The organism is Streptomyces roseolilacinus (genome assembly GCF_014649335.1).
GTDB classification, from domain to species: domain Bacteria; phylum Actinomycetota; class Actinomycetes; order Streptomycetales; family Streptomycetaceae; genus Streptomyces; species Streptomyces roseolilacinus.
The window spans coordinates 686293-797215 of the sequence record NZ_BMSV01000001.1 but is presented as its reverse complement, the minus strand read 5'-3'; the positions used below and the strand labels follow the sequence as shown (position 1 = coordinate 797215).

Here is a 110923-nt window from a genome sequence, read left to right as displayed (position 1 = left end):
GACGTCCCCGCGCAGCTCGGCACCCTCGCCAAGGCCGGCGTCGCCCTCACCCTGGTCGGCTTCGCCTTCAAGACGGCCGCCGCGCCGTTCCACTTCTGGGTGCCCGACACGTACGTCGGCGCCCCGCTCCCCGTCGCCGCGTACCTGTCCGTCGTCGGCAAGGCCGTCGGCTTCACCGGCCTCGTCCTCGTGACCGTCGTCGCCTTCCCGTCGTACGCGGACGTGTGGGGCCCGGCCCTCGCCGTGCTCGCCGCGCTCACCATGACCGTCGGCAACGTCGGCGCGCTGCGGCAGGTCTCCACGCGCGCGCGAAGCGCGGTCCGCCTCCTCGCCTGGTCGTCCGTGGGCCAGGCGGGCTACCTCCTGGTGCCGATCGCCGCCGCCGCGTACTCCAGCGACGACCAGATCGGCGCCACCGTCGCGTACGCGCTGATGTACGCCGTCGTGAACCTGGGCGCCTTCGCGGTCGCCGCCCTCGTCGCCCGCACGCACCCGGCGAACCGGATCGCCGACTACCGGGGCCTGTACGCCGCCCGGCCGGTCACCGCCCTCGCCATGGGCTTCTTCCTGCTGTGCCTGGCCGGCCTGCCGCCCGGCGTGATCGGCCTGTTCGCCAAGGTCGTCGTCTTCTCCGCCGCCGTCGACGCGGGCCTCGGCTGGCTGGCCGTGGTCATGGGCGTGAACGTGGTGATCGCCCTGTACTACTACCTGCGCTGGACGGCCGTCCTGTTCCGCTCCCCGGAGGGCGCCCCCGGCGAGGCCCCCGCACGGCACCGCGCGCCCGTCCCCGTGACCGCGGCGATCGCGCTGACCGCCGTCGCCGGCGTGCTGCTCTCCGGCTACCCGCAGTGGGTCCTCCGCTTCGCGGCGACCGCCCTCTTCTGACGGCCCGCCCACCTCCTCGCCCGAACGGCCCAGCGCTCACCCGGCGCGCAGGAGGGAACCCGCCACTCCCGCCTGGCGTTGACCCGTACGGGAGGGTCCACTGAAGAGTGGAGCAGCATCAGCGAAGGGTTCCCCTGCCGCACCGCTTGGAGGGCGTACCGTGCACCGCCGGAACAACGGGCTCAGGACCGCCGTACTCCTCGGAGGACTGTCCGCGCTGATCATCCTGATCGGTGGTTTCTTCGGGCGCACGGGCCTGGTCGTCGCCGTTCTCGTCGCCCTCGGGACGAACGCGTACGCGTACTGGAACAGCGACAAGCTGGCCCTGCGCGCGATGCGGGCCCGCCCGGTCAGCGAGTTCGAGGCACCGCAGCTGTACCGGATGGTCCGCGAGCTGTCCACGCAGGCCCGGCAGCCGATGCCGCGGCTGTACATCTCACCGACGCAGGCCCCCAACGCCTTCGCGACCGGACGCAACCCGCGCAACGCCGCGGTGTGCTGCACGGAGGGCATCCTGCGGCTCCTCGACGAGCGCGAACTGCGCGGCGTCCTCGGGCACGAACTCAGCCACGTCTACAACCGGGACATCCTGATCTCGTCGGTCGCCGGAGCCCTCGCCTCGGTGATCATGTTCCTGGTGAACTTCGCCTGGCTCATCCCGATCGGCCGTTCCGACGACGACGAGGGACCGGGTCTCCTCGGCATGCTCCTGGTCATGATCCTGGGCCCGGTCGCCGCCTCGGTCATCCAACTGGCGATCAGCCGCTCCCGCGAGTACGAGGCGGACGCCTCCGGGGCCCGGCTCACTGGCGACCCCCTGGCCCTCGCGAGCGCCCTGCGCAAGCTGGAGAACGGGACGCGGCGGCTGCCGCTGCCGCCCGAGCCGCGCATCGAGAGCGCGAGCCACATGATGATCGCCAACCCGTTCCGGCCGGGCCAGGGCATGGCCCGCATGTTCTCCACCCACCCGCCGATGGCGGAGCGCATCGCCCGGCTCGAGCAGATGGCGGGGCCCCGTCCGTGAAGACGGTCCTCGACGCCGTCTGACCGGTGCTCGCCGGCCGGTGGCCGGCCCCCGGCCGCCTCGTCACGGGCGTCGCCCCGTGCGCCACGACCGTCGCCATCCCGCCCGGCACCGCCGACTCCCGGCTCGTCCCGGTGCCCCGGCTGCCGCCGGGCAAGGAGGCCGTGCCCGGCGACCGGCCCTTCGCGGGCCCCCGGCAGCCGGGTTGTCCACAGGCCGAGCGGAGTGTCGGTGGCATGGTCCACCATGGACACATGAGCAATCACGCACAGTCACCATCGCGGTCGGTGTCCACCGTTCCCCGGCCGATCACCGTCCCCCGGCCGATCACCGTCCCCCGGTCGATCACCGGCACCCGCCGGTCGCGGGCACCGAGGCCGCCGGCGCTCCCCGGCTCCCCGCTGCCCCGGGCCGGACCGCCACACACGGGCGGCGGCGCGCACACCGGGCTCCAACCGGCGGCCCGCCCTCCCGCTAGCGCTCCCGCCCCGACTCCGTCCCGGCGCGCACGGCGTACAGCACCGCTCCCGCCGCCAGCACGCCCGCGCCCGCCAGGACCGACGACGGCGGCAGCGAGAAGGCCAGGGCCAGGCAGCCGGCCAGGCCGCAGGCCGCCAGGAGCCGGACCGGCGACAGCCGGGTGACGAGCGTCCACGCCGAGGCGTTGGCGATCGCGTAGTAGACCAGCACGCCGAACGACGAGAACCCGATCGCACCCCGCAGGTCCGCGGTCGCCGCCACCACCGCGACGACCAGGCCCACCACCAGCTCGGCGTGGTGCGGCACCCCGAACCGCGGGTGGACGGCGGCAAGCGTACGGGGCAGGTGACCGTCCCGCGCCATCGCCAGCGTCGTCCGGGACACCCCGAGGATCAGCGCCAGCAGCGAACCGAGCGCCGCCACCGCGGCCCCCACCCGCACCACCGGCACCATCCAGTCGACGCCCGCCGCCCGCATCGCGTCCACGACCGGCGCCGCCGACCCGCCCAGCCGACCCGGACCCAGTACCGACAGGACGGAGACCGCCACGCACGCGTACACCACCAGCGCGATGCCCAGCGCCACCGGGACGGCCCGCGGGATCGTCCGCTCCGGGTCCCTGACCTCCTCCCCGAGCGTCGCGATCCGCGCGTACCCGGCGAACGCGAAGAACAGCAGCCCCGCCGCCTGCAACACGCCGCCCGGCGAGGCGTCGCCGCCCAGCTCCAGCCGTCCCGCGTCCACCGCGCCCGACCCGAGGGAGGAGACCACCACGGCCGCCAGCACCGCCAGGACCACCGCCACGATCACCCGCGTCACCAGCGCCGACTTCTGCACACCGCCGTAGTTCACGGCCGTCAGCACCACCACGGCGGCCACCGCCACCGCGTGCGCCTGCCCCGGCCACAGGTACGCCCCCACCGTCAGGGCCATCGCCGCACACGACGCCGTCTTGCCGACGACGAACGCCCAGCCCGCCAGGTACCCCCAGAAAGGACCCAGCCGCTCACGCCCGTACACGTACGTGCCGCCCGACGCCGGGTAGCGCGCGGCCAGCCGCGCCGACGCCATCGCGTTGCAGTAGGCGACGCCCCCCGCCACCGCCAGACCGACGAGGAGCCAGCTCCCGGCGGCCGCGGCGGCGGGCCCGAGCGCCACGAAGACGCCGGCACCCACCATCGACCCCAACCCGATCACGACCGCGTCGAACACCCCGAGCGACCGCCGCAACGCCTCTGCCATGGGCCGCACCCTACTGAGCCCCGCGCCGCCCTCCCCACCGAGCCCCGATCCACCCCGCCCCCTCCGGAGACGGCCGGCCGCACGGCACCGGCGGGAGGGCGGGCACCGTCCCCCGCAAGCCGCCTACCCGCCGCCGGAGAGCCCGGTCTCCCGCAGGGTGATGTTCAACCGCCCGGCACGCAGCCCCGCCGCGGGGTCGCCCGTGCCCGGGTACACCCGGGGCACGCCGTGGTACGCGAACCGCGACGGCCCGCCGAAGACGAACAGGTCCCCCGACTCCAGCCGCACGTCCGTGTAGGGCCGCCCCCGCCCCTGCGCGTTGCCGAACCGGAAGAGGCAGCCGTCACCGATGCTCAGCGACACCACGGGAGCCGCCGACCGCTCCTCACGGTCCTGGTGCATGCCCATGCGCGCGTCCCCGTCGTAGAAGTTGACCAGCGCCGCGTCGGGCCGGTACCCGCCGTCCTCCCCGTACGCCGCGGCGACGGCCTCCCGCCCCAGGTCGCCGAGCCAGCCGGGGAAGGCCGCGACGGGCGCCCCGTTCACGTCGTCGGCGGTCCGCGCGTACCGGTACGGCAGCCAGTGCCAGCCCAGGCACACGGTCCGCACCGACATCACCCCGCCGCCCGGCAGCACGGTGTGCCGGATCGGCACCGGACCGCGCGCCCACGCCCGGCACGCCTCGACCAGCCCCCGCCGCCGCTCCGGGGACAGCCAGCCCGGCACGTGCACGGCACCGGGCGCGACCTCCACCCGCCCGCGGTCCAGCGGGAACAGCGCATCCGTCACCGTACGAGCGCACCCTCCAGGCCGAGCAGCAGTTCCTTGCGCTCCGGCCCGGCCGCGTACCCCCGCAGCGAACCGTCCGCCCCGATCACCCGGTGACAGGGCCGCACGACCAGCAGCGGATTGCGCCCGACGGCCGTCCCCACGGCCCGCACCCCGGCACCGGAGACACCCACGCGCGCCGCGACCTCCCCGTACGTGGTGGTCACGCCGTACGGGATGTCGTCCAGCACCCGCCAGACCCGCCGCTGGAACGGCGTCCCCACACCCTCCGAGGCCAACGGAAGACCGAAGACCCCGACCCTCCCCGCGAAGTAGTCCCCCAACCACTCCGCGACGCGCGCGAACGCCTCCGGCGCGTGCCGCCACCCCTCCCGCACGGCGACGGCGCCCTTCTGCCCCGGCAGGGACAGCGAGGCCAGTGCCACGAACCCGTCCGCGGCCTCCTCGCCCACCACCAGCATGCCGCCCAAGGGCCCGTCGATCCGCGCGTACACCGTCATGCCCCCAGTCTGACCCCGCCGCCCGCCCGAGGCCGGCGGGATCCCGACACCGGACACACGGGCGGGGGCGGACCGGCCACCAGGCCGCGTCCGCCCCCGCCCGTGTACCGACCAGGTCAGCGGTAGTTCACGAACTGCAGCGCGAAGTCGAAGTCCTTGCCCTTCAGCAGTGCGATCACGGCCTGCAGGTCGTCCCGGCTCTTGGAGCTGACCCGCAGCTCCTCGCCCTGCACCTGCGCCTTGACGCCCTTGGGACCCTCATCACGGATGATCTTGGCGACCTTCTTGGCGTTGTCCTGGGAGATGCCCTCCTGGATCGTCGCGAAGATCTTGTACTCCTTGCCGGACAGCTGCGGCTCGCCGGTCTCCAGCGACTTCAGCGAGATCCCCCGCTTCACCAGCTTGGACTCGAACACGTCGAGGATCGCCTTGACCCGGTCCTCGGAGTTCGCCTGCATCAGGATCTTGTCGCCGGACCAGGAGATCGACGCCCCGACGTTCTTGAAGTCGTAGCGCTGGGAGATCTCCTTCGCCGCCTGGTTGAGGGCGTTGTCGACCTCCTGCCGCTCGACCTTCGAGACGATGTCGAAACTGGAGTCGGCCATGTCCTGTGGCTCCTTGCATCGGGTGGTGGAGAGCGGCGGCCCAGCGCCGACCGCCACCCCAAGCCTAGCCACCCCCACCCGCCCCGAGTGCTGATCAAATCCGGTGGCGGACCACCCCCGGGGATCGGGTATTGTTTACGTCGTTGCCAGGGAGCACCGCCGAAAGGGGGACGCTCCAGGGTGACATCCCATGGCGGTGTGCCCGAGTGGCCAATGGGAGCGGACTGTAAATCCGTCGGCTTAGCCTACCCAGGTTCGAATCCTGGCGCCGCCACTGGAAGTGAACGGCCCCTGATCTGCGGAAACGCGATCAGGGGCCGTTTTGTCGCGCGGGGACCAGAGCGGCGTACTGTCTCGCTTCGTCTCGCCGAATCCCGGGCTCTACCAGCATGCGTGGACGGCTCGTGGACGGGATCTGCGGGCGATCGGAGACCGGTGAAGGTGCCAGGACCACCGCTGGTTCAGCCGGGCAGAGGTCTTCGTGCTGGCTGCCTCGTCGTCGCCCTTGGGAATTGCGCGCGAGCCCCAAAAGGGACGGCTGGGCTGTGGCCAGCCCGCTGGGCCACGAGCCGGATCCTGCGCCGGAGCCGAGCCGCTTGGACATGGGGCGTGACGAAGGTCATACGGCTGTCAGGCCGGCGCGGTTTCCCGCTCGACGGGGGAGGGGACGTCTTCCCGGGCGCGGGCCCACACCTCTCCGCAGGCGCCCTCCCGGGCCATGCCGTCGCGCGCCGTGCGGGAGAGACGGCCGCCGTCGACGGCCGGACAGGGTGACATCTGAGGGGGAGTCCGCCACCAGCGGGTGGTTGCCGACCCCGACCCCGACGCAGATCCGAGACCGTTACGGCGTGACCGTCACGGTGGCCCGAGCCGCGATCCGCCGGCTCAAGACCGAAGGCCTCACCGTCAGCATCAGAGCAGGGGAACCCTTCTCACCCCCGATTCCGTCGCTCTCGCTCGACAGGCGGGACCGAAGGCGCCATCGCGGAGCTGCGAGACGAGATCAGCCGCCCGAAGAGCGAGGCCGACGTACTTCGTGAACGGGTTGTGGCGCTGGCGGCCGGTCAGGACCTGGCGCGAGCCGGCGCCGGGGCGGAGGCCCTCGGTAGCCGCGCTACCGGCGTCGACCTCCGCGATCGGTCACACATCACGGTCCACCTCCCTCGCTCGCACGGGCTGCGGTATCCCAACCTGCGTCGGTAGGTTGAGAACCGCCTCTGCATCGTTTGTAGCGTGCGGAGTTGGCAGGGCGACAGACATCCCATGTGGCCGCCACGTGGCAGCCACATGGGACTCATCGGGGAGGACGGAGTGGGACAGCGGCCCAATGACTTGACGCCTCACGCAAGCCCACAGCACTACCTCGGCGCCGAGATGCGCGCATGGCGGAACCAGCGCGGGTTATCCCTCGGCAAGCTCGGCAGGACCATCGTCTTCAACAGCAGCTACATGGCGCGCGTGGAGCGTGGCGACCAGGCCGCTTCGGCCGATCTCGTCCGCGCCTACGACGAAGCGCTGGGAGCCGGCGGATCGCTGATCCGACTGCACAAGCGGATGGCGGAGGGCGCCAGCCTTGAGGCCCTGGCCGCAGCCCATGTGTCCAACCAAGGGGCCCATGTGGCCAACCGGCCCGCTGCCATGGCTGGTGAGAGCGGCGTTCGTGCACCGTCAGAGGAGGGACTGTCCGTCCCCGTACGTACCGATGACGGAAGGATCATCTTCGTGTCGCTCTCCCGTAGGTCCCTGCTCGGTGCGCTCGGAGCCGGTGCGGCCCTCACCGCGGCTGCCGAGTCGCCTGTCGCTGCTTCCGTCTCCCCCCGGCGCGCCGCCGCCCACACCTCGGGGGCGAACCCCATCGAACTCCTCCAGGCGACGCGGAGAGTGCTGATCGACAACGACAACCGCTTCGGCCCCGCCCGCGTCATCCCGGTGGTTCAGCAGCAGATCGCCGCCATCAAGGAACTCCGCGCGGACCGCCGCGGCTCCGACCGGCGCCAACTCCTCCAATTGCAGACGCAGTACGCGGAGCTGTGCGGGTGGCTGTACCAAGACCTCGGCGACTTCCGCGCCGCTCAGCACTGGATGCACGAAGCCCTCGAAGCGTCCCACATGTGCGGGGACTCGGACCTCACCACGTACATCCTCGCCCGCCGCAGCCAGCTCGCCGGCGACATGCGCGACGCCATAGAGGCCGTTGACGTCGCGGAGGCGGCGGAGGACCTGGCCGCCCCCCGGAGCCGCCTGGCCGCCGTCGCCGCGACGTACGGAGCCCACGGTCATGCCCTCCGCAAGGACGCCGCGACGACGCAGCGAGCGTACGAGCACGCCCTGGAGCTCCACGCGAACATGGACCCCGACCCCGGTTCCCCGTGGGGCGTATGGCTCGACAGCGCGTACATCGAGGTGCAGCGGGCGCACAGCCTCGCCGTCCTCGGGGACCACCAGGGCGCCGCCGAGGGGTTCCACCAGGCCATCAGCCGCCTGCCCGCCGGCTACCACCGGGACCGGGGCGTGTACCTGGCTCGCCAGGCGGTCGCCCTCGCCGGAGCGAGGGAGGTGGAGCAGGCCGTCGTCGTGGGGCTCCAGGCCCTGAGCATCGGCGAAGAGACCGGATCGGCGCGCATCTCCCGGGAGCTGGCGCGGCTCGACGAATCCTTCGACCAGTGGCGTACGGTCCCGAGCGTGATCGAGTTCAAGGACGCCATGACCGAAGCCGTCCTCCGCCAAGCCTGACGCCGGTCGTACCCAACCAGCGAGCAAGGAGACTCCCCGTGCCCCGTCCGTACGTGCTGCTGAGCGTGGCGACGTCGATCGATGGACACATCGACGACACCAGCACCGAGCGGCTCCTCCTCAGCAACAGCGAGGACTTCGACCGCGTCGACCAGGTCCGCGCCGAATCCGACGCCATCCTCATCGGCGCCGGCACGATGCGCGCCGACAACCCGCGGCTCCTCGTCAACAGCGAGGAACGCCGTGCCGCCCGGGTGGCGGCGGGCAAGCCCGCCTACCCCCTCAAGGTCACGGTGTCCGGCAGCGGCGACCTCGACCGCGGCCTGAAGTTCTGGCACCACGGCGGCGACAAGGTCGCCTACACGACGGACGACGGTTACGAGAAGCTCAGCGAGCGCCTGCGCGGCCTGGCCGACGTCGTGTCCCTGGGGCCCACGGTCGACTTCGGCGCGATGCTCGACGACCTCGGCCGGCGCGGAATCGAGCGCCTGATGGTGGAGGGCGGCGGCCAGATCCACACGGCCTTCCTGTCGCAGGGCCTCGCCGACGAGATCCACCTCGCCATCGCCCCGCTGGTGGTCGGCGACGGCGACGCCCCACGCTTCCTGCACCCCGCGGAGTACCCCGGCGGCTCGACGCGCCGCATGCGCCTCGCGGAGGCGACCACCGTCGGCGACGTCGTCCTCCTCCGCTACCTCCCGAAGCAGGAGAGCCAGGCATGACCAAGCTGGACGACCACGCCTGGATGCAGAAGGCCATCGACCTGTCCCGCCGCTGCCCGCCCGCCGACAGTGCTTTTTCAGTGGGCGCGGTGATTGTTGATACCGACGGCAATGAGGTTGCAAACGGATATTCACGCGAGACTGGGTTGCACACCCATGCTGAGGAATCAGCGCTGGCTAAGCTCTCAGGACGTGTCGAGTCACTATCCGACGTCACGCTCTACAGCACCTTGGAGCCCTGCTCGGAACGCAAATCAAGCCCAGTCACCTGTACCGAATTGATCTTGCGTTCCGGTATCCGGCGGGTTGTCATCGCTTGGCGAGAGCCAGCTCTTTTTGTCGGCGACTGCGTAGGTGTGGAAATTCTGCGTGCCAACGACGTGACCGTGATAGAGCTACCCGAGCTAGCCGGGGCTGCTCGCCAGATCAACGGGCACTTGCTCGACTGATGAGCGCTCTCTGGTCATCGAGAGGCCAGAGGTTCATACATGGATGGCTTGTAACGACTTGCTCTTCCGTCCCTGCGCTTCTTGCTCCGGCCTGCGGGATAGCAGGCATGTGCTCACCGATCGAGCGTTCAGTGGCAGAAACGACTAGACGGCAAAGGTAAGTCCAGGCCCACGCTTGGCGGCTGACCTGGAACTTCTCTTCCGCGTCACGGCCGAGAAATGCGTCATCGAGAGCTGACGGATCTCTGGCCGTGGGGCTGATGGTCTGGCGTTCGAGGTGCGCGGAACGACGGAGCCCGTCATGGGCAGGCGCCGCCGCCCCGAGGGGTCACTGCACAAATGCCTTGTGGCGGCGGCGGGCCTCCTCCAGCAGCGCCCGCTGGAGCTGGTGACGTCCTCTGCCACGGGTCTTCAGCGCGTGGCAATTCGGGCAGAGGGCGATCATTGCTTCCGGAGTGTCCGGCCCTCCGCGCGCGAGGTCCTTTACGTGGTCCACTTCGAGGAGGGGCGCGTCCGTGTCCGTACGCTCCAGCGGGTGACCCAGGCAGGACGGGTTCTCGCACCGGCCGCCACTGCGCAGAATCACTGCTTCCCTAGCGGCGGGTGAGCGCAGGAAGCGTTCAACCCTCGTGAGGGTCGAACGCTGGTTGCGGCCGGCCGCCAGCCTTTGGGCTGCCTTCGTCAAGCGCTTGTACCTCTCGCGGTCGTCGAGCTGCTTGGTTCCCGACTCGATACCCGCGGCGAACGAAATGTCGTCGACCGAGCTGTCGTGGAGCCGCCCCCCATCCTCTGCGAGTGCCTCGATGACCTCGCTCGGCCAGTCCTCCCGGAGCGGAGAGGGGACTGGGGCCAGCACCCACACGTACTCGCGCCGTTGCAGGCCGTCCTCTCCACGACCCCAGCGCCGCCACCGCTGGACGATCACTGCCCACGTCTCGAACGTCCAAAGGCCCCCGTACGGCCTGTGCCAATACCGCAGCGCCTTCTGCTCCTCCTGGTACACGGACATGGAGCGGTTGCCCCCAACCAACTTCTGATCACCCGATAGCCCGTCACCGGTGTAGGCGATCCAGTTCGTCTCGGGTATGCGCCCGTCCGCATACGGCCCCTTGTCGTCCGAAAAGACCGTCAGGAGACCGTCCGCCAGGGGAGTGATCCCACGGACGCGATTACCGCCGTACGCATCGGCGATGGCCTTGCGGTCCCGGTACTTCTCGCCCACGAGCGGACGCAGTGCCGCCGCCTCGCGCCCCGCCACCAACTCCGTCACGCCTAGATCCTCCAAGAGTCCGGCAGGCACCGGGGTGAAGAACCTCAGCAACAGGACGCTTATGGCCCAAGCCGCCAGCGCGGGGTCTCCCTCCACAGCGTCGTAGACCTGCTTCGGTAGCCCCGCGAGGGGGTTCGTCGCGTCGAGGGACGACGCCTGAGGTCGGCGTCCCTCACTCGTCATGGTCAGCTCCTCAGAGCCCTCAACCTCCCAAAGGGCATCACGCTGCAAGGCCCAGAAGGGGTACAGCACCGCCTGCTGACCATCACTCGCACCCGCGTACGAGACCAGCAGAGGCCCCACGGCCTCCCTCACTTCCGACCAGCGCTGCTGTCGGGGCTTGCCTTGCGCCGCCTGACCGATGGCCCACAGCGCCAGGATCGGGCGATGCAGCGCTTGGCCCGTGCGCCGCTGAGCCGGCTTCAGCTCCCCGATCCTGCGGATCACATCGCATCCGTCCATGGTCTGCGCTACCTCCCCGAGTGCGAGCAGACCCATCTCATCAGACGCCACTGACAGAGCCCCAGCCGCTTCACTATGCCGGAGCTCTTGGCGCTCGTTCGAGCCACAAACGGCGGTCGCCGCCCGGGACCGGGAAGGCGTCGGTCAGTTGCCGGCCACGGCTCTCACCGCCACCGGGATCGGGGTCTGGCCCGAGACGAGTTCCAGGGTCAGGCCCGCCGTCGCCGGGGTCTCCAGGAGCTCGGCCAGGACCGCCGCCACGTCGTCGCGGGGGATCGGGCCGCGGCCCGTGGACGCCTCCAGGCGGACCAGGCCCGTGCCCGCGTCGTCCGTCAGCATGCCCGGGCGCAGGATCGTCCAGTCCAGGGTGTCCTTGCCGCGTACGTGGGCGTCCGCGGCGCCCTTCGCGCGCAGGTACGCGTCGAACACCTCGTCGCCCTCGTGCGCCGGGTCCGCGCCCATCGAGGACACCACCAGGTGCCGCCGCACCCCCGCCCGCTCCGCCGCGTCGGCGAACAGGATCGCCGCGTCCCGGTCCACCGTCTCCTTGCGTGCCGCTCCGCTGCCCGGCCCCGCGCCCGCCGCGAAGACCGCCGCGTCCGCCCCCTGCAGGACCGCCGCGACCATCTCCAGGGACGCCGACTCCATGTCCAGGACCACCGGTTCGGCGCCCGCCTCGCGCAGGGCGTCCGCCTGCTCCAGCTTCCGGATGATGCCCCCGACCTCGTGTCCGGCCGCCGTCAGCAGGCGCTCCAGGCGCCGCGCGATCCGACCGTGTCCTCCAGCGATGACAATGCGCATGCTCACGACCGTACGGCCCGCGCGCGCGAAGCGCTCACGGACGTGCGTCCGGCCGGACCTGTCGCGGCAGTTCCAGCGCCGCCGCCGAGTCGCAGTACTCCCGCACCGCACTCGTGCGCGCCACCACCCGCCCCCGGTGCACCACGATCCGGCTGTACGCCAGCGACAGCACCCCCGCCAGCCGCTCCCCGCGCACCGCCAGCAGCTCCGCCGGGAACCCCGCCTCCACCCGCACCGGCGGCAGCCCCATCGCCTCCCGCGCGGCCTCGCTGACCGCCCCGTACGCCTCCGCCGGCCGCAGCCCGCCCTGCGAGACCAGCAGGTACGCCGCCTCCAGCGGGTCGCCGCGCCCCACCGGGTTCGCCAGGTCGCGCAGCGCGCCGCTGCCCGCCGCGACCCGCACACCCGCCGACCGCAGCAGCCGCACCGGCGCCACGCCCCGCACCTCCGTGCCCGCGCACCCGCCCTGCGGCAGGCAGGTCACCGTCACCCCGGCCGCCGCCAGCCGGTCCGCCACCCGCGACCGCGCGTCCACCGGCAGCCGCGCCAGCGCCCCGCACGGGCCGATCGCCACCCCCGGCCGCAGCCCGCCCGCCATCGCCGCCAGCCGCGCCAGCCGCGCCGGGTCGTCACCGTCCGTGTGCAGGTCCACGGGGCGGCCGTGCTCCGCCGCCACCTCCAGCACCGCCTCCGCGTACCCCGCCGGGTCCGGGTCGAGGTCCGGGCAGCCGCCCACCACCGACGCGCCCATCTTCACCGCGTCCCGCAGCATCGCCAGCCCGTCCGCCCCCGCCACGCCCGTCAGCAGCCGGGGCACCGCCACCGTCGTCAGGTCGGCCAGCCCGCGCAGCGAGCGCCGTGCCTGCAGGACGGCCTCCAGCGGCGCCAGCCCCTGGACGTCCCCGATCCGCACGTGCGCGCGCAGCGCCGTCGCCCCGTGGCCCAGCTGGAGCAGCGCGGCCTCCGTGGCGCGCCGCTGGACGTCCTCGGCGGCGTACGAGACGGGGCCGGCCGCGTCGCCGCCGAGCGCCGTGTCGGCGTGGGCGTGCGGCTCGGCGGGGGCCGGCAGCAGGAGGTACCCGGCGAGGTCGACGCGGGCGCCGTGGGAGCCGAGGCTGCCGGGTGTGCCGACGGCCTCGATCCGCCCGCCGCTGAGCCGTACGTCGACGGTCCGCCCGTCGGTGAGGCGGGCGCCGCACAGCAGCAGCGCGGTGGTGTCGGTGGTCGCGCCCTCGGGTGGCCGCGGCTGCTGGCTGTCGGAGGACATCGGGCTCCCGGGGAGGTCACGAGGCCGTGCGGGGCGGGTGCGGGGCGAGGGCGCGCGGCGTGAGCCGAGCCTAGGGCGCCGCCGTCCGGGCTTCGGGGAGGAGCGAAATAGTCGTACCGGGTGTGGGGCGGGAGGGGCCGAAGGCCGGCGGCCGGGCGTCGGGCGCGCGGGCGGCGACCTCGCGCGGAGGTCGTCCGGGCGCCGTCCGGGGACCTTCGAGTGACCGCTCGCGGGGCCTTCGGAGGGTCGCTCACGGGGCCGTCCGGGGGCCGTTGCCGGGGCGGCCCGCGGGCCCGGCCAAACGGATTTGGGTGAACGGCCGCAGACCGTGTAATGTCTTCATCGCTCGCCCCAATAGCTCAGTCGGCAGAGCGTCTCCATGGTAAGGAGAAGGTCTACGGTTCGATTCCGTATTGGGGCTCTGGTGTAGGGGACCCTCACCTTCGGGTGAGGGGATCCATACATCAAAGCGGTGTAGCTCAGTCGGTAGAGCAAGCGGCTCATAATCGCTGTGTCACCGGTTCAAGTCCGGTCACCGCTACTCCTGGTAGCCGATTGTGGGGTCGGTCCTTCGATCGGCTACTCTTTTATGCGTTCCATCCGTCCATCCGTCCGTCAAGGAGCACTCACGTGGCTGCCACCGACGTCCGCCCGAAGATCACGCTGGCCTGCGTGGAGTGCAAGGAGCGGAACTACATCACCAAGAAGAACCGGCGTAACAACCCGGACCGTCTTGAGATGAAGAAGCACTGCCCGCGCTGCAACGCGCACACTGCGCACCGCGAAACGCGCTGAAACAGGCTCGTACACGAGGCCGTCCCCATCGGGGACGGCCTCGTGTCGTTTCCCCAGCAAGCCCCCAGAGCAAGGACCGCAGGAGGTACCGGCTACATGGCGCTCGACCAGTCCTTCGTCGGGCGGAGCTATCCGCCCACCGCGCCGTACGAGGTCGGCAGGGAAAAGATCCGCGAGTTCGCCGAGGCCATCGGAGACGCGAACCCGGTCTTCACCGACACGGAGGCGGCGAAAGCGCTCGGCTACCCCGATGTGATCGCCCCGCCGACTTTCGTGTTCGCCATCACGTTCAAGGCCGCCGGCCAGGTGATCGCCGATCCGCAGCTCGGACTGGACTACAGCCGGGTCGTGCACGGCGACCAGAAGTTCGCGTACAGCCGGCCCGTACGGGCGGGGGACCGGCTGGCGGTCACCTCCACCATCGAGGCGATCAAGTCGCTCGCCGGGAACGACATCCTCGACATCCGGGGTGAGGTCCACGACGAGGCGGGCGAGCACGTCGTGACGGCGTGGACGAAGCTCGTGGCGCGTGCGGCGGAGGAGGCGTGAGGAACACCATGACCGCGAAGGTCTCTTTCGACGAGGTCGAGGTCGGCACGGAGCTGCCGCCGCAGGAATTCCCCGTGACGCGCGCCACGCTGGTGCAGTACGCGGGCGCGTCCGGCGACTTCAACCCCATCCACTGGAACGAGAGGTTCGCCCGCGAGGTCGGCCTGCCGGACGTCATCGCGCACGGCATGTTCACGATGGCCGAGGCCGTGCGCGTCGTCACCGACTGGACGGGCGACCCGGGCGCGGTCGTCGAGTACGGCGTCCGCTTCACGAAGCCGGTCGTCGTCCCGGACGACGACACCGGCGCGCTGATCCGGGTCACCGCCAAGGTCGCGGCCAAGCTCGACGACCGCCGCGTCCGCGTCGACCTGACGGCCACGAGCGAGGGCCAGAAGGTCCTGGGCATGTCCCGCGCGGTGGTCCGGCTCGCCTGAGCCCCCGCCGCCGGCCGCGCCGGCCCGCCGTACCCGCGCCGGTACGACGACGGGCCGGCCCGGCCGCCGCGCACCCGCTCCCGGAGCACGCGCCACCGCGGGGCCCCCGTTCCCGAGCGCGCCGCCACCACGGGACGCCCCTCCCGGAACGCGACACCCCCGCCGCGCACCCGCTCCCCGAGCGCGCCGCCGCCGGGCACCCGCCCCCGGAGCGCGCACCGCCGCCGTGGGCCGGGGCCCGTGCCGGGCGCACCGTAGGCTGGGCGGGTGCAGGTTACCCATGACGCTCCGCTCGCCCCGCTGACCACCTTCCGGCTCGGGGGGCCCGCCCGGCGGCTGATCACCGCCCGTACCGATGACGAGGTCGTCACCGCCGTGCGCGAGGCCGACCGGACCGGTACGCCGCTGCTGGTCATCGGCGGCGGCTCCAACCTGGTCATCGGCGACAAGGGCTTCGACGGCACCGCCCTGCGCATCGCCACCCGCGGTCTCGCCCTCGACGGCACGCGGCTGGAGCTGGCCGCGGGCGAGGTGTGGTCCGACGCCGTCACCCGCACCGTCGAGGCCGGGCTCGCCGGCATCGAGTGCCTGGCCGGCATCCCCGGCTCGGCCGGCGCCACCCCGATCCAGAACGTCGGCGCGTACGGCCAGGAGGTCGCCACCACCCTCACCGAGGTCGTGGCGTACGACCGCCGCGCCGAGGAGGTCGTCACCCTCTCCGGCGCCGACTGCGCCTTCTCCTACCGGCACAGCCGCTTCAAGGCCGACCCCGACCGGTTCGTCGTCCTGCGCGTCCGGTTCGCGCTGGAGGACGCCGGGGGGATGAGCGCCCCCCTGCGGTACGCGGAGACCGCCCGCGCCCTGGGCGTCGAACCCGGCGACCGCGTCCCCGTGGCCGCCGCCCGCGAGACCGTCCTCGCCCTGCGCGCCGGCAAGGGCATGGTCCTCGACCCCGACGACCACGACACCTGGTCCGCCGGGTCGTTCTTCACCAACCCGATCCTGGACGACGCCGCGTACGCCGCGTTCCTCGCCCGCGTGCACGACCGCCTCGGCCCCGACACGACCCCGCCCGCCTACCCCGCGGGCGACGGCCGGACCAAGACGTCGGCGGCCTGGCTGATCGACCGGGCCGGTTTCACCAAGGGGTACGGCGCCGGGCCCGCCCGCATCTCCACCAAGCACACCCTGGCCCTCACCAACCGCGGCGACGCCACCACCGAGGACCTCCTCGCCCTCGCGCGCGAGGTCGTCGACGGCGTCCGGGACGCGTTCGGCGTCACGCTGGTCAACGAGCCGGTGACGGTCGGCGTCAGCCTCTGACGCGGCCCGGGAACCGGACGGAACCCACCGGGTCCCCCAGGTTGTCGAGTGGGTGACAGGGTCCCTCGGAGCACGCACCGGGACCACCATCCGCTGGGCAGGGGGATCACCGGTGAGGACGCGTTCGTCCACGGCGCACGACCAGGACTTCACGGAGTTCACCGAGGCGTCGTACGCGTCGCTGCTGCGCACCGCCCGCCTCCTGACGGGTGACCGGCACGCCGCCGAGGACCTCGTGCAGGCCGCGCTGGTGAAGGTGTACCTGCACTGGGGCCGGTCCGGGAGCTGGGTGTCCCCGCAGGCGTACGCGCGCAGGGTCGTCGTCAACCTGTACGCGACCTGGCGCCGCCGCCGCTGGCACACCGAGACCGCCCACCCCGGCGGCGAGGGCGCCGTCGCGGCGGACGGCCGGGACATGGCGGGCGGTGTCGAGGCGCGGCTGGAACTGGCCCGCGCCCTCGGCGCCCTGCCCCGCGCCCAGCGGGCCGTGGTGGTGCTCCGCTTCTACGAGGACCTGTCGGTGGAGGAGACGGCCGACCTGCTCGGCTGTTCGCCCGGGACGGTCAAGAGCCGGACCAACAGGGCCTTGGAGCGGCTGCGTGCCGCGGGCGCGCTCGCCGGCTACGCGGGAAGGGGCAGGTGATGACCCACATCGACGAGGACGAGCTGCGGCGGGGCCTGAGGGAGCTCGCCGGCGCGGACGGAACGGCCGGCGCGGCCCCGCCGACCGGCGCGGTGGTGGCCCTCGGCCGCCGCACCCGCCACCGGCGGCGCGCGCTGGCGGCCGGGGCGGCCACGGTGCTGGTGGCGACGGGGTCGGTGCTGGGGCTGCGCTGGACGGGCGGCCCCGCGCCCTCCCCGGACTCCGTGGCGGCCACCACCAGCGGCTCGGCCGACCCTTCGGACCTGCCGCTGAGGCTCGGGCCGGCCGAACCCGAGATCGGCGCCGCCTACGCGTACGACCTGGTCGGCAGCTGCCGGTACCGGTACGCCGTGTTCGGCGGCCGGGAGTGGGTCGGCGAGGGGCTGCGGGACCCCGTGCCGGACTCCGGCACGCGCATGAGCCGGACGCGCACCAGCGTCGTGTCGGACCGGTTGTCCGGCCACATGAGGCTGGTCTCGGAGGACACGGCCGTGTTCGAGTTCGGGAAGGGGTCCCCGAGGCCGCCGATGACCTTCCGGCCCGCGCCCGGCGGCAGCGCCCCCTGCCCGGGCCTGCCGGCGCCGCACCCGGGGAAGCCGGCGGCCGAGGAGGCGCGGGCCGGGGTCTGGTACCCGCACGGCCTGTACGTCCACTGCGGCCTCCGCCACACCGTCTTCGACGGGCGGACGTGGAGGACCGCGCGCGACTACCAGGCGGAGACCGGCATGGACGGATCGGGCCGGCACCTCGGCGTGCGGGGCTTCGCGAGGATGACGGGGGACTCGCTCAGGTTCGAGGCGCCGGGCCTGCCCCGGATCGACTTCGTACCGGCCGCGCCCGGTGAGGAACCGCCCGCCTGCGCGTGAGCCACCGGCTCAGTACGCCACCCCCACCGCCCGCCGCACCGCCGCCGGGTCGGTCGTCAGCGCCAGCATCGCGTGCGCCACGTCGGCCCGCGCGATCCTGGCGCCGCCGCGAGGGTTGGCGTCGAGCGCCGTCCGGTACCGCCCGGTCAGCGGGGCGTCCACCAGCCGCGGCGGCCGGACCGACGTCCAGTCCGCGGCACTGTCCCGCAGGGCGGTCTCCATGGCCCGCAGGTCGTCGTAGTGGGCCCGCAGGACCCACGAGACCACCGGGGTCAGCAGCCGCAGCCACGGCGTCTCGTCCTGCGGTACGGGCCCCAGCGGCGCCGCGCTCACCGCAAGGAACCGCCGCACCCCCTCGGCCTCCATCGCCCGCAGCACCGACCGGGTCAGCGACGAGGCGACGCCCACCTGGCCGCGGCCGCGCGGGCCCAGCCCCGACAGCACCGCGTCCCGCCCCGCCACCGCCGGCCGCAGCGCCTCCGGGTCGTCCAGGCGGGCGGCCGTGAACACCTCCAGGCGCTCCCCGTGCCGCACGGGCAGCCGCGAGGGGTCGCGCACCACCGCCGTGACGTGGTGGCCCGCTTCCAGCCCCTGGCGGACGATCTCACGGCCGACGCCGCCCGTCGCGCCGAACACGGTGATCCTCATGACGCCTCCGAACCGTGGTGGGTAAGTATTCACTCACCCTTAGGGTGGGCGAGCACGCACCCACCGTCAAGCGCAGCCGGAGGACCGACGATGAAACCCGCGCGGGAACGGATCCTCGACGCCGCCCACGAGCTGTGGCTCACCGTCGGCCTCGCCCGCACCACCACCAAGGAGATCGCCAAGGCGGCCGGGTGCTCCGAGGCGGCGCTCTACAAGTACTACGCGAGCAAGGAGGAGCTGTTCACCGCGGTCCTGCGCGAGCGCCTCCCCGCACTCGGCCCCCTCCTCGACCGGCTCGCCGCCGCGCCCGACGCCGGCGACCGCAGCGTCGAGGAGAACCTCACCGAAATCGCCCGCCGCGCCACCCTCTTCTACGCCGAGAGCTTCCCGATCGCCGCCTCCCTGTACGCCGAGACCCGGCTCAAGGCCCGCCACGACCGGGCCATGCGCGACCTCGGCACCGGCCCGCACACCCCCATCGAGGCGCTCGACGCCTACCTCCGCGCCGAGCGCGACGCCGGCCGCGTCCGCCCCGACGCCGACACCTTCGCGGCCGCCTCCCTGCTCCTCGGCGCCTGCGCCCAGCGCGCCTTCGCCTACGACGCCACCGTCGGCGCGAGGCCCCCGCAGGACGTCGACACCTTCGCCGCCGCCCTCGCCCGCACCCTGCTCACCGGCCTCGCCTGACCGGGCGGCCGGCCCGCGACCGGCCCGCTGCGGGGCCGGTCACCCGTCGGCCAGCCAGGTGTCGATCCCCGCCAGCAGCTTCGCGCGCGTGTCCTCCGGCGCCACCGACCCCCGCACCGACTGCCGCGCCAGCTCCGCCAGCTCGGCGTCCGTGAAGCCGTGGTGGCGCCGGGCGATCTCGTACTGGTCGGCCAGCCGCGCCCCGAACAGCAGCGGGTCGTCCGCGCCCAGCGCCATCGGCACGCCCGCGTCGAAGAACGCCCGCAGCGGCACGTGCTCGGGCCTCTCGTACACCCCCAGCGCCACGTTCGACGCCGGGCACACCTCGCACGTCACGCCCTTCTCGGCCAGCCGCCGCAGCAGCCGCGGGTCCTCCACGGCCCGCACGCCGTGTCCGATGCGCGACGCCCGCAGGTCGTCCAGGCAGTCCCGGACCGACGCCGGGCCCGTCAGCTCACCGCCGTGCGGCGCCGCCAGCAGCCCGCCCTCCCGGGCGATCGCGAACGCCCGGTCGAAGTCCCGCGCCAACCCGCGCCGCTCGTCGTTCGACAGCCCGAACCCGACGACGCCCCGGTCCGCGTACCGCACCGCCAGCCGGGCCAGCGTGCGCGCGTCCAGCGGGTGCTTCATCCGGTTCGCCGCCACCACGACGCGGATCCCCAGGCCGGTGTCCCGCGAGGCCGCCTCCACCGAGTCCAGGATGATCTCCAGCGCCGGGATCAGACCCCCCAGCCGCGGCGCGTACGAGGTGGGGTCCACCTGGATCTCCAGCCAGCCCGACCCGTCCCGCACGTCCTCCTCGGCGGCCTCCAGCACCAGCCGCCGGATGTCCTCCGGTTCCCGCAGGCACGACCGGGCGATGTCGTACAGCCGCTGGAACCGGAACCAGCCGCGCTCGTCGGTGGCCCGCAGGCGCGGCGGCTCCCCGCCGGTCAGGGCCTCGGGCAGGTGGACGCCGTACTTGTCGGCCAGCTCCAGCAGGGTGGAGGGCCGCATCGAGCCCGTGAAGTGCAGGTGCAGGTGGGCCTTCGGCAGCAGTTTCAGATCGCGGACGTGCTCCATCCCGGGATCCTGCCGCAGACCGGCGCCCCCAAACAGCCCCTTTCTCCGAACGGGTACCCGCGGGAACGAAGAAGCGGGCCCCGGCCGGGAAGCCCGGCCGGGGCCCGCGCGTCGGTCGGCGCGCGCCTAGTCGCGCGCCTCCGCCAGCAGCTTCTGGATCCGCGACACGCCCTCGACCAGGTCCTCGTCGCCCAGCGCGTACGACAGGCGCAGGTAGCCCGGCGTGCCGAAGGCCTCGCCCGGGACCACGGCGACCTCGGCCTCGTCCAGGATCAGCGCCGCCAGCTCGACGGACGTCTGCGGGCGCTTCCCGCGGATCTCCTTGCCCAGGAGCCCCTTCACCGAGGGGTACGCGTAGAAGGCGCCCTCCGGCGTCGGGCAGATCACGCCGTCGATCTCGTTCAGCATCCGCACGATCGTCTGGCGGCGCCGGTCGAAGGCCGTGCGCATCTCCGCGACCGCGTCGAGGTCGCCGGAGACGGCGGCGAGCGCGGCCACCTGGGCGACGTTCGAGACGTTCGACGTGGCGTGCGACTGGAGGTTCGTCGCGGCCTTCACGACGTCCTTCGGGCCGACGATCCACCCGACGCGCCAGCCCGTCATGGCGTACGTCTTGGCCACGCCGTTGACCACGATGCACTTCTCGCGCAGCTCGGGGACGAGCGCCGGCAGCGAGGTGAAGGTCGCGTCGCCGTACACGAGGTGCTCGTAGATCTCGTCCGTCAGGACCCACAGGCCGTGCTCGACGGCCCAGCGGCCGATCGCCTCGGCGTCCTCGCGCGCGTAGACGGCGCCGGTCGGGTTGGACGGGGACACGAACAGGACGACCTTGGTCCGCTCCGTGCGGGCCGCCTCCAGCTGCTCCACGGAGACGCGGTAACCGGTCGTCTCGTCGGCGACGACCTCCACCGGAACGCCGCCGGCCAGCCGGATCGACTCCGGGTACGTCGTCCAGTAGGGAGCCGGGACGATGACCTCGTCGCCCGGGTCCAGGATCGCGGCGAACGCCTCGTAGATCGCCTGCTTGCCGCCGTTGGTGACCAGGATCTGGGAGGGGTCCACCTCGTACCCGGAGTCCCGCAGCGTCTTGGCGGCGATCGCGGCCTTCAGCTCGGGCAGGCCGCCGGCCGGCGTGTAGCGGTGGTACTTCGGGTTGCGGCAGGCCTCCACGGCCGCCTCGACGATGTAGTCGGGCGTCGGGAAGTCGGGCTCGCCCGCGCCGAAGCCGATCACCGGGCGCCCGGCGGCCTTGAGGGCCTTGGCCTTGGCGTCGACGGCGAGGGTCGCGGACTCGGAGATCGCGCCGATGCGGGCGGAGACCCGGCGCTCGGTCGGAGGAGTTGCAGCGCTCATACGGCCCATCGTCCCAGACCCCGCGAGGGCCGGACACACAGGTTTCGCCCAGTGGACGACGGTGTCGACCACCCGTTCGCGAGGGGGCCCGGAAGGTCGCGCGGACGGGCGGAGGCGGCGGATCCGGAAGGGCGGCGCGAAGACCGCCGGGGCTGTCTGTTCGACGAAGGGGCGCTGAGCACGTACACTCTCTGCTCGTTGGCCCTCACCGACCACACCGTGAGCACCGCTCTGGATGCGGTAGGTTGGGGGAGAACGACAAAGGGTCGTAGCTCAATTGGTAGAGCACTGGTCTCCAAAACCAGCGGTTGGGGGTTCAAGTCCCTCCGGCCCTGCTACACACACCGCCAGGATGTGTGCGCAGGTATGTACTCCATTGCACCGCCGTGCGGCTCCACCCGGGCGCGGCACGGCCGACCCGGAATCAGGTGAGAGACGTGACGGACGCCGTAGGCTCCATCGACATGCCTGATGCCGAGGACGAAGCGCCGGAGTCCAAGAAGAAGGGCCGCAAGGGCGGCAAGCGCGCCAAGAAGGGCCCCCTGGGCCGTCTCGCGCTGTTCTACCGTCAGATCGTCGCCGAGCTGCGCAAGGTCGTCTGGCCCACTCGCAGCCAGCTGACCACCTACACGACGGTCGTGATCATCTTCGTCGTCATCATGATCGGCATGGTGACCGGCATCGACTTCGGCTTCAAGGAAGCAGTCAAGTACGTCTTCGGCTGATTCCCGCGGAGGGCGCCCACCCCGGCGTCCCTTTTCGCATGTTCCACCCCATCTGTATCCAGGAAGAAGCAGCCACCGTGTCTGACCCGAACCTGAACGAGTCCGCCCAGGACGAGCTCGACGTCGTCGAGGCGGCCGACGAGGACCAGGCGGAAGCTGCGGACGCCGCTGCCGGTGAGACGACCGAGGACGTCGAGACCGTCGAGGACGAGACCGTCGAGGACGAGGACGCCGCGGACGCCGGGACCGCCGAGGAGGCGGACGCCGAGACCGTCGAGGACGCCGAGGACGAGGCCGAGGGTGACGAGGAGGCCGAGCCGGCCGCCCCCGTCGACCCGGTCGCCGCGCTCCGCGACGAGCTGCGCGGCCTCCCGGGCGAGTGGTACGTGATCCACACCTACGCGGGCTACGAGAAGCGCGTGAAGGCCAACCTGGAGCAGCGCGCCGTCTCGCTGAACGTCGAGGACTTCATCTACCAGGCCGAGGTCCCCGAGGAAGAGATCGTCCAGATCAAGAACGGCGAGCGCAAGAACGTCCGGCAGAACAAGCTGCCCGGCTACGTGCTCGTCCGCATGGACCTGACGAACGAGTCCTGGGGCGTCGTGCGCAACACGCCCGGCGTGACCGGCTTCGTGGGCAACGCCTACGACCCGTACCCGCTGACGCTGGACGAGATCGTCAAGATGCTCGCCCCGGAGGCCGAGGAGAAGGCCGCCCGCGAGGCCGCCGAGGCCGAGGGCAAGCCGGCGCCCGCCCGCAAGGTCGAGGTGCAGGTCCTGGACTTCGAGGTCGGGGACTCCGTCACCGTCACCGACGGCCCGTTCGCGACGCTGCAGGCCACGATCAACGAGATCAACGCCGACTCGAAGAAGGTCAAGGGCCTCGTCGAGATCTTCGGTCGCGAGACCCCGGTCGAGCTCAGCTTCGACCAGATCCAGAAGAACTGACCCCGGTCGGTTCTCGGTCAGTCCTCGGGCAGGTCAGAGTGGCGTCTTCCGCCCTCTGACCTGCTCGGTTTTTGGACGCGCAGCCATACCCGTTATCGTTGTGCGGTATGCCTCCATCCGGATGATGTCGGACGACATCGGATGGCGGCCGAACACTCTCACTAGGACCCGGAGAGAGCTATGCCTCCCAAGAAGAAGAAGGTCACGGGGCTTATCAAGCTCCAGATCCAGGCCGGTGCCGCCAACCCGGCTCCGCCGGTCGGCCCCGCGCTGGGTCAGCACGGCGTCAACATCATGGAGTTCTGCAAGGCCTACAACGCCGCGACCGAGTCGCAGCGCGGCTGGGTCATCCCGGTGGAGATCACGGTCTACGAGGACCGCTCCTTCACCTTCATCACCAAGACCCCGCCGGCGTCGAGGATGATCCTCAAGGCCGCGGGTGTGGAGAAGGGCTCCGGCGAGCCGCACAAGACCAAGGTCGCCAAGCTGACGAGCGCCCAGGTCCGCGAGATCGCCACGACCAAGATGCCCGACCTCAACGCGAACGACCTGGACGCCGCCGAGAAGATCATCGCCGGCACCGCCCGTTCCATGGGCATCACGGTCGAGGGCTGAACAGCTCCCGTCTGACCCCTGTGGAAGGGCCACGCGCTGGCCCGGACCACGACTCCATACCTGAAAGCAGGAGAAGAAGTGAAGCGCAGCAAGGCTCTCCGCGGCGCGGACGCCAAGGTCGACCGGGAGCGTAACTACGCCCCCCTCGAGGCCGTCCGTCTCGCCAAGGACACCGCCACCACCAAGTTCGACGGCACCGTCGAGGTCGCCTTCCGCCTGGGTGTCGACCCGCGCAAGGCCGACCAGATGGTCCGTGGCACCGTGAACCTTCCGCACGGCACCGGTAAGACCGCCCGGGTCCTGGTCTTCGCGACCGGTGACCGTGCTGCGGCCGCGGAGGCCGCGGGCGCCGACATCGTCGGCTCCGACGAACTGATCGACGAGGTCGCGAAGGGCCGTCTGGACTTCGACGCCGTCGTCGCCACCCCGGACCTCATGGGCAAGGTCGGCCGCCTCGGCCGCGTCCTCGGCCCCCGTGGTCTGATGCCGAACCCGAAGACCGGCACGGTCACGATGGACGTCGCCAAGGCCGTGACGGACATCAAGGGCGGCAAGATCGAGTTCCGTGTCGACAAGCACGCGAACCTGCACTTCATCATCGGCAAGGTGTCGTTCGACGAGACCAAGCTGGTCGAGAACTACGCCGCGGCGCTGGAGGAGATCCTCCGTCTGAAGCCGTCCGCCGCGAAGGGCCGCTACATCAAGAAGGCGACCCTGACCACCACCATGGGCCCCGGCATCCCGCTGGACGCCAACCGCACCCGGAACCTCCTCGTCGAGGAGGACCCGGCCGCGGTCTGAGCCTGACGGCTCGCACGGTCGACGAAGGCCGGTCCCCGCACCTCTCCGGAGGGGCGGGGGCCGGTTTTTTCGTACGCGGTTGTCAGAGCGGTGGGCTAGCGTCCTCGTGAAGAGAAGATCGCACGTACGTAGGGGTGGGGTATGAAGGTCTCCGTGTTCGGCCGTCCGGGTGTCGCGGTGGCGGCGATGGTGGTGCTCGCCGGCGTGACGGGCTGCCAGGGCGGCGACGGGAAGAAGGCCGCGGACGCGCCGGCCGGCCAGCCGCAGTGGTCCTCGGCGGCCCAGGTGATCCAGGCGGCGTACGAGAAGACCGCCGCCGCGAAGTCCGCCAGGGTGCGGATGACGATGACCGTGCCCGAGGGCCTGGCGGGCGGTGCCGGCGCGGCCGCGGGGGCGGGCGGCGGCGAGATGGAGATGACCGGCGTCGTGGGCTGGAACCCCGGCGTGATGGACATCACCGTCACCGGTGGCGTGCCGGGCCTCGGCGCGGGGGCGGGCGACGCGGACGGCTTCCGCATGGTCATGGTCGACGACGTCATGTACATGGACATGGGGGACAAGGCTCCCGAGGAGCTGGACGGCAAGCGCTGGATGAAGCTCGACTTCAAGGCGCTCGGCGAGAAGACCGGTGACGCGGCCCTCCGGAAGCAGCTCACCGGCAGCCTGGAGAGCATGAACCAGGACCCGGCCAAGCAGCTCGCCCTGCTGCTCGACTCGCCGAACCTGAAGCACGTCGGCCCGGAGAAGGTCGACGGCGTCGACACGCAGCACTACAAGGGCACGTTCACGGTCGACGAGATGGTCGCCTCCAACAAGTCGCTGTCCGTGCTCTCCGCGAAGGAGCGCGAGGAGCTGGTCGCCACGATGAAGGAGGGCGGCCTGACGGCGTACGACACGGAGGTCTGGGTCAACGGCGACGGCTACCCCGTCAGGATGGACGTCGGCATGGCCACCCCCGGGGGCGAGGTCGAGATGTCCGTGGCGTACTCGGACTACGGCACCAAGGCCGCCGTCCAGGCCCCGCCGGCCGGGCAGACCTTCGACTTCATGGAGATGATGAAGAAGCTCTCCGAGGCGCTGGAGGGCGCCGAGGGGGCCGACGCCTGATCCGGACCTTCCGGCCGATTTGCTTGACGGCAGCCCGGTCACGTAGTCTTCCACAGAAGCCAAAGACCGCTGGTCGTAGCTGTGCCCGCAGGGTGCAGCCGCCGAAGGATCCGCTAGCTACGGACGGCCTGCGCAGGTGACAGTGGATGTACTCCCGGGCATGCCGTCCGGTCGAGTCACGCCCCGTGCGCCTGCGCCGGGGCGTTTCGTTTTGCCCAGTCTCCTTCCTTCAGCCATCGCGGTCCGAATCACCCGGAAGGAGGCCGAGGCTCATGGCGAGGCCCGACAAGTCTGCTGCGGTTGCCGAGCTGACGGACAAGTTCCGCAGCTCGAACGCCGCCGTGCTGACCGAGTACCGCGGTCTCACCGTGGCACAGCTCAAGCAGCTGCGCCGTTCGCTCGGTGAGAACGCCCAGTACGCCGTGGTGAAGAACACGCTGACCAAGATTGCGGCCAACGAGGCCGGGATCACGTCGCTGGACGACCAGTTCACTGGTCCGACGGCGGTCGCCTTCATCACCGGTGACCCGGTGGAGTCGGCGAAGGGTCTTCGTGACTTCGCCAAGGACAACCCGAACCTGATCATCAAGGGCGGTGTCCTTGACGGCAAGGCGCTGTCCGCCGATGAGATCAAGAAGCTTGCGGACCTCGAGTCCCGCGAGGTTCTGCTCGCCAAGCTGGCGGGCGCCATGAAGGGCAAGCAGTCCCAGGCTGCCGCGCTCTTCCAGGCGCTCCCGTCGAAGCTCGTCCGCACCGTGGACGCGCTGCGCGCCAAGCAGGCCGAGCAGGGCGGTGCCGAGTAATTCGGCTCGCACATTGACCGCCGCCTGACCGGCGACGGTCACAGCGGGCCCAACGTACGCCCGCCACACATGTACATCCGGCACCTGCCGAATTAGTGGAAGGACCGCCATCATGGCGAAGCTGTCTCAGGAAGACCTGCTCGCGCAGTTCGAGGAGATGACCCTCATCGAGCTCTCCGAGTTCGTGAAGGCGTTCGAGGAGAAGTTCGACGTCACCGCCGCCGCCCCGGTGGCCGTCGCCGCCGGCGTCCCGGGTGCCCCGGCCGCCGAGGCCGAGGAGGAGAAGGACGAGTTCGACGTCATCCTCACCGGTGCCGGCGAGAAGAAGATCCAGGTCATCAAGGTCGTCCGTGAGCTGACCTCCCTGGGCCTGAAGGAGGCCAAGGACCTCGTCGACGGCACCCCGAAGCCGGTCCTCGAGAAGGTCAACAAGGAGGCCGCGGAGAAGGCCGCCGAGGCCCTCAAGGGCGCCGGCGCGTCCGTCGAGGTCAAGTGACCTCCTGCGGGTCTCCTGACTCGCGCTGACGCCCCCTGGGGGCGTTCCCAAGGGCGATCACCCATCCGGGTGGTCGCCCTTCGGCGTCCCCGCGGCACCTGTCGTGCACCCGGACGCGGACGGAGTATGGTGATCTTCGCCGTGCGTCCGCGGGGCCGGGGGCCTTGACGAACCGCACGCCGCGCGCAATTCTCAGGACGCGTCGTCACAACGATCCGGATCCGAGGCATGGATCGACGACCGAACGGGCAGTATCGATGTGCGCCGAGGCGCGAGGTACCACGGAGATGAGAACAACGAGGGTTGCGAATTACTCGCCCTGGACATCAGTGGGCCAAGTGGCTACACTGTCCCTTTGCGCTGCCTGTTAGCTGCCCCCTGCCCGTCACCAGGGGCATACCCTCGCAAGAGCACCGTGGACCGAATACCCTGACCTGGGATTTCGGGACTTCTTGCTCGGCTTGGGACCGGTACGCGCGTAGTGAGTCCGAGCCCTCGGAAGGACCCCCTCTTGGCCGCCTCGCGCAACGCCTCGACCGCGAATACGAACAACGGCGCAAGCACCGCCCCGCTGCGCATCTCCTTTGCAAAGATCAAGGAGCCCCTCGAGGTTCCGAACCTCCTCGCGCTGCAGACCGAGAGTTTTGACTGGCTGCTCGGCAACGCCGCGTGGAAGGCTCGTGTCGAGGCGGCTCTCGAGAACGGACAGGACGTCCCCACCAAGTCCGGTCTGGAAGAGATCTTCGAGGAGATCTCGCCGATCGAGGACTTCTCCGGGTCGATGTCGCTGACCTTCCGCGACCACCGCTTCGAGCCCCCGAAGAACTCCATCGACGAGTGCAAGGAGCGCGACTTCACCTACGCCGCGCCGCTCTTCGTCACGGCCGAGTTCACCAACAACGAGACCGGCGAGATCAAGTCCCAGACCGTCTTCATGGGCGACTTCCCGCTCATGACGAACAAGGGCACCTTCGTCATCAACGGCACCGAGCGTGTCGTGGTGTCGCAGCTCGTGCGCTCGCCGGGCGTGTACTTCGACTCCTCCATCGACAAGACGTCCGACAAGGACATCTTCTCCGCCAAGATCATCCCCTCCCGGGGTGCCTGGCTGGAGATGGAGATCGACAAGCGCGACATGGTCGGTGTCCGCATCGACCGCAAGCGCAAGCAGTCCGTGACCGTCCTCCTCAAGGCGCTCGGCTGGACCACCGAGCAGATCCTGCAGGAGTTCGGCGAGTACGAGTCCATGCGCGCCACCCTGGAGAAGGACCACACCCAGGGCCAGGACGACGCGCTGCTCGACATCTACCGCAAGCTCCGTCCGGGCGAGCCCCCGACGCGTGAGGCCGCCCAGACGCTGCTGGAGAACCTCTACTTCAACCCGAAGCGCTACGACCTGGCCAAGGTCGGCCGCTACAAGGTCAACAAGAAGCTCGGTGCCGACGAGCCGCTCGACGCCGGTGTCCTCACCGTCGACGACGTCATCGCGACGATCAAGTACCTGGTCAAGCTCCACGCGGGCGAGACCGAGACCGTCGGCGAGAACGGCTCGACGATCGTCGTCGAGACCGACGACATCGACCACTTCGGCAACCGCCGCCTGCGCAACGTCGGCGAGCTCATCCAGAACCAGGTCCGCACGGGTCTGGCCCGGATGGAGCGCGTCGTGCGCGAGCGCATGACCACCCAGGACGTCGAGGCGATCACGCCGCAGACCCTGATCAACATCCGGCCGGTCGTCGCCTCCATCAAGGAGTTCTTCGGCACCAGCCAGCTGTCGCAGTTCATGGACCAGAACAACCCGCTGTCCGGGCTGACGCACAAGCGTCGTCTGTCCGCGCTCGGCCCGGGTGGTCTGTCCCGTGAGCGGGCCGGCTTCGAGGTCCGAGACGTGCACCCGTCCCACTACGGACGCATGTGCCCGATCGAGACCCCCGAAGGCCCGAACATCGGTCTGATCGGTTCGCTCGCCTCGTACGGCCGCGTCAACGCGTTCGGCTTCGTCGAGACGCCGTACCGCAAGGTCGTCGACGGCCAGGTCACCGACGAGGTGGACTACCTGACCGCCGACGAGGAGGACCGCTTCGTCATCGCCCAGGCCAACGCCGGCCTGACCGAGGACATGCGCTTCGCCGAGAACCGCGTGCTCGTCCGCCGCCGTGGCGGTGAGGTCGACTACGTCGCCGGTGACGACGTGGACTACATGGACGTCTCGCCGCGCCAGATGGTGTCGGTCGCGACCGCCATGATCCCGTTCCTCGAGCACGACGACGCCAACCGCGCCCTCATGGGCGCGAACATGATGCGCCAGGCCGTACCGCTGATCAAGTCCGAGTCCCCGCTCGTCGGCACCGGCATGGAGTACCGCTCCGCCGTCGACGCCGGCGACGTGGTCAAGGCGGAGAAGGACGGTGTGGTCCAGGAGCTCTCCGCGGACTACATCACCGTGGCCAACGACGACGGCACGTACATCACGTACCGCCTGGCCAAGTTCGCCCGCTCCAACCAGGGCACCTCGGTCAACCAGAAGGTCATCGTCGCCGAGGGCGACCGGGTCATCGAGGGCCAGGTCCTGGCCGACGGCCCGGCCACCGAGAACGGCGAGATGGCGCTCGGCAAGAACCTCCTCGTGGCGTTCATGCCGTGGGAGGGCCACAACTACGAGGACGCGATCATCCTGTCGCAGCGCCTCGTCCAGGACGACGTCCTCTCCTCGATCCACATCGAGGAGCACGAGGTCGACGCCCGTGACACCAAGCTGGGCCCCGAGGAGATCACCCGGGACATCCCGAACGTCTCCGAGGAGGTCCTCGCCGACCTCGACGAGCGCGGCATCATCCGCATCGGTGCCGAGGTCGTCGCCGGCGACATCCTGGTCGGCAAGGTCACCCCGAAGGGTGAGACCGAGCTGACCCCGGAGGAGCGCCTGCTCCGCGCGATCTTCGGTGAGAAGGCCCGTGAGGTCCGTGACACCTCGCTGAAGGTGCCGCACGGTGAGACCGGCAAGGTCATCGGCGTGCGCGTCTTCGACCGCGAGGAGGGCGACGAGCTTCCCCCCGGTGTGAACCAGCTGGTGCGCGTCTACGTCGCGCAGAAGCGCAAGATCACCGACGGTGACAAGCTCGCCGGCCGCCACGGCAACAAGGGCGTCATCTCCAAGATCCTGCCGATCGAGGACATGCCGTTCCTGGAGGACGGCACCCCGGTCGACATCATCCTCAACCCGCTCGGTGTGCCGTCCCGAATGAACCCGGGACAGGTCCTGGAGATCCACCTCGGCTGGCTCGCCAGCCAGGGCTGGGACGTCTCCGGACTCGCCGACGACTGGGCCAAGCGGCTCCAGACCATCGGCGCCGACCAGGTCGAGCCCCGCACCAACGTCGCGACCCCGGTCTTCGACGGTGCCCGCGAGGACGAGCTGGCCGGTCTGCTGGAGCACACCCTCCCCAACCGCGACGGCGACCGCCTGATGCTGCCGTCCGGCAAGGCGCGCCTGTTCGACGGCCGCTCCGGCGAGCCGTTCCCGGACCCGATCTCGGTCGGGTACATGTACATCCTCAAGCTGCACCACCTGGTCGACGACAAGCTGCACGCCCGTTCGACCGGCCCGTACTCGATGATCACCCAGCAGCCGCTGGGTGGTAAGGCTCAGTTCGGTGGCCAGCGCTTCGGTGAGATGGAGGTGTGGGCGCTGGAGGCTTACGGCGCCGCGTACGCCCTCCAGGAGCTGCTGACCATCAAGTCCGACGATGTCACCGGCCGCGTGAAGGTCTACGAGGCCATCGTCAAGGGCGAGAACATCCCCGAGCCCGGCATCCCGGAGTCCTTCAAGGTGCTCATCAAGGAGATGCAGTCCCTGTGCCTCAACGTGGAGGTGCTGTCCTCGGACGGCATGTCCATCGAGATGCGCGACACCGACGAGGACGTCTTCCGCGCGGCGGAGGAGCTCGGCATCGACCTGTCCCGGCGCGAGCCGAGCAGCGTCGAAGAGGTCTGACGGGTCGGCCGGCCGGACCCCGCGAGGTCCGGCCGGCCTCCCAGCGACCCGTACAGACCATTGATTGACACGAACCCTGAGAGGGATTGACGCATAGTGCTCGACGTCAACTTCTTCGACGAGCTGCGGATCGGCCTGGCCACCGCGGACGACATCCGGCAGTGGTCCCACGGCGAAGTCAAGAAGCCGGAGACCATCAACTACCGCACCCTGAAGCCCGAGAAGGACGGTCTCTTCTGCGAGAAGATCTTCGGTCCGACCCGGGACTGGGAGTGCTACTGCGGCAAGTACAAGCGCGTCCGCTTCAAGGGCATCATCTGTGAGCGGTGTGGCGTCGAGGTCACCCGCGCCAAGGTGCGCCGCGAGCGGATGGGCCACATCGAGCTCGCCGCCCCCGTCACCCACATCTGGTACTTCAAGGGCGTCCCGTCCCGGCTGGGCTACCTGCTGGACCTCGCCCCGAAGGACCTCGAGAAGGTCATCTACTTCGCGGCGTACATGATCACGTACGTCGACGAGGAGCGCCGCCAGCGCGACCTGCCGTCGCTGGAGGCCCACGTCTCCGTCGAGCGCCAGCAGATCGAGCAGCGCCGCGACGCCGACCTCGAGGGCCGGGCCAAGAAGCTCGAGTCCGACCTGGCCGAGCTGGAGACCGAGGGCGCCAAGGCCGACGTGCGCCGCAAGGTCCGCGAGGGCGCCGAGCGCGAGATGAAGCAGCTGCGCGACCGCGCCCAGCGCGAGATCGACCGCCTCGACGAGGTGTGGAGCCGCTTCAAGAACCTCAAGGTCCAGGACCTGGAGGGCGACGAGCTGCTCTACCGCGAGCTGCGCGACCGCTTCGGCACCTACTTCGACGGCTCGATGGGCGCCGCCGCGCTGCAGAAGCGCCTGGAGTCCTTCGACCTCGAGGAGGAGGCCGAGAAGCTCCGCGAGATCATCCGTACCGGCAAGGGCCAGAAGAAGACCCGCGCGCTCAAGCGCCTCAAGGTCGTCTCCGCCTTCCTGCAGACCAGCAACAGCCCCAAGGGCATGGTGCTGGACTGCGTCCCGGTGATCCCGCCGGACCTGCGTCCGATGGTGCAGCTGGACGGTGGCCGCTTCGCGACCTCCGACCTGAACGACCTGTACCGCCGCGTCATCAACCGCAACAACCGCCTGAAGCGGCTTCTCGACCTCGGCGCGCCCGAGATCATCGTGAACAACGAGAAGCGCATGCTCCAGGAGGCCGTCGACGCGCTCTTCGACAACGGCCGCCGCGGCCGCCCGGTCACGGGCCCCGGCAACCGTCCGCTGAAGTCGCTGTCCGACATGCTCAAGGGCAAGCAGGGCCGCTTCCGTCAGAACCTGCTCGGCAAGCGAGTCGACTACTCGGCGCGTTCCGTCATCGTCGTCGGCCCGCAGCTCAAGCTGCACCAGTGCGGTCTGCCCAAGGCCATGGCGCTGGAGCTCTTCAAGCCGTTCGTGATGAAGCGCCTGGTCGACCTGAACCACGCGCAGAACATCAAGTCGGCCAAGCGCATGGTCGAGCGCGGCCGCACGGTCGTGTACGACGTGCTCGAAGAGGTCATCGCCGAGCACCCGGTGCTGCTGAACCGTGCGCCCACGCTGCACCGCCTCGGCATCCAGGCCTTCGAGCCGCAGCTGGTCGAGGGCAAGGCCATCCAGATCCACCCGCTCGTCTGCACCGCGTTCAACGCGGACTTCGACGGTGACCAGATGGCCGTCCACCTGCCGCTCTCCGCGGAGGCGCAGGCCGAGGCCCGCATCCTGATGCTGTCCTCGAACAACATCCTCAAGCCGGCCGACGGCCGTCCGGTCACCATGCCGACCCAGGACATGGTGCTGGGCCTCTTCTTCCTCACCACGGACGAGGAGGAGCGCGAGGTCAGGGGTGAGGGCCGCGCCTTCAACTCCACCGCCGAGGCGATCATGGCCTTCGACGCCCGGGAGCTGTCGCTCCAGGCGAAGGTCGACATCCGCTTCCCGATCGGTTCCGTCCCGCCCCGCGGCTGGACGCCCCCGGTCACCGAGGGCGACGACGACTCCGCCGGTGCGGACGCGTGGCAGCCGGGCGACAGCTTCCGTCTGCGTACGACCCTGGGCCGCGCGCTCTTCAACGAGCTGCTGCCCGAGGACTACCCGTTCGTCGACTACACGGTCGGCAAGAAGCAGCTCTCCGAGATCGTCAACGACCTCGCCGAGCGCTACCCGAAGGTCATCGTGGCGGCGACGCTCGACAACCTGAAGGCGGCGGGCTTCTACTGGGCCACCCGCTCCGGCGTCACCGTCGCCATCTCGGACGTCGTCGTCCCGGAGGCGAAGAAGGAGATCGTCCGCGGCTACGAGGCGCAGGACGAGAAGGTCCAGAAGCAGTACGAGCGCGGTCTGATCACCAAGGACGAGCGCACGCAGGAGCTCATCGCGATCTGGACCAAGGCGACCAACGAGGTCGCCGAGGCCATGAACGAGAACTTCCCGAAGACCAACCCCATCTTCATGATGGTGAACTCGGGTGCTCGTGGAAACATGATGCAGATGCGTCAGATCGCCGGTATGCGTGGTCTGGTGTCGAACGCCAAGAACGAGACCATCCCGCGTCCGATCAAGGCGTCCTTCCGCGAGGGCCTGTCCGTGCTGGAGTACTTCATCTCCACGCACGGTGCCCGTAAGGGTCTCGCCGACACCGCCCTGCGTACCGCCGACTCGGGTTACCTGACCCGTCGTCTGGTGGACGTCTCGCAGGACGTGATCATCCGCGAGGAGGACTGCGGCACCGACCGCGGTCTGAAGCTGCGGATCGGCGCGCGCGACGAGGCCGGTGTGCTGCGCAAGGCGGACGACGTCGAGACGTCCGTGTACGCGCGGATGCTCGCCGAGGACGTCGTCGTGGACGGCAAGGTCATCGCGCCGGCCAACGTCGACCTGGGCGACGTGCTCATCGACCAGCTCATCGCGGCGGGTGTCGAGCAGGTCAAGACCCGCTCGGTCCTCACCTGCGAGTCCGCGGTCGGCACGTGTGCGTACTGCTACGGCCGTTCGCTCGCCACCGGCAAGCTGGTCGACATCGGTGAGGCGGTCGGCATCATCGCCGCCCAGTCCATCGGTGAGCCCGGTACCCAGCTGACGATGCGTACCTTCCACACCGGTGGTGTGGCTGGTGACGACATCACGCAGGGTCTGCCGCGTGTCGTCGAGCTCTTCGAGGCCCGTTCCCCCAAGGGCATGGCGCCGATCGCCGAGGCCTCCGGCCGCGTGCGGATCGAGGAGACCGAGAAGACCAAGAAGATCGTCATCACGCCGGACGACGGCAGCGACGAGACGGCGTACCCGATCTCCAAGCGCGCCCGTGTCCTGGTCGGCGAGGGCGACCACGTCGAGGTGGGCCAGAAGCTCACCGTGGGTACCGAGAACCCGCACGACGTGCTGCGCATCCTCGGTCAGCGGGCCGTCCAGGTCCACCTGGTCGGCGAGGTGCAGAAGGTCTACAACTCGCAGGGCGTGTCGATCCACGACAAGCACATCGAGATCATCATCCGGCAGATGCTGCGCCGCGTGACGATCATCGAGTCCGGCGACGCGGAGCTGCTGCCGGGCGAGCTCGTGGAGCGCTCGCGCTTCGAGCAGGAGAACCGTCGTGTGGTCCAGGAAGGCGGCCACCCGGCCTCCGGCCGTCCGCAGCTGATGGGTATCACCAAGGCGTCGCTGGCGACGGAGTCGTGGCTGTCCGCGGCCTCCTTCCAGGAGACGACCAGGGTCCTGACGGACGCGGCGATCAACGCCAAGTCCGACTCCCTGATCGGCCTCAAGGAGAACGTCATCATCGGTAAGCTCATCCCGGCCGGTACGGGCCTGTCCCGCTACCGCAACATCCGGGTCGAGCCGACCGAGGAGGCCAAGGCCGCGATGTACTCGGCCGTCGGCTACGACGACATCGACTACTCGCCGTTCGGCACGGGCTCCGGCCAGGCCGTTCCGCTGGAGGACTACGACTACGGTCCGTACAACCAGTAAGCGAGTCGCCTGACCGAAGGGCGGTCACCCCGCGAGGGGTGGCCGCCCTTCGGCGTGTCCGCGCCCGGGCGGCGGCCGTCAGTGGGCGGCCAGCTGCCAGAGGGCGAGGAGGAAGCCGGCGCTGGTGGTCAGCGCGGCGACGCTGGCCAGCGGCCAGCGGGACCGTTCCAGGGCTTCGAGGCGGGACTCCATGTCGGCGAGCTGCTTGTCGGTCTGGTCGCTGCGCTGGACGAGCAGGGCGAGCGAGCCGTCGACGCGGGCCAGGCCCGCCTCCAGGGTGCCGCGCATCCGTTCCAGCTCCACGGCGACGGTGACGGGGTCGTGCGGTGCGTCAGTCTCGCCCATCGACACCCCCCGGGGCGGTGCGCAGCCAGGCCGGCAGGAGCCGCTGCACGGCGTCGACGGCCATGATCCGGGTGAGCGCGCCCGCGACGGCCAGCGCCCCGGCGACCCAGGGGAGAGTCTGCGGGACGCCGGCGGCGTCGACGACCGCGGGCAGCACGACGGCGATGCCGACGGCGGACTGCAGGACGGTGCGGGCCGTGCGCTTGGCGGCCTCGGACATGGTGGTGCTCCTTACGGGGTGTACGGGACCTTCAGCACGTTCCACGAGGTGGCGCCCGGCCAGCCGTCGGCGTCGGCGCCGGTGTGGCCGAGCTTGCGCTGCCAGGCCGCGTACGACCGGCGGTCGGCCTCCGACCAGCGGGGGCCGGGGCCCACCCGGTAGCGGCCGCAGCCCTCGGCGACGAGCCGGCGGCCCATCGCGGTGATGATCGGCGAGCGGGGGTTCGACCGGAAGAACGCGGCGCCCGGGAACGGCTGGTAGCGGGGCGTGGCGGGCTTCGGCGGGGCGGGCTTCTGGGGGGAGGGGGCGGCACCGAGCCGCTTCTGGATCCGTTCGCGCATGCCGGGCATGGCGAAGCCGCGCGGGTCGACCTTGTGGGCGGACCACTCCAGGTGGCCGATGACGGAGCGGGCGCCCCAGCCGTGTGCCCGGCACAGCGCGGCGCCGACCCGTTCGATCGCGTCGAGCTGGGCGGCGGGCCACGGGTCGGTGCCGTCGCCGAGGTTGACGCACTCGAAGCCGTAGAAGCGGGCGTTGCCGTCGACGGCGTTCGCGCTGCCCTGGTGGGCGCGGGGGAGGGGCGGCCGGTCCCGGTACGTCTCGGTGACCACGGCCCGGAGGACGGACGGGTCACCGCCGCCGGCGTGGTTGGCGCGGCCGCCGCCGACGAGGTGGACGGTGCCGTCCTTGGCGATGACGCCGTGGCACAGCGGGCCGGGCAGGCCCTCGTAGCCGCGGAAGCACAGGTCGACGGAGCCGGCGGTGCCGCTGGTGACGGTGTGGTGGATCATCACGCCGCCGACCGGGCCCCAGGCGCCGGCGTGGTTGCGGTGGTGGGTGCGCCAGCCGGGGCGCTCGACGACGCTGACGCCCTCGGCGCGCAGGGCGGCGAGGAGCCGGTCGGGGGAGAGGGGGGCTGCCATGGGCGTCCTTCCGGAATGCGGGAGGGCCCCGTACCGGTGGAGGCCGGCACGGGGCCCGTGGTGCGGGTGGGGCGGGAGGGTCAGGAGAGCGCCGCCCAGATCGCGTTGGAGTCGGCGAGCACCGTCGACGGGGTGAACGAGGCCGGGAGCGAGGTCTGTCCCGTGGTGGGCAGCCGGCCGTGGCGGACGAACGCGCCCGGCATCCGGGCGCTGCCGCCGGGGACCTCGCCCATGGAGGCGCCGCGCATGAAGCCCGGCCCGCTGTTGCTGGGGTTCGGGCCGTTGACCAGCAGCGCCACCCAGTAGTTGCCCGGGGTCGCGGCGTACGCGGTGGTCAGCGGCAGGACCACGGTCTTCCCCTCGGTCGCGGTGAGCAGGCCGTTCAGCGCGGCCGTCTGGCCGACCTTCGCCCCGGCGCCGGTGTACAGGCCGGCGAAGGAGGTGGCCGCGAGGGTGCCGCCCACGTAGCCGGGGACGTAGAACACCACGTTCTTCACGGTGGTGGCCGCGTGCAGCGGTACGCCGATCAGGTACACCCAGCCGTTGATGCAGTACTGCACGGTGTTGCCCGAGGACGCGGCCGGGTCGAACGACCAGCACGAGAAGCCCATCGAGGCGGGGGACCAGGTGCCCGCGGCGGAGACCGCGTCGACGTAGCCGCGCCGGACCAGGTGGTTCGCGGCCGACGGGTTGACGCTGGTGGAGGGCGGGACGGCGAACGTCTTGGCGCCGCTGACCGTCTGGTCGCCGGCCGTCAGCACCGCGTCGCCCGCGGCGACCGCCGAGACGTCGACGGCGGTCAGCTGGACCGCCCCCGTCCGGCCGTTCACCGTCTTCACCGGGGCCGCGTCGATGCCCAGGTAGCGGGTGTCGCCCGAGGCCGGGGTCAGCGCCCCCAGGTCGGCGGCCGTGACGGTGACCGCGCCGGTGCGCCCGTTGACCGAGGAGACCGCGCCGGTGAGGGCGGGCAGCTGCGCCGCCGGCACCTTGCCGTCGGGGCCGAGGCTCGCCACGCCCCCGGCGGCGCCCGCCTTGCCGGCGGCGATGGCGGAGACGTCCTCCGCGGTGAGGGTGATGTCCGGGGTGGTGCGCCCGTTGACGGAGCGGACCGGGCCCGCCGGGCCTGCCGGGCCCATCTGGCCGGCCGGTCCGGGCGGGCCGGGAACGGCCACGTAGTGCGGGGTGTTCGGGTCGGCCGGGGCGGAGTCGGCCAGGTCGACCGTCGGCCGGTCCGCGGGCAGGGCGATCTGGTAGGCGCGGTTGCGGCCGAGCCCGGCCAGCTTCTCGGTCACCTGGTAGGTCCAGTCGACCGGGTTCCAGCCGGGGGCGTCGGTGGCGGGCAGCACCACGTCGATCCGGCCCTCGCCGTCGAGGCGGGCGACGGTCGGCCCGCCGACGAAGACGTCGGCGGCGGAGTGGGTGAGCAGGGACGGCGGGCGGAACTCGACGGATCCGCTCATCGGAGTGCCGTCCGGCGTCAGGTACCGGGCGGTGACCCGGACGGTGGGGATGGAGGCGGGGAGCACGGAGGGGTCTCCTTCACAGGGTCGGGTGCGGGGCCCGGCCGGCGGTGGCGCGGCCGGGCCCCGGGTCAGGACTGGACGCCGTACAGCGCGAGGGGACGGCAGCGGACGGTGTCGCCCGCCGCGGCGACCTTCGCCTGGATCTCGAAGGTGACCGTCGCGCTGAACGCGACCGCCAGCGACTCCCGGAACTCCAGGTCCGCGCCGGGACCGCCGACGGGGCCCACGGGGGACCCGTCGACGAGGAGGCGGACCTGGGCGCCCGCCGAGCCCTGGACGGCGATCCGGGCGTACAGCCGCGGGTGCTGGGCGATGCCCGGGCCGCTGTAGAGGGTGGTCCAGGCCGTGTTCCCGGTGGTCTCCCAGCGGGCCGTGTCGACCGGCCGGGGCAGCGGGTACGGGATGTACGGGCGGGCCAGGCCGCGCTGGGCGGCGTCGTCGGCGACGACGACGTTGCCGCGCCGGTCGAAGATCTGCACCGGCTGGGTCTCCAGCCGGTCCGGCGCGGTCGTCCGCACGGTCAGCGCCATCGACCCGTCGTCCCGGCGGACCATCAGGCCCTGCTGCGGGGTGTCCGGGCCGCGGTCGGGCTGGACCCGCCCCATGTGGATCAGGTCCTCGCCGGCGGCGGTCCGGACGCGCAGCCGGCCGCCGTCGCCGATGACGACCTCGCCGTCGTTGATCTGGTTCAGGGCGGGGGTGGTGTTCGCGCTGCCCATCAGCTCCCGGATCTGCCGTTCCAGGGTGCGGATGCGGTCCAGCAGGTCGGTGGGGATGATCGCCACGGGTCACACCCCTTCCAGGTAGAGCGTCGCCGTTTCCGGCCTGGTGCGCTGCGGCGGGTTCACGGCGAGGCCGACGATCCGGTAGTGGGCGTCGAGCCCGTCCTGGTGCCACAGGTCGTGGATCCGCAGCCGGATCCGGGCGCCGAGCAGCGCGGGCGTGATCCGGTCGTCGAGGACGACGGTCAGCTCGGGGATGAGCTCCGGGCGCCGCTGCCGCGACAGCTCGGCCCTGGCCAGGGAGCGGAGGGTGGCCACGTCCTTGACCCCGCTGTGGTCCGACGTGCGCTCCAGCCGCGGCCACCCGCCGGCCAGGTCGGCCGGCTCGCTCGCCACGGCGGTGAGGGGCAGGGAGTCCTGGGCCTGGTCGGTGTTGTCGGACTCGCCGCGGGCCACCCAGACGTTCGCCTGCACGGTCGCGTCCGTGGGCAGGCTGTACGACAGGACGGAGCCGGGGTGGTCCAGGACGATGTCCGCCCGGCTCGACTCGATCCGCGGATGCCCCAGCTGGAGGCGCTTGACGCGGCGGCCCTGGCCGTCGCGGTAGCAGTGGACGCGCCACTCGAAGCCGTCCGCGAGCTGGGCCAGCTTGTCGAGCAGCTCCCGGATCCGGGCCAGCGCCGTGTAGCCGGACGCGAAGTCGCGGCGTACGCCGGACGTCTCGGCGCCCAGGCTGATCCCGATGTCGCCGCCGTCCTGTTCCTGGGCGTGCGCCACCAGGGCGCGGGCGATGTCGAACTGGTCGGCCTGGAGGAGCACCACGTCGGCCGAGAGGATGCGGTGGTCCAGGTACGAGTCGAAGGTGCCCGCCTGGAACTGCACGGTCATCCGGCCCTGTTCGTCGGTGGCCGGGGTGCAGGTCCACAGCACCCCGCCCCACCAGACGTCCCCGTCCCGCTCCAGCCAGACCGCCGTGCGGCCGGGCTGGAGGGCCTCCCTGGCCCGGGCCGCCAGGGCCGGCTCGGGCAGGGGGACGGTGGCCGACAGGGAGCCCGGTTTGCCGATGTAGTCGTCGAACCTGGCCTCCGTGAGCGGCAGGACGTCGAGGACCCGGTCGGTGCGCAGGTCGCAGAAGACCGCCCGGTAGACGGGCGTGGTGACGGATCGGCTCACGGGGCGGCTCACAGCACCGGGTCGACGCGGAGGAACCGGTTGTCGACCCAGGCGTTGTTGCTGGTGGCCGAGGAGCGGTACGCGCCGGTCGCCGTGTAGACGGTGTGCGGCTTGAGGCCGGCGAGCCGGAACGTGTGCACCACGGAGTTGGCGTCCTTGCCGGTCGCCTGTGCCGCCCGCTGGTCGTCGGCCGCGAGCACGACGGCGCCGTCCAGCCGGACGACTGCGCTCATCTGCGACCAGGCGCCGTCCACGGAGTTGTCGCCGAGGTAACCGACGGTGATGAGCACCGTGCCCGACACCGGCGTGGTGAACTGGGCGGAGATGGACGGGTGGGCGGTGTCGGTGATGGCCTCCACCCAGGTGGTGGAGGTGCAGTAGCCGCCGTCGTTGTTGAACGCCCACCCCGTGACCGGGACGATCGGCCGCCACACGGCGCCGTCCCAGCGCTGGAGCCTGCCGCCCTCGTCGCGGTACTGGCCCGCGTACTCGCCGGCCGCCAGGGCGCCCTGCGGGGCGATCCCGCCGAGGTGCCGCGGGTAGGAGACCCAGCGGGTGCCGTCCCAGCGCTGGAGCTGGCTGGCGTTGTCGCGGTACTGGCCCGCGTAGCCGCCCCGGCTGTCGCGGTTCCACGACTCGGCGAGGATGCCGCCGGCCGCGACCGTGGTGTGGCGCAGGTCGTACACGGCCTTGGACCAGTCCAGGCCGCCGGTGCCGACGGACGCCCCGGCCGGGACGTGGACGCGGGCCAGGGCGAGGGCGCCCTCCGGCACGGGCAGCGGCTCCGGGGCCGGTGCGGGCGCGCCCTTGAGGATCTCCAGGACGGCCTCGGTGCGCCCGGACGCCGGGTCGAACTGGGCGTCGTACGCCCGCAGCAGGACCAGGTCGACACGCGGGTTGTTCGCGTCGCCGTCGTCGAAGGTGACCTGGGTGTAGTCGGTGACGACGACCGGGTAGGCGCCGGCCGCCGGGGAGCCCTGGATGACGGCCCGGCCCGGTGCGACGTTCGCGGTCATCCCGGCGGTGTCGCCGTAGACGTACAGGCCGTCCATGATGTACCGGCCGTCCTGGGAGCCGGGGATGACGCCGGACATCGTGGTCAGCGCACCGCTGGGGGCCATGGTGCCGGTGGGGGCGAGCCGGGTGTCGGAGCGGGTCTGGCCGGAGTCGGTCGTGGTGCGGTTGATCAGCCACGCGCTGCGTACGGGCATGTCGTCCTCCTGGAAGGTGGGGTGCGGAACTCGGGGACCGCGGGGTCGGGGTGTGCGGGGCCGGGGTGGGCGGGGGCGGTCACCAGTGGGCGTCGCGCCAGCGGACCGTGACCGAGGCGCGCGGGTCGGGGGTCGCGTCGTCGGAGCGGAAGGCGAGCGACGTACGGCCCGGTTCCAGCCGGAACAGCTGCTCGGGCGTCGACGTGGGCGTCGCCGTGTAGAGCCGGGACGCCGTGCCGTTGAGCCGGACCGTGCCCGCCTCGGTGTCGACGGTGAGGACCTCACCGGCGCCGAGCACGATGTCGTACTGGAGCTGGCGGCCGTCGCTGAGGCGGCTCAGGGCCGGGCGGCGCACCGGGCCGCGGAACTCGATCACCGGGTGTGCGGCCGCGCCGCCCTCGTTGACGGCGGTGAAGCTGCCCGCCTCGGCGTCGCCGCCCCATTCCAGCGGCCACCGCAGCCCGCTCCCCGCCTCGTTCTCCCACACCAGGCCGGGCTCGGGCACCGGCAGCACGGCCTGGCCCTCACGGGCGACCGTGTTGAAGCGCCGGGGGTCGGTCGCCGTCCACTGGAGGCCGGCCTTGCCCAGCCCCTGCCGTACGTACGCGCGGTCCTGGGGGATCACCCGGCGGCTGACCCGGGCGCGTACCGCGAGCGTCTCGCCGTGCAGGCGCACCGCGAGCCAGCGCTCCCCGCCCTCGGGCCCGGTGGCCGCGCGGAACGCGGCGTTGGTCTCGGCGGCCTGCGCGGCGGTGGGCGGGACCAGCCAGACGGTGGCGGTCACCAGCCGCGGCTGCGCCCAGACCGCGCCGGGCCAGGCGCCGTGCTGGTCGGGCCGGGCGACGTCACCCGTGTCGAGGGTGGGCAGGTCGTCCCAGCCGGTGATGCCGGAGCGGTCGATCTGGTACGGCGTGCCGGGGCCCATCAGCAGTCCGGCCCACTGGATCTGCCCGTCGCGGGTGATCAGTGAGCCGGGTGGGGTCTCTTCCGGGTACGCGGTGGTGGTCTCGGCCATGACGGGCCGTCACCTCACTTTCGTCAGGCCGCGCCCTCAGGCCGCGGTCCGGTGCAGGAAAAGCAGGTCCTCGGCGATCGCGAGGGCGCTGCGGCCCTCCGGTTCGCGGTAGGTGCGCAGCCGGCCGCGGTGCGGGGAGCGGGGGCCGCCGGTCCGGTGGCCGGACTCGGCCGGCCGCAGCCGGTCGAGCGAGGACAGCGGGCGGACGGCGGAGGCGCCGTCGCGCGCGGAGTCGACGACGCCGCCCTCGGCGAGCTGCGGGATCTTGTCGAGGTCGACGCCGAACTTCTTGCCGAAGAACTCGCCGCTGAGGCTGTTGAGTCCGTCGATGACCCAGTTGGCGAAGGCGATCAGACCCTTGATGGGGCCGGTGATGACCCCGGCGAGCGCCTGCAGGCCGGTGGCGACGAAGTCGCCCATGCCGCCGAGGGTCGCGGAGGTGGCGTCCCTCACCCGGGTGAACATGTCGGGGATCCTCCGGGTGATCCAGTCCAGGACGGGCCGGATCACGGACTTGAAGGCGTTCCACGGGCGGCGGACGAGGCCGCTGAGCGCCTCGGTCGCCCGGGAGATCGACCCCCTGGCCCTGCCGAGGTCCCCGGAGACGGCGGCGCCGACGACCCCGACGACGGTCGTGACGACGACGCCCACGGCCTTGAAGTACGAGCCGACGAGGGTGCCGTAGAAGGTGACGACCGGGCCGAGGAACTTCAGGATCCCCTGGAAGGTCTTCAGGACGTGGTCGAAGACCTGCTTCATGATCTTCTGGCCGGTCTCGGTGCTCATGGCGTACTCGACGAGGGCGGCCACGACCGGGACGATGATGCCGGCGAGAAAGCCGAGCGGGTTGGCGCGCATGGCGACGTTGGTGGCCGTCATGGCGGCCGCGGCGGCACCGAGGCCGATGCCGAGGACGGTCATGGTCTGGGACATCGGGCCGACGAACTGGCCGAGGAGGCCGGCGATGCTGTCGAATCCCGCAGCACCGGCCACGAGAGCGGCGAGCCCTCCCGCGGCGCCCCTGGTCTTCGAGCCGCCGCCTCGGAGGCCGCTCCCGGCGGTGCCGGCCGCGCGGCCGGCACCCGTGAGGGACCTGCCCGCGGCGCCGGCCCGGCTGCGGACCTGCTGCAGCTGGGTGGTGGCGGAGGCGGCACCGGAGCGGACGCCGTCGAGTGCACCGGCGATCCGGGCCGGGGCGCCACGCAGGGCACGGGTGGCTCGGACGATCGGCTGGATCTGGCCGCGAAACGACGTGAGCGCACGGGTGAGGCTGTGCAGCTCGACCTGGAGGACGTTCGCCGGAGCGGCGAGCGCGGCGCTCATCCGCGCGCCTTGGACAGGAACAGCAGGGCCGAGGCGGTCTCCCGCAGGTCGCTGGAGGACGCCTCGTAGTAGTTCTCGATCCGGAAGCCGTGCGTCGCACCGGCCCCCGCGTCGGTCGACCGGGTGCGGGCCGCCCGCGCGGTGTGGCGCAGCAGCCGGTCCAGCTTGGACAGCGGCAGGACGGCCTCGGCCTCGCCGGCCTCGGCGACGATGGCGTGGACGCCGCCGCGGCGCGGCTGGACGACGCCGCCCTGGGCGAGCATCGGGATCCTCGGCAGGCTGACGCCGAAGGTCTTGCCGCCGACGAAGGGCACCCAGCCGGGGATCGAGACCTTGATGCCGTTGAGCTTGCCGATCGCGCCGTTGATCAGGCCGATGACGGCGTTGATCGGGCCCTTGACCGCGCCCTTGATCTTGTCGAAGGCCCGGCCCGCGATGTCCTTCAGGCCGCCCCAGACGCTGGAGAGCTTGTCCTTGACGGCGGTGAAGGCCCTGGGGACGACGTCCCTGATCCAGTTCACGACCGGCAGGATGATGCGCTTGATGCCGTTCCAGACGCCGGAGACGACGGACTTCACGCCGTTCATCACCGTGGTGATGACCTTCTTGATGGCGTTGAAGGTCGTCGAGATGACCTTGGATACGGCGTTGACGACGACGGTGACGGACTTCTTGATGCCGTCCCAGACCGTCTTGATGAGCTTGCCGGCCGCCTTCATGATCGGGCCGATGGCCTTCATGACGGCGGTGACGACCTTCTTGACGGCGTCGAAGGCGGTCTTGAGGACCTTCTGCATGGTCTTCGAGCGGGTGGCCATCTCGACCACCTTCTCGATGAGCGGCATGAACAGTTCCATGAGCCGGGCGATGAAATTGCCCTTCATGGACTTGTTGAGGCCGTTCATGCCCTTGGAAGCGTTGTCGGCACCCTTCTTGAAGTTGCCGATCCGGCTGCCGCTGGTCGTGCCGGTCTTCCCGGCCTTCGCGAGGGACTTGTCCGCCTTGTCGGCTGCGGACTTGAGGTTGTTCAGTTCACGTGTGGAACCCTGGGCGGCGGACCGCAGTCCGGCCAGTCCGCCCTGACCGTTGCGGGCGCCCTGGCCGATGCTCTGGGCAGCCCGGGCCGAGGCGTCCGCCTGGGTCTTGAACTGCTTCAGTGAGCCCGAGGCCCGTGTTGCTGCCGAGGCGAGCGACATGGCGACTCCTTGGAATGTGCGCGGTTAGGCGAAGGCGGTGGCGAGGGAGTCGACGGCGGCGCGCAGCACACGGACGTCGGAGGCGACGCCCCGGACCGTGGGACCGTTCCCGTGGGTGGTGTCGAGGCCACGGGTGTTGGTGCCGCTGGGGAAACGTCCGGCCTCGGTGTCCCGCTGGCCCCTGAAGGACTCGCCGGCCTTCCTGAAGGCCTCTTTTATCGCCTTGACTTCGTCCTTCAGTTTCTGGAATTCCTCCTTGGTCTCCCTCTCCAGCTTCTCCTTTTCCTCTCTGACCCTCTTCTGTTCCTTGTTCTCCATCCACGTCCACTTTTCCCGGGCGTAGTCCTCCCACTTTTTCAGGAGCTTGTTCGTCCACACGAACTCCCGGGTCACCCCGAATATCGTGATCCCTTTTTCGTCGATTTTTATCGCGGAGATCCCGACTGTCACGAGGGCGAGGCTCGCGGTGAGGGCGGTGAGGGTGCCGGACGCCCATGCGGCGGTCCCGCTGAGTTTGGACAGGGTGGCGCTCATGCCGTTGACGGTGACGCTGATGTCGTTCACCGTCTTGCTGTACTTGCTGACCGTCAGGCTCTGGTTGTTCTGGGTGATGCTGACGTCGTTGACGGTCTTGCTCAGGCCGTTCTGGGTGATGCTGATGCCGTTGACGGTCTTGCTGAGGCCGTTCTGGGTGGTGCTGATGCCGTTGACGGTCATGCTGAGGCCGTTCTGAGTGGAACTCAGCCTGTTGACCGACCGGGACACCCCACTGAGCGACTCCCGGAATTCTTTGTACTTTACCTTTGCGTCTTCCTCCAGCTTCGCGAGCGCTTCATCGACTTGCTTCAGGCTCCTGGGTGTGGTCATCCGGGTTCTCCTGTGAGATCACTGGGGGTATGGTGCCCGCATGAATTCGGATGCCGCGCGGGTGATTCTTGTGCTTCCCACCGGGAGATCGATTTACTTTGGCCCCGACGAGTACGCGATCACGTGGCAGGTCCGGCAGGCTCTCCGCATCGCGGGCGGCATCTCTCCGGGCGCGGGAGTCGATGTCGTCCTGTACGGGGAGCCGGCCGACGACCGGATTGCGGACGGAGGCGTCGCCGTGCGCATGCGTGTGGAGCCGGAGACGCTGGAGGAATGGGCCGGCGAATGGGCGACGATTTCGGACGCCGGTGGCCTCTCGTTCCTCGAGGACAGGCGTCCGGCCACTCGCGTGGAGGGGGTGTTCGCGGCGGGTCGGTCTTCGATCAGCCGCCCTCTCGTGGCACTGCGTGAGGTGGTCGCGACGCTGCGGGAGGCACCGGCACCGCCCCTGGTGCTCTTCCAGCTCGACAATCAGCTGCAGGAGGAGGAGATGGTGCTCGCGATCCGTGACGCGGGCCCCGGCGCGGCCTTTTGGCAGTTGTTCGGCCGGAGACACTCCATGGGTGACTCCTTCTGGATCCAGGAGGGGCTGTACCGCGGGCGCGTACTGCCCAACCTCGCCGTGCACTTCGGTGTCGACTGGAGTCACCGCGCCGTCGCCCGGCGCTTCTCCCGCTGGCGGAAGAAGGCGCTGGGCTGACGGTGGCGCCGGCCGCGGCTCAGGAGAAGAAGCGGCCCAGCTCCGCCGGGTCCGGGAACCCTGCCTCCTCCGGCGGTGACTGCTCCACTTCCTCCCGGCGCTCGCGGTCACCCGGCCGCGGGACCGGAACAGGCTGCTCCGGCGGGTCGGAGTCCTCGTCCGAGTGGACGGAGGCGAACATCCAGTTCGCCGCCGCCATGTGGTCGACGAGGGCGGCCAGGAGGTAGTCGGTGACCGACCACTCCGCCGCCTCGCCGTCCCGTTCCCTGCACAGGGCACTGTCCTGGGGCATGTGCTTGATCAGCACTGTGAGCCGGCGTGAGGAGAGCCGGCCGCGGTGCCAGTCCAGCAGGTCCACGCCGTAGTGCCTCAGGAGGTCGGCTTCGAGGGCCTCGGCGTGTTCGGTGACGAACTCGTCGAGGCTCAGTCTTCCCCCAGGCCGAGCCCGGTCTCCTTGCCGTACGCCTCCAGGATGGCGGCGATGTCCTGCATGGTGACCTCGTGCTTCCCGAAGCGTGCGAACTGCTCCTTGCCCATCAGCAGGAGGAGCAGGCCGTCGACGTCGTTGTCGTCGAGGTCCTTCAGCCCGCCGGCGACGCCGCGGGTGAGCTCGGTCGGAAGCTCGAAGGTCTCACCATCCAGCTCGAACGACCAGGTCTGGCCGAGCGCTTCCAGGCGCTGGGCGCGGGCGGCGTTGACGTTGAACGAGGTCATGATGGGCGTCTCCGTGTCTCTGGGGCTCTGCGGTGGTGAAGGGGTGGAGTGCGCGCCGGGCGGGAGCGGACGGCTCCCGCCCGGCGCGGGGGTGGTGATCAGGCGGTGGCGGGGGCGGTGGCCGCGCCGTACGCCGGGTCCTTCATGACGAAGGTGGCCAGCGGCTCCCCGTCACCGGCCGACAGCGCGGTGAAGGTGACACCGAGCGACGCGGCCGCCTTGCGGGCGAGCTTGATGTCGTCGGTGGCCGTGACCTGGCCGCGCGGGATGACGAAGCGGTAGGTCACGTTCGTGCCGTCGGTGAACTCCAGGCCGAGGGCCCGCTCGTCGAAGGTCGGACCGTCCGGCACGTCGAAGGTGAAGACGCCCGGGTTGGCGGTGCCGCCGGAGACGATGTCGGTCTTGCTGCCGCCCATGAAGAACGGCAGCGTGTCCTCGTTGAACTGGAGCATGGAGAACTTCAGCGTCAGGTCGCGGTCCGAGTAGACGAACCGGGCCGGGCTGATGGACTGCCACGTCTCGACCGGGTCCAGCTTGTCCTTCTTGGAGAAGGTCACGCCGTCGGTCGTCGTGTACCCGAGGTCCACCCAGCTGCCGTCCCAGTCGGTGGACGGGTTGGCGGAGAAGGTGGTCGGGAGGGCGGCGCCCAGGGGGGCGACGAGGACCCGTCCGGTACCGGCGACGCGGATCTCGGAAGCGGAGTTGCCTGCCATGGTGTGCTCCTTGGAGGGGATCGGGTGGTGCGGTGGGGTTGCCGTGGGTACGGCAAAGGCCCCGCCGGGACTGGCGGGGCCTGGTCGGTGGGGTACGGGCGGCGGGGCCGGTCCGTACGGGGCGGCGTACGGGCGGGGTCAGCCCGTACGCACGGAGAGCCGGATCACGCAGAGGTAGCGGTTCGCGGCCGTGTAGACGTAGTCGGGCAGCCAGCGCGGGCCGTCGGCCTCGGCGACGTCGGTGATGACCGAGGTGCCGAACACGGTGCCGGCGCATCGCAGCAGCACCGCGCGGGCCGCGTTGGCCAGGGCGTGCGCGGCCGTCTTGTCGGGGCCGTACACCTCCAGTTCGATCAGCGGCCGGTCGAGGTGGAGGTCGTCGATCCAGGCGCCGCCGCGGCGGGAGACGATCACGGCCCGCTGGGTGCCGTCGAAACCGGTCGGCGGTGACTCGTCGACGACCGCCCCCGCCAGCTCCGGCCGGTCGGAGAGGAGGTCCACGACGATGGCCTCCACGTCGGGGAAGGTGCTCGGGGCTGAGCTCATGACGGGGAATCACTCCTGTTCGTACGGGGGCCGGAGGGGCCCGGGCGGTGACCGGGGCGCGCTCGGCGGCCGGGGCCGCCGTCGGGCGTGGGCCGGGTCCACGGGCACCGCCCGGACACACGGGCGGCGGAGCGGTGCCCTGGAGGGATGCGGGCACAGCTCCGCCGCTGCATCCATAGTGATTGAGATCGTGCGAGCGCGCAACTTGTTCGTGCGCGGTCGCCTCTGGAAGGCGCGTTTCGGGTGGTGCGGGGGTGCGCGGGAGGCGTACCCTCATGATTTCGAACATACATTCGAACACGTTCGGTGAGGGCGAATGGCAGCTCGTTGTGCGAACGGGGAACGGCAGGTGCGTGTGGCCAGCAGTGCCGGCAGTGCTCATGAGCGGCTGACCGAAGTGGTCGCCGCTGCCCTGGAGGTCGCCGCCGAGGCGGGCGAGACCGGGGTCTACACGGATGAGACGGCGAGAGTGCTCACCGCGGTGGTCGGGAAGATCGGCGCGCGGATCTCGGTCGAGGCCGAGGTGCACGGATTCGCCGGAGGCTGGCAGGAGGCCGTCGCCCACCTGGGCAGAACGCACCCCGACCCCGGTGACGCGCAGGTGCTGCCCATGCGCCCGGACGGGGACGACGGACCCTGACGCGGGTCCGCGCACACGGCGGAGGCGGCCACCCCGTGTGGGGGTGGCCGCCTCTCTCGTGGGCCGTGCGTCCGTGTGTTCGTGCGCCCGCGAGCGCCGGTGTGCCGGTGTGGACCCGAGCGCCGGTGGGCCCGTCCGGCGTGCCGGCCCGGGGCCGGCCGGAGGGGCCGCCGTCAGCGGGCGGGGCTCTTGCGCCGGGCCGCCCGCTCGGCCGCGAACACGTCCTCCAGCCGGTAGAGGAGGGCCCGGCCCCGGCGCCCGGAGGGCACCAGGTGGCCGAGCTGGACCCACTTGCGGATCGTGGCCGGCACGACGCCCGCCTCCGCCGCGGCGAGGTCGCTGTTGATCAACGTGTCGGCGGTGAGGGCCGTCCGGGGGCTCCTGTGGTCGGTGGTCATCTGCGGTCCCTTCGATGCGGGCGGGTGGTTGGGTGCGGGAAGCGGGCCGGTGCGGTCACCCGGCCCGCGGGCCGGTCCGCGCGTCCGCGGTCTCGTCCATGGAGGCGTCGATCTCCGCCCGGTCCGTCCCGGCGGTGCGCGCCAGGCCCTCCCACTCGCCCTCGTGCCAGACGTGCCGGTACGCCGGGTCCGTACGGCAGTCGCACTCCGCGGCCTCGCACCGGCACGCCGGGTTCACGCAGAGCACCGCGCGACGGGCGGGGAAGGCGCGCAGCGACACCGAGTCGCACCACGGGCAGCGGCCCCGCACCCGGACGATCGACTCCGAGTCGCCGAGGACGCGCGCGCAACGACGCGCCATGCGACGGCACTCGTCCCGCACGTGGGCGGCGAGCGCGGGGTGGCCGGCCACCCGGTCCAGCAGGCCGGCGATCCGGACCAGCCGCTGCGGCACCCGCGCGTGGCGCGGGCGGCCGAGCCCGAGCTTGTCGTGGACGGCCTCGTCCAGCTCGACGACCCCGTCGGTGATGTCCCGTACGGCGTCGGAGACGTGGAGGCGCAGGGGCGCGGCCGAGTACCCGGGCGCGGTCAGCCCGTGCCGCTGCTCGACCAGCAGCGCGTCCCGCCGCTCCTCGCGTACGCGCCGCGCCGTCTCGGGGGAGGGGTCCCGCCGCCGTTCGGGAGCGGTGCCGGGGGAGGGCCGGCCGGGGGCCAGCTCGGTCAGCAGTTCGGGGAACTGCCGCAGCAGCGCCTCGATCCAGAGGGCCGCGTCCTGGAGGGTGCGTGCGGTGGGCGTCGGTTCGGCCATGGAGTGCTCCCAGCGTGACGTGAGGGGGTGCGAGGCGCCGGGGTGGGTCCGGGCGGCCCGCGGCGGTGTTCCGTACGGGACGGGGGTGGTGTGCGAGCGCGCAACGTCCTCAGGCGGCGTCGGCCCGCGTCCCGTCATGGCGGTGGCGGAGCGCGACGGGGCGGCCGTTGCGCCAGAGCCGCCCCCCGCTGACGCCGTCGAACCAGCTTTCGGCGGGCGCCACGGCCTCCAGGCAGCGGTCCACGACCGGGCACCTCCCGCAGGCCGTCAGCGCGGGCCCGGCCTCCGCCTCCCGGCGGGCGAACACGACGTGCGGGGGCAGTCCCGAGCACGCGGCCGCGGCGCGCCAGCCGAAGAACTCCATGACCTCGGACAGGGGCGGGGGTGGGGCGGACGGCATGCGGACTCCTGAGCGTGGCGGAAGGGGCGACCGGAGAAGATGTTGCGAGTACGCACCTTGTCATGTTGCGTGCACGCTCGCAACTCAAGAGGGCTTTGATCTTCTCGGAATCTGCACGGTGCGGGCGGGGGAGCGCGTAATTCCGTGCGCGCAAGCGCGATAGTCTGAGGCTCGCTTCGGAGGGAGGCGACCCCACACATGACCGCCAGTGACCTGGAACAGTTCGCCGCCTGGATCGAGGAACTGATCCGCCGCCGCGGCTTCGACATCGACAGTCCCCGCGGAGGGGGTAAGTCCCGTCTCGCGGACGAGGCCGGCGTCCACCGCGCGGCCATCACCCGGCTGCTGCAGCGCCAGAGCATGCCGGACCTGGAGACGACGCGCCGTCTCGCCCACGTGCTGGACGTGCCCGTGCGGGACATGCTGATCAGATCCGGGCGGCTCACGGAGGACGACCTCCCGCTGCCGCAGGTCGCCGAAGCGCCGCCGCGGGACGCGGGGGAGGGCCGCCGCCTGACGCTGGAGGAGGCCGCCGCCGGGCTGGGCGTGCCGCCGGAGCAGCGCGAGATGTTCATGAAGGTGGCCGGTCAGTTCCTGCCGGCCGCCCCGGCGCGCCGCGCGCCGCTCGCCAAGGAGTGAACCCGGCCGGGCGGTCCGCCGCCGCCCGGCCTCCGAGGTGGCCGCCTCCCTCCACCCCGGTAAGGTGTCACGGTCTGTCCTCTCCTGTTTACGCAGGCCGAAGCCCGTCCGAGCCGCGCGTCGAGCGCCACCGGCGACACGCATGCGCCGCTCGGGAACGCCTGCGACGCTGGATGGGTCGGCGGCAACGGGACACGGAAAGAGACGCGTTGATGGTCGAGGGCGAAGAGTGTTCCCCGCCCGCGGGCGACGGCGCGGGCGACAGCCGCACCGGTCACGAAGGCCCGCCGGCGGGAGACCCGGCCCGCGACCCGGCCGCCGGACGCCCCGCCGCCGACGAGCCCCCCTCCCCGCCCGACGACCTCCCGGGCCTGCTGGGCCTGCTGGGACGGCTGCTGGAGGACCACGCGCCCGAGGAGATCGCCGTACTGCTCCGCGAGGAGGTCGAGCGCCGCGAGTTCACGGCGTACGCCCACGGCTGGCGCGACGCCGCCCTCCACTTCGCCCCGCTGGTGGAGGAGGCCCGCGGCGGGCGGTCCCGGCCGTTGCGCCTGGTCGACCGGACGCACGGCCCCGGCTCCGTCATCCCCTTCCCGCGCGACCGCCACCTGCCCTACGCGGCGGACCCCGACCCCCGGCTGGAGGGCGGGGGAAGGGGGGTCGACCCGGTCACGGGCGGCGAGACCGGCGTACGGGGCGACACCGCGGCGCCCGGGCCCGCGCCGCACTCCGCCGGGACGCCCTCCTCCGCGCCGGACGATCCCCCCGGCGCCACCACGCCGACCGGTACCGGCGGGTCCGGCGCGCCCGCCGGCCTCCCGCACGCCCCGGCGCCGAAACGTTCCGCCGCGCCCGCCGCACCCGACGGCTCCGCCGCATCCGACGGCCCGCCCGGGACCCGCCCGGCCTCCGGCGCCCCGGGCGCGCCGCCCACCGCCGGACCCGCCGCGTCCGGGGAGGCCCCGCAGGGCGCCGACGGCCCCGAAGCGCCCGACGCCGACGCCCCGGAGGGGCCCGACGTCGACGCCCCCGAAGCGCCCGCCCCCGAAGCGCCCACCCCCGACGGGAGCGGCGCCGGGCCCTCCTCGGCGCCCCGCCACGCCTTCGCCCCCAAGAGCCGCACGTCGAAGGTCCCCACCATCCCGAAGATCGTCGCCCCGCGCCGCCCCCGGCGCGGCCAGACCGGCGGACGCCCCCGGCAGCCGTCCGTACCCGGCGACGAGGGCGCCTGAGCCGTGGCCGCGCCGGTCCTCCGCCGCCGCGGTCCCGTCCTCCCGGGCCCGCGGCCCCGGCCCCGCCCTCCCCGCCGCCGCGGTCCCGCCCGTCGCCCCGGCCCGGGTGCGGCCGGGGGCGGCTCGTGGGGGCCGGTCCGGGCGAGGCCATTTGTTTTGACCCAGGTCCGTACGGTAGGTACGCTCAGACCTTGTGCCTGGGGTGTGCCTGGGCTCCTGTGCGTGTCTTCAACCGCACGGCGAGCCGTGGACGGCCACCGTGATCCGCGCCCATTTCCGCCCTGCGGCGGAAGTGCGCAGGATCCGACACACCCGACCGCGTGGGTCGGTGACGTTTCAGGTTAGCTTCACTACACGGCACACAGAAACCGGAGAAGTAGTGCCTACGATCCAGCAGCTGGTCCGGAAGGGCCGGCAGGACAAGGTCGAGAAGAACAAGACGCCCGCACTCGAGGGTTCCCCTCAGCGCCGCGGCGTCTGCACGCGCGTGTTCACGACCACCCCGAAGAAGCCGAACTCGGCCCTCCGCAAGGTCGCGCGTGTGCGTCTGACCTCTGGGATCGAGGTCACGGCCTACATTCCGGGTGAGGGACACAACCTGCAGGAGCACTCCATCGTGCTCGTGCGTGGTGGCCGTGTGAAGGACCTGCCGGGTGTTCGCTACAAGATCATCCGCGGCTCGCTCGACACCCAGGGTGTCAAGAACCGCAAGCAGGCCCGCAGCCGCTACGGCGCCAAGAAGGAGAAGTAAGAATGCCTCGTAAGGGCCCCGCCCCGAAGCGCCCGGTCATCATCGACCCGGTTTACGGTTCTCCTCTGGTGACCTCGCTCATCAACAAGATTCTGCTCAACGGCAAGCGTTCCACCGCCGAGCGCATCGTCTACGGTGCGATGGAGGGCCTCCGCGAGAAGACCGGCCAGGACCCGGTCATCACGCTGAAGCGCGCCCTCGAGAACGTCAAGCCCGCCCTCGAGGTGAAGTCCCGCCGTGTCGGTGGCGCCACCTACCAGGTGCCGATCGAGGTCAAGCCCGGTCGCGCCTCCACCCTCGCTCTCCGCTGGCTCGTGGGCTACTCGCGCGCCCGTCGCGAGAAGACCATGACCGAGCGCCTGATGAACGAGCTGCTGGACGCCTCGAACGGCCTCGGCGCCTCGGTCAAGAAGCGCGAGGACACGCACAAGATGGCCGAGTCCAACAAGGCCTTCGCGCACTACCGCTGGTAGTCGCACCCACATCGAGACCGAGAGAAGACTGAAGCCTTATGGCTACCACTTCGCTTGACCTGGCCAAGGTCCGCAACATCGGGATCATGGCCCACATCGACGCGGGCAAGACGACCACCACCGAGCGCATCCTCTTCTACACCGGTGTCTCGTACAAGATCGGTGAGGTCCACGACGGCGCTGCCACGATGGACTGGATGGAGCAGGAGCAGGAGCGCGGCATCACGATCACGTCCGCCGCGACGACCTGTCACTGGTCGCTCGAGGACGTCGATCACACCATCAACATCATCGACACCCCCGGTCACGTCGACTTCACCGTCGAGGTGGAGCGTTCACTCCGCGTCCTCGACGGCGCCGTGACCGTGTTCGACGGTGTGGCCGGTGTGGAGCCGCAGTCCGAGACCGTGTGGCGTCAGGCGGACCGCTACGGCGTTCCGCGCATCTGCTTCGTCAACAAGCTCGACCGTACGGGCGCCGAGTTCCACCGCTGCGTGGACATGATCTCGGACCGCCTGGGCGCGCAGCCGCTCGTCATGCAGCTGCCGATCGGTGCCGAGGCGGACTTCAAGGGCGTCATCGACCTGGTCCGCATGAAGGCGCTGGTCTGGTCCGCCGAGGCGGCCAAGGGCGAGATGTACGACGTCGTCGACATCCCGGACACCCACGCCGAGGCCGCGGAGGAGTACCGCAACAAGCTCGTCGAGGCCGTCGCGGAGAACGACGAAGAGATCATGGAGCTGTACCTGGAGGGCCAGGAGCCTTCCGAGGAGCAGCTGTACGCCGCGATCCGTCGTATCACCATCGCCTCCGGCAAGGGCACCGGCACCACGGTGACCCCAGTGTTCTGCGGTACCGCCTTCAAGAACAAGGGCGTCCAGCCCCTGCTCGACGCGGTCGTCCGCTACCTCCCGTCGCCCGTCGACATCGAGGCCATCGAGGGCCACGACGTCAAGGACGCCGAGACGGTCGTGAAGCGCAAGCCGTCCGACGACGAGCCGCTGTCGGCGCTGGCGTTCAAGATCATGAGCGACCCGCACCTCGGCAAGCTCACCTTCGTCCGGATCTACTCCGGTCGCCTGGAGTCCGGCACCTCGGTGCTGAACTCCGTCAAGGGCAAGAAGGAGCGCATCGGCAAGATCTACCGCATGCACGCGAACAAGCGTGAGGAGATCGACTCGGTGGGCGCCGGCGACATCATCGCCGTCATGGGTCTGAAGCAGACCACGACCGGTGAGACGCTGTGCGACGAGAAGGCCCCGGTGATCCTGGAGTCCATGGACTTCCCGGCGCCGGTCATCGAGGTCGCCATCGAGCCGAAGTCCAAGGGTGACCAGGAGAAGCTGGGTGTCGCCATCCAGCGTCTCGCGGAGGAGGACCCCTCCTTCCAGGTGCACACCAACGAGGAGACCGGCCAGACCGTCATCGGCGGTATGGGCGAGCTTCACCTCGAGGTCCTCGTCGACCGCATGAAGCGCGAGTTCAAGGTCGAGGCCAACGTCGGCAAGCCGCAGGTCGCGTACCGTGAGACGATCCGCAAGGCCGTCGAGCGCGTGGACTACACCCACAAGAAGCAGACCGGTGGTACCGGTCAGTTCGCCAAGGTGCAGATCGCGATCGAGCCGATCGAGGGCGGCGACGCCTCGTACGAGTTCGTCAACAAGGTCACCGGTGGCCGCATCCCGAAGGAATACATCCCTTCGGTGGACGCCGGCTGCCAGGAGGCCATGCAGTTCGGCATCCTCGCGGGCTACGAGATGACGGGCGTGCGCATCACCCTGCTCGACGGTGCCTACCACGAGGTGGACTCCTCCGAGCTCGCCTTCAAGATCGCCGGTTCGCAGGCCTTCAAGGAGGCCGCGCGCAAGGCGTCCCCCGTGCTCCTCGAGCCGATGATGGCCGTTGAGGTCACCACGCCCGAGGACTACATGGGCGATGTCATCGGTGACATCAACTCCCGCCGTGGCCAGATCCAGGCCATGGAGGAGCGTGCCGGTGCCCGTGTCGTCAAGGGCCTGGTGCCGCTGTCGGAGATGTTCGGCTACGTCGGCGACCTCCGCAGCAAGACCTCGGGTCGCGCAAGCTACTCGATGCAGTTCGACTCCTACGCCGAGGTTCCGCGGAACGTCGCCGAGGAGATCATCGCGAAGGCCAAGGGCGAGTAACTCTCCCGAGTTCACGCTTTAGGCTTGACCCAGTCGCCGGGGTTCCCATCCCCGTAACCCGAGGAATCGGGCCCCGGCGCCTGGCACCCCAGCAAAGATCACCTGGCGCCGATGAGCAAGGCGTACAGAACCACTCTCCAGGAGGACCCCCGTGGCGAAGGCGAAGTTCGAGCGGACTAAGCCGCACGTCAACATCGGCACCATCGGTCACATCGACCACGGTAAGACGACCCTCACGGCCGCCATTACCAAGGTGCTGCACGACAAGTACCCGGACCTGAACGAGGCCTCGGCCTTCGACCAGATCGACAAGGCTCCCGAGGAGCGTCAGCGCGGTATCACGATCTCCATCGCGCACGTCGAGTACCAGACGGAGTCGCGTCACTACGCGCACGTCGACTGCCCGGGTCACGCGGACTACATCAAGAACATGATCACGGGTGCCGCGCAGATGGACGGCGCCATCCTCGTGGTCGCCGCCACCGACGGCCCGATGCCGCAGACCAAGGAGCACGTGCTCCTGGCCCGCCAGGTCGGCGTTCCGTACATCGTCGTCGCCCTGAACAAGGCCGACATGGTGGACGACGAGGAGATCCTGGAGCTCGTCGAGCTCGAGGTCCGTGAGCTCCTCTCCGAGTACGAGTTCCCGGGCGACGACGTTCCGGTCGTCAAGGTCTCCGCTCTGAAGGCGCTCGAGGGCGACCCGGAGTGGGCCGAGTCGGTCATGAACCTCATGAACGCCGTCGACGAGGCCATCCCGCAGCCGGAGCGCGACGTCGACAAGCCGTTCCTGATGCCGATCGAGGACGTCTTCACGATCACCGGTCGTGGCACGGTCGTCACCGGTCGTATCGAGCGCGGTGTCCTGAAGGTCAACGAGACCGTCGACATCATCGGCATCAAGACCGAGAAGACCACCACCACGGTCACCGGCATCGAGATGTTCCGCAAGCTGCTCGACGAGGGCCAGGCCGGTGAGAACGTCGGTCTGCTGCTCCGCGGCATCAAGCGCGAGGACGTCGAGCGCGGCCAGGTCATCATCAAGCCGGGCTCGGTCACCCCGCACACCGAGTTCGAGGCGCAGGCCTACATCCTCTCCAAGGACGAGGGTGGCCGCCACACGCCGTTCTTCAACAACTACCGCCCGCAGTTCTACTTCCGTACCACGGACGTGACCGGCGTCGTGACCCTCCCCGAGGGCACCGAGATGGTCATGCCGGGCGACAACACCACCATGTCGGTCTCGCTGATCCAGCCGGTCGCCATGGAGGAGGGCCTGAAGTTCGCCATCCGTGAGGGTGGCCGGACCGTCGGCGCCGGCCAGGTCACCAAGATCGTCAAGTAAGTTCCGCTTCTTGACGGCCTGAACGGCTGATCTGGTCGCTCCCGGGGCCACCCGGAGCGACAGAGGGGCCCCGCACCGAGAGGTGCGGGGCCCTTCGTCATGTCCGCGTGTCCGCGTGTCCGGGGCCGGGCCGTCAGGCCGTGCCCGTGTGGGACGACCACGACCACGGGAACGCGTCCGCGCCGACGCCCACGGCCATCGCGCCCTGCGGCCCCAGGTGCGGCGTCGCCGGGCCCAGCGCCACCACGCCCCGGGCGCGTACCGCGTGGCGCCCGCCGACGTGCAGCTGGACGCGCCCGCGCAGGTCGCGGCCGAGGAGGACCGGGCCCTTGGGCGTACCGACCGCGTCGACCGTGCCGTACCCGTCGAAGGCGGGGGCCGGCAGCCGGGTGCCGTCGGGCCGTACCGCGACCAGCTCCGGCGCGGCCGGCCGCCGGTAGTACAGCGCCAGGCCGCCGTCGGGCGCGGCCGCCACGCCGACCGGCCCGCCCGGCGCCGGCAGCGCGCCGCCCGGACGGAAGGCGACCGGCTCGCCGGGGGCGCCTTGCGCCCAGTGGTGCACGCGCTCCCGGCCCGCGGCGAACAGGTGCACGCGCCCCCGCCCGTCGACCGCCGCCGACAGCCCGTCCTGCACCTCGCCGCCGCCCAGGTCCCGCCAGGGGCCCCAGGTGCCGTCGGCCTCCCGGACGCGCGAGCTGACGCCCTTGTCGGCGTTGCGCACGAAGAGGTGGACGCGGCCGTCCGTGGCGGTCACCGCAACGGGCACGCCGATCCGGCGCCCCCGGTCGTCGTCGCGCTCCGGGTTCCCGAGGCCCGACCACGCCAGGAACGGGCCGCCGGGGGAGCGCTGCTCCAGTACCGCGATCTCGCGCTTGTTGGCGCCGCCGTGCCCGCCGAGCGCCGCGAACCGCAGCCCGAACAGCAGCTGCCGCCCGTCGAGCAGCGTCGCCCCGCCCAGGCCGGGGGCGAGGGGGCCGCCGCCGAGGTCGTCCGGTTCGCCCCACTGGCCGCTGCCCGCCTCGGTCTCCCGCCAGCGCACCGCCCGCAGGCCCAGCACCCCGTGGACGGAGAGCCGCCCGTCGGGGCCGGTCGTGACGACCGGGCCGGGGCCGGGGTAGCGGTGGTGGGTGGCGCGGACCCAGCCCTTCTTGTTGGTGAGGGGGCGGCTGCCGCCGACCATGTAGTCGCCGCAGCCGGCGTCGTTGCCGCACTGCCAGGACGGGTCGCCGCCGTACGGGACGAGGTGGGCGGCCTTCTCCCGCAGGACCGGCTCGGGGAGGTTCTTGGGCCAGTGGCGGTTGTAGTAGCCGCGGAAGGAGGTGGTGACGAAGCCCGGTATCGCACCGCCGTCCGCGGTGGCCTCGGCGACCCAGCGGACCATCGCCGCCCAGCTGAAGGAGGCGACGGCGGTGTGGTCGCCGTGGTCCGAGTAGCCGGGCTGCTCGGAGTCCTTCCTGCGGGTCGCCTCGTCGCTGTGCTGGATGTCCGGGTCGGGGTCGAGGGTGTGGACGACGGTGGGCCGGTAGCGCTCCATCAGCCCCACGAGGACGTCGATCAGGCCGTCGTAGTCGTAGTCCGAGGCGCGGCGGACGGGGGAGTCGGTCGCGACCACGGTCCGCAGGCCGAGCGCGCGGTCCTCCCACAGGCTGGGGATCGCCATCCAGCGGCGGGGCGCGTGCATGGGGAGGTTGAGGAAGACCAGTTCGACGCGGCGGTTGCCGTGGGTGAGGGTGTCGATCTCGGCCTGGCGGTCGCCGCGGAGGGTGGCGACGCCCTTCTGCCAGGGGGTGAACCGGTCGAGGCCGATCATCTGCGCGTACGCCTGGCGCAGGCCCTGGTGGCGGGCGGAGGAGTACGCGGCCTTGTCGGCGACGGTCTCGTCGGTCCGGCCGGGGACGTGGTTCTTCCCGGTGTGCTCGCCCGCGGTGACGTACACGCAGACCAGGGGGACGCCGGCGTCGACCATGCGCTGGCAGTCCGGGTTCATGAAGTACAGGTCGTCGTCCGGGTGCGCCATGATCTGCATCAGCTGGGCGCGGCGCGAGTTGGTGATCGGCATGCCCGGCGCCGGGTCGGCGGTGGGGCCGCCGCGGCGCGGGGCGGGGACAGAGCAGCCGGCGAGGCCGCCGAGGCCGGTCGCCCCGGCGAGGGCGAGGGCGACGGAGAGGGTGCGGCGGCGGGTGGGGCGCAGGCCGCCGCGGCCCCCGGGGGCCGGGGTCCCCTCGCCCGCTCCGGTACGGAAAACGGCAGCGTGAGGCCGGCCCCCCGGTATGTCGTTCACGTGTGCCCCCGTACTGGTGCTGCGGTGAGTGGTCCTGCCTGCGGCGGAAGCGCTGGTCGGCGCGGTTCCCGCGGTCGTCTAGACGGATTATCGACACCTCGGGTTGCCCGGGACGCGGCGGGGTGTTCAAGCACGGCCGGCCTTGACCTGAAGCCGACTTGAGGTCATAGCGTCGCGCCATGACCCCTTCCTCACCCGTCCTCGCTCCCGCCACCGCCGACCCGAACGTCACCGACGAGAACCTCGCCGCGCAGCCCATCGGCTACTGGAGCGGCGTCGTCAACAGGGCCGTCCTCCGGCACCTGCGCGACGCCATGGCGTCCGTCGACCTCACCCAGCCCCTGTGGTGGACCCTCAACCGCCTGGTCGCCGCCGGACGGGACGGCGTGACCCGCGAGGCCCTCGCCGCCGGGCTGGCCCCGCTGGCCGACGACGCCGACGAGATCCCGCGCGTGCCGGCCCGGTTCCTGCAGCGCGGCTGGGCCACCGAGGACGAGGCGGGTGTCCTGCGCGTCACCGACGCCGGCCTCGCCGCCCACGCGCGGGGGAAGCAGCTGGTCGCCGAGGTGCGGGCGCGGCTGCACGAGGGCGTACCGGACGAGGAGTACGCGGCGGCGCTGCGCGTCCTGCGGCGGATCGCCCGCAACGCCGAGGCGAGCGGGGCGGCGGCGCACTGACGTCCACGGCGGAGGCGGCCCGGCCGCGCGGGGGCCCGGCGTGTGGGGCGGGGCGCGCCACGCGGCGCCGGGGCCTCCGCCGCCGGGCCGGGGCTTCCGCCGTCCGCCGCCGGGACGCCCGCCGCCGGCGCCGGGGCGTTCACCGCAGTGTCGGTACGTCCCCGCCGTCCGCCCAGGTCAGCGTCGTACCCGGCAGTCCGCGCAGCCAGTGCTCGGCCACCGCCGCGAGGGCGGCGCGGTCCGGTGGCGCGGCGCCGAGGCCGACGGCGTACCGCAGGACGTCCGGCGCCGTCCCGAACGGGCGCGGCCAGGCGTGGGCGTCCGGCGCGCCGGCCTCCGCGAGGGCGGTGAGCAGGGCGCGCGTACGGCCCCGGACCCGGCCCTCCTCCGGACCCCGCGGGACGGCCACGACCGCCCACGCGGCGTGCCGCCGGTGCAGCGGCGGCGGGTCGAGCAGCCGGCCCTCCTCGGCGGGGCCCGCCTCCAGGAGCTCCCACGCCCGGTACAGCTCCTGGACCAGCAGGTCCCGCATGCCCGGGGTGACCTGGTCGGTGCAGGGGCGGCGCGGGTACGTGGGGGTGGTCACCGTCACCGGCAGCGCGCCGGGCACGTCCGCGCCCACCGGGACCCGCCAGTCCCAGGCGGCCCAGGTCGCGAAGAACCGCCGCAGGAGCTGCCGGGGGCGGACCTCGTCGTCCTCGCCCACGGTGCGGGCGGCCAGCAGCGCCCACGCCAGGCCCGGGAGCCCGCCCAACGGCGCCGCGTCCAGGCCGCGCGCCCGCGCCCACGCCTTCACGTCCCGGGCGAGCCGGGTGAACTCGGCCCCCCGGTCGCCGACCCGGGCCAGCACGGCGTCCGCGTCGGTGACCGCGCTGAGCGCGACGGCGGCCGCCTCGCCCAGTTCGGCGCGGCGCGCCACGGCGTCGCCGGGCGGCACCGCGCCGGTCGGGACGACGACCAGGTCGACGCCCAGCCCGTACGCCTCGAACCGCAGGCCCGGCACGCGCGCCCCGACGACCTCCCGGACGCGCGCCGCCCCGGGCAGCGCGGCGACGACACGGGCCCGTACGTCCGCGAGGTCCGCGTCGCCGGGGACGGCCGCCACGAGGTCCAGGTCGGCGCCGGGCAGCGCGCACCCCATCCGCCGCGACCCGACGAGGTGCACCTCGGCGCCGGGCAGCGCCCGGGCGACCTGCCGTACGACGCGCCCGGCGGCCGTGCCGTCCGCCGCCACCGTGCCCGCGGCGTCGGCGTCGGCGTCGGTGGCAGCGACCGCGCCCCCGGTGGCGGCCACACCGCCCGTGCCGTCCACGGGGGGCGGCGGGGCCGGCGGCCCGTCGTGCCAGCGCACCTCGCCCGTGCCGAGGTCCGCCGTCGCCCGTACCCGCATCGGTTCGTCACCGCGCCGGGACAGCAGCGCCACCTCGGTCACCCGGGCGGAGAGCGGACCGCCCAGGCGGGCCTCCGCCTCGCGGACCAGGGCCCGCGGGTCCGTCGTCCGCCCCAGGCTCAGGTGCGGGGTGAAGCCCCGGTGGTGGCCCCGGCAGCGGGGGAAGCGCCGCTCCAGGGCGTGCCGCAGCTCCTGCCACGGCGCCCCGCCGCCCGCCGCCGGGTCCAGCCACACCGTCGCGTCGCCGCGGTGGCGGAAGTCGTGGACGCCCCGGAGCCGGGCCTCGAACGGGGCGACGTCCCGCACGGCCGCCGCGACCAGTTCCGCGGCCCGCTCGAAGTGCGCCTCCGGCACGAACCCGAACAGCAGGTTCACGTGCGGGGGCCACCGCCCGACCTGCGGGTCGTGGTCCCGGCGGACGTCCTGCAGCGGAGGCCACAGCTCGTCGGGCGGCAGCCACGCCACCGCGGTCCGGGGCGTCGGCCGCACGTCGAGCGCGCCCCGCACGCCCGTCCCGTCGAGGCCCAGGTCCACCAGCACGCCGTAGTGGTCGGAGACGTACAGCCCGTCCGGTGCCGGTTCGCGGCCGGTCAGCTCCGCCGCGTCCACCCGCACCCGCTCGGCGCGCAGCAGCACCCGGTCGAGCCGCGCCGCCCGCCCCGACAGGGAGGAGACCGCCGCCAGCGGGTTCGCGCCCGGGTCGAAGGTCGGTGTCCGGTCGGCCGGTCCGTGCACCTCGGTCCACGCGTCGCGCATGCCCAGCGTGGTCTCCGGCAGGTCGCCGCCGTCGTTGAAGTCGCCCGCCAGCACCACGTCGCCGTCGATCCCGGCGAACCCCTCGGCGAGCCGGGCCAGCTCGGCCTCGCGCCGGCCGGCGCCGTCCGGCGAGTGGTCGCTGCTGAGGTGCGTCGCCGCGACGACCAGCGGCCGGGCCGTACCGGTCTCCACGACCACCGCCGCCACCGCCTTGTGCGGGCCCAGCACGTGCGCCGCCGCCTCGCGGACCGGCACCCGGCTGAGCAGCAGCAGCCCGCACTCGGCGACGTCCGGCCCGGCCGGGTCGGTGCCGAGCGCGTACGCGTCCCGCACCCAGCGCGCCGCCAGCAGCGCGCGCAGCAGCTCCGGCTCGGCCTCCTGGAGGGCGATCACGTCCGCGTCGGCGTCGCGCAGGGCGTCCAGCAGCAGCGGGCGGCGCCGGGCGGTGTCGATGAGGTCGCTGTCGTACCGGTCCCACAGCGTGTTCCACGTCAGGACGCGCAACCCGGCGGCCACCGGGGCCCGGCCGCCCCCGTCCGGCGTCCCGCCCGGCGCCCACCGCCCCGCCGCCGCGTCCCAGGCGTACGGCTGCCGCGCCGTGAAGAACGGCGCCCGCAGCAGCCTCGGGTCCCGCACCCGCCCGGCGCCGGTCGCGTCGATCCGGTCGACTCCGGCCGCCCGGTCCCACACGACCTCGCCGTCGGCCTCGAAGAACAGCACCCGGTGCCAGGGGATGTCCCCGCCCGGCACGAACGCGGGCAGCGGCACCCGCTTCGGCTCCGCCCCGCGCTGCATGATCCCGACCACGAAACGCGCCGGGTCGAACCGGGAGTCCCACCGGACCCGGTGGTAGATCTCGTCGCTCGTACGCACCTACGCCTCCTCCTCCACGGTGCCACCCGCGCCGACGTACCAGGTGCGGTGCGCCTGGCCCGGGTACGGCGGCACGAACCGGCGCAGCTGCGCGTCGAGCACGTCCGCCGGGACGGGGTGCCGGCGCACGGCGTTGCGCCGCACCAGCTCGGCGTCGTCGACCAGCACCACCGCGTGCGTGACCAGCGCGTCGCGGCGCCGGGCGACGGCGTGCACCAGGGACCGCTGGTGCGGGTTGAGCGACGTGGCGTCCCAGACGACGGTGCCGCCCGCCGCGAGCGCCGCGTCGAGCCGCGCCAGGCCGGCGCGCAGGACGTCGCCGCCCGCCCGCTGGTCGGCGCGGTCGCCGCGCTCCTCGCGCACGGCGTCCAGGGACACGTACGCGTCGACGCCGGGCAGGGTGCCCGCGAAGGTGCTCTTGCCGCTCCCGGAGGGCCCGACCATGTGCACCAGCCGGGGGAAGCCGCCGTCGCGCAGGCGCCAGGTGGCGGCGACGGCCTCCTCGGCGGTGGTGATCCGCCCCGACGCGTACAGCTCGCGCGCCTCGGCGCGGCACCGGGCGGCGGCGTCCGCGCCGAGCCCGTCGAACGCCCCGCCGACCGGGTCGGCGCCCGCCAGTTCCTCGGCGTGCAGGGCGGACCACTCCACCTGTTCGCGCGCCGCCGCGTCGGGCGCCACGGCGGCGGCGACGGCGTGCAGGGCGCCCAGGTCGACGGCGTACGACATCCGTACGAGCCCGGCCCGGCGCTCCTCGTCCGGGTACGGGCGGTGCAGCCCGGCGTGCAGCCCCACCAGGTCCGCGACGCGCCGCGCGAGCGGCAGCCCCAGGGCGGGCGCGAGCCGCCCGGCCAGCACGCCGCGGCGCTCGCGGTGCAGCAGCGCGGCCAGCACCCCGGCGAGCCGCGTGTCCCCGAGGACCCCGAGCCGCGCGGCGGCGTCACGGGCGGCCGCGTGGTCGGCGGGGGTGCGGCCACCCGGCTCCAGGCCCACCGCGGCCGTCAGCGCCTCCGGGTCGGGCGCCGCCCCGGACCGCACGTCCCACAGGGCGGCCCGCGCCGACAGCCCGTTCGGGGTGACGGCGGCGTGCATCCAGTGCGTGCCGGTCCGTACGTGCCCGGGGCGCACCCACTTCGCCACCCGCCGCCCGAACTCCTCGGCCATGAAGCCCTCGGCGGTCCGCACGACGTACCCCTCCTGGCGCTGGGGGTCGACCCGCAGCCGCCGCAGCGCCCGCTCGTCGAACGTCCCGCGCCACAGCACGGGCGGCACCGGCACGCCCCGCTCCCGCAGGAACGCCACCGTCCGGTCCCAGTCCAGGCACCACCCGAGCTCGTCCCACACCGAGAAGCCGTGGAAGTGGCTCTCCAGCCGGTCGTACCCGAGGGAGTGCCGGGCGTACGTGTTCTCCCCGCACACCCGCCAGCCCTCCGGGACGGTGTGCGCGATCCGGCCCTGGAGCGCCTTGACCCAGGCCCGCGACGGATGGTGCGCCGAGTCCGGTGACCGGGCGTGCAGTCCGTCCGCGTACAGGGTGGTGTTCTCGCCGTCGAGCTTCTCGGTCACCACGACCTCCCGCCCGGCGAACCCCGACAGGTCCGCGGCCCGGACGTCGTCCCGCCCGACACCGGGCGACCAGGGCAGGTGCGGCGTGCGCGGATAGTGGGTCCGCGCCTGTTCCGTGCGCATGGTGGATCGGCCCCCCGGTCGAGCTGTGGCGTGCCCGGTCACTGTAGGAGCCGGGGGAGGGCCGATCGAGCGATTAACGCGGGCCGTCGAGCGACAGGGCGTTCTTGGCCCGCGCGACGGACTCCTCCGGCGCCGGGGCGCCCGGGACCTCGGTCGCCAGCGCCTGGTTGACCTCGGCGAACGGTCGCATGCGCGCCTCGTACGCGGCGAAGGCGGCCGCGTGGTCGCCGTCCGCCGCGCGCAGGGCGTCCGCCAGCACGTACGCCCCGGCCAGGGCGAGGCTGGTCCCCTGGCCGGACAGCGGCGAGGCGCAGTACCCGGCGTCGCCCAGCAGCGTGACGCGGCCCCGCGACCAGCGGTCCACGCGGATCTGCGCCATCGCGTCGCAGAAGAAGTCCGGGGCCCGCCGCGCGGCCTCGGCGAGCCGGGGTGCCCCCGGCCAGCGCAACCCCCCGATCCGCTCGACGACGAGCCCGCGCAGCCACCCGGTGTCCCGGTGGTCGCCGTCCAGCGGCCCCGAGCCGAACCCGAACGCCACGCGCAGCTCGTGGTTGCCGGGCACCGACATGGCGGCGAAGCCGGCCTCGCCGTCGCGCAGCCACAGCTGCCAGTCCTCCAGGTCCAGGAAGTTCCCCGCGGTGAACACCGACAGGTACTGCCCCAGGTGCAGGCGGAACCCCTCCTCCGGCCCGAAGGCCAGCCGCCGCACCCCCGAGTGCAGCCCGTCGGCGCCCACGACCAGGTCGTACTCCCGCACCTCCCCGGACGCGAAGCCGACGCGCACGCCGCGGTCCGTCTCCTCCAGGGCGCCGATCGCGTCCCCGAAGCGGTACTCGACCCCGCCCCGCGCGGCGCCGTGCAGCAGTCCGACCAGGTCGTCGCGCATCAGCTCGACGTCGTCGCCGTCCAGGCGCCCGCTGCTGAGGGCGTACTCGGTGCTGCGGTGCACCTCGGTGCCGTCCGCGTCCAGTACGGACATGCCGCGCATCCGCGTCCGCACGGCGCGGGCCCGCTCCAGCAGCCCCATGCGGTCCAGCACGTCGAGCGCCACCCCCCGCACGTCGACGGCCTGCCCGCCCCGCCGGGGGGCGGCGGCCCGCTCGACGACGGTGGGCGCGAAGCCGTGGCGGCGCAGCCAGAAGGCGAGCGCGGAACCGGCGACGCCGCCGCCGGAGACGAGGACGGTCTGCATGAGGAACCCCCTGGTGGACGCGGTGAACACGCCTGAACGTACGCCGTACACGCTGATCCCTCACTTCTGTACTAGGACAGGTGGACCCGGCACCGGCGGTCCCCGCCGGTCCGGCACCCACCGCCCCTCACGCGCCCCGCGCCGGGACGCGTCGCCCGCACCGGGGACGCCCCCACCCGCCCGGCCGCGGGCCCCGGCAGAAGTGCGGCGGCGGTACTTCTGCCGGGAGAACCGCCTGGTCGAGGGGGGTCTGAGGTGGTCGACTGAAGGCAGAAGCGGGACGCCCTCCCCGTGCACGCGCTCCGGTCGGCACGCCCTCGGCGGACAGCCGGGAAGCGGAGCCGGCGCGGGTGCGGGAACGGCGCCGACCACCCGCCGTCGCCACCCCTCTCCGGCCACCGGCCGGACCGGGGCGGCCGACCGCCGGGAAGAGCAAGCAGACGAAACCGGCCGACGGCACCGAGCCGCGGCCCCACACCGCCCACGGGGGAACTCACCATGAACGCTCCGCGCCACCGCACCACGCTGCTCGCCGTCGCGGGCACGGCTCTCGCCCTGTCCCTCACCGCCTGCCAGGGCGGCGCGGACACCACGTCCTCGTCCGCGCCGACCCCCGCGGTCACGGTGGCGTCGTCCCCGGCGGCCGCCGCGACGACGGCCGGCAAGGGCGCCGGCACGTCCGACGCGGCGGAGGCGGCCGACTCGGCACGGACGGGATCGAACGACTCGGCCCGCTCGACGGGCTCGAACGGCTCGACGGGCTCGAAGGGATCCACCGGCTCCACCGGCGCGACCGGCAAGCAGGTGGCCGTCTCCACGCCGGCGTGCACCGCGCGGGACGTCCGCGTCACCGCCGCCCTGCAGGACGGCCCGCCCTACACCCACATCGTCCTGACCGCGAAGAACACCGGCCGCCACTCCTGCCGGCTGGCGGGCTTCCCGCGCGTCCAGTTCCTGGAGAGCCACAAGCAGGACGTCCCGGCCGTCGCCAAGAGCAAGCCGGCCGCGCCGGTCGTGCTGGCGGCGGGCGCCCCGGCCTACGCCCTGGTGAAGCTGTCGGACGGCGGGGTCGACGAGGCCAACGAACCCGTGTCGGCGTTCTCCGTCATGCTGGAGGGCGACTCCACGGTCATCGCCGTCACCGCGCCCGGCAGCGGGGGCATCGCCGTCGACCCGGCGAAGGCCCTCACCGGCTACTGGACCCCCGAACTCCGTAACGGCGCGGACGACTTCTGAGCCCCCCGTACGGATGACGTCCCCCCGGGCGGCCTCCAGGGGGACACGGCCGCACCGGCGCCGGAGCCACGACACGGGCCCGCGCCGGTGTGACCGGCCGCCTCGCCGCGGCGCGGCGGGCGGAGTCCCGCCGGGACGACCGCCCGCGCCGGCCTCCCCGTCCGCCGGGGTCCGGGCCGGGACCCTCCCGGCGCACCGGTGATCCCGCCCCCGCCGGCCGCCGGCGGCCCGAGCGGTCACCTCGTGGGAACGACCCGCGGGGCGACGTCTAACCGCCGGTCGGATCGATCACCGACACGGTGCCGTCACCGCTGTTGGCGACGTAGACGCGGCCGCTGTGGGGTTCGAAGGCCAGGCCCCTCGGGTGGGAACCCACCGGGACGGTGGCGCTGACGCCGTGGGACACGGCGTCGATCACCGTCACCGTGCCGTCGGACTGGGTGACGTAGGCGTCGCCCCGGGAGTCGACCGCCACGTCGACGGGCCCCGGAGCGACGTCGGTACCGGTGACGCCACCGGTGACGGTGTCGATCACGCACACCGTGGCGGAGCCCGAACCGGCGACGTAGGCACGGTGCCGCGGGGCGTCGACCGCGATGCCGGCGGGCCGCTCCGATACCGGGATGACCCTGACGACCTCGTCGTCCGCGGGGTCGATCACCGAGACCGTGTGGAGGCCGGGCTGCGTCACGTAGACGCGGTGGCTCGTCGGGTCGACCGCCACGTCGAGGGGGTCGGGGACTTCGACGAAGTCGTGGGCGAAGGGGGGCAGCGCGCCGCTGATGCGGATCGTCCACACCCGCCGGCCGCCGCGGTTCGCCACGTAGGCGCGGCCCAGCTGGTGGTCGACCGCCACTCCCGTCATGGTGAACGAGGGGAGGAGCGGGCCCCCGATGCCGACGGTGCCGATGACGATGTTGGACTTGTCGATCACCGTCATGGTGCCGTTGCCGCCGTTGGCCACGCAGACGCCGACCTGGGGGTCGGTCGCCACGCCCTCCGGGCGCGGTCCGACGCCGATGGCGGTGCTCACCGTGTCGGTCCGGGAGTCGATCACCGACACGGTGTGGGTACCGCTGTTGGTGACGAAGACGCGGTCGTGGACGTCGACCGCCACGCCGACCGGCCTCACCCCCACCGGGATGGTGGCCACGACACGCGACTGTGCGGTGTGGGAGGTGTTCATCGCTACGGACCTCCGTGATCGAGCGGCTTGCGGGGAGGGGCGTGGCCCGCTCGTCCGTGGGGGCGTCGCTTCGAGGGATCCGGTAGCGGTGGTACTCCGCGGTGTCGCCGCCGGCCGGCCGCAGGGTCGGCTTCCTCCGCGCCACCCACCACCGCGGGCGCGGGGACCCGACCACCTCGGTGCACGGGTGGCCGACGTCAGACTCTGCCCCCAGTATCGGCGCGAGCCGCGCACCCCGCCACTCGGGCCGCGCCCGGCCCCGACCGCACGCCCGGGTGCACGCGCCCGCCCGTGCCGGGCGGTGGGAACCGGCCCCGGGGGACCGTGGACGATGGGTACGAGCGGCCGGTGGGCCCCTGGCGGCCCGTACCCGGTCCGGGCGGCGCGAGGACGACCCCACCGGCGGCGGGACCGCTGGTGGCGGCGCGTTCGGTCCGGAAGCCCGGCCGAGGCGGCCCGGCAGCGGGGGGAACCGAGGGGGAAGGGGAGGGCCCGTGCCCGACGAGACGACCGAGCCGCCGTACCGGCGCATCGCGGCGGACATCCGGCGCCGGATCGCCGAGGGGGAGCTGGTCCCCGGCGACCGCGTCCCCTCGACCCGCAAGCTGGCGGAGCAGTGGGGGGTCGCCCTGGCCACGGCCACGAAGGCGCTGACGGAACTCCGCCTGGAGGGGTACGTGGAGACCCGCCCCCGCGCGGGCACGGTGGTCGCCCCGCGCCGCCGCGCCGCCCCCGAGCCCCCCGCCGCGCACCGGCGGCCGGACGGGGCCGGGGAGGCCGACCTCACCCGCGAGCGCGTCGTGCGCGCCGCCATCGAGATCGCCGACACCGAGGGCCTGGCCGCCCTGTCCATGCGCGGGGTCGCCGCCCGGCTGGGCGTGGCGGCGATGTCCCCGTACCGCCACGTCGGCGGGAAGGGCCGGCTCGTGTCCCTGATGGCCGACGCCGCGTACGGGGAACTCGGCTACCCCGACCCGCCCCCGCCCGGCTGGCGCGCCCGCCTGGAGCTCGGCGCCCGCACGCTCTGGCGCCTCCACCGCCGCCACCCGTGGCTCGCCCACGTCAGCCCGCTCACCCGCCCCCTGGTGCTCCCGAACGTGCTGGTCCACGGCGAGTGGCTGCTCGCCGCCCTGGAGGACCGGGGACTGGACGCGGTGACGCGGATGGACGTCCAGCTGCTGGTCTTCACCCACGTCCAGGGCGTGGCGGTCACCCTGGAGCGCGAGGCCCAGGCGGAGGCGGCCACCGGCAAGACGGACGACGAGTGGATGGACACCCAGCGCTCGGCCCTCGGCGCCCTGGCCGCGTCGGGCCGCTACCCCTCCTTCGCCCGCACCCTGGGCGCCCTGGAGAACGGCGAGTACGACCTGGACCTGGACGCCCTCTTCGACCTGGGCCTCACCGCCCTCCTGGACGGCCTGGCCCCCCGGATGGAGCGGGCCGCGCGCCGGTGACCCGGCCGCGCGCCCCGCGCCGGGTCCGGGCCCGGGGGACGGTGGTCACGCGTCGCCGAAGATCTCCTCGGCGGTGGCGGCGGTGAGGGCGCGCGCGAGCCAGGAGCGCATGATCTCCGGGTCCTCGCAGCCGTTCACGCGCTCGCGGACGTCGTCAGGGATCGTGACGCCGCGCTTCTCCAGGACGAACAGGATGTCTTCAGCGCGGCTCTCGGCACGGATGCCGTCGGAAAGGGGCGACGTGTAGAAGGAGAGATCCACGGCCACCAGGTTCCTCCAGATGTGCGCGGCCGGGCGGTTGCCCAGGCCCTGTGCGGTGAATTCGACGACGGGGTTGACGAGGTCTTCGGGCATGTCCCGCAGCGCGGTGGACAGAGCTTTCAGTATCACACCGACCTCCGGGTCGCACGCGTGCGTGATCGCGGACAACGTGGCGAGCGCGAGGTCCTTCCGGGCCTCGACCGCGTCACTGATCACGGGCATGTTGTGCGGTCCGGCCACGAGGGGGCGCAGGGTGAGGGTGGGCCACCCGCGCGGGCCGATCCGTACGGGCCGTGAGGCCCACTCGGCCGTCGCCCGGTCCTGGCAGACGACGAGCAGCAGGGGCGGCAGCCCGTACTTCTCGTGCAGGTACGCGCAGTAGTAAGCCCAGCTGCCGGGTTTCGCCGGGTCCTTCCTGCCCTGTGCCTCGACGGCGACGAGGAAGCCGCCGTCCGCCGCGGTCTCGAAGCGCAGCAGGGTGTCGACGCGGCGTTCGACGGGCCGGGCCTCGGTGAGGTCGGTGGGCAGGGCCTCCACCGAGGTGGGGTGGGGGAGGTCGACGCCGAGCACCTCGGAGACCCGGGAGAAGAGTTCCGGATACTCCTGGAAGATGCGGTGCATCGCCTCATGGGGTGAGCTGACCACGGGTCTCCTGTTCGGATGTGGCGGAGGCGCGGCAGCCGCCGCACACTCCCGGTTCGGGTGCGCGGAACGCGCGGTCGCAGCGGTCGCAGTTCCGGAGCGGGTGCGCCGTGCGGGCGGGGGACGCGGCGGGCGGTGGGAGCTCGGCGGTGAGCCGGTGGGCCAGGAACGCGGCCGGGCGGCGCAGCGGTTCCGGCGGCAGGTGCGCGGTCAGGGCGTGCCGTACGCCCTCGGGGCCGGCGTCCCGCTCCAGCCAGGCGGCGACGCCGGGAGCGAGGTGCTCGGTGTCGCGGGCGGACAGCAGCAGGCGCGGGTCGTGGCGGTGCAGCCCGGCGAGCAGCTCGGTCGCGGCCCGGAGGAGGGCCGGGGCGGGGTGGGCGGGCTGCGGTACGCGCAGCGGCGCGGGCGTCCGGCGGGGCGGCCGGGCGGGCTTCCCGCCGCACTGCGGGCCCGCGCCGCTCTGCGGAGCCGTACCGCGCTCCGGGTCCGCGGAGCGCTCCGGGACCGTGCCGTGTTCCGGGCCCGCACCGCCCCGCAGGACCGTGCCGCGCTGCGGGCCGGGCGATGGTGCCACGGGGGCGTCGGTCTGCGGCGCCCGGCCGCCGGGGGAGGGCTGGTTGCAGGAGAGCGTCCGGGTGGTGATCCGTCCGTCGGGGGCGCGCTCCCGTACGCGCCGCAGGTAGCCGTGGGCCTCCAGTTCGCGCAGGGCGCCCGCGATCCGCTGGGCGCCCTCGGGGAAGCGGGCGGCGAGGGTCTTGATGTCGACGCGGGCTCCGGTCGGCAGTGACTGGATGTGCACGGCGAGCCCGATGGCGAGGAGCGATAACTGCTCGTGCTGGGCGAGGTGGTTGCCGATCACGGTGAAGCGGCTGGTGTGCCGGGTGTTGACGTGGACGACCCCGGACGAGTGGTGTGCGGGCCGCTTTCCGGCAACCCGGAGCGAGGCGTGCGAGGGCACGCTAGGGTGCTGAGCATCCATCAGGAAGGTCTCTTCTTCCTCGTGGTCAGGCCCTCGCCTGGGAGTGCGAATCCCGGCGGGGGCCGACGCATATGCGCGGTGGTGTCGCGGTGAGCGTAGAACGCGCACCCCTGCGTTCGACCAGCCGGTTTGACCAGGTTCACTCGACAGGGTGAGACCGCCCGCGGGGTGGGCGGGGCGGGGCTGGGAAGGGTTCTTTCCCTTCGTCCGTTCCTTGGGAAGGACCACCGGGCCCACCGGAACGGGGTCGCTCGTGTTCCGGCACGAGGTCCAGCTCGGCCCACACCGTCTTGCGCGGCACCGGCCCCTCCACGACGCCCCACCGGTCGGCCAGGGCGTCGACGATCAGCAGCCCGCGTCCGCTCTCGCTGCCGTCGGGAGGGACCCGGGGCGAGGAGGCGGGCACCCGCTCGGCACGCGTGTCGGTCACCTCGACGCGCAGGACGCGGTCCGCGTCGGTGAGGCGCAGGGCGAGCAGGAAGGCCCGCCCCGGTACCCGGCCGTGCAGAGCCGCGTTGGCGGCGAGTTCCGCGACGACCTGGAGGGTGTCGCCGGCCACGCCCCGTGTCGCGTCGTGACCGCGCAACCACAGGGCGGCGAGCTCCCGCGCGAGCCGGGCCCCCGCCCGGGAGGGGTGCAGCTGCATGCCGAAGTCCCGTACTCCCGCAAGCGGTTGAGTATCGCTGTGGTCCATGTCACGGATCGTGGCCCCCTCTCGCATGTGGCGACCAGTGATTCCCCGCATGCGTACAGTCACTTTCCGTGGCGCCCCGCCCCCTGTAGGGAACTGTCCACGGGACACGGGTGAGGGCGCGCGGTCGCAGTGGCACAGGGGAGGCGAAGCGGTTGGCGACGGAAGTGAACGGGGTGCGGCGGCCCGCGGAGGACGGGGACGAGCCGGGCTGGGAGGTGGACCCGGACGACGAGTCGGGCGCGGCGGTGGTCGCGACGGTGGGGCGTCAGCTCAAGCTCCGTCGGGAGGCCGCCGGCCTGAGGGCGGCGGAGTTCGGCCGTCTGATCGGGTACGGCGAGGACCTGGTCTACAAGGTGGAGGCGGGCAAGCGGATCCCCAGGCCCGAGTACCTGGACAAGGCGGACAGGGCCTTGAAGGCGGGGGGCCTGATCGCCGCGATGAAGAGGGACGTGGAGGAGGTCCGGTATCCAAAGAAGGTGCGGGAGCTGGCGAAGCTGGAGGCCAGGGCGGTCGAGATCGGCGTGTACGCCAGCCACGGGATCCACGGCCTGCTGCAGACGGAGGGGCACGCGCGGGTCCTGCTGGAAACCCGACAGCCGCCGTACTCGCGGGACGAGGTGGAGCGAGGGGTGGCGGGCCGCATGGCCAGGCGCTCCGTCTTCGACCGGACGCCGTCTCCCTCTCTCAGCTTCGTCTTGGAAGAGGCAGCGCTGCGACGGCCGATCGGAGGCAGAATGGAGTGGCATCGGCAGCTCGAACGCCTGCTGGAGATCGGCCAGTTGCGCAGCGTATCGCTCCAGGTGATGCTGACGAACGTTGAGATCCACCCTGGATTGGGCGGGGGGATCGAAGTGCTGAAGTTCGTGGACGGTACGGCGATCGGGCGCTCTGACGGGGCGTTCAACGGTCGCGTGGTGTCGGATCCGAAGCAGATGCAGATCCTGGAACTGCGCTATGGCACGATCCGCGCGCAGGCTCTCACCCCGCGGGAGACGCTGGCCTTCATCAAGCGAGTGCTGGGAGAAACATGAGCATTGACACCTCTGCCGAGTGCGGCTCCTCGCTGGAGTGGACCAAGAGCAGCTACAGCAGCAGTGGCAATGACGCCGACTGCGTCGAGGTCGCCATCGCCCCTGGCGCCGTCCACATCCGTGACTCCAAGGACATCGACGGCCCCCGGCTGGCCGTCGTGCTCCGCGCATGGGTCGGCTTCGTGGGGTATGCGTCGCGACACTGACGGTATCCGCGGATGTCCCGTGCCCGGTCGACCGCGCGGGGTGTCCGCTTCCCTGTCGGGGAGGGTCACCCGACCCCACCCACCGGCGTCGGGTACACGCGTTCGATACAGGCCCACCGGCCCGCCCCCGGTGCCGGGTACGGCGCGGGGCCGGCCGCCAGGGGCGGAAGCGGCCGCGGAGCACCGGTCGGGCCGACGGCGCCGGGGTCAGGCCCCCCGGCGGAAGCGGGCGCTACGCTGCCGTACGAGCCCGGGGTGTCCCCTCCCGCACGGGCCTCGCGGGCCCGCCTCGCGGGCGCCCGCCCGCGCGCGCCGGTTTGATCGATACCGCCGCCGGGGTATTCTCTTCGGCTCGATTGGCGCACGCAGTGCCACGTGTGGCAGACTGTCCGGGTTGCTCGGTTGCGTGCCGATGCTGCGCGCCTCCCGCCGGGAGGACCGGAAGCGAGTCCCACAGTACTCGTCGTCCCTGCGTGGGGCGGACGTACGGGAATCTTCCGGGAAGTGTCAGCGGGGCGCCTACCAGGCACCCGGTGGGTGTCTTCCCCCGGACCGCGGTCCCAGGCCCGCACCCCCTTGGTTGGGAAATCCTTCGGGAGATCTTCGTAGAGGGAGTGCGACACGCCCGACCGCGTGGGTCGGAGAAGACAGAAGCTCACCAGGTTCCAGAGCGTTACGAGAGACAGGACTACTGAGTAGCCATGGCGGGACAGAAGATCCGCATCCGGCTCAAGGCCTACGACCACGAGGTCATCGACTCCTCGGCGAAGAAGATCGTCGAGACGGTGACCCGCACTGGTGCGTCGGTCGCGGGCCCGGTGCCGCTGCCCACTGAGAAGAACGTGTACTGCGTCATCAAGTCGCCGCACAAGTACAAGGACTCGCGCGAGCACTTCGAGATGCGCACGCACAAGCGCCTCATCGACATCCTCGACCCCACGCCGAAGACGGTTGACTCGCTCATGCGCCTCGACCTGCCGGCCGGCGTCGACATCGAGATCAAGCTCTGAGGTGACGCGCGAGATGGCTAAGAACATTAAGGGCGTCCTGGGCGAGAAGCTCGGCATGACCCAGGTCTGGGACGAGAACAACCGGGTCGTCCCGGTGACCGTCGTCAAGGCCGGTCCCTGCGTCGTCACCCAGGTCCGCACGAACGACAACGACGGCTACGAGTCGGTCCAGATCGCCTTCGGCGAGATCGACCCGCGCAAGGTGAACAAGCCCCTCAAGGGCCACTTCGCCAAGGCCGACGTCACCCCGCGCCGCCACCTGGTGGAGATCCGCACCGCTGACGCCTCCGAGTACACCCTCGGCCAGGAGATCACCGCTGCGGTCTTCGAGGCCGGCGTCAAGGTCGACGTCACCGGCAAGAGCAAGGGCAAGGGCTTCGCCGGTGTCATGAAGCGCCACAACTTCCGTGGTCTGGGCGCCGGTCACGGTACCCAGCGCAAGCACCGCTCGCCCGGTTCCATCGGTGGCTGCGCCACCCCGGGCCGCGTGTTCAAGGGCCTCCGCATGGCGGGCCGCATGGGCAACGAGCGGGTCACCACCCAGAACCTGACCGTCCACGCCGTTGACGCGGAGAAGGGTCTGCTGCTCATCAAGGGCGCGGTTCCTGGTCCGAACGGCGGCCTCGTCCTGGTCCGTACCGCGGCCAAGGGGGCCTGAGGTAACCGATGAGCACCATTGACATCCTTTCGCCGGCAGGCGACAAGGCCGGGACCGTCGAGCTCCCCGCGGAGATCTTCGACGCGAAGACCAGCGTTCCGCTGATCCACCAGGTCGTCGTCGCCCAGCTGGCCGCTGCCCGTCAGGGCACGCACAAGACCAAGACCCGTGGCGAAGTCCGCGGCGGTGGCAAGAAGCCCTACCGCCAGAAGGGCACCGGCCGCGCCCGTCAGGGTTCGACCCGCGCCCCGCAGTTCGCCGGTGGTGGCGTCGTCCACGGCCCCGTGCCGCGTGACTACTCCCAGCGGACCCCGAAGAAGATGAAGGCCGCCGCCCTGCGCGGTGCCCTCTCCGACCGGGCCCGCCACTCGCGTATCCACGTCGTCACCGGCGTGGTCGAGGGTGAGATCTCCACCAAGGCCGCCAAGACGCTGTTCGGCAAGATCTCGGAGCGCAAGAACCTGCTCCTGGTCGTCGAGCGCTCCGACGAGGCCGCGTGGCTCTCCGCCCGCAACCTGCCCCAGGTGCACATCCTGGAGCCGGGCCAGCTGAACACGTACGACGTGCTCGTCTCCGACGACGTGGTCTTCACCAAGGCCGCCTTCGAGTCCTTCGTGTCTGGCCCCAAGGCCGTTGAGACCGAAGGGAGCGACGCCTGATGACTGAGGCCGTCGTCACCAGCAAGACCTTCACGGACCCGCGCGACATTCTCGTCAAGCCGGTTGTCTCCGAGAAGAGCTACGCGCTGCTGGACGAGAACAAGTACACGTTCGTCGTCGACCCGCGCGCCAACAAGACCCAGATCAAGCAGGCCGTCGAGGCGGTCTTCTCGGTCAAGGTCACCGGGGTCAACACGATCAACCGGCAGGGCAAGCGCAAGCGCACCCGCACCGGTTACGGCAAGCGCGCCAACACGAAGCGCGCCATCGTGACCCTTGCCGAGGGCAACCGTATCGACATCTTCGGCGGTCCGACCGCCTAAGGGCGGTCTGGATCGTCCGAATATCGGACGAGGACTGAGAAATGGGTATCCGCAAGTACAAGCCGACGACTCCGGGCCGTCGTGGCTCCAGCGTCGCCGACTTTGTCGAGATCACGCGGTCCACGCCGGAGAAGTCGCTGGTCCGCCCCCTGCACAGCAAGGGCGGCCGTAACAACACCGGTCGTGTGACCGTCCGCCACCAGGGCGGTGGCCACAAGCGCGCCTACCGAGTGATCGACTTCCGTCGTCACGACAAGGACGGCGTGCCGGCGAAGGTCGCTCACATCGAGTACGACCCGAACCGCACCGCGCGCATCGCGCTCCTGCACTACGCGGACGGCGAGAAGCGCTACATCATCGCCCCCCGTGGCCTGAACCAGGGCGACCGGATCGAGAACGGTCCCGGCGCTGACATCAAGCCCGGCAACAACCTGGCGCTGCGCAACATCCCGGTCGGTACCACGATCCACGCGATCGAGCTCCGTCCCGGTGGTGGCGCCAAGTTCGCCCGCTCCGCGGGTGCCTCCGTGCAGCTGCTCGCGAAGGAGGGCTCGATGGCCCACCTCCGCATGCCGTCCGGTGAGATCCGCCTGGTCGACGTCCGCTGCCGCGCCACGATCGGCGAGGTCGGCAACGCCGAGCAGTCGAACATCAACTGGGGCAAGGCCGGCCGCAAGCGCTGGCTGGGCGTCCGCCCGACCGTCCGCGGTGTGGCGATGAACCCGGTTGACCACCCGCACGGTGGTGGTGAGGGCAAGACCTCCGGTGGTCGCCACCCGGTCTCCCCGTGGGGTCAGAAGGAGGGTCGTACTCGTTCTCCCAAGAAGGCGAGCAACAAGTACATCGTCCGCCGCCGCAAGACGAACAAGAAGCGCTAGGAGCGGGTTTAGATGCCGCGTAGTCTCAAGAAGGGGCCCTTCGTCGACGACCACCTGATCAAGAAGGTGGACACTCAGAACGAAGCCGGCACCAAGAACGTCATCAAGACCTGGTCCCGTCGCTCGATGATCGTCCCGGCCATGCTCGGCCACACGATCGCGGTGCACAACGGCAAGACCCACATCCCGGTGTTCGTCACCGAGTCGATGGTCGGCCACAAGCTCGGCGAGTTCTCGCCGACTCGCACCTTCCGCGGCCACGTCAAGGACGACCGGAAGTCGAAGCGCCGCTAACGCGGGGTGACAGACCATGACGAACGTGTCAGACACTGAAGGGACAACCATGGAAGCCAGGGCCCAGGCGCGGTACATCCGCGTCACGCCCATGAAGGCCCGCCGCGTGGTGGACCTCATCCGTGGCATGGACGCCACGGAGGCTCAGGCGGTCCTGCGTTTCGCCCCGCAGGCCGCGAGCGTGCCGGTCAAGAAGGTGCTGGACAGCGCCATCGCGAACGCCGCGCACAACTACGACCAGACGGACGCCTCCGCGCTGTACATCAGCGAGGCGTACGTGGATGAGGGTCCGACCCTGAAGCGGTTCCGGCCGCGCGCCCAGGGCCGCGCCTACCGGATCCGTAAGCGGACCAGCCACATCACCGTGGTCGTCAGCAGCAAGGAAGGAACCCGGTAATGGGCCAGAAGGTAAACCCGCATGGGTTCCGGCTCGGCATCACCACCGACTTCAAGTCGCGCTGGTACGCCGACAAGCTGTACAAGGACTACGTCAAGGAAGACGTCGCCATCCGTCGGATGATGACGTCCGGCATGGAGCGCGCCGGCATCTCCAAGGTGGAGATCGAGCGCACCCGTGACCGCGTCCGCGTGGACATCCACACCGCCCGTCCGGGCATCGTCATCGGCCGCCGCGGCGCCGAGGCCGACCGCATCCGCGGCGACCTCGAGAAGCTCACCGGCAAGCAGGTCCAGCTGAACATCCTCGAGGTCAAGAACCCCGAGGTCGACGCTCAGCTCGTGGCCCAGGCCGTTGCCGAGCAGCTGTCCTCCCGCGTCTCCTTCCGCCGTGCCATGCGCAAGAGCATGCAGTCGGCGATGAAGGCCGGCGCCAAGGGCATCAAGATCCAGTGTGGTGGCCGTCTCGGCGGCGCCGAGATGTCCCGCTCGGAGTTCTACCGCGAGGGCCGTGTGCCGCTGCACACGCTCCGCGCGAACGTCGAGTACGGCTTCTTCGAGGCCAAGACCACCTTCGGCCGCATCGGCGTGAAGGTCTGGATCTACAAGGGCGACGTCAAGAACATCGCCGAGGTTCGCGCCGAGAACGCCGCTGCCCGCGCCGGCAACCGCCCGGCCCGCGGCGGTGCCGACCGCCCGGCCCGCGGTGGCCGTGGTGGCGAGCGTGGCGGTCGCGGCCGCAAGCCGCAGCAGAACGCCGCTGCCGAGGCCCCCAAGGCCGAGGCCGCTGCCGCTGCTCCGGCTGAGAGCACCGGAACGGAGGCCTGACCGAAATGCTGATCCCCCGTAGGGTCAAGCACCGCAAGCAGCACCACCCGAAGCGCAGCGGTATGTCCAAGGGTGGTACGCAGGTTGCGTTCGGCGAGTACGGCATCCAGGCCCTGACTCCGGCGTACGTGACCAACCGCCAGATCGAGGCGGCTCGTATCGCGATGACCCGCCACATCAAGCGTGGCGGCAAGGTCTGGATCAACATCTACCCGGACCGCCCGCTGACCAAGAAGCCCGCCGAGACCCGCATGGGTTCCGGTAAGGGTTCCCCTGAGTGGTGGGTCGCGAACGTCAAGCCCGGTCGGGTGATGTTCGAGCTGTCCTACCCGAACGAGAAGATTGCGCGTGAGGCGCTTACCCGCGCTGCTCACAAGCTTCCGATGAAGTGCCGGATCGTTCGGCGCGAGGCAGGTGAGGCGTGATGTCGGCCGGTACCAAGGCGTCCGAGCTGCGCGAGCTGGGCAACGAGGAGCTTGTCGGCAAGCTCCGCGAGGCCAAGGAAGAGCTGTTCAACCTCCGTTTCCAGGCGGCGACCGGGCAGCTCGAGAACCACGGCCGGCTGAAGGCCGTCCGCAAGGACATCGCCCGGATCTACACCCTCATGCGTGAGCGTGAGCTCGGCATCGAGACGGTGGAGAGCGCCTGATGAGCGAGAACAACGTGACTGAGAAGACTGAAGCGCGCGGCTTCCGCAAGACCCGCGAGGGTTACGTCGTCAGCGACAAGATGGACAAGACCGTCGTCGTCGCCGTCGAGGACCGCGTCAAGCACGCCCTGTACGGCAAGGTCATCCGCCGTACGAACAAGCTCAAGGCGCACGACGAGCAGAACGCCGCGGGTGTCGGCGACCGCGTCCTCCTCATGGAGACCCGGCCGCTGTCCGCGACGAAGCGCTGGCGCGTCGTCGAGATCCTCGAGAAGGCCAAGTAATCACTTGAAGGGGTAACCCTTCAGGTTCGTTCCGCCAGGCTCGGTGTCCCGTGGGTTCGCCCACGGGCACCGGGAACCGGCAGACAATCAGGAGATAGACGTGATCCAGCAGGAGTCGCGACTTCGTGTCGCCGACAACACTGGTGCGAAGGAGATCCTTTGCATCCGTGTGCTCGGTGGCTCCGGTCGCCGCTACGCGGGCATCGGTGACGTCATCGTCGCCACCGTCAAGGACGCGATCCCCGGTGGCAACGTGAAGAAGGGTGACGTCGTCAAGGCGGTCATCGTTCGCACCGTCAAGGAGCGCCGCCGCCAGGACGGCTCGTACATCCGCTTCGACGAGAACGCCGCCGTCATTCTGAAGAACGACGGCGACCCTCGCGGCACCCGTATCTTCGGCCCGGTCGGCCGTGAGCTGCGCGAGAAGAAGTTCATGAAGATCATCTCGCTCGCGCCGGAGGTGCTGTAAGCATGAAGATCAAGAAGGGTGACCTGGTCCAGGTCATCACCGGCAAGGACAAGGGCAAGCAGGGCAAGGTCATCGCGGCCTTCCCCCGCGAGGACCGCGTCCTGGTCGAGGGTGTCAACCGGGTCAAGAAGCACACCAAGGCGAACCAGCCGGGCCGCGCCTCGCAGGCCGGCGGCATCGTCACGGTCGAAGCCCCCATCCACGTGAGCAACGTTCAGCTCGTGGTGGAGAAGGACGGCAACAAGGTCGTGACCCGCGTCGGTTACCGCTTCGACGAGGACGGCAACAAGATCCGCGTTGCCAAGCGGACGGGTGAGGACATCTGATGGCTACCACCACGACCCCGCGTCTGAAGACGAAGTACCGCGAGGAGATCCTCGGCAAGCTGCGTGACGAGTTCAAGTACGAGAACGTCATGCAGGTTCCGGGCCTCGTCAAGATCGTGGTCAACATGGGTGTGGGCGACGCCGCCCGCGACTCCAAGCTGATCGAGGGCGCCATCCGCGACCTCACCACGATCACCGGTCAGAAGCCGGCCGTCACCAAGGCCCGCAAGTCCATCGCGCAGTTCAAGCTGCGTGAGGGCCAGCCGATCGGTGCCCACGTCACGCTCCGTGGCGACCGCATGTGGGAGTTCCTGGACCGCACCCTGTCGCTCGCGCTGCCGCGCATCCGCGACTTCCGCGGTCTGTCCCCGAAGCAGTTCGACGGCCGTGGCAACTACACCTTCGGTCTCACGGAGCAGGTCATGTTCCACGAGATCGACCAGGACAAGATCGACCGGGTCCGGGGCATGGACATCACCGTGGTCACCACGGCGACCAACGACGACGAGGGTCGTGCCCTCCTCCGTCACCTCGGCTTCCCGTTCAAGGAGAACTGACCGTGGCGAAGAAGGCTCTGATCGCTAAGGCCGCCCGCAAGCCGAAGTTCGGTGTGCGCGCGTACACCCGCTGCCAGCGCTGCGGCCGGCCCCACTCCGTCTACCGCAAGTTCGGCCTGTGCCGCGTGTGCCTTCGTGAGATGGCTCACCGTGGCGAGCTGCCGGGCGTGACCAAGAGCTCCTGGTAATCAACCCAGTTGGGTTGATGCCAGGCTCTCGGTAAGCATCTGGTCGGCAGGGGCCCTTCTCCACATGCCGTAGGCTTGTGGGGTTGGGCGCCTGCCGCCCGTACGACTTACTACGCCGTAGGTCCCCGCACCGCACCCGTCCCGCCCATGAGCGGGGAGAGGGATGGCGCATACAGGAAACCCCGGCGAGAGAGGCCGAAGGCCAATTCATGACCATGACTGATCCGATCGCAGACATGCTTACGCGTCTGCGGAACGCGAACTCGGCGTACCACGACACCGTGACGATGCCGCACAGCAAGATCAAGTCCCACATCGCGGAGATCCTCAAGCAGGAGGGCTTCATCACGGGCTGGAAGGTCGAGGACGCCGAGGTCGGCAAGAACCTCGTCCTCGAGCTGAAGTTCGGCCCGAACCGTGAGCGCTCCATCGCGGGCATCAAGCGGATCTCGAAGCCCGGTCTCCGGGTCTACGCGAAGTCCACCAATCTGCCGAAGGTCCTCGGTGGTCTCGGCGTGGCGATCATCTCCACGTCGCACGGCCTCCTGACCGGCCAGCAGGCGCAGAAGAAGGGCGTGGGTGGGGAAGTCCTCGCCTACGTCTGGTAGTCGGGAACGGAGGAAAAGCCAATGTCGCGTATCGGCAAGCTCCCCATCACGGTTCCCGCCGGCGTGGACGTCACCATCGATGGCCGTACGGTCCAGGTGAAGGGCCCCAAGGGCACCCTCAGCCACACCGTCGCCGCGCCGATCGAGATCGTCAAGGGTGAGGACGGCGTTCTGAACGTCACCCGCCCCAACGATGAGCGTCAGAACAAGGCCCTGCACGGCCTGTCCCGCACGCTGGTGGCCAACATGATCACCGGTGTGACCCAGGGGTACACGAAGGCGCTCGAGATCAGCGGTGTCGGTTACCGCGTCGCCGCGAAGGGCTCCGACCTGGAGTTCCAGCTCGGCTACAGCCACCCGATCCTCGTCGAGGCGCCCGAGGGCATCTCGTTCAAGGTCGACTCGCCGACCAAGTTCTCGGTCGAGGGCATCGACAAGCAGAAGGTCGGCGAGGTCGCCGCGAACATCCGCAAGCTGCGCAAGCCCGACCCGTACAAGGCCAAGGGCGTGAAGTACGCGGGCGAGGTCATCCGCCGCAAGGTCGGAAAGGCTGGTAAGTAAGCCATGGCATACGGCGTGAAGATTGCCAAGGGCAAGGCCTACAAGGGCGCTGCTCTGAAGCGTCGCCACATCCGCATCCGCAAGAAGGTCTCGGGTACCGCTGAGCGTCCGCGCCTGGTCGTGACCCGGTCCAACCGTGGGATCACCGCCCAGGTCATCGACGACATCGCGGGTCACACCGTGGCGTCGGCGTCGACCCTGGACGCGTCCATCCGCGGCGGCGAAGGCGACAAGTCGGCCAAGGCCCAGCAGGTCGGCAAGCTCGTCGCCGAGCGCGCCAAGGCCGCCGGCGTCGAGGCTGTCGTGTTCGACCGTGGCGGCAACAGGTACGCCGGGCGCATCGCCGCCCTGGCGGACGCCGCCCGCGAAGCCGGCCTGAAGTTCTGAGCCGGTTCCGTAGCTCAGCGGAAAACGAAGAGAGGTAATTCCAATGGCTGGACCCCAGCGCCGCGGAAGCGGTGCCGGTGGCGGCGAGCGGCGGGACCGGAAGGGCCGTGACGGCGGCGCTGCTGCCGCCGAGAAGACCGCGTACGTTGAGCGCGTCGTCGCGATCAACCGCGTCGCCAAGGTTGTGAAGGGTGGTCGTCGCTTCAGCTTCACCGCGCTGGTCGTGGTGGGCGACGGTGACGGCACCGTGGGTGTCGGTTACGGCAAGGCCAAGGAGGTGCCGGCCGCCATCGCCAAGGGTGTTGAGGAGGCCAAGAAGCACTTCTTCAAGGTCCCGCGCATCCAGGGCACCATCCCGCACCCGATCACGGGCGAGAAGGCCGCGGGCGTCGTCCTGCTCAAGCCTGCTTCCCCCGGTACCGGCGTCATCGCCGGTGGCCCGGTGCGTGCCGTGCTCGAGTGCGCCGGCGTCCACGACATCCTGTCGAAGTCGCTCGGCTCGTCCAACGCGATCAACATCGTGCACGCGACCGTGGAGGCCCTGAAGGGCCTGCAGCGTCCCGAGGAGATCGCGGCCCGCCGCGGTCTGCCCCTCGAGGACGTCGCCCCCGCGGCCCTGCTGCGTGCGCGTGCCGGGGTGGGTGCGTAATGGCTCGCCTCAAGATCACGCAGACGAAGTCGTACATCGGCAGCAAGCAGAACCACCGTGACACCCTGCGTTCCCTTGGTCTCAAGGGCATCAACACGCAGGTCGTCAAGGAGGACCGCCCCGAGTTCCGCGGCATGGTGCACACCGTCCGCCACCTCGTGACGGTCGAGGAGGTCGACTGATCATGGCGGAGAACAACCCGCTCAAGATCCACAACCTCCGTCCCGCCCCGGGCGCCAAGACCGCGAAGACCCGTGTGGGTCGCGGTGAGGCGTCGAAGGGTAAGACGGCCGGTCGTGGTACCAAGGGCACGAAGGCCCGTTACCAGGTTCCGGAGCGCTTCGAGGGTGGCCAGATGCCCCTCCACATGCGTCTCCCGAAGCTGAAGGGCTTCAAGAACCCGTTCAAGACCGAGTACCAGGTCGTGAACCTGGACAAGCTCGCCTCCCTCTACCCCGAGGGTGGCGAGGTGACGGTCGCCGACCTGGTCGCCAAGGGCGCGGTTCGCAAGAACCAGCTCGTCAAGGTGCTGGGTCAGGGCGAGGTCTCCGTGGCGCTGCAGGTGACGGTCGACGCCGTCTCCGGCTCCGCCAAGGAGAAGATCACCGCCGCCGGCGGAACGGTCACCGAGCTCGTCTGAGCCTCGGCTTGACGTGAAGGCCTGGTGAGGCGCCTCAGGGCGCTTCACCAGGCCTTTCCCATGTTCCGGGCCCAGCGCCCGAGTTGGGGCCCCAGAGGCCCCGTACGCCCCGTACCGGGCCGTACGGGGCTTCCGTGCCCGCTGCGGCCGTCCCGCCCCCGGCGCCCCGCGCCGGCCGTCCCGCCCCGATCGCCCCGTCTTCGGCCGTCCCGTCCCGATCGCCCCCGCCCCGGCCGGCGCCGTACCGGACCGGGGAAGCGGAGGGGGAGGGGCGTCGCCCGTCGCGCCCGGGGTGCGGAGCCGGAGCGTCCCGTTCCGGGGGGCCCGCGCGGGTGGTCCCGGCCGTCAGGCCGGGTGGGGGACTCGTCCCGCTTGCGGGTGAACGTGGGGGTGGGAGCGGGGGTTCCGGCTGCCGGGTTCGGGGCGTGGGAGGTCACAGATGTTTCCCGTGTGCCGCATGGCCGGGTAGGGTGGCGCCATTAATCTTCGGGCGGCCTGTGCCAGCACAGCGCCGCCCTGCCAAGTAACCGCTGATTCTTCAAACCCGTCGCCTCTGACGCGCTAGCTCGGGGGTCGCAGGAGGCACCGTGCTCACCGCGTTCGCCCGGGCGTTCAAGACGCCCGACCTGCGTAAGAAGCTGCTCTTCACGTTCGGCATCATCGTGCTCTACCGGCTCGGTGCGCACATCCCCGTTCCCGGTGTGAACTACGAGAACGTCCAGCAATGTGTCAAGCAGGCCCAGCAGGGCAACAACAACCTGCTCGGCCTGATGGACATGTTCAGCGGTGGTGCCCTGCTGCAGATCACCATCTTCGCGCTCGGCATCATGCCGTACATCACGGCGAGCATCATCCTTCAGCTGCTGACCGTGGTCATCCCGCGGCTCGAGGCCCTGAAGAAGGAGGGCCAGTCCGGGCAGGCGAAGATCACGCAGTACACGCGTTACCTGACCGTCGCCCTGGCCATCCTGCAGGGCACCGGCCTGGTCGCCACCGCCAAGAGCGGTGCGCTGTTCAGCGGCTGCAGCGTCGCCAGCCAGATCGTCCCGGACCAGTCGATCTTCACCATCATCGTCATGGTCATCACCATGACCGCCGGCACCGCCCTCGTCATGTGGCTCGGTGAGCTGGTCACCGACCGCGGCGTCGGCAACGGCATGTCGATCCTGATGTTCATCTCGATCGCCGCCGGCTTCCCCGGCTCCCTGTGGGCCATCAAGGAGAGCGGCAAGCTCGCCAAGGGCTGGATCGAGTTCGGCACGGTCATCCTGATCGGCTTCGTGATGGTCGCCCTGGTGGTCTTCGTCGAGCAGGCCCAGCGCCGCATCCCGGTCCAGTACGCGAAGCGCATGATCGGTCGCCGCTCGTACGGCGGCACCTCGACGTACATCCCTCTCAAGGTGAACCAGGCGGGTGTGATTCCCGTCATCTTCGCCTCGTCGCTGCTCTACATCCCGATCCTGATCGTCCAGTTCGCGGGCAACAGCACCTCGGGTTGGTCTGCGTGGATTCAGCAGCATTTGGTGGACGGCAAGCCCATCCACACGGTGATCTACTTCTTCCTCATCGTGTTCTTCGCCTTCTTCTACGTCGCCATCTCCTTCAACCCCGAGGAAGTGGCCGACAACATGAAGAAGTATGGTGGCTTCATCCCGGGCATCCGGGCTGGTCGACCTACTGCTGAGTACTTGAGCTACGTGCTCAACCGGATCACTTGGCCCGGCTCGCTGTACCTGGGTCTGATCGCTCTTGTGCCGACGATGGCGTTGGCGGGCTTCGGCGGTGCGAACGCCAACTTCCCGTTCGGCGGGACGAGCATCCTCATCATCGTGGGTGTGGGGCTGGAGACCGTGAAGCAGATCGAGAGCCAGCTCCAGCAGCGCAATTACGAAGGGTTCCTCCGCTGATGCGAATCGTCCTCGTCGGACCACCCGGAGCAGGCAAGGGGACGCAGGCCGCGTTCCTCGCCAGGAATCTGTCGATTCCGCACATCTCCACGGGTGACCTGTTCCGGGCAAACATCAGTCAGGGCACGGAGCTGGGCAAGCAGGCCAAGGCGTACATGGACGCCGGCAACCTGGTGCCCGACGAGGTCACGATCGGGATGGCCAAGGACCGCATGGACCAGCCGGACGCCGAGAACGGCTTCCTGCTCGACGGCTTCCCGCGCAACGTCGCCCAGGCGAAGGCGCTCGACGCCACGCTCGAGGCCGCGGACATGAAGCTGGACGCCGTCCTGGACCTGGAGGTCCCCGAGGACGAGGTCGTGAAGCGGATCGCGGGCCGCCGCATCTGCCGCAACGACAGCGCACACGTCTTCCACGTGACGTACTCCCCGCCGAAGCAGGAGGGCGTCTGCGACGTCTGCGGCGGCGAGCTGTACCAGCGTGACGACGACTCCGAGGGCACGGTCCGCACGCGGCTGGAGGTCTACCACACGCAGACCGAGCCGATCATCGACCACTACCGGGCCCAGGGCCTGGTGGTCACGATCTCCGCGCTTGGCAAGGTCGACGAGGTGACCGACCGGGCCATGGCGGCGCTCCGCGGCGAGCACGCCGCGTAGGTCACCGCCGACCTGCGACACCCCCCCCGGGGACCGGGCCCCGCCCGACCGGGAGGACGCCACGCACGTTCCGCGCTTCGGCCGCGGCGCCCTTCCCGGGCGCCGCGGCCGAAGCCGTTGGCGCGGGCCCGCCCGTATCGTTGTACCGAGAGCTTCCCCCCGACCGTCGAGAAGTCCGAGAAAGGCGTTTGCCGTCATGGTGCAGATCAAGACCCCGGAGCAGATCGCGAAGATGCGCGAGGCGGGGCTGGTCGTCGCGGCCATCCACGCGGCCACGCGCGAGGTGGCCGTGCCCGGCGCCACCACCAAGGACCTGGACGAGGCGGCGCGGAAGGTGATCGCCGAGCACGGGGCGAAGTCGAACTTCCTCGGGTACGGCGGGTTCCCGGCGACGATCTGCACCTCGGTGAACGAGGTCGTGGTCCACGGCATCCCGAGCGACGACGTCGTCCTGAAGGACGGCGACATCATCTCGATCGACGCGGGCGCCATCGTCGACGGCTGGCACGGCGACGCGGCGTACACGGCGTTCGTCGGGTCCGGGCACGCGCCGGAGCTGATCGAGCTGTCGCGGGTGACCGAGGAGTCGATGTGGGCCGGCATCGCCGCGATGAGGAACGGCAACCGGCTGGTGGACATCTCCCGCGCCATCGAGACGTACATCCGCCGGCAGCCGAAGCCGGGCGGCGGCAAGTACGGCATCGTCGAGGACTACGGCGGCCACGGCATCGGCAGCGAGATGCACATGGACCCGCACCTGCTGAACTACGTGTCGCGCAAGCGCGGCAAGGGCCCGAAGCTGGTGCCCGGCTTCTGCCTGGCGATCGAGCCGATGGTGTCCCTCGGCACGCCGCGCACGGAGGTCCTGGAGGACGACTGGACCGTCATCACGACGGACGGCACGTGGTCCTCCCACTGGGAGCACTCGGTGGCGCTGACGGAGGCCGGCCCCCTGGTGCTGACGGCCCCGGACGGCGGCCGCGCGAAGCTCGCCGAGCTGGGCGTCACGGCCGCCCCGGACCCGCTGGCCTGACGGCCGCCCCGGCCCCCCGGCCCGACGCCCCCCGACCCGCCCGCCCGGGCCCCGTCCGACACGGTCCCGAGACCGCTCGGGCGGCCGGGGCTTAGGGATCTTGGGGGGTGGGGAGGCTGGGGGATTCGTCTTTTCGTAGGGCCTCGCGTAGACTGATGCGTCGGCTCTCGTGTACCAGCGTGCCCGCACGCGGCAGCGAAAGTCGATCAAGGTAGCCGATTCGAAGGGCGAAGCGTGGCCAAGAAGCAAGGTGCCATCGAGATTGAGGGCACCGTGATCGAGTCCCTGCCGAACGCCATGTTCAAGGTGGAGCTCCAGAACGGTCACAAGGTCCTCGCGCACATCAGCGGCAAGATGCGGATGCACTACATCCGTATCCTCCCGGATGACCGGGTCGTCGTGGAGCTCTCTCCGTACGACCTGACGCGTGGCCGGATCGTCTACCGCTACAAGTAGATCTTGTCCGCGCCCCTTCGCCGGGGTGCTGGCACTGACCCGGAGAACCTCACATCCCATGAAGGTCAAGCCGAGCGTCAAGAAGATCTGCGACAAGTGCAAGGTGATCCGCCGTCACGGCCGGGTCATGGTCATCTGCGACAACCTGCGCCACAAGCAGCGCCAGGGCTGACGCACGCCGACCTACACCTACCTGCACCTCGCAGTTCACGCGCGACGCAAGTAATTCGTACATACGCAGTGCCCGTCGGGCCGTTCCGGCTGGCGACACCTCCGGCGGGGGCCGGGGACCTGGTCCGTACCTCGTACGGCGGCCAGGAAACGGCATTGCGGAAGACCCCCGAACACACAGGAGCCAGTGAATGGCACGCGTTTCCGGTGTTGACATCCCGCGCGACAAGCGCGTGGAGGTCGCACTCACCTACGTCTTCGGCATCGGCCGCACCCTGGCGAAGGAGACCCTCGCCGCCACCGGTGTGAACCCGAACGCCCGCGTTCGTGACCTGTCCGAGGAGGACCTGGTCAAGATCCGCGAGTACGTGGACGGCAACATCAAGACCGAGGGTGACCTCCGTCGCGAGATCCAGGCCGACATCCGCCGCAAGGTCGAGATCGGCACGTACCAGGGTCTGCGTCACCGCCGTGGCCTGCCGGTCCGCGGTCAGCGCACCAGCACGAACGCCCGCACCCGCAAGGGCCCGCGTCGCGCCATCGCCGGTAAGAAGAAGCCGGGCAAGAAGTAGTCCGCAGCGGACGACTGTCCACGGTCTTCGCTGTAGGACCGACCACCTCCCGTAGGAGATAAGAGATGCCCCCCAAGGGACGTCAGGGCGCTGCCAAGAAGGTGCGCCGCAAGGAAAAGAAGAACGTCGCTCACGGCCACGCGCACATCAAGAGCACGTTCAACAACACGATCGTCTCGATCACGGACCCGTCCGGCAACGTGATCTCCTGGGCCTCCGCCGGCCACGTCGGCTTCAAGGGCTCCCGCAAGTCGACTCCGTTCGCCGCGCAGATGGCCGCCGAGTCGGCCGCCCGCCGCGCGCAGGAGCACGGCATGCGCAAGGTCGACGTCTTCGTCAAGGGCCCGGGCTCCGGTCGTGAGACCGCGATCCGCTCCCTGCAGGCGACCGGCCTCGAGGTCGGCTCCATCCAGGACGTCACGCCGACCCCGCACAACGGCTGCCGCCCGCCCAAGCGCCGCCGCGTCTGACGCACGGCTGCTGCCTGTAGCAGGTTTTCCGGGCGGTACGGCCCTTCGGGGGCGTACCGCCCGTACCCTTGCACCATCCGAGGACGTCAAATAGCGGGCGTCCACGACTGAAGGACAAAGACCATGCTGATCGCTCAGCGTCCCTCGCTGACCGAAGAAGTTGTCGACGAGTACCGCTCGCGGTTCGTCATCGAGCCGCTGGAGCCGGGCTTCGGCTACACGCTCGGCAACAGCCTCCGCCGTACGCTCCTCTCCTCGATCCCGGGTGCGGCCGTCACGTCCATCCGCATCGACGGTGTCCTGCACGAGTTCACCACCGTGCCGGGCGTCAAGGAGGACGTCACCGACCTCATCCTCAACATCAAGCAGCTGGTCGTGTCCAGCGAGCACGACGAGCCCGTCGTCATGTACCTGCGCAAGCAGGGCCCGGGCCTCGTGACCGCCGCCGACATCGCCCCGCCGGCCGGTGTCGAGGTCCACAACCCCGACCTGGTGCTCGCCACGCTCAACGGCAAGGGCAAGCTGGAGATGGAGCTGACCGTCGAGCGCGGTCGCGGCTACGTCTCCGCCGTGCAGAACAAGCAGGTCGGCCAGGAGATCGGCCGCATCCCGGTCGACTCCATCTACTCGCCGGTCCTCAAGGTCACCTACAAGGTCGAGGCGACCCGAGTCGAGCAGCGCACCGACTTCGACAAGCTCATCGTCGACGTCGAGACCAAGCAGGCCATGCGCCCGCGCGACGCCATGGCGTCCGCCGGCAAGACCCTGGTCGAGCTGTTCGGCCTCGCCCGCGAGCTGAACATCGACGCCGAGGGCATCGACATGGGCCCGTCCCCGACGGACGCCGCCCTCGCCGCCGACCTCGCGCTGCCGATCGAGGAGCTGGAGCTCACGGTCCGCTCCTACAACTGCCTCAAGCGTGAGGGCATCCACTCCGTGGGTGAGCTCGTCGCCCGCTCCGAGGCCGACCTGCTCGACATCCGCAACTTCGGTGCGAAGTCGATCGACGAGGTCAAGGCGAAGCTGGCCGGCATGGGCCTGGCCCTCAAGGACAGCCCGCCCGGATTCGACCCGACCGCCGCCGCCGACGCCTTCGGCGCCGACGACGACGCGGACGCGGGCTTCGTCGAGACCGAGCAGTACTGATAACTGCCCGCGGGCATCCGCCCGCGGGGCCCTGACACCGGTACCTGGTACGGCCGGTGCAGATCACAAGGAGAAACACCATGCCGAAGCCCGCCAAGGGTGCCCGTCTGGGCGGCAGCGCCGCGCACGAGAAGCTGCTCCTCGCGAACCTCGCGAAGGCGCTCTTCGAGCACGGCCGCATCACCACGACCGAGGCCAAGGCCCGCCGCCTGCGTCCGGTCGCCGAGCGCCTGATCACCAAGGCGAAGAAGGGCGACATCCACAACCGTCGCCTGGTGCTGCAGACGATCACGGACAAGGGCATCGTCCACACGCTCTTCACCGAGATCGCCCCGCGCTACGCCGAGCGCCCGGGTGGCTACACCCGCATCACCAAGATCGGCAACCGTCGTGGCGACAACGCCCCGATGGCGGTCATCGAGCTGGTCGAGGGTGAGATCGCCAAGAAGGCGACCGTCGCCGAGGCCGAGGCCGCGACCAAGCGCGCGGTGAAGGAGTCCGAGGAGACGAAGGCCGACGACGCCGAGGCTCCGGCCGAGGAGTCGAAGGACGCCTGAGCGTTCTGACGGCCACGGCTGACGGACGGGTCCGCCCCCCACGGGGGGCGGGCCCGTCCCGTGTTGTTCCAGGTTTGAGAGGATCGTTCGCGTGAGCGATGAGGTGGAGCCCGGGTTCGTACGGGTGAGGCTGGACCTGTCGTACGACGGCAGGGACTTCCACGGGTGGGCCAAGCAGGCCGGCGGGCGGCGCACCGTGCAGGGCGAGATCGAGGACGCCCTGCGTACCGTCACGCGGTCCACGCGGACGTACGAGCTGACCGTCGCCGGCCGCACCGACGCCGGGGTGCACGCCCGCGGCCAGGTCGCCCACGTCGACCTGCCCGAGGAGGTGTGGGCCGAGCACCGCGACAAGCTGCTGCGGCGGCTGGCCGGGCGGCTCGCGCACGACGTGCGGATCTGGCGCGTCGAGGAGGCGCCCGCCGGCTTCAACGCGCGGTTCTCCGCGATCTGGCGCCGCTACGCGTACCGCGTCACCGACAACCCCGGCGGCGTCGACCCGCTGCTGCGCGGGCACGTCCTGTGGCACGACTGGCCGCTCGACCTGGACGCCATGAACGCCGCCGCCGAGCGGCTGACGGGCGAGCACGACTTCGCCGCGTACTGCAAGAAGCGCGACGGGGCCACCACCATCCGCACCCTCCAGGAGCTGCGCTGGGAGCGGCTGCCCGGCGGCGTGCTGGAGGCGACCGTGCGGGCCGACGCGTTCTGCCACAACATGGTGCGCTCCCTCGTCGGCGCGATGCTCTTCGTCGGCGACGGGCACCGGCCCGTGGACTGGCCGGGGAAGGTGCTGGCCGCCGGCGTGCGGGACTCCGCCGTGCACGTCGTACGGCCCCACGGGCTCACCCTGGAGGAGGTCGGCTACCCGGCGGACGAGCTGCTGGCCGCCCGCAGCCGGGAGGCCCGCAACAAGCGGTCACTGCCCCCCGGCGGGCGCGGTGGCTGCTGCTGACGCCTGGGCGCGGCCGCGCGCGTAGATCTGGTTGAAGGTGAAGGAGCCCAGGTCGTCGCTGGTCTTGAAGACGGCCGTGTCGGACGTGGTGACCTTCTTGCCGCTGGTGAAGCCGGCCTGCGTGAAGTACGCGTAGCGGCCCAGCGCGTTCGAGCGGCGCAGGCAGACCGTGGCGCGGCAGAAGTCGCCGACGCCGCCGCCGACGAGCGGGGTGACGCCGCCGCGGGCGTCCTGCTTCGCCTTGAGGGCCTGGGACTGGTCGGCGAAGAGGGCGACGCCGACCGTGACGGCGACGCCGTCCCGCACGTACGTGGCGCGGATGACGCGGGTGCAGTCGTGCTTCCGCAGGACCGAACCCAGACCGTCCTTGCCGACGGACGCGCAGTCCGTCGTGGAGCTGGTGGCGCCCTTGGTGTAGACGCGGTCGCCGAAGGTGAGCTTCCTGCCGGGGAACAGGCTCTCCGCGCTCAGCGGGGCCTTGTCCTTGGCGGCGGTGGCCAGGAAGTCCATGGGGTCCGGCGGGGGCGGCGGGGCGACGGAGGAGAACGACGGCTGCGGGCCGGTCCCGCCGGTCGGCAGCTCGGCGCCGTCGGGGAGGGCCGTGGCGGAGTCGCCGGTGGCGCCGCCGGCCCGGTCGTTCGGGGCGTCGCCGTTGGTGGTGACCACCGCCACGGCGACGAGGGTGGCCACGACGGCCGTGGCGAGGACGCCGCCGCCCGCGACGAGCCAGCGCCTACGGCGCTGCCGCGCCTCGGACGCCTCCGCCAGCGCGCTCCAGTCCGGAGTGCCGTCGTCCCGGTCGCCGAACGGGGAGGCCGGCTGCTGCCCGTACGGCTGCTGCTGCCCGTAGGGCGTCCGGCCCTGGTCGTACGGCGTGCCCTGCGGCGCGCCCCCCGGGTACTGCTGCCCCCCGTACGGGTCGTGGCCGGAGCTGCTGCCCGGCTGGTGCGGCTCCTGCGGCCACTGCGGTCCCCCAAAGCTCATGCCGCGCATCCTAATCCGGTTGGGCCAGGGCCCGGTCGGCGACCAGAATGCGGTCCATGGGACATGTGGAGGTCGCGCATCTCGAGTACTTCCTGCCGGACGGGCGGGCCCTGCTCGGTGATGTGTCGTTCCGGGTCGGGGAAGGCGCCGTGGTCGCGCTCGTCGGACCGAACGGCGCGGGCAAGACGACACTGCTGAGACTGATCGCGGGGGAGGCGCAGCCGCACGGCGGGACGGTCACGGTGAGCGGCGGACTCGGGGTGATGCCGCAGTTCGTGGGGTCCGTACGGGACGACCGCACCGTGCGCGACCTGCTCGTGTCGGTGGCGCCGAGGCGGATCAGGGAGGCCGCGGCCGCGGTCGACGAGGCCGAGCACCTGATCATGACGGTCGACGACGAGGCCGCGCAGATGCGGTACGCGCAGGCGCTCAGCGACTGGGCGGAGGCGCGCGGCTACGAGGCGGAGACGCTGTGGGACGTGTGCACCACGGCGGCGCTGGGCGTCCCCTACGAGCGGGCGCAGTTCCGCCAGGTGCGCACCCTCAGCGGCGGGGAGCAGAAGCGGCTGGTGCTGGAGGCGCTGCTGCGCGGCCCCGAGGAGGTGCTGCTGCTCGACGAGCCGGACAACTACCTCGACGTACCGGGCAAGCGGTGGCTGGAGGAACGGCTCGGCGAGACCCGCAAGACCGTGCTGTTCGTGTCGCACGACCGGGAGCTGCTGGCACGGGCCGCGCAGAAGATCGTCGCCGTGGAGCCGGGCCCGGCCGGATCGGACGTGTGGGTGCACGGAGACGGCTTCGCGACCTTCCACCAGGCCCGTCGGGAGCGGTTCGCGCGGTTCGAGGAGCTCCTGCGGCGCTGGGAGGAGAAGCACGCCCAGCTCAAGCAACTGGTCAACACGTTGAAGAACAAGGCCGCGTACAACGACGGGCTGGCCTCCCGCTACCAGGCCGCGCAGACCCGGCTGCGGAAGTTCGAGGAGGCCGGACCGCCGCCGGAACCACCGCGCGAGCAGGACATCCGGATGAGGCTGCGGGGCGGCCGGACCGGAGTGCGGGCGGTCGAGTGCCGGGGACTGGAGCTGACCGGGCTGATGAGCCCGTTCGACCTGGAGGTCTTCTACGGCGAACGGGTCGCCGTCCTCGGGTCGAACGGGTCCGGGAAGTCGCACTTCCTGCGGCTCCTGGCGGGCGACCCGTCGGTCGCGCACACCGGCGCGTGGAAACTGGGCGCGCGGGTCGTGCCCGGCCACTTCGCACAGACCCACGCCCACCCCGAACTGGAGGGGCGGACACTCGTCGACATCCTGTGGACCGAGCACGCCAAGGACCGGGGCGGCGCGATGTCGGTACTGCGGCGGTACGAGCTGGAGAAGCAGGGCGACCAGTCGTTCGGGCGGCTCTCGGGCGGACAGCAGGCACGGTTCCAGATCCTGCTCCTGGAACTGTCGGGAGCCACGGCGCTGCTGCTGGACGAGCCGACGGACAACCTGGACCTGGAGTCCGCGGAAGCCCTCCAGACCGGTCTCGAGGCGTACGAGGGCACGGTGCTGGCCGTGACGCACGACCGGTGGTTCGCGCGGTCCTTCGACCGGTACCTGGTCTTCGGGTCGGACGGCGTCGTACGGGAGACGGCGGAACCGGTGTGGGACGAGCGACGGGTGGAGCGGAGGAGGTAGGGGGGGGCTGTTTTTTGGGCTCGTTCCGCCTCCGGGGCGCTGTGAGCGGGTGTCGAGGCGGTGAACGTGCTCGGCCCCTCGTACCTCGGGGCGCTGCGCGCGATCACCGCCTCGACACCCGCGCGCCCCTTCGGCTCCACGAGCGCTACAGGGGGACGCCCTCCCCCCTCCCATCGACCCGACCCCGCACATAGCGCGGCCCTCCCGGATCCACGAGAAGGCCGGTCGGGTCGGGTCGGCGCCGGTGGTTCGGCGGGTGGTTTCCGGGGGGTATGTCCTTCGGGAGCGGGGTGGTGCGGGGAGTCATTTTGACCCGGGTGGGGGACGCCGCGTATTCTTCTGGTTTGTTATGCGTACTGGCTTGCTCGATCTCACGTGAGAGGCCGTTACGCCGGTCCACCGGGCCGATGACCAGCGACCTGCACTCGGTTTGCGTCACCGACGTGTGGTCATGGCTGTCGTGATCGTCCGTGGTGGCCTTGACAGGACCCACTCACTGAAGAAGCGAAGGCTACGACCGTGCGTACGTACAGCCCCAAGCCCGGCGATGTCACTCGCCAGTGGCACGTCATTGACGCCCAGGACGTCGTCCTGGGTCGCCTGGCCACCACCGCCGCCACGCTCCTCCGGGGCAAGCACAAGCCGATCTACGCGCCGCACGTCGACGCTGGTGACTTCGTCATCATCATCAACGCCGACAAGGTGCACCTGTCCGGCAACAAGCGGACCCAGAAGATGGCCTACCGCCACTCCGGCTACCCGGGTGGTCTGCGTTCGGTCCGCTACGACGACCTTCTCGCGAACAACCCCGAGAAGGCCGTGGAGAAGGCCGTCAAGGGCATGCTCCCCAAGAACTCCCTCGGCCGTCAGATGCTCTCGAAGCTGAAGGTCTACGCGGGCGAGAACCACCCGCACGCTGCCCAGCAGCCGGTTCCGTTCGAGATCACCCAGGTCGCGCAGTAAGTCCGGCCACCCCCTAAGACGAAAAGAATCTGAGGAGCATCGTGGCCGAGACCACTGTTGAGAACCCCATCGAGGGCGAGGAGACCTACGCCGAGGTCACCACCTTCGAGTCCGAGGTCCCCGTCGAGGGCGAGTACACCTCGGAGTCCCTGGCCTCCCGCTTCGGCGAGCCGCAGCCGGCCGCCGGCCTGGGCCGCCGCAAGAACGCCATCGCCCGCGTCCGGATCGTCCCGGGCACCGGCAAGTGGAAGATCAACGGTCGCACCCTCGAGGACTACTTCCCGAACAAGGTGCACCAGCAGGAAGTCAACGAGCCCTTCAAGGTGCTCGAGCTCGAGGGCCGCTACGACGTCATCGCCCGCATCGCGGGTGGCGGCGTCTCCGGCCAGGCCGGCGCCCTGCGCCTCGGCGTGGCCCGCGCCCTGAACGAGGCGGACGTGGACAACAACCGCGCCCCGCTGAAGAAGGCCGGCTTCCTGAGCCGCGACGACCGCGCGGTCGAGCGGAAGAAGGCCGGTCTGAAGAAGGCCCGCAAGGCGCCGCAGTACAGCAAGCGCTAATCACCGCGCCTGCTCGGTCTGCTCGTACGTACGCCCCGGCGGCACTCCCGTGCCGCCGGGGCGTACGTTTCTCCTTGGTCTATCGGTAAGTCTTTCGGAGGACGATTGTGGGACGACTCTTCGGCACGGACGGCGTGCGCGGTGTCGCCAATGCGGATCTGACGGCGGAGCTCGCGCTCGGCCTGTCCGTGGCGGCGGCCCACGTGCTCGCCGAGGCGGGGACCTTCGAGGGGCACCGGCCCACCGCGGTGGTCGGGCGGGACCCGCGCGCGTCGGGAGAGTTCCTGGAGGCCGCCGTCGTGGCGGGCCTCGCCAGCGCCGGTGTCGACGTGCTCCGCGTGGGCGTCCTGCCGACGCCCGCCGTCGCGTACCTGACCGGGTCCCTCGGCGCCGACCTCGGCGTGATGCTGTCCGCCTCCCACAACGCCATGCCGGACAACGGCATCAAGTTCTTCGCGCGCGGCGGCCACAAGCTCGCGGACGAGCTGGAGGACCGCATCGAGTCGGTGTACCGGCAGCACCGCACCGGCGAGCCGTGGGACCGGCCCACCGGCGCCGGCGTGGGCCGCGTCAAGGACTACGACCAGGGCGCCGACGACTACGTCGCCCACCTGCTGTCCGTCCTCCCCAACCGGCTCGACGGCCTGAAGGTCGTCCTCGACGAGGCGCACGGCGCCGCGTCCCACGTCTCACCCGACGCGTTCACGCGGGCCGGGGCCGAGGTCGTCACCATCGGCGCCTCCCCGGACGGCCTCAACATCAACGACGGCTGCGGCTCCACGCACCTCGACATGCTGAAGGCCGCCGTCCTCGAACACGGGGCCGACCTGGGCGTCGCCCACGACGGCGACGCCGACCGCTGCCTGGCCGTGGACCACACCGGTACCGAGGTCGACGGCGACCAGATCCTCGCCGTCCTCGCCCTCGCCATGCGCGAGGCGGGCACGCTGCGCGGCGACGCCGTCGTCGCGACGGTCATGTCCAACCTGGGCTTCAAGCTCGCCATGGAGCGCGAGGGCCTGCGCCTCGTCCAGACCGCGGTCGGCGACCGCTACGTGCTGGAGGAGATGAAGGAGCAGGGCTACGCGCTGGGCGGCGAGCAGTCCGGGCACGTCATCGTCCTGGACCACGCCACGACCGGCGACGGCACCCTGACCGGTCTGCTGCTGGCGGCGCGCGTCGCGGCGACCGGGCGGCGGCTGGCCGACCTGGCCGGCGTGATGGAGCGGCTCCCGCAGGTCCTGATCAACGTCAAGGACGTCGACAAGAGCCGCGTGCAGACCTCCGCCGAGCTGGGCATCGCCGTCGCGGACGCCGAGCGGGCGCTGGGCGCCACCGGCCGCGTCCTGCTGCGCCCCTCCGGCACGGAGCCCCTCGTCCGCGTCATGGTCGAGGCCGCGGACATCGAGCAGGCCCGGTCGGTGGCGGGCCAGCTGGCGGACGTGGTCAAGGCGACGCTGGGCTGACCCCCCGTCCACGACGAGCGCCCCGCACGGTCCACGGACCGCGCGGGGCGCTCGTCGTTCGCCGTACCGGCCTCAGAGCTTGCGCAGGGAGAGCCGCTGGACCTTGTGGTCGGCGCTCTTGCGGACGACGAGGTTGGCGCGGCCGCGGGTGGGGGCGACGTTCTCCAGGAGGTTGACCTTGTTGATCGTGCGCCACATCGTGCGGGCGTAGTCCAGCGCCTCCTCCTCGCTGACCTGCGTGTACTTGCGGAAGTACGAGGAGGGGTCCTGGAACGCGGTCTCGCGCAGCTTGCGGAAGCGGCTCAGGTACCAGCGCTCGATGTCCTCGGGCCGGGCGTCCACGTACACGGAGAAGTCGAAGTAGTCGGCGAGGCCCACGCGGGTGCGGCCGTCCTTGCCGGGCAGGGCCGGCTGGAGGACGTTGAGGCCCTCGACGATGAGGATGTCCGGGCGGCGCACCGTGAGGCGCTGACCGGGCACGATGTCGTAGATCAGGTGCGAGTAGACGGGCGCGGTGACCTCGTCCTTGCCGGCCTTGATGTCCGCGACGAACCGGGTGAGCGCCCGCCGGTCGTACGACTCGGGGAAGCCCTTGCGGGACATCAGGCCGCGCGCCTTGAGCTCCTTCATCGGCAGCAGGAACCCGTCCGTCGTGACCAGCTCGACGCGCGGGTGCTCGGGCCAGCGGGCCAGGAGCGCCTGGAGGAGGCGGGCCACGGTCGACTTGCCGACGGCGACGGACCCGGCGACGCCTATGACGAACGGGGTGCCGCGCTGGGCGCCCTTCTCGCCGAGGAACGTGTTGAGCGCCCCGCGCAGGTTCGCGGAGGCGCCCACGTAGAGGTTGAGGAGCCGGGAGAGCGGCAGGTAGATGTCGCGGACCTCGTCCAGGTCGATGACGTCGCCGAGGCCGCGCAGCCGCTCCACCTCGTCGGCGGTGAGCGGCAGCGGCGTCTTGTCCCGCAGCGCGCTCCACTCGGCCCGGGTCAGGTCGACGTACGGCGTCGACTCGGCACGCCGGGACGCGCCCGGGGAGGTGCCGGACGGGGGTGTGCTGCTTCGTGGCGGCGAAGTGATCACAGGGCCATTGTCGGTCGTACGGGGCGGCCGTGGGGGGTGTGCTCGGTCACGTGGGTGGCGCCGGGCACCGGCGCGGGGCGGCCCGTGCCCGCCGGTCGGGTCGGAGTCGCGCCGGGCGGGCCGGTGCGCGGCGATCCCGCCGGGGTGCGGGTCTAGGCTGCCGTCCATGTGCGGAATCGTGGGATACGTCGGCGGACGGTCGGCGCTTGATGTCGTCATCGCGGGGCTGAAGCGGCTGGAGTACCGGGGCTACGACTCGGCCGGGGTCGCCGTGCTCGCCGACGGCGGGCTCGCCGCCGCCAAGAGGGCGGGCAAGCTCGTCAACCTGGACAAGGAGCTGGCCACCCGGCCCCTGCCGAGCGGCTCCACCGGGATCGGGCACACCCGGTGGGCCACCCACGGCGGCCCGACCGACGCCAACGCGCACCCGCACCTCGACAACGCGGGCCGCGTCGCCGTCGTCCACAACGGCATCATCGAGAACTTCGCCACCCTGCGGGCCGAACTCGCCGACCGCGGCCACGCCCTCGCCTCCGACACCGACACCGAGGTCGTCGCGCACCTCCTCGCCGAGGCCCACTCGTCCACCGCCGACCTCGCCGAGGCGATGCGGCAGGTGTGCCGGCGCCTGGAGGGGGCGTTCACCCTGGTCGCCGTCCACGCCGACGAACCGGACGTCGTCGTCGGCGCCCGCCGCAACTCGCCGCTGGTCGTCGGTGTCGGGGAGGGCGAGGCGTTCCTCGCGTCCGACGTCGCCGCGTTCATCGACCACACCCGTTCCGCGATCGAACTGGGCCAGGACCAGGTCGTCGAACTGCGCAGGGACGGCGCCGTCGTCACCGACTTCCACGGCGCGCCCGCCGAGGTGCACGCGTACCACGTGGACTGGGACGCGTCCGCCGCCGAGAAGGGCGGCTACGCCTCCTTCATGCTCAAGGAGATCGCCGAGCAGCCCAAGGCCGTCGCGGACACGCTGCTCGGCCGGATCGACGCCGAGGGGTCGCTGACGCTCGACGAGGTGCGCATCCCCGTCTCCGTGCTGCGGGAGGCCACCAAGGTGGTCATCGTGGCGTGCGGCACCGCCTTCCACGCGGGGCTCATCGCCAAGTACGCCATCGAGCACTGGACCCGCATCCCCTGCGAGGTCGAGCTGGCCAGCGAGTTCCGCTACCGGGACCCGATCCTCGACCAGCGGACGCTGGTCGTCGCGATCTCCCAGTCCGGCGAGACCATGGACACCCTCATGGCGCTGCGGCACGCCCGCGAGCAGGGCGCCCGCGTCCTGGCCATCTGCAACACCAACGGCTCCACCATCCCCCGCGAGTCCGACGCCGTGCTCTACACGCACGCCGGGCCCGAGGTCGCCGTCGCGTCCACCAAGGCGTTCCTGACCCAGCTCGTCGCCTGCTACCTCGTCGCGCTGTACCTGGGGCAGGTGCGCGGCACCAAGTGGGGCGACGAGATCCGCGCCGTCATCCGGGACCTCGCGCGGATCGCGGAGGACGTGGAGCGGGTCCTGGAGACCATGGAGCCCGTGCGGGAGCTGGCCCGGTCCCTCGCCGGCCACGACACGGTGCTGTTCCTCGGCCGGCACGTCGGCCACCCCGTGGCGCTGGAGGGCGCGCTGAAACTCAAGGAGCTGGCGTACATGCACGCCGAGGGGTTCGCCGCCGGCGAGCTGAAGCACGGGCCGATCGCGCTCGTCGAGGAGGGCCTGCCGGTCGTCGTGGTCGTGCCGTCGCCGCGCGGGCGGTCCGTCCTGCACGGCAAGATCGTGTCGAACATCCAGGAGATCCGGGCGCGGGGAGCCAGGACGATCGTCATCGCGGAGGAGGGGGACGAGGCCGTCGTCCCGTACGCGGACCACCTGATCCGCGTCCCCGTCACGCCGACGCTCCTGCAGCCGCTCGTGTCCACCGTGCCGCTGCAGGTCTTCGCCTGCGAGCTCGCCACCGCCCGCGGCAACGAGGTCGACCAGCCGCGCAACCTCGCCAAGTCGGTCACCGTCGAATGATCATCGGGGTGGGGATCGACGTCGCCGAGATCGACCGGTTCGCCGAGGCGCTGGAACGCACTCCGCCGCTGGCGCGGCGGCTGTTCCTGGAGCGGGAGCTGTACCTCCCGAGCGGCGAGCGGCGGGGGGTCGCCTCGCTCGCCGCGCGGTTCGCCGCGAAGGAGGCCGTCGCCAAGGCGCTCGGCGCGCCGTCCGGGCTGCACTGGACGGACGCGGAGGTGTACGTGGAGGAGAGCGGGCAGCCGCGGCTGCGGGTGCGCGGCACGGTCGCCGCACGCGCCGCGGAACTGGGCGTGCGGCACTGGCACGTGTCGCTCAGTCACGACGCGGGGGTGGCGTCCGCCGTGGTGATCGCCGAGGGTTGAGCGTATGCGTACTGCGTATCGCGTTCGGAGCGTGCGGGCCGCCGAGGCCGCGCTGATGGCCGGGCTCCCGGAGGGGGCGTTGATGCAGCGGGCGGCGGCCGGACTGGCCGGCGCCTGCGCGGGGTTGCTGGGGCGGGTGTACGGGGCGCGGGTCGTCCTCCTCGTCGGCGGCGGCGCCAACGGCGGTGACGCCCTGTACGCCGGGGCGCGGCTCGCCCGGCGCGGGGCGGGGGTGTCGGCGGTGCCGCTCGGCGCGCGGATCCACCAGGGCGGCCTCGACGCGCTGGTGCGGGCCGGGGGGCGGGTCGCGGACGACCCGTTCGCCGTGCTGGCGCGCGCCGACCTGGTCCTGGACGGGATCACCGGGATCGGCGGGCGCGGCGGCCTGCGCCCGGACGCCGTGCCGGTCGTCCGGGCGTCGCGCGCCTCCGGGGCGGTGGTGGTCGCCGTGGACCTGCCGAGCGGCGTCGACGCGGACACGGGAGCCGTCGACGGGGAGGCGGTGCGGGCCGACGCGACGGTGACGTTCGGGGCGTACAAGCCGGGGCTGCTCGTCGACCCGGCGCGGGAGTACGCGGGCGCCGTGCGGCTCGTCGACATCGGCCTCGGGGACCTGCTGCCGACGCCGGAGCTGGAGGCACTCCAGCACGCCGACGTGGCGCGGCTGCTGCCGGTGCCGGCGGCGGAGAGCGACAAGTACCGGCGCGGGGTCGTCGGGGTCGTCGCCGGGTCGGCGCGCTACCCGGGCGCGGCCGTGCTGGCCGTCGCGGGCGCGCTGCGCGGCGGCGCGGGGGCCGTGCGGTACGTGGGGCCGGCCGGTGACGCCGTGCTGGCCCGGTACCCGGAGACGCTGGTGCACCCGGGGCCGCCGGGGCGGGCGGGGCGGGTCCAGGCGTGGGTGATCGGGCCGGGGCTCGCGGACACGCCGGGCGTGGAGGACGTCCTGGCCTCGGACGTGCCGGTGCTGGTCGACGCGGACGGGCTGCGGCCGCTGGACCCGGCGGCGGTACGGGCCCGCCCGGCGCCGACCGTGCTCACCCCGCACGCGGGCGAGGCGGCGGCCCTGCTGGGCACCGCCCGCGAGGACGTGGAGGCGCGGCGGCTGGAGGCGGTGCGGGAACTGGCGGGGCGGTACGGGGCGACGGTGCTGCTGAAGGGCTCCACGACGCTGGTCGCCGACCCGGACCCGGACGTCCCGGTGCGGGTGAACCCGACGGGGACGCCGTGGCTGGCCACGGCCGGCAGCGGCGACGTCCTGTCGGGCCTGACGGGTTCGCTCCTGGCGGCGGGCCTGGCCCCGCGCGACGCGGCGTCGACGGCGGCGTACCTGCACGGCCTGGCGGCCCGCCGCGCGGCCCGGGGCGCCCCGCTGACCGCCCACGAGGTGGCCGAGGCGCTGCCGGGCGCCTGGCGGGACGCGGCGGGGGCGCCCCGGGCCGGCCTGGACGGCGGGCCGGCGGGGACCGAGGGCGGCGCCGGGCGGCGGCCGCCGGGCTCGTAGGATTTGGTCGTTTTCCAGGGGGTGGGAGAGATCGTGGGGGAGAACCCGCACGTCGCCGCGCTGACGCGGCTCATGCCGCCGGTCCACGGGGCGGACGAACAGGTCGACTGGGCGGCCGCCGAGGCCCGGTGGGGGGTCGGGTTCCCCACCGACTACCGGGACTTCATGGCCCGGTACGGCGGCGGCTCCATCAACGGCGAGGCCGTCGTCCTGCTGCCGCTGCCGCGGGAGGGCCTGCGGTGGCCGCCCGCCGACCTCGCCGAGGAGACCGCGAACGTCCGGCACGCCTGGCGAGCGGAGGGCGGCCGCGACGCGCTGGACGTCGACCCGGAGCACCTCCTCGCCTGGGGCGTCACGGCCGGGCCGGACATCCTGTGCTGGCTGACCTCCGACGCGGACCCCGACCGGTGGCCGGTCGTCGTGCGCGGGCGGCACACGTCGCCGACGTTCACCGTCCACCCCTGCGGCATGGCGGAGTTCCTGTACCGGCTGCTGGCGGACGAGTACGACGACCCGCCGGTCAGCCTGGTCTTCTGGGACGGCGCGCCGGTCCGCTTCGTGCACTGGCGGGAGGAGCAGCGCCGCTACCTGGCGGGCCTCGACCCGGTCACCGGCGACCCCGACCCGTACGCCCAGCCCCGCCCGGACCGGCCGGGCGGCGCCTGACCCGGCGCGGCGGCCGGGTGCCGGGGCCGGCGGATCGGTGCCGGGGCCGGTGGGCGGGCGCGGTCGGAGCGGGACGGACGCCGTCGCGGGGCGGGGTCCGTCGGAGCGGGGCGGGGTCCGCCGGAGTGAGGTGGGTGACAGGGCCGGGCGCCGGGGGACCGGGGGCGTACCTGAGACACTGGGCGCGATGAGTGAGACACCGCAGCGCTCCCGCGCCACCCACGAGCCCGAGCGCCCCGACAACCGCGCCCGTGCCGAGATCGACCTCGCCGCGCTCCGCGCCAACGTCCGCGCGCTACGGGCCCGGGTCGCGCCGAGCGGCGCCCGGGTCATGGGGGTCGTGAAGGCCGACGCGTACGGGCACGGCGCCGTGCCGTGCGCCCGCGCCGCACTCGACGCGGGGGCCGCCTGGCTCGGCACGGCCACCCCCTACGAGGCGCTCGCGCTGCGCGCCGCCGGGATCGACGCCCCGGTCCTGTGCTGGCTGTGGACGCCCGGCGGGCCGTTCCGCGCCGCCGTCGACGCGGACGTCGACATCGCCGTCAGCGGACTGTGGGCCCTCGACGAGGTCGTCGCGGCCGCCCGCGCCGCCGGCCGCCCCGCCCGGATCCAGCTCAAGGCCGACACCGGCCTCGGCCGCAACGGCTGCCTGGCCGGCGACTGGCCCCGCCTCGTCGGCGAGGCCCTGAAGGCCCAGGCCGACGGCGACGTGCGGGTCACCGGCCTGTGGTCCCACTTCGCCTGCGCCGACGAGCCCGGCCACCCCTCGATCGACGCCCAGCTGACGCGCTTCCACGAGATGCTGGAGTACGCGGAGAAGGCCGGCGTCGAGCCCGAGGTGCGGCACATGGCCAACTCGCCCGCCACCCTCACCCTCCCCGAGACGCACTTCGACCTCGTCCGCACCGGCGTGGCGATGTACGGCATCTCGCCCAGCCCCGAGCTGGGCACCCCCGCCGACTTCGGGCTGCGGCCCGTGATGCGGCTGAGCGCCGACGTGGCGTCCGTGAAGCAGGCGCCGCAGGGCCTCGGCATCAGCTACGGCCACCACTACGTCACCGACCGCGAGACGACCCTCGCCCTCGTCCCGCTCGGCTACGCGGACGGCGTCCCCCGCCACGCCTCGGGCCGCGGCCCCGTGCTGCTGGGCGGCGCCGTGCGGACCGTGGCCGGCCGGGTCGCGATGGACCAGTTCGTCCTGGACCTGGGCGACGACACGGTGGAGCCGGGCGCCCGCGCGGTGCTGTTCGGGCCCGGCGACGACGGCGAGCCCACGGCCGAGGACTGGGCGCGGGCGGCCGGGACCATCGCGTACGAGATCGTCACGCGCGTCGGCGCGCGCGTGCCGCGCGTCCACCTCCACGAGCGGGGGTAGTGGGGGAGTCGTGACGGAGACCGGGACGGGGACGGGGGCGGGCGCGGCGGCCTCGGCGGTCGGCGCGGCCGTCGTGGAGGCGGCCGCGGCGGCGGGCGAGGTGGCGGCGGCCGGGATCTGGCGGCGGCGCGCCGGGGTCGCGGGCGCGGCCATCGGCGTGGTCGCGGCGGGCGCGGCCGCGGGGGTCGCCCTGGAGCGGCTCACCGTGGGCCGGGGCGTCCGCCGGAAGGCCCGCCTCGCCCTGGACGCCTCCGCCCCCTACGGCGCCCTGCGCGGCACCCCCGGCACGGCGAGCGCCGACGACGGCACCGTCCTGCACTACGAGACCGAGGACCCCGACGGCCCCGCGGGCGCCTCCCGCGCCGGGCGCCCCACCGTCGTCTTCAGCCACGGCTACTGCCTCAGCCAGGACTCCTGGCACTTCCAGCGGTCCGCCCTGCGGGGCCTGGTGCGCGGCGTGTACTGGGACCAGCGCAGCCACGGGCGGTCCGGACGGGGGGCCGGGCCCGTCTCCATCGACCGGCTCGGACGCGACCTGAAGGCCGTCATCGACGCGGCCGCGCCGGAGGGGCCCCTGGTGCTGGTCGGGCACTCCATGGGCGGGATGACCGTCATGGCGCTGGTGGACCAGTACCCGGAGCTCGTCCGGGACCGCGTCGCCGGCGTCGCGTTCGTCGGCACCTCCTCGGGGCGGCTCGCGGAGCTCACCTACGGCCTGCCCACGGTGCCCGCCCAGGCGGTGCGGCGCGTGCTGCCCGGCGTCCTGCGGGCGCTCGGGACGCGCGCGGAGCTGGTGGAGCGGGGGCGGCGGGCCACGGCCGACCTGTTCGCCGGGCTGGTCAAGCGGTACAGCTTCGGGTCGCGGGACGTGGACCCGGTCGTCGCCCGGTTCGCCGAGCGGATGATCGAGGCGACGCCGATAGACGTGGTCGCGGACTTCTACCCGGCCTTCGCCGAGCACGACAAGGCCGACGCGCTGGCGGTCCTCGCCGAGGCGGGCGTCCCCGTCCTGGCCCTGGCCGGCGAGAGGGACGTGGTCACGCCCCGGTCGCACACCGAGGCCATCGCCGCGCTCCTGCCGGGCGCGGAACTGGTCCTCGTGCCGGACGGGGGGCACCTGGTGATGCTGGAGCACCCGGAGGCGGTCACGGCGCGGCTGCGGGAACTGCTGGTGCGGGCCGGCGCGCTCGCCCCGGACGCGGCGGGGGCGGCCACCGGCAGCGGTTAGGTTGGCGGGTATGGAAGCAGCGCACACCGACACCACGGGGACCACCGGGACCCCCACCACCACCGCCCGCCTCACCGTCCACTCGCCCGAGGAGATGCAGGAGCTCGGCCGCGCCCTCGCCGGGCTGCTGCGCCCCGGCGACCTCGTGATGCTCACCGGCGAGCTGGGCGCCGGCAAGACGACCCTGACGCGCGGCCTCGGCGAGGGCCTCGGCGTGCGCGGCGCGGTCACCTCCCCGACGTTCGTCATCGCCCGCGTCCACCCGTCCCTGGTCGGCGGCCCCGCGCTGGTGCACGTCGACGCGTACCGGCTGGGCGGCGGCCTCGACGAGATGGAGGACCTCGACCTGGACGTCTCGCTGCCCGACTCGGTGGTCGTGGTCGAGTGGGGCGAGGGCAAGGTCGAGGAGCTGACCGACGACCGGCTGCACGTGGTGATCGACCGGGTCGTCGGTGCCACGGACGACGACCGGCGCGAGGTGACGCTGACGGGCGTGGGGGCGCGCTGGCAGGGCGTGGACCTCGTTCCGCGCTGATCACACGCCCCGCGTACCGGCGGACGCCCGTACTTTCCGACAAGTTGTCGGCACATTGTTGCGCCGTACCTCCGAGGCGTGGTCACATGGATACCAGTCGCTGGTTAGGTCTACCTAACTCGCCCGTCCCGCCAGCGGAGCCAGGAGGCAACCATGCCGCAGCAGCAGCCGGACCGGCCGCAGCCGTCGGGGGTGTCCATGCGTGACCTGCTGGCGTCCTGCGCGGCCGCGAACGCCGTGTCCACCCCGCCGCGCCCGGCCCTCGCCCGGGAGCCGGCCCGGGCCGACGGCGAGTCCGACGACACGGCGGCCGACGCCGACCGCCCGGAGGGCCGCCCGGAGGAACACGAAGCGCCCCGGGCCGCGTGACCGCCGCCACGGGGCGCACCCGGAGCGCCGGAAGGGCGTGACGCGCGCGGCGCCGCGCCCGTCAGGGGACGACGACGACCTTCGCGTCGACCGTCGCGAACGTCCACAGCGCGTCGCCGTCCGCCCGCGCCATCCGCACCCCGCCCGTACGGCGGGTCGGGTCGGGGCTGGACATGGAGCCGTCGACGGCCGCGCTGAAGCCGACCGTGACCCCCTCCACCGTCGCGAACCGCACCACGTGCTCGACCTGCACCCCGTCGGAGCCGCGGACCGTGCCCGACCGGGACGTCACCGCGTACGTACCGGGCGCCGGGCTGACCGCGCTCGGCATGACCGGGAAGGTGCGGATGACCTTGCCGCTCTCGTCGACCAGCCAGACCCGCCGGTCGGCCAGCGCGTACACGACCCGCTCACCGGAACCCGACCCGGGCGGCAGGGCCAGGGCGTCGTCCGCGGGCTTGCCCGGCGCGCCCGGCGCGGAGGGGGCGGCCGACGCGGACGGCGAGGGGGAGCCGGTGGCCTTCGCCCCGGACCGGAGGTCGGCGGGGGCGGTGGCCGACGCCTGGTAGGCGAGGAAGCCGACCGCCGCGAGCGCCGCCGCCGTGAGCCCGGCCACGAATCCCGAGCTGCTCCTTGCCACGCTGCCCCACCTCTCATACGACGTATCGATGTGACCGTAGCACCAGCGCCCGGCCGGTACGGGGGCGCCGTGCCCACCCCGCGGGCGCCGTAGGCTGTTCGCGTGCTGTTGCTCGCCATGGATACCGCCACCCCCGCCGTCACCGTCGCCCTCCACGACGGCCAGTCCGTCGTCGCCCAGTCGAGCCAGGTCGACGCCCGGCGGCACGGGGAGCTGCTGCTGCCCGCCGTCCACCGCGTCCTCGGCGAGGCGGGCCTGAAGCTCGACGCCGTCACGGGCGTGGTCGTGGGCGTCGGCCCCGGCCCGTACACCGGGCTGCGGGTCGGCCTGGTCACGGCGGCCACGTTCGCCTCCGCGCTCGGCGTCCCCGTGCACGGCCTGTGCACGCTGGACGGCCTCGCGTACGCCTCCGGCATCGACGAGCCGTTCGTCGTCGCGACCGACGCGCGGCGCAAGGAGGTCTACTGGGCGCGGTACGACGACCACCGCACCCGCGCGACCGAGCCTTCCGTCGACCGGCCCGCCGACATCGCGGACCGGGTGGCCGGCCTCCCGGCCGTCGGCGCCGGGGCGCGGCTGTACGGCGAGGTCTTCGCGGACGCCCGCGACCCCGAGCACCAGTCGGCCGCCGCGCTCGCCGCCCTCGCCGCCGAACGGCTCGCGGCCGGCGGGGAACTGCTGGATCCGCTGCCGATGTACCTGCGCCGCCCCGACGCGCAGGTGCCGAAGAACTACAAGGTGGTCACGCCGAAGTGACCGGGCCCGTGCTGCGCGAGATGCGCTGGTGGGACATCGCGCCGGTGCTGGACCTCGAACGGGAGCTGTTCCCGGAGGACGCCTGGTCGGAGGGGATGTTCTGGTCCGAGCTGGCCCACGCGCGCGGCCCGCGGTCGACCCGCCGGTACGTCGTCGCGGAGGAGCCCGCGACGGGCGCGGAGGGCGGGTCCGGCGGGCACGCCGCGCGGATCGTCGGGTACGCGGGGCTCGCGGCGGCCGGCGGGCTCGGCGACGTCCAGACCATCGCCGTCGCCCGCGACCACTGGGGCACCGGGCTCGGCGCCCGCCTGCTGACCGAGCTGCTCCACCACGCCACCGCCTTCGAGTGCGAGGAGGTGCTCCTGGAGGTGCGGGTGGACAACACCCGGGCCCAGAGGCTGTACGAGCGCTTCGGCTTCGAACCGATCGGCTTCCGCCGCGGCTACTACCAGCCGGGGAACGTCGACGCGCTCGTGATGCGGCTGACCGTCCAGGACACGGCCGAGACGCCCGAACCGCCCGGCCCCGCCGACACCCCCGAGCCCGCTCCCGGGCCCCCCGGGACCGCTTCCGCACTCCCCGGGACCGCTCCCGGGCTTCCCGGACCTTCCGGGACCACCGAGCCAACCGAGACCACCGAGACCACTGAGAGCGCTGAGACCCATGGCTGACGAACCCCTCGTCCTCGGTATCGAGACCTCCTGCGACGAGACCGGCGTCGGCATCGTCCGCGGCACCACCCTGCTCGCGAACGCCGTCGCGTCGAGCGTGGACGCGCACGCCCGGTTCGGCGGCGTCGTCCCCGAGATCGCCTCCCGCGCCCACCTGGAGGCCATGGTCCCGACCATCGAGCGCGCCCTGAAGGACGCCGGGGTCTCCGCGCGCGACCTCGACGGCATCGCGGTCACCGCCGGCCCCGGCCTCGCGGGCGCGCTGCTCGTCGGCGTCTCCGCCGCCAAGGCGTACGCCTACGCCCTGGACAAGCCGCTGTACGGGGTGAACCACCTGGCGTCGCACATCTGCGTCGACCAGCTGGAGCACGGCCCGCTGCCCGAGCCGACGATGGCGCTGCTGGTCAGCGGCGGCCACTCCTCGCTGCTCCTCGCCCCCGACATCACCTCCGACGTCCGCCCCATGGGCGCCACGATCGACGACGCGGCGGGCGAGGCCTTCGACAAGATCGCGCGCGTGCTGAACCTGGGCTTCCCCGGCGGCCCGGTCATCGACCGGCTGGCCAAGGAGGGCGACCCGAACGCCATCGCCTTCCCGCGCGGACTGACCGGGTCGCGCGACCCCGCGTACGACTTCTCCTTCTCCGGCCTCAAGACCGCCGTCGCCCGCTGGGTCGAGGCCAAGCGGAACGCCGGCGAGGACGTGCCCGTACGCGACGTGGCCGCGTCGTTCCAGGAGGCGGTCGTCGACGTGCTGACCCGCAAGGCCGTGCGGGCCTGCAAGGACCAGGGCGTCGACCACCTGATGATCGGCGGCGGCGTCGCCGCCAACTCCCGGCTGCGCGCCCTGGCGGAGGAGCGCTGCGAACGCGCCGGCATCCGGCTGCGGGTGCCCCGCCCCGGCCTGTGCACCGACAACGGCGCGATGGTCGCCGCGCTCGGCGCCGAGATGGTCGCCCGCAACCGGCCCGCCTCCGACCTGGAGCTGTCCGCGGACTCGTCGCTGCCGGTCACGGACCCCCACGTGCCGGGGAACCACGACCACGACCACGACCACGACCACCTGCACGAGATCAGCAAGGAGAACCTGTACTCGTGACGGTCACGCTGATGTGGGAGGCCCGCGCCGTCCCCGGCCGCGGCGCCGACCTCCTGGAGTGGGCCCGCGCCCAGCGGCTGCCCGCCCTGCCGCTGCGCCGCGAGACGTTCACCGCGGCGCAGGACCGGGTCCTGGTCCTGACCTGGTGGGACGCCCCGGAAGGCGCGCCGCTCCCGGAGCTCCCGGAGCCGCCCGCCGACCTGCTCACCCGCCCGGTCCACCGCTGGAGCTTCGTCTCGCACGGCGTCGCCGACGGGGCCGGGGAGGAGCTTTTGGGGGACGCCCCCGGCCGCCCCGATCCGGGGGCGGCCCGTTCGTCGTAGGGACGGGAGACGGGGAACGGCCCCGCCCGCCCGCTCCGTTCGCGGCGGGCGGGCCGGTACCCCCGGCGGGGGGCGGCCGGGCGGCGGGCGTCTAGCCTCTCCCCGTGTCCCCCAGCCTCCGTGACCTGCCGCCGCCCCCGCCGCCCCCGCACCTGCGCACCTGGCCCGACCGTGCGGCGCTGCTCGCCGACCGGGACCGGGCGATGGGCGAGTTGGGCGGGCGGATGCTCGGCGGCGGCCGGCTGGCGGCGTTCCTGCTGTGGCTGCTGCTGCTGGAGGTCGGCTGGGGGCTGGTCGGCGCCGCGCTCGTCACGTTCGACGAGGCCCTGGACCCGCTCGGCGCCGCCGTGTCCGTCGTCCTGGCCGGGCTGGGCGCCGGGGCGCTCCTCCCCGCCGCGTACTTCCAGGTCGCGGGCGTGCGCCGGGACCTGACGGCGCGCCGGCTGTTCGCCCGGTGGGCCGCCCTGGACCGCGCCCCCGCGCACGACGCCCGCCACCGGGCGCCCGGGCCGAGCCTGACGTGGCTGCTCGTGTCGTTCGCGCTGTGCGCGGCCGGGCTGGGGCTCTGCGTCGCGGTGCCCGTGTCGGCGCGGCCGGGCACCACCACGTACGCCGAGGTCGCGTACGGGGTCGGCGCCGGGCTCCTGCTGTGGCTCAGCGGCCTCGCGGGCGCGGCGAA

Annotated in this window: 120 protein-coding genes, 4 tRNA genes and 1 pseudogene (2 of these 125 running past the window's edge); 86 read left to right on the top strand and 39 right to left on the bottom strand. The window is 72.0% G+C overall.

Going from position 1 to position 110923, the window contains the following annotated elements; translation table 11 throughout:
* Both IE106_RS03670 and htpX read left to right on the top strand, forming a co-directional pair.
* A protein-coding gene (locus IE106_RS03670; protein ID WP_229840003.1) for an NADH-quinone oxidoreductase subunit N crosses the window boundary here: on the top strand, positions 1-885 show its 3' portion. Its footprint begins 651 nt before the window's first position; 885 of the gene's 1536 nt are visible here — the last part of the coding sequence; its start codon lies beyond the left edge, outside the window; its stop codon occupies positions 883-885.
* A 160-nt stretch (positions 886-1045) separates the two neighbouring features.
* Positions 1046-1909 (top strand): zinc metalloprotease HtpX, encoded by an 864-nt coding sequence (htpX, locus tag IE106_RS03665; protein WP_189529740.1) that lies wholly within the window; start codon positions 1046-1048, stop codon positions 1907-1909.
* A 474-nt stretch (positions 1910-2383) separates the two neighbouring features.
* Here the strand turns inward: htpX and IE106_RS03660 are convergent, their stop codons facing one another.
* The 4 genes from IE106_RS03660 to IE106_RS03645 all read right to left on the bottom strand — a co-directional run bounded on the left by IE106_RS03660 (position 2384) and on the right by IE106_RS03645 (position 5525).
* Positions 2384-3631 (bottom strand): APC family permease, encoded by a 1248-nt coding sequence (locus IE106_RS03660; protein WP_189529739.1) that lies wholly within the window; start codon positions 3629-3631, stop codon positions 2384-2386.
* 123 nt (positions 3632-3754) lie between these two features.
* Positions 3755-4420 carry an alpha-ketoglutarate-dependent dioxygenase AlkB family protein gene (locus tag IE106_RS03655; protein WP_189529738.1) on the bottom strand — a complete coding sequence of 222 codons (666 nt, stop codon included), beginning with the start codon at positions 4418-4420 and terminating at the stop codon, positions 3755-3757.
* The gene (locus tag IE106_RS03650; RefSeq protein WP_189529737.1) at positions 4417-4920 is read right to left on the bottom strand and encodes a methylated-DNA--[protein]-cysteine S-methyltransferase; all 504 of its coding nucleotides are present in this window, start codon (positions 4918-4920) and stop codon (positions 4417-4419) included. The genes IE106_RS03655 and IE106_RS03650 overlap by 4 nt, the downstream gene beginning before the upstream one ends.
* A gap of 116 nt (positions 4921-5036) precedes the next feature.
* The gene (locus tag IE106_RS03645) at positions 5037-5525 is read right to left on the bottom strand and encodes a YajQ family cyclic di-GMP-binding protein (protein ID WP_189529736.1); all 489 of its coding nucleotides are present in this window, start codon (positions 5523-5525) and stop codon (positions 5037-5039) included.
* A gap of 192 nt (positions 5526-5717) precedes the next feature.
* On the opposite strand from IE106_RS03645, the gene IE106_RS03640 reads away from it, so the two are divergent.
* The 4 genes from IE106_RS03640 (at position 5718) to IE106_RS30805 (ending at position 9429) form a co-directional block, all read left to right on the top strand.
* Positions 5718-5799, top strand: a tRNA-Tyr gene (locus IE106_RS03640).
* Between the two features lie 1100 nt (positions 5800-6899).
* Positions 6900-8258 (top strand): helix-turn-helix domain-containing protein, encoded by a 1359-nt coding sequence (locus tag IE106_RS03635; protein WP_189529735.1) that lies wholly within the window; start codon positions 6900-6902, stop codon positions 8256-8258.
* Between the two features lie 38 nt (positions 8259-8296).
* Positions 8297-8980: a RibD family protein gene (locus IE106_RS30810; RefSeq protein WP_189529734.1), complete on the top strand. Its 684-nt coding sequence runs from the start codon at positions 8297-8299 to the stop codon at positions 8978-8980.
* Positions 8977-9429, top strand: coding sequence for a deaminase (locus IE106_RS30805; protein WP_189529733.1), 453 nt, complete (start codon positions 8977-8979; stop codon positions 9427-9429). The genes IE106_RS30810 and IE106_RS30805 overlap by 4 nt, the downstream gene beginning before the upstream one ends.
* 328 nt (positions 9430-9757) lie before the next feature.
* On the opposite strand, the gene IE106_RS03620 is transcribed toward IE106_RS30805, so the two are convergent.
* The 3 genes from IE106_RS03620 to IE106_RS03610 form a co-directional block, all read right to left on the bottom strand.
* Complete coding sequence (locus IE106_RS03620) at positions 9758-11161, bottom strand: HNH endonuclease (protein ID WP_189529732.1); 1404 nt, start codon at positions 11159-11161, stop codon at positions 9758-9760.
* Between the two features lie 144 nt (positions 11162-11305).
* A complete protein-coding gene (locus tag IE106_RS03615; protein WP_189529731.1) occupies positions 11306-11962 on the bottom strand; it encodes an SDR family oxidoreductase in 657 nt (218 codons plus the stop codon).
* A 34-nt stretch (positions 11963-11996) separates the two neighbouring features.
* Entirely contained in the window at positions 11997-13229 is a 1233-nt protein-coding gene (locus tag IE106_RS03610) for an amidohydrolase family protein (RefSeq protein ID WP_189529730.1), read from the bottom strand.
* Positions 13230-13577: 348 nt separating this feature from the next.
* On the opposite strand from IE106_RS03610, the gene IE106_RS03605 reads away from it, so the two are divergent.
* The 8 genes from IE106_RS03605 to IE106_RS03570 all read left to right on the top strand — a co-directional run bounded on the left by IE106_RS03605 (position 13578) and on the right by IE106_RS03570 (position 17842).
* A tRNA-Thr gene (locus tag IE106_RS03605) sits at positions 13578-13650 on the top strand.
* Between the two features lie 47 nt (positions 13651-13697).
* A tRNA-Met gene (locus IE106_RS03600) sits at positions 13698-13770 on the top strand.
* An 89-nt stretch (positions 13771-13859) separates the two neighbouring features.
* Positions 13860-14024 carry a 50S ribosomal protein L33 gene (gene rpmG, locus IE106_RS03595; RefSeq protein ID WP_003948671.1) on the top strand — a complete coding sequence of 55 codons (165 nt, stop codon included), beginning with the start codon at positions 13860-13862 and terminating at the stop codon, positions 14022-14024.
* A gap of 96 nt (positions 14025-14120) precedes the next feature.
* Positions 14121-14573, top strand: a complete 453-nt coding sequence (locus tag IE106_RS03590; RefSeq protein ID WP_189529729.1) for a MaoC family dehydratase N-terminal domain-containing protein — start codon at positions 14121-14123, stop codon at positions 14571-14573.
* Positions 14574-14581: 8 nt separating this feature from the next.
* On the top strand, positions 14582-15010 hold the full coding sequence (locus tag IE106_RS03585) for a MaoC family dehydratase (protein ID WP_189529728.1): 429 nt from the start codon (positions 14582-14584) through the stop codon (positions 15008-15010).
* Between the two features lie 267 nt (positions 15011-15277).
* Positions 15278-16333: a UDP-N-acetylmuramate dehydrogenase gene (locus tag IE106_RS03580; protein WP_189529727.1), complete on the top strand. Its 1056-nt coding sequence runs from the start codon at positions 15278-15280 to the stop codon at positions 16331-16333.
* Positions 16334-16445: 112 nt separating this feature from the next.
* The gene (locus IE106_RS03575; RefSeq protein ID WP_189529726.1) at positions 16446-16976 is read left to right on the top strand and encodes a SigE family RNA polymerase sigma factor; all 531 of its coding nucleotides are present in this window, start codon (positions 16446-16448) and stop codon (positions 16974-16976) included.
* Positions 16976-17842 carry a hypothetical protein gene (locus IE106_RS03570; protein WP_189529725.1) on the top strand — a complete coding sequence of 289 codons (867 nt, stop codon included), beginning with the start codon at positions 16976-16978 and terminating at the stop codon, positions 17840-17842. The genes IE106_RS03575 and IE106_RS03570 overlap by 1 nt, the downstream gene beginning before the upstream one ends.
* A 9-nt stretch (positions 17843-17851) precedes the next feature.
* Here the strand turns inward: IE106_RS03570 and IE106_RS03565 are convergent, their stop codons facing one another.
* The gene (locus IE106_RS03565; RefSeq protein WP_189529724.1) at positions 17852-18490 is read right to left on the bottom strand and encodes an NAD(P)-dependent oxidoreductase; all 639 of its coding nucleotides are present in this window, start codon (positions 18488-18490) and stop codon (positions 17852-17854) included.
* Positions 18491-18580: 90 nt separating this feature from the next.
* Here IE106_RS03565 and IE106_RS03560 point away from each other — a divergent pair, with 90 nt between their 5' ends.
* Positions 18581-19177, top strand: coding sequence for a TetR/AcrR family transcriptional regulator (locus IE106_RS03560; RefSeq protein WP_189529723.1), 597 nt, complete (start codon positions 18581-18583; stop codon positions 19175-19177).
* 39 nt (positions 19178-19216) lie between these two features.
* Here IE106_RS03560 and IE106_RS03555 read toward each other — a convergent pair whose 3' ends face one another.
* Both IE106_RS03555 and IE106_RS03550 read right to left on the bottom strand, forming a co-directional pair.
* Positions 19217-20239, bottom strand: a complete 1023-nt coding sequence (locus tag IE106_RS03555) for an adenosine deaminase (protein ID WP_189529722.1) — start codon at positions 20237-20239, stop codon at positions 19217-19219.
* A 126-nt stretch (positions 20240-20365) separates the two neighbouring features.
* Positions 20366-21592 (bottom strand): pyridoxal phosphate-dependent aminotransferase, encoded by a 1227-nt coding sequence (locus IE106_RS03550; RefSeq protein WP_189529721.1) that lies wholly within the window; start codon positions 21590-21592, stop codon positions 20366-20368.
* A 262-nt stretch (positions 21593-21854) separates the two neighbouring features.
* Here IE106_RS03550 and IE106_RS03545 point away from each other — a divergent pair.
* The 10 genes from IE106_RS03545 (at position 21855) to IE106_RS03500 (ending at position 35094) form a co-directional block, all read left to right on the top strand.
* Positions 21855-21927: transfer RNA gene (locus IE106_RS03545), tRNA-Trp, on the top strand.
* A 102-nt stretch (positions 21928-22029) separates the two neighbouring features.
* Positions 22030-22317, top strand: a complete 288-nt coding sequence (gene secE, locus IE106_RS03540; RefSeq protein ID WP_189529720.1) for a preprotein translocase subunit SecE — start codon at positions 22030-22032, stop codon at positions 22315-22317.
* Positions 22318-22394: 77 nt separating this feature from the next.
* On the top strand, positions 22395-23264 hold the full coding sequence (nusG, locus tag IE106_RS03535; RefSeq protein WP_373295893.1) for a transcription termination/antitermination protein NusG: 870 nt from the start codon (positions 22395-22397) through the stop codon (positions 23262-23264).
* A 180-nt stretch (positions 23265-23444) separates the two neighbouring features.
* The gene (rplK, locus tag IE106_RS03530; protein WP_023587070.1) at positions 23445-23879 is read left to right on the top strand and encodes a 50S ribosomal protein L11; all 435 of its coding nucleotides are present in this window, start codon (positions 23445-23447) and stop codon (positions 23877-23879) included.
* 78 nt (positions 23880-23957) lie between these two features.
* Positions 23958-24680 (top strand): 50S ribosomal protein L1, encoded by a 723-nt coding sequence (gene rplA, locus IE106_RS03525; RefSeq protein WP_031132834.1) that lies wholly within the window; start codon positions 23958-23960, stop codon positions 24678-24680.
* A 141-nt stretch (positions 24681-24821) separates the two neighbouring features.
* Positions 24822-25787, top strand: a complete 966-nt coding sequence (locus IE106_RS03520; RefSeq protein ID WP_189529718.1) for an SCO4651 family lipoprotein — start codon at positions 24822-24824, stop codon at positions 25785-25787.
* Positions 25788-26059: 272 nt separating this feature from the next.
* On the top strand, positions 26060-26590 hold the full coding sequence (gene rplJ, locus IE106_RS03515) for a 50S ribosomal protein L10 (protein WP_023587065.1): 531 nt from the start codon (positions 26060-26062) through the stop codon (positions 26588-26590).
* 112 nt (positions 26591-26702) lie between these two features.
* On the top strand, positions 26703-27086 hold the full coding sequence (rplL, locus tag IE106_RS03510; RefSeq protein WP_189529717.1) for a 50S ribosomal protein L7/L12: 384 nt from the start codon (positions 26703-26705) through the stop codon (positions 27084-27086).
* Positions 27087-27597: 511 nt separating this feature from the next.
* Positions 27598-31083 (top strand): DNA-directed RNA polymerase subunit beta, encoded by a 3486-nt coding sequence (gene rpoB / locus IE106_RS03505; RefSeq protein ID WP_189529716.1) that lies wholly within the window; start codon positions 27598-27600, stop codon positions 31081-31083.
* 96 nt (positions 31084-31179) lie between these two features.
* The gene (locus IE106_RS03500; protein WP_189529715.1) at positions 31180-35094 is read left to right on the top strand and encodes a DNA-directed RNA polymerase subunit beta'; all 3915 of its coding nucleotides are present in this window, start codon (positions 31180-31182) and stop codon (positions 35092-35094) included.
* Positions 35095-35172: 78 nt separating this feature from the next.
* Here IE106_RS03500 and IE106_RS03495 read toward each other — a convergent pair whose 3' ends face one another.
* The 11 genes from IE106_RS03495 to IE106_RS03445 form a co-directional block, all read right to left on the bottom strand.
* Complete coding sequence (locus tag IE106_RS03495) at positions 35173-35439, bottom strand: hypothetical protein (protein ID WP_189529714.1); 267 nt, start codon at positions 35437-35439, stop codon at positions 35173-35175.
* Positions 35426-35659, bottom strand: coding sequence for a hypothetical protein (locus tag IE106_RS03490; RefSeq protein ID WP_189529713.1), 234 nt, complete (start codon positions 35657-35659; stop codon positions 35426-35428). Before IE106_RS03490 ends, IE106_RS03495 begins: the two co-directional genes overlap by 14 nt.
* Before the next feature lie 11 nt (positions 35660-35670).
* The gene (locus IE106_RS03485) at positions 35671-36582 is read right to left on the bottom strand and encodes a peptidoglycan-binding protein (RefSeq protein ID WP_189529712.1); all 912 of its coding nucleotides are present in this window, start codon (positions 36580-36582) and stop codon (positions 35671-35673) included.
* A gap of 80 nt (positions 36583-36662) precedes the next feature.
* Positions 36663-38108: a phage tail protein gene (locus tag IE106_RS03480; RefSeq protein ID WP_189529711.1), complete on the bottom strand. Its 1446-nt coding sequence runs from the start codon at positions 38106-38108 to the stop codon at positions 36663-36665.
* 65 nt (positions 38109-38173) lie between these two features.
* Positions 38174-38890 (bottom strand): hypothetical protein, encoded by a 717-nt coding sequence (locus IE106_RS03475; RefSeq protein ID WP_189529710.1) that lies wholly within the window; start codon positions 38888-38890, stop codon positions 38174-38176.
* A gap of 3 nt (positions 38891-38893) precedes the next feature.
* Positions 38894-40000 (bottom strand): hypothetical protein, encoded by a 1107-nt coding sequence (locus IE106_RS03470; protein ID WP_189529709.1) that lies wholly within the window; start codon positions 39998-40000, stop codon positions 38894-38896.
* Positions 40001-40008: 8 nt separating this feature from the next.
* Positions 40009-41211 carry a hypothetical protein gene (locus IE106_RS03465; protein ID WP_189529708.1) on the bottom strand — a complete coding sequence of 401 codons (1203 nt, stop codon included), beginning with the start codon at positions 41209-41211 and terminating at the stop codon, positions 40009-40011.
* 79 nt (positions 41212-41290) lie between these two features.
* The gene (locus IE106_RS03460) at positions 41291-42226 is read right to left on the bottom strand and encodes a phage distal tail protein (RefSeq protein ID WP_189529707.1); all 936 of its coding nucleotides are present in this window, start codon (positions 42224-42226) and stop codon (positions 41291-41293) included.
* 36 nt (positions 42227-42262) lie between these two features.
* On the bottom strand, positions 42263-43549 hold the full coding sequence (locus IE106_RS03455) for a phage tail tape measure protein (RefSeq protein WP_189529706.1): 1287 nt from the start codon (positions 43547-43549) through the stop codon (positions 42263-42265).
* The gene (locus IE106_RS03450; protein ID WP_189529705.1) at positions 43546-44745 is read right to left on the bottom strand and encodes a phage tail protein; all 1200 of its coding nucleotides are present in this window, start codon (positions 44743-44745) and stop codon (positions 43546-43548) included. The genes IE106_RS03455 and IE106_RS03450 overlap by 4 nt, the downstream gene beginning before the upstream one ends.
* Positions 44746-44769: 24 nt before the next feature.
* On the bottom strand, positions 44770-45612 hold the full coding sequence (locus tag IE106_RS03445) for a hypothetical protein (protein ID WP_189529704.1): 843 nt from the start codon (positions 45610-45612) through the stop codon (positions 44770-44772).
* A gap of 40 nt (positions 45613-45652) precedes the next feature.
* Here IE106_RS03445 and IE106_RS03440 point away from each other — a divergent pair, with 40 nt between their 5' ends.
* Positions 45653-46312 carry a hypothetical protein gene (locus IE106_RS03440; RefSeq protein ID WP_189529703.1) on the top strand — a complete coding sequence of 220 codons (660 nt, stop codon included), beginning with the start codon at positions 45653-45655 and terminating at the stop codon, positions 46310-46312.
* Between the two features lie 19 nt (positions 46313-46331).
* On the opposite strand, the gene IE106_RS03435 is transcribed toward IE106_RS03440, so the two are convergent.
* The 4 genes from IE106_RS03435 to IE106_RS03420 form a co-directional block, all read right to left on the bottom strand.
* Entirely contained in the window at positions 46332-46670 is a 339-nt protein-coding gene (locus IE106_RS03435) for a hypothetical protein (protein WP_189529702.1), read from the bottom strand.
* 65 nt (positions 46671-46735) lie between these two features.
* Entirely contained in the window at positions 46736-47026 is a 291-nt protein-coding gene (locus tag IE106_RS03430) for a hypothetical protein (protein ID WP_189529701.1), read from the bottom strand.
* A 98-nt stretch (positions 47027-47124) separates the two neighbouring features.
* Positions 47125-47739, bottom strand: coding sequence for a phage tail tube protein (locus tag IE106_RS03425; RefSeq protein ID WP_189529700.1), 615 nt, complete (start codon positions 47737-47739; stop codon positions 47125-47127).
* A gap of 138 nt (positions 47740-47877) precedes the next feature.
* Positions 47878-48285: a phage tail termination protein gene (locus tag IE106_RS03420; RefSeq protein WP_189529699.1), complete on the bottom strand. Its 408-nt coding sequence runs from the start codon at positions 48283-48285 to the stop codon at positions 47878-47880.
* A gap of 355 nt (positions 48286-48640) precedes the next feature.
* Here IE106_RS03420 and IE106_RS03415 point away from each other — a divergent pair, with 355 nt between their 5' ends.
* The gene (locus IE106_RS03415; RefSeq protein ID WP_229839969.1) at positions 48641-48925 is read left to right on the top strand and encodes a hypothetical protein; all 285 of its coding nucleotides are present in this window, start codon (positions 48641-48643) and stop codon (positions 48923-48925) included.
* A 173-nt stretch (positions 48926-49098) separates the two neighbouring features.
* Here IE106_RS03415 and IE106_RS03410 read toward each other — a convergent pair whose 3' ends face one another.
* The 3 genes from IE106_RS03410 to IE106_RS03400 all read right to left on the bottom strand — a co-directional run bounded on the left by IE106_RS03410 (position 49099) and on the right by IE106_RS03400 (position 50531).
* A complete protein-coding gene (locus IE106_RS03410; RefSeq protein ID WP_189529698.1) occupies positions 49099-49323 on the bottom strand; it encodes a hypothetical protein in 225 nt (74 codons plus the stop codon).
* A 55-nt stretch (positions 49324-49378) separates the two neighbouring features.
* A complete protein-coding gene (locus IE106_RS03405; protein WP_189529697.1) occupies positions 49379-50131 on the bottom strand; it encodes a hypothetical protein in 753 nt (250 codons plus the stop codon).
* A 109-nt stretch (positions 50132-50240) separates the two neighbouring features.
* Positions 50241-50531, bottom strand: a complete 291-nt coding sequence (locus tag IE106_RS03400; RefSeq protein ID WP_229839968.1) for a WhiB family transcriptional regulator — start codon at positions 50529-50531, stop codon at positions 50241-50243.
* A gap of 198 nt (positions 50532-50729) precedes the next feature.
* Here IE106_RS03400 and IE106_RS03395 point away from each other — a divergent pair, with 198 nt between their 5' ends.
* The 6 genes from IE106_RS03395 (at position 50730) to tuf (ending at position 57136) form a co-directional block, all read left to right on the top strand.
* Entirely contained in the window at positions 50730-51170 is a 441-nt protein-coding gene (locus tag IE106_RS03395; protein ID WP_189529696.1) for a helix-turn-helix domain-containing protein, read from the top strand.
* Between the two features lie 212 nt (positions 51171-51382).
* On the top strand, positions 51383-52402 hold the full coding sequence (locus IE106_RS03390; RefSeq protein WP_189529695.1) for a hypothetical protein: 1020 nt from the start codon (positions 51383-51385) through the stop codon (positions 52400-52402).
* Positions 52403-52781: 379 nt separating this feature from the next.
* On the top strand, positions 52782-53153 hold the full coding sequence (gene rpsL, locus IE106_RS03385; protein WP_003948652.1) for a 30S ribosomal protein S12: 372 nt from the start codon (positions 52782-52784) through the stop codon (positions 53151-53153).
* Positions 53154-53155: 2 nt separating this feature from the next.
* Complete coding sequence (rpsG, locus tag IE106_RS03380) at positions 53156-53626, top strand: 30S ribosomal protein S7 (protein WP_023587042.1); 471 nt, start codon at positions 53156-53158, stop codon at positions 53624-53626.
* A gap of 38 nt (positions 53627-53664) precedes the next feature.
* Positions 53665-55791 (top strand): elongation factor G, encoded by a 2127-nt coding sequence (gene fusA, locus IE106_RS03375; protein ID WP_189529694.1) that lies wholly within the window; start codon positions 53665-53667, stop codon positions 55789-55791.
* A gap of 151 nt (positions 55792-55942) precedes the next feature.
* Positions 55943-57136 carry an elongation factor Tu gene (tuf, locus tag IE106_RS03370; protein ID WP_189529693.1) on the top strand — a complete coding sequence of 398 codons (1194 nt, stop codon included), beginning with the start codon at positions 55943-55945 and terminating at the stop codon, positions 57134-57136.
* Between the two features lie 133 nt (positions 57137-57269).
* Here tuf and IE106_RS03365 read toward each other — a convergent pair whose 3' ends face one another.
* Positions 57270-59417, bottom strand: a complete 2148-nt coding sequence (locus IE106_RS03365; protein WP_189529692.1) for a PIG-L family deacetylase — start codon at positions 59415-59417, stop codon at positions 57270-57272.
* A gap of 179 nt (positions 59418-59596) precedes the next feature.
* Between IE106_RS03365 and IE106_RS03360 the strand changes: the two genes are divergently transcribed.
* The gene (locus IE106_RS03360) at positions 59597-60094 is read left to right on the top strand and encodes a winged helix DNA-binding protein (protein WP_189529691.1); all 498 of its coding nucleotides are present in this window, start codon (positions 59597-59599) and stop codon (positions 60092-60094) included.
* A gap of 139 nt (positions 60095-60233) precedes the next feature.
* On the opposite strand, the gene IE106_RS03355 is transcribed toward IE106_RS03360, so the two are convergent.
* From IE106_RS03355 to IE106_RS03345, 3 genes are all read right to left on the bottom strand, one after another.
* On the bottom strand, positions 60234-63113 hold the full coding sequence (locus IE106_RS03355; protein WP_189529690.1) for a poly(A) polymerase: 2880 nt from the start codon (positions 63111-63113) through the stop codon (positions 60234-60236).
* Positions 63114-64799, bottom strand: coding sequence for an RNA ligase family protein (locus IE106_RS03350; protein ID WP_189529689.1), 1686 nt, complete (start codon positions 64797-64799; stop codon positions 63114-63116).
* Between the two features lie 73 nt (positions 64800-64872).
* Entirely contained in the window at positions 64873-66021 is a 1149-nt protein-coding gene (locus IE106_RS03345) for an FAD-dependent monooxygenase (RefSeq protein WP_308427855.1), read from the bottom strand.
* A 468-nt stretch (positions 66022-66489) separates the two neighbouring features.
* Between IE106_RS03345 and IE106_RS03340 the strand changes: the two genes are divergently transcribed.
* Positions 66490-67227 (top strand): DUF4232 domain-containing protein, encoded by a 738-nt coding sequence (locus tag IE106_RS03340; protein WP_189529688.1) that lies wholly within the window; start codon positions 66490-66492, stop codon positions 67225-67227.
* Between the two features lie 268 nt (positions 67228-67495).
* Here IE106_RS03340 and IE106_RS03335 read toward each other — a convergent pair whose 3' ends face one another.
* Complete coding sequence (locus tag IE106_RS03335) at positions 67496-68413, bottom strand: YncE family protein (protein ID WP_189529687.1); 918 nt, start codon at positions 68411-68413, stop codon at positions 67496-67498.
* A gap of 494 nt (positions 68414-68907) precedes the next feature.
* Between IE106_RS03335 and IE106_RS03330 the strand changes: the two genes are divergently transcribed.
* The gene (locus IE106_RS03330) at positions 68908-69867 is read left to right on the top strand and encodes a GntR family transcriptional regulator (protein ID WP_189529686.1); all 960 of its coding nucleotides are present in this window, start codon (positions 68908-68910) and stop codon (positions 69865-69867) included.
* 45 nt (positions 69868-69912) lie between these two features.
* On the opposite strand, the gene IE106_RS03325 is transcribed toward IE106_RS03330, so the two are convergent.
* The 3 genes from IE106_RS03325 to IE106_RS03315 all read right to left on the bottom strand — a co-directional run bounded on the left by IE106_RS03325 (position 69913) and on the right by IE106_RS03315 (position 72443).
* A complete protein-coding gene (locus tag IE106_RS03325; RefSeq protein ID WP_189529685.1) occupies positions 69913-70773 on the bottom strand; it encodes a hypothetical protein in 861 nt (286 codons plus the stop codon).
* The gene (locus IE106_RS03320; protein ID WP_373295892.1) at positions 70754-71728 is read right to left on the bottom strand and encodes a helix-turn-helix domain-containing protein; all 975 of its coding nucleotides are present in this window, start codon (positions 71726-71728) and stop codon (positions 70754-70756) included. The genes IE106_RS03325 and IE106_RS03320 overlap by 20 nt, the downstream gene beginning before the upstream one ends.
* Before the next feature lie 160 nt (positions 71729-71888).
* The gene (locus tag IE106_RS03315) at positions 71889-72443 is read right to left on the bottom strand and encodes an ATP-binding protein (RefSeq protein ID WP_308427854.1); all 555 of its coding nucleotides are present in this window, start codon (positions 72441-72443) and stop codon (positions 71889-71891) included.
* A gap of 152 nt (positions 72444-72595) precedes the next feature.
* Between IE106_RS03315 and IE106_RS03310 the strand changes: the two genes are divergently transcribed.
* The 33 genes from IE106_RS03310 (at position 72596) to truA (ending at position 91970) form a co-directional block, all read left to right on the top strand.
* Positions 72596-73474 carry a helix-turn-helix domain-containing protein gene (locus IE106_RS03310; protein WP_229839967.1) on the top strand — a complete coding sequence of 293 codons (879 nt, stop codon included), beginning with the start codon at positions 72596-72598 and terminating at the stop codon, positions 73472-73474.
* Positions 73471-73680: a DUF397 domain-containing protein gene (locus IE106_RS03305; RefSeq protein WP_189529683.1), complete on the top strand. Its 210-nt coding sequence runs from the start codon at positions 73471-73473 to the stop codon at positions 73678-73680. Before IE106_RS03310 ends, IE106_RS03305 begins: the two co-directional genes overlap by 4 nt.
* 701 nt (positions 73681-74381) lie before the next feature.
* Entirely contained in the window at positions 74382-74690 is a 309-nt protein-coding gene (gene rpsJ / locus IE106_RS03300) for a 30S ribosomal protein S10 (RefSeq protein WP_003948644.1), read from the top strand.
* Between the two features lie 13 nt (positions 74691-74703).
* The gene (rplC, locus tag IE106_RS03295) at positions 74704-75348 is read left to right on the top strand and encodes a 50S ribosomal protein L3 (protein ID WP_189529682.1); all 645 of its coding nucleotides are present in this window, start codon (positions 74704-74706) and stop codon (positions 75346-75348) included.
* Between the two features lie 8 nt (positions 75349-75356).
* Complete coding sequence (gene rplD / locus IE106_RS03290; RefSeq protein ID WP_189529681.1) at positions 75357-76007, top strand: 50S ribosomal protein L4; 651 nt, start codon at positions 75357-75359, stop codon at positions 76005-76007.
* Positions 76007-76330, top strand: a complete 324-nt coding sequence (gene rplW / locus IE106_RS03285) for a 50S ribosomal protein L23 (protein ID WP_023587028.1) — start codon at positions 76007-76009, stop codon at positions 76328-76330. Before rplD ends, rplW begins: the two co-directional genes overlap by 1 nt.
* 41 nt (positions 76331-76371) lie before the next feature.
* Entirely contained in the window at positions 76372-77208 is an 837-nt protein-coding gene (rplB, locus tag IE106_RS03280; RefSeq protein ID WP_023587027.1) for a 50S ribosomal protein L2, read from the top strand.
* Positions 77209-77220: 12 nt separating this feature from the next.
* A complete protein-coding gene (gene rpsS, locus IE106_RS03275; protein WP_003974263.1) occupies positions 77221-77502 on the top strand; it encodes a 30S ribosomal protein S19 in 282 nt (93 codons plus the stop codon).
* Between the two features lie 49 nt (positions 77503-77551).
* Positions 77552-77899: a 50S ribosomal protein L22 gene (rplV, locus tag IE106_RS03270; protein ID WP_189529680.1), complete on the top strand. Its 348-nt coding sequence runs from the start codon at positions 77552-77554 to the stop codon at positions 77897-77899.
* Positions 77899-78726, top strand: a complete 828-nt coding sequence (rpsC, locus tag IE106_RS03265; RefSeq protein WP_023587025.1) for a 30S ribosomal protein S3 — start codon at positions 77899-77901, stop codon at positions 78724-78726. The genes rplV and rpsC overlap by 1 nt, the downstream gene beginning before the upstream one ends.
* A 5-nt stretch (positions 78727-78731) precedes the next feature.
* On the top strand, positions 78732-79151 hold the full coding sequence (rplP, locus tag IE106_RS03260; RefSeq protein ID WP_017949658.1) for a 50S ribosomal protein L16: 420 nt from the start codon (positions 78732-78734) through the stop codon (positions 79149-79151).
* Entirely contained in the window at positions 79151-79375 is a 225-nt protein-coding gene (gene rpmC, locus IE106_RS03255; protein WP_071273166.1) for a 50S ribosomal protein L29, read from the top strand. The genes rplP and rpmC overlap by 1 nt, the downstream gene beginning before the upstream one ends.
* The gene (gene rpsQ / locus IE106_RS03250) at positions 79375-79659 is read left to right on the top strand and encodes a 30S ribosomal protein S17 (protein ID WP_031129706.1); all 285 of its coding nucleotides are present in this window, start codon (positions 79375-79377) and stop codon (positions 79657-79659) included. The genes rpmC and rpsQ overlap by 1 nt, the downstream gene beginning before the upstream one ends.
* A 100-nt stretch (positions 79660-79759) precedes the next feature.
* Entirely contained in the window at positions 79760-80128 is a 369-nt protein-coding gene (gene rplN / locus IE106_RS03245; protein WP_003956455.1) for a 50S ribosomal protein L14, read from the top strand.
* A gap of 2 nt (positions 80129-80130) precedes the next feature.
* Positions 80131-80454, top strand: a complete 324-nt coding sequence (rplX, locus tag IE106_RS03240; RefSeq protein WP_189529679.1) for a 50S ribosomal protein L24 — start codon at positions 80131-80133, stop codon at positions 80452-80454.
* Complete coding sequence (gene rplE / locus IE106_RS03235; RefSeq protein WP_189529678.1) at positions 80454-81011, top strand: 50S ribosomal protein L5; 558 nt, start codon at positions 80454-80456, stop codon at positions 81009-81011. Before rplX ends, rplE begins: the two co-directional genes overlap by 1 nt.
* Positions 81012-81013: 2 nt before the next feature.
* A complete protein-coding gene (locus tag IE106_RS03230; protein WP_003956452.1) occupies positions 81014-81199 on the top strand; it encodes a type Z 30S ribosomal protein S14 in 186 nt (61 codons plus the stop codon).
* Positions 81200-81408: 209 nt separating this feature from the next.
* Complete coding sequence (rpsH, locus tag IE106_RS03225; protein WP_010473942.1) at positions 81409-81807, top strand: 30S ribosomal protein S8; 399 nt, start codon at positions 81409-81411, stop codon at positions 81805-81807.
* Between the two features lie 21 nt (positions 81808-81828).
* Positions 81829-82368 (top strand): 50S ribosomal protein L6, encoded by a 540-nt coding sequence (rplF, locus tag IE106_RS03220; RefSeq protein WP_189529677.1) that lies wholly within the window; start codon positions 81829-81831, stop codon positions 82366-82368.
* A 3-nt stretch (positions 82369-82371) separates the two neighbouring features.
* Positions 82372-82755 carry a 50S ribosomal protein L18 gene (rplR, locus tag IE106_RS03215; protein WP_010473938.1) on the top strand — a complete coding sequence of 128 codons (384 nt, stop codon included), beginning with the start codon at positions 82372-82374 and terminating at the stop codon, positions 82753-82755.
* A gap of 43 nt (positions 82756-82798) precedes the next feature.
* On the top strand, positions 82799-83404 hold the full coding sequence (gene rpsE, locus IE106_RS03210; protein ID WP_189529676.1) for a 30S ribosomal protein S5: 606 nt from the start codon (positions 82799-82801) through the stop codon (positions 83402-83404).
* Positions 83404-83586 (top strand): 50S ribosomal protein L30, encoded by a 183-nt coding sequence (gene rpmD / locus IE106_RS03205; protein WP_010473936.1) that lies wholly within the window; start codon positions 83404-83406, stop codon positions 83584-83586. The genes rpsE and rpmD overlap by 1 nt, the downstream gene beginning before the upstream one ends.
* Before the next feature lie 2 nt (positions 83587-83588).
* A complete protein-coding gene (gene rplO / locus IE106_RS03200; RefSeq protein ID WP_010473935.1) occupies positions 83589-84044 on the top strand; it encodes a 50S ribosomal protein L15 in 456 nt (151 codons plus the stop codon).
* A gap of 587 nt (positions 84045-84631) precedes the next feature.
* Positions 84632-85951 (top strand): preprotein translocase subunit SecY, encoded by a 1320-nt coding sequence (gene secY / locus IE106_RS03195; protein ID WP_189529675.1) that lies wholly within the window; start codon positions 84632-84634, stop codon positions 85949-85951.
* On the top strand, positions 85951-86610 hold the full coding sequence (locus tag IE106_RS03190) for an adenylate kinase (protein ID WP_189529674.1): 660 nt from the start codon (positions 85951-85953) through the stop codon (positions 86608-86610). Before secY ends, IE106_RS03190 begins: the two co-directional genes overlap by 1 nt.
* A 196-nt stretch (positions 86611-86806) precedes the next feature.
* Complete coding sequence (gene map, locus IE106_RS03185) at positions 86807-87643, top strand: type I methionyl aminopeptidase (RefSeq protein WP_189529673.1); 837 nt, start codon at positions 86807-86809, stop codon at positions 87641-87643.
* 234 nt (positions 87644-87877) lie between these two features.
* Complete coding sequence (gene infA / locus IE106_RS03180) at positions 87878-88099, top strand: translation initiation factor IF-1 (RefSeq protein ID WP_003956442.1); 222 nt, start codon at positions 87878-87880, stop codon at positions 88097-88099.
* A 58-nt stretch (positions 88100-88157) separates the two neighbouring features.
* A complete protein-coding gene (rpmJ, locus tag IE106_RS03175; RefSeq protein WP_003956441.1) occupies positions 88158-88271 on the top strand; it encodes a 50S ribosomal protein L36 in 114 nt (37 codons plus the stop codon).
* A gap of 190 nt (positions 88272-88461) precedes the next feature.
* Entirely contained in the window at positions 88462-88842 is a 381-nt protein-coding gene (gene rpsM, locus IE106_RS03170) for a 30S ribosomal protein S13 (RefSeq protein WP_189529672.1), read from the top strand.
* A 65-nt stretch (positions 88843-88907) separates the two neighbouring features.
* Positions 88908-89312, top strand: coding sequence for a 30S ribosomal protein S11 (rpsK, locus tag IE106_RS03165; RefSeq protein WP_003956432.1), 405 nt, complete (start codon positions 88908-88910; stop codon positions 89310-89312).
* Positions 89313-89435: 123 nt separating this feature from the next.
* Entirely contained in the window at positions 89436-90458 is a 1023-nt protein-coding gene (locus IE106_RS03160) for a DNA-directed RNA polymerase subunit alpha (RefSeq protein ID WP_003956430.1), read from the top strand.
* Positions 90459-90538: 80 nt separating this feature from the next.
* Entirely contained in the window at positions 90539-91015 is a 477-nt protein-coding gene (rplQ, locus tag IE106_RS03155) for a 50S ribosomal protein L17 (protein WP_189529671.1), read from the top strand.
* Between the two features lie 91 nt (positions 91016-91106).
* On the top strand, positions 91107-91970 hold the full coding sequence (gene truA / locus IE106_RS03150; RefSeq protein ID WP_189529670.1) for a tRNA pseudouridine(38-40) synthase TruA: 864 nt from the start codon (positions 91107-91109) through the stop codon (positions 91968-91970).
* Here truA and IE106_RS03145 read toward each other — a convergent pair.
* Positions 91935-92954, bottom strand: a complete 1020-nt coding sequence (locus IE106_RS03145; protein ID WP_189529669.1) for a hypothetical protein — start codon at positions 92952-92954, stop codon at positions 91935-91937. The genes truA and IE106_RS03145 overlap by 36 nt on opposite strands.
* A gap of 56 nt (positions 92955-93010) precedes the next feature.
* Here IE106_RS03145 and IE106_RS03140 point away from each other — a divergent pair, with 56 nt between their 5' ends.
* From IE106_RS03140 to glmM, 4 genes are all read left to right on the top strand, one after another.
* The gene (locus IE106_RS03140; RefSeq protein WP_189529668.1) at positions 93011-94633 is read left to right on the top strand and encodes an ABC-F family ATP-binding cassette domain-containing protein; all 1623 of its coding nucleotides are present in this window, start codon (positions 93011-93013) and stop codon (positions 94631-94633) included.
* A gap of 519 nt (positions 94634-95152) precedes the next feature.
* Positions 95153-95596 carry a 50S ribosomal protein L13 gene (gene rplM, locus IE106_RS03135; RefSeq protein WP_023587008.1) on the top strand — a complete coding sequence of 148 codons (444 nt, stop codon included), beginning with the start codon at positions 95153-95155 and terminating at the stop codon, positions 95594-95596.
* A 41-nt stretch (positions 95597-95637) separates the two neighbouring features.
* A complete protein-coding gene (gene rpsI / locus IE106_RS03130; RefSeq protein WP_189529667.1) occupies positions 95638-96156 on the top strand; it encodes a 30S ribosomal protein S9 in 519 nt (172 codons plus the stop codon).
* A 107-nt stretch (positions 96157-96263) separates the two neighbouring features.
* Positions 96264-97622: a phosphoglucosamine mutase gene (gene glmM / locus IE106_RS03125; RefSeq protein ID WP_189529666.1), complete on the top strand. Its 1359-nt coding sequence runs from the start codon at positions 96264-96266 to the stop codon at positions 97620-97622.
* Positions 97623-97694: 72 nt separating this feature from the next.
* Here the strand turns inward: glmM and coaA are convergent, their stop codons facing one another.
* Positions 97695-98702 carry a type I pantothenate kinase gene (coaA, locus tag IE106_RS03120; protein WP_189529665.1) on the bottom strand — a complete coding sequence of 336 codons (1008 nt, stop codon included), beginning with the start codon at positions 98700-98702 and terminating at the stop codon, positions 97695-97697.
* A gap of 166 nt (positions 98703-98868) precedes the next feature.
* Here coaA and glmS point away from each other — a divergent pair, with 166 nt between their 5' ends.
* The 8 genes from glmS to IE106_RS03080 all read left to right on the top strand — a co-directional run bounded on the left by glmS (position 98869) and on the right by IE106_RS03080 (position 106755).
* Positions 98869-100716, top strand: a complete 1848-nt coding sequence (glmS, locus tag IE106_RS03115; RefSeq protein WP_189529664.1) for a glutamine--fructose-6-phosphate transaminase (isomerizing) — start codon at positions 98869-98871, stop codon at positions 100714-100716.
* Positions 100713-101081: a holo-ACP synthase gene (locus IE106_RS03110; RefSeq protein ID WP_189529663.1), complete on the top strand. Its 369-nt coding sequence runs from the start codon at positions 100713-100715 to the stop codon at positions 101079-101081. Before glmS ends, IE106_RS03110 begins: the two co-directional genes overlap by 4 nt.
* Before the next feature lie 4 nt (positions 101082-101085).
* Complete coding sequence (locus IE106_RS03105; RefSeq protein WP_229839965.1) at positions 101086-102582, top strand: NAD(P)H-hydrate dehydratase; 1497 nt, start codon at positions 101086-101088, stop codon at positions 102580-102582.
* Positions 102583-102615: 33 nt separating this feature from the next.
* On the top strand, positions 102616-103248 hold the full coding sequence (locus IE106_RS03100; RefSeq protein WP_229839962.1) for an SMI1/KNR4 family protein: 633 nt from the start codon (positions 102616-102618) through the stop codon (positions 103246-103248).
* A 187-nt stretch (positions 103249-103435) separates the two neighbouring features.
* Positions 103436-104623 carry an alanine racemase gene (alr, locus tag IE106_RS03095; RefSeq protein ID WP_189529661.1) on the top strand — a complete coding sequence of 396 codons (1188 nt, stop codon included), beginning with the start codon at positions 103436-103438 and terminating at the stop codon, positions 104621-104623.
* Positions 104624-104696: 73 nt separating this feature from the next.
* Positions 104697-105851: an alpha/beta fold hydrolase gene (locus tag IE106_RS03090; RefSeq protein ID WP_189529660.1), complete on the top strand. Its 1155-nt coding sequence runs from the start codon at positions 104697-104699 to the stop codon at positions 105849-105851.
* Between the two features lie 10 nt (positions 105852-105861).
* Positions 105862-106386 (top strand): tRNA (adenosine(37)-N6)-threonylcarbamoyltransferase complex ATPase subunit type 1 TsaE, encoded by a 525-nt coding sequence (gene tsaE / locus IE106_RS03085; RefSeq protein WP_189529659.1) that lies wholly within the window; start codon positions 105862-105864, stop codon positions 106384-106386.
* A 153-nt stretch (positions 106387-106539) separates the two neighbouring features.
* A complete protein-coding gene (locus tag IE106_RS03080; protein ID WP_189529658.1) occupies positions 106540-106755 on the top strand; it encodes a hypothetical protein in 216 nt (71 codons plus the stop codon).
* Positions 106756-106816: 61 nt separating this feature from the next.
* Here the strand turns inward: IE106_RS03080 and IE106_RS03075 are convergent, their stop codons facing one another.
* On the bottom strand, positions 106817-107395 hold the full coding sequence (locus tag IE106_RS03075) for a L,D-transpeptidase (protein ID WP_229839960.1): 579 nt from the start codon (positions 107393-107395) through the stop codon (positions 106817-106819).
* A 102-nt stretch (positions 107396-107497) separates the two neighbouring features.
* Between IE106_RS03075 and tsaB the strand changes: the two genes are divergently transcribed.
* The 5 genes and pseudogenes from tsaB to IE106_RS03050 all read left to right on the top strand — a co-directional run.
* A complete protein-coding gene (tsaB, locus tag IE106_RS03070; protein WP_189529657.1) occupies positions 107498-108151 on the top strand; it encodes a tRNA (adenosine(37)-N6)-threonylcarbamoyltransferase complex dimerization subunit type 1 TsaB in 654 nt (217 codons plus the stop codon).
* Positions 108148-108660, top strand: a pseudogene (gene rimI, locus IE106_RS03065) (ribosomal protein S18-alanine N-acetyltransferase); the annotation flags it as partial. The gene tsaB and the pseudogene rimI, both read left to right, overlap by 4 nt.
* 154 nt (positions 108661-108814) lie before the next feature.
* Entirely contained in the window at positions 108815-109921 is a 1107-nt protein-coding gene (gene tsaD, locus IE106_RS03060) for a tRNA (adenosine(37)-N6)-threonylcarbamoyltransferase complex transferase subunit TsaD (protein WP_189529655.1), read from the top strand.
* A complete protein-coding gene (locus IE106_RS03055) occupies positions 109918-110244 on the top strand; it encodes a hypothetical protein (RefSeq protein ID WP_229839958.1) in 327 nt (108 codons plus the stop codon). Before tsaD ends, IE106_RS03055 begins: the two co-directional genes overlap by 4 nt.
* A gap of 104 nt (positions 110245-110348) precedes the next feature.
* Positions 110349-110923 carry the 5' portion of a hypothetical protein gene (locus IE106_RS03050; protein WP_189529654.1) on the top strand. It continues 106 nt past the right edge of the window, so only the first 575 of its 681 coding nucleotides appear in the window; its start codon is at positions 110349-110351; its stop codon lies beyond the right edge, outside the window.

Coding starts and splice junctions, on each gene's coding strand:
- rpsK (WP_003956432.1), top strand. CDS start 88,908: ATGCCCCCCAAGGGACGTCAGGGCGCTGCCAAGAAGGTGCGCCGCAAG.
- IE106_RS03495 (WP_189529714.1), bottom strand. CDS start 35,439: ATGGGCGAGACTGACGCACCGCACGACCCCGTCACCGTCGCCGTGGAG.
- IE106_RS03585 (WP_189529728.1), top strand. CDS start 14,582: ATGACCGCGAAGGTCTCTTTCGACGAGGTCGAGGTCGGCACGGAGCTG.
- IE106_RS03615 (WP_189529731.1), bottom strand. CDS start 11,962: ATGCGCATTGTCATCGCTGGAGGACACGGTCGGATCGCGCGGCGCCTG.
- IE106_RS30805 (WP_189529733.1), top strand. CDS start 8,977: ATGACCAAGCTGGACGACCACGCCTGGATGCAGAAGGCCATCGACCTG.
- IE106_RS03390 (WP_189529695.1), top strand. CDS start 51,383: ATGGTCGAGGGCGAAGAGTGTTCCCCGCCCGCGGGCGACGGCGCGGGC.
- rplV (WP_189529680.1), top strand. CDS start 77,552: ATGGAAGCCAGGGCCCAGGCGCGGTACATCCGCGTCACGCCCATGAAG.
- IE106_RS03555 (WP_189529722.1), bottom strand. CDS start 20,239: ATGGAGCACGTCCGCGATCTGAAACTGCTGCCGAAGGCCCACCTGCAC.
- IE106_RS03635 (WP_189529735.1), top strand. CDS start 6,900: ATGCGCGCATGGCGGAACCAGCGCGGGTTATCCCTCGGCAAGCTCGGC.
- IE106_RS03460 (WP_189529707.1), bottom strand. CDS start 42,226: ATGGCCGAGACCACCACCGCGTACCCGGAAGAGACCCCACCCGGCTCA.
- rpsJ (WP_003948644.1), top strand. CDS start 74,382: ATGGCGGGACAGAAGATCCGCATCCGGCTCAAGGCCTACGACCACGAG.
- IE106_RS03570 (WP_189529725.1), top strand. CDS start 16,976: ATGACCCACATCGACGAGGACGAGCTGCGGCGGGGCCTGAGGGAGCTC.
- rplP (WP_017949658.1), top strand. CDS start 78,732: ATGCTGATCCCCCGTAGGGTCAAGCACCGCAAGCAGCACCACCCGAAG.
- fusA (WP_189529694.1), top strand. CDS start 53,665: ATGGCTACCACTTCGCTTGACCTGGCCAAGGTCCGCAACATCGGGATC.
- IE106_RS03420 (WP_189529699.1), bottom strand. CDS start 48,285: ATGAGCTCAGCCCCGAGCACCTTCCCCGACGTGGAGGCCATCGTCGTG.
- IE106_RS03360 (WP_189529691.1), top strand. CDS start 59,597: ATGACCCCTTCCTCACCCGTCCTCGCTCCCGCCACCGCCGACCCGAAC.
- rplR (WP_010473938.1), top strand. CDS start 82,372: ATGGCATACGGCGTGAAGATTGCCAAGGGCAAGGCCTACAAGGGCGCT.
- rpmC (WP_071273166.1), top strand. CDS start 79,151: ATGTCGGCCGGTACCAAGGCGTCCGAGCTGCGCGAGCTGGGCAACGAG.
- IE106_RS03455 (WP_189529706.1), bottom strand. CDS start 43,549: ATGAGCGCCGCGCTCGCCGCTCCGGCGAACGTCCTCCAGGTCGAGCTG.
- IE106_RS03565 (WP_189529724.1), bottom strand. CDS start 18,490: ATGAGGATCACCGTGTTCGGCGCGACGGGCGGCGTCGGCCGTGAGATC.
- IE106_RS03590 (WP_189529729.1), top strand. CDS start 14,121: ATGGCGCTCGACCAGTCCTTCGTCGGGCGGAGCTATCCGCCCACCGCG.
- IE106_RS03450 (WP_189529705.1), bottom strand. CDS start 44,745: ATGTCGCTCGCCTCGGCAGCAACACGGGCCTCGGGCTCACTGAAGCAG.
- IE106_RS03550 (WP_189529721.1), bottom strand. CDS start 21,592: ATGAGCGCTGCAACTCCTCCGACCGAGCGCCGGGTCTCCGCCCGCATC.
- IE106_RS03620 (WP_189529732.1), bottom strand. CDS start 11,161: ATGGACGGATGCGATGTGATCCGCAGGATCGGGGAGCTGAAGCCGGCT.
- IE106_RS03445 (WP_189529704.1), bottom strand. CDS start 45,612: ATGACCACACCCAGGAGCCTGAAGCAAGTCGATGAAGCGCTCGCGAAG.
- IE106_RS03650 (WP_189529737.1), bottom strand. CDS start 4,920: ATGACGGTGTACGCGCGGATCGACGGGCCCTTGGGCGGCATGCTGGTG.
- IE106_RS03140 (WP_189529668.1), top strand. CDS start 93,011: ATGGGACATGTGGAGGTCGCGCATCTCGAGTACTTCCTGCCGGACGGG.
- IE106_RS03340 (WP_189529688.1), top strand. CDS start 66,490: ATGAACGCTCCGCGCCACCGCACCACGCTGCTCGCCGTCGCGGGCACG.
- IE106_RS03110 (WP_189529663.1), top strand. CDS start 100,713: ATGATCATCGGGGTGGGGATCGACGTCGCCGAGATCGACCGGTTCGCC.
- rplW (WP_023587028.1), top strand. CDS start 76,007: ATGACTGAGGCCGTCGTCACCAGCAAGACCTTCACGGACCCGCGCGAC.
- tsaE (WP_189529659.1), top strand. CDS start 105,862: ATGGAAGCAGCGCACACCGACACCACGGGGACCACCGGGACCCCCACC.
- IE106_RS03610 (WP_189529730.1), bottom strand. CDS start 13,229: ATGTCCTCCGACAGCCAGCAGCCGCGGCCACCCGAGGGCGCGACCACC.
- rplE (WP_189529678.1), top strand. CDS start 80,454: ATGGCTACCACCACGACCCCGCGTCTGAAGACGAAGTACCGCGAGGAG.
- IE106_RS03430 (WP_189529701.1), bottom strand. CDS start 47,026: ATGACCTCGTTCAACGTCAACGCCGCCCGCGCCCAGCGCCTGGAAGCG.
- IE106_RS03305 (WP_189529683.1), top strand. CDS start 73,471: ATGAGCATTGACACCTCTGCCGAGTGCGGCTCCTCGCTGGAGTGGACC.
- IE106_RS03490 (WP_189529713.1), bottom strand. CDS start 35,659: ATGTCCGAGGCCGCCAAGCGCACGGCCCGCACCGTCCTGCAGTCCGCC.
- IE106_RS03560 (WP_189529723.1), top strand. CDS start 18,581: ATGAAACCCGCGCGGGAACGGATCCTCGACGCCGCCCACGAGCTGTGG.
- IE106_RS03520 (WP_189529718.1), top strand. CDS start 24,822: ATGAAGGTCTCCGTGTTCGGCCGTCCGGGTGTCGCGGTGGCGGCGATG.
- IE106_RS03405 (WP_189529697.1), bottom strand. CDS start 50,131: ATGGCCGAACCGACGCCCACCGCACGCACCCTCCAGGACGCGGCCCTC.
- rpsC (WP_023587025.1), top strand. CDS start 77,899: ATGGGCCAGAAGGTAAACCCGCATGGGTTCCGGCTCGGCATCACCACC.
- rplL (WP_189529717.1), top strand. CDS start 26,703: ATGGCGAAGCTGTCTCAGGAAGACCTGCTCGCGCAGTTCGAGGAGATG.
- rpmJ (WP_003956441.1), top strand. CDS start 88,158: ATGAAGGTCAAGCCGAGCGTCAAGAAGATCTGCGACAAGTGCAAGGTG.
- rplO (WP_010473935.1), top strand. CDS start 83,589: ATGGCGGAGAACAACCCGCTCAAGATCCACAACCTCCGTCCCGCCCCG.
- rplX (WP_189529679.1), top strand. CDS start 80,131: ATGAAGATCAAGAAGGGTGACCTGGTCCAGGTCATCACCGGCAAGGAC.
- rplC (WP_189529682.1), top strand. CDS start 74,704: ATGGCTAAGAACATTAAGGGCGTCCTGGGCGAGAAGCTCGGCATGACC.
- map (WP_189529673.1), top strand. CDS start 86,807: ATGGTGCAGATCAAGACCCCGGAGCAGATCGCGAAGATGCGCGAGGCG.
- rplB (WP_023587027.1), top strand. CDS start 76,372: ATGGGTATCCGCAAGTACAAGCCGACGACTCCGGGCCGTCGTGGCTCC.
- IE106_RS03080 (WP_189529658.1), top strand. CDS start 106,540: ATGCCGCAGCAGCAGCCGGACCGGCCGCAGCCGTCGGGGGTGTCCATG.
- IE106_RS03395 (WP_189529696.1), top strand. CDS start 50,730: ATGACCGCCAGTGACCTGGAACAGTTCGCCGCCTGGATCGAGGAACTG.
- IE106_RS03315 (WP_308427854.1), bottom strand. CDS start 72,443: ATGGACCACAGCGATACTCAACCGCTTGCGGGAGTACGGGACTTCGGC.
- IE106_RS03660 (WP_189529739.1), bottom strand. CDS start 3,631: ATGGCAGAGGCGTTGCGGCGGTCGCTCGGGGTGTTCGACGCGGTCGTG.
- rpsH (WP_010473942.1), top strand. CDS start 81,409: ATGACCATGACTGATCCGATCGCAGACATGCTTACGCGTCTGCGGAAC.
- glmS (WP_189529664.1), top strand. CDS start 98,869: ATGTGCGGAATCGTGGGATACGTCGGCGGACGGTCGGCGCTTGATGTC.
- IE106_RS03410 (WP_189529698.1), bottom strand. CDS start 49,323: ATGACCACCGACCACAGGAGCCCCCGGACGGCCCTCACCGCCGACACG.
- rpsE (WP_189529676.1), top strand. CDS start 82,799: ATGGCTGGACCCCAGCGCCGCGGAAGCGGTGCCGGTGGCGGCGAGCGG.
- IE106_RS03485 (WP_189529712.1), bottom strand. CDS start 36,582: ATGGCAGCCCCCCTCTCCCCCGACCGGCTCCTCGCCGCCCTGCGCGCC.
- IE106_RS03160 (WP_003956430.1), top strand. CDS start 89,436: ATGCTGATCGCTCAGCGTCCCTCGCTGACCGAAGAAGTTGTCGACGAG.
- IE106_RS03350 (WP_189529689.1), bottom strand. CDS start 64,799: ATGCGCACGGAACAGGCGCGGACCCACTATCCGCGCACGCCGCACCTG.
- IE106_RS03105 (WP_229839965.1), top strand. CDS start 101,086: ATGCGTACTGCGTATCGCGTTCGGAGCGTGCGGGCCGCCGAGGCCGCG.
- IE106_RS03440 (WP_189529703.1), top strand. CDS start 45,653: ATGAATTCGGATGCCGCGCGGGTGATTCTTGTGCTTCCCACCGGGAGA.
- IE106_RS03425 (WP_189529700.1), bottom strand. CDS start 47,739: ATGGCAGGCAACTCCGCTTCCGAGATCCGCGTCGCCGGTACCGGACGG.
- rplF (WP_189529677.1), top strand. CDS start 81,829: ATGTCGCGTATCGGCAAGCTCCCCATCACGGTTCCCGCCGGCGTGGAC.
- rplD (WP_189529681.1), top strand. CDS start 75,357: ATGAGCACCATTGACATCCTTTCGCCGGCAGGCGACAAGGCCGGGACC.
- tsaD (WP_189529655.1), top strand. CDS start 108,815: ATGGCTGACGAACCCCTCGTCCTCGGTATCGAGACCTCCTGCGACGAG.
- rpsM (WP_189529672.1), top strand. CDS start 88,462: ATGGCACGCGTTTCCGGTGTTGACATCCCGCGCGACAAGCGCGTGGAG.
- alr (WP_189529661.1), top strand. CDS start 103,436: ATGAGTGAGACACCGCAGCGCTCCCGCGCCACCCACGAGCCCGAGCGC.
- rpmD (WP_010473936.1), top strand. CDS start 83,404: ATGGCTCGCCTCAAGATCACGCAGACGAAGTCGTACATCGGCAGCAAG.
- rplJ (WP_023587065.1), top strand. CDS start 26,060: ATGGCGAGGCCCGACAAGTCTGCTGCGGTTGCCGAGCTGACGGACAAG.
- rpsG (WP_023587042.1), top strand. CDS start 53,156: ATGCCTCGTAAGGGCCCCGCCCCGAAGCGCCCGGTCATCATCGACCCG.
- rpsS (WP_003974263.1), top strand. CDS start 77,221: ATGCCGCGTAGTCTCAAGAAGGGGCCCTTCGTCGACGACCACCTGATC.
- rplQ (WP_189529671.1), top strand. CDS start 90,539: ATGCCGAAGCCCGCCAAGGGTGCCCGTCTGGGCGGCAGCGCCGCGCAC.
- rplK (WP_023587070.1), top strand. CDS start 23,445: ATGCCTCCCAAGAAGAAGAAGGTCACGGGGCTTATCAAGCTCCAGATC.
- IE106_RS03190 (WP_189529674.1), top strand. CDS start 85,951: ATGCGAATCGTCCTCGTCGGACCACCCGGAGCAGGCAAGGGGACGCAG.
- IE106_RS03465 (WP_189529708.1), bottom strand. CDS start 41,211: ATGCCCGTACGCAGCGCGTGGCTGATCAACCGCACCACGACCGACTCC.
- rpsQ (WP_031129706.1), top strand. CDS start 79,375: ATGAGCGAGAACAACGTGACTGAGAAGACTGAAGCGCGCGGCTTCCGC.
- IE106_RS03645 (WP_189529736.1), bottom strand. CDS start 5,525: ATGGCCGACTCCAGTTTCGACATCGTCTCGAAGGTCGAGCGGCAGGAG.
- IE106_RS03400 (WP_229839968.1), bottom strand. CDS start 50,531: ATGCCGTCCGCCCCACCCCCGCCCCTGTCCGAGGTCATGGAGTTCTTC.
- IE106_RS03335 (WP_189529687.1), bottom strand. CDS start 68,413: ATGAACACCTCCCACACCGCACAGTCGCGTGTCGTGGCCACCATCCCG.
- IE106_RS03145 (WP_189529669.1), bottom strand. CDS start 92,954: ATGAGCTTTGGGGGACCGCAGTGGCCGCAGGAGCCGCACCAGCCGGGC.